Source organism: Luteibacter anthropi (assembly GCF_023699965.1).
In the GTDB taxonomy this organism is placed as follows: domain Bacteria; phylum Pseudomonadota; class Gammaproteobacteria; order Xanthomonadales; family Rhodanobacteraceae; genus Luteibacter; species Luteibacter anthropi.
Genome location: NZ_CP077072.1, coordinates 2,474,271 through 2,588,876 on the forward strand (window position 1 = coordinate 2,474,271; position 114,606 = coordinate 2,588,876).

Consider the following 114,606-nt stretch of genomic DNA (forward strand, 5'->3'; position numbering starts at 1 on the left):
CTTGGTCCGCAGGTAGTACTCGGCCACGTTGATCTCGAAGCGGGCCAGCTGGTTGCGCAGGAAGATCATGCGCTGGCGGGCGTCCGTGGCGTACGAGCTGTTCGGATAACGGCGGGTCAGCTGGCTGAAATCGTCGAAGGCCGTGAGGTTGTAGCCCTGGTCGCGACGGGTCGCGGCGCTCTCTCCGCGCTGGAAATAACGCTCGATGAAGCCGCTCGTGCGATCAAAATTGATCAGACCCCGCAGATAGTAGGCATAATCTGCATGCTTATGGGTCGGAAACGTCTTGATGAAGCGGTTGATCGTCGAGTACGCGTCGTCCGGCTTGTTGTCCTTGTACTGCGCGTAGGCGAGCTCAATCTGAGACTGCTCGTTGATGTCACCAGACGGGAAGCGGGCGATCAGGCGCTGGTAGGCCTTGGTCGCGGCGGCGTAGTCAGAGTGCTCTAGCGAATCGTGGGCAGTGGCGTACAGCCGGTCGACCGGCATGGTGTCGATCGTTTCCTTCTTGCTGCGGAACATCGAGCAGGCGCTCATCGACAGGGCGAGGACGAGCAAAATGATGATCTTGGTTGCACGCATTGAGAGAGTTCGGATGCTTGAGCGAATGGGCATGATAGCCGAAACCGGCCCCCGGCCGGGTGAGGGCCTATGAGGACGTTACGACACGAAGCCACGGTGCCCCTGACGGCGGCCGGACGGCGTTTCGACCAGTCACTGGCCGAGATGTTCCCCGATTATTCCCGATCCAGGCTCACGGCGTGGGTCAAGGAGGGCAAAGTGTTGCTGGACGGGGCCCCCGTGGCTCCCCGGCACCTGCTGCGGGGCGGCGAAACGGTGGTGCTGGAGGCCGAGCTGGCCCCCGAGGTAGACGCCCAGCCGGAGGACATCGCCCTGAACATCGTTCATGAGGACGATGACCTGATGGTGGTCGACAAGCCCGTGGGACTGGTGGTCCACCCCGGTGCCGGCAATCCGGCGGGCACCATGCTGAACGCGCTGCTGCACCATGCGCCGAGCCTGGCCGAACTGCCCCGAGCGGGCATCGTCCATCGTCTGGACAAGGACACCGCCGGCCTCATGGTGGTGGCCAAGTCCATCGCGGCGCAGACGGCGCTGGTGGGCATGCTGTCCCGCCATGACGTCCATCGACAGTACGAGGCCGTGGTGCTGGGCACGATGGTGGCCGGCGGCACGGTGGACGAGGCTATCGGCCGCCACCAGCACGATCGCCTGAAGCAGGGCGTTCGCGATGTGGAAATGGGCGGCAAGGAAGCGGTCACGCACTACAGGGTCCGTGAGCGTTTTCGTGCCCATAGCGTCATCCAGTGCAATCTGGAGACCGGGCGTACCCACCAGATCCGCGTCCACATGGCCCATATCGGCCATCCGCTGGTGGGCGACCAGCTCTACGGCAACGGCCTGCGCCTTCCGCGTGGCGCCAGCCAGGAACTGATCGACTCCCTGCGTGGCTTCCGCCGCCAGGCACTGCACGCCGAGAAGCTAGCCTTCGAGCACCCGATCACCGGTGAATACCTGGAGTTCAACTCGCCCCGTCCGGCCGACCAGGAGGAACTGATCGAGGCCCTGCGTGCCGATACGGTGCTGAACCCCATCGAGGACTGACAGCGTGCCCCACGAGTGGATCGTCCCGCACTGGAACGCGCCCGCGAACGTGGGCGCGGCCGTTTCGACGCGGCTGGGGCCCGGGATGTCCGAGGCGCCTTACGACCGGCTCAACCTGGGCCTGCGTTCAGGCGACGAGCCGTCCACGGTGCTGGCCAACCGGTCGGCACTGAGGGATGCCCTGGCATTGCCATCGGATCCGCTGTGGCTGCGCCAGGTCCATGGCACCGCCGTGGCGGAAGGCTATGGCGGCGGCTTCGAACCGGAGGCCGATGCCGCCGTGGCTCGTGGTCCGGGCCGCGTGCTGGCGATTCTCACGGCGGACTGTCTGCCTGCCCTGTTCGTTTCCGCCGACGGGCAGACGATCGGTGCAGCCCACGCGGGCTGGCGTGGGCTGGCGGCCGGTGTGCTGGAGCGCACCGTGGAGCAGATGGGCGGCACTGATATCCAGGCCTGGCTGGGGCCGGCCATCGGGCAGGCTTCGTTCGAAGTCGGCGAGGAAGTGAGGGCTGCCTTCGTGGATACCGATGCCCGCGCGTCCTCAGCCTTCGTGGCGAACCGGCCGGCACACTGGCTCTGCGATATCTACGCACTGGCGCGACTGAGGCTTTCCTCGGTCGGCGTCAGTCATGTGTCGGGTGGTGGTTTCGATACCCGCACGGACGACAGGCTTTATTCGTATCGCCGCGACGGCGCAAAAAGCGGCCGGTTCGCCTCCCTGATCTGGACAAACCCTTCGTCGCGTTGATGACCCAGCCCGTCGTTCCTGTGCAAACAGGTACCCAGCGCCCCGGTTTGCCGGCAGGGGGAGGACGCTTCAACGGTTTTACGTAGGGTATTTCGTCGCGACAGCCGACTGCACCGCGCTAGGTTCCAGCTTTCGCTGGAACGACGGCTTCGGGTGGGATTGCCGCCACCTGCCTACCCGTCAGCTTCGTGTGGGATTGCCGCCACCTGCCTATCCGTCGTTCCTGTGAAAACAGGAACCCAGCGCCCCGGTTCACCGACAGGGTGAGGGCGCTTCAACGGTTTTACGTAGGGTATGTCGTCGCGACACCCGATTGCATCGCGCTAGGTTCCAGCTTTCGCTGGAACGACGGCGTCGGGTGGGATTACCGCCACCTGCCCACCCGTCGGCTTCGGGTGGGATTACCGCCACCTGCCCACCCGTGGGCTTCGGGTGGGATTGCCGCCACCTGCCTACCCGTGGGCTTCGTGTGGGATTGCCGCCACCTTCCTACCCGCGGGCTTCGTGTGGGATTACCGCCACCTCCCTATCCGTCGTTCCTGTGAAAACAGGAACCCAGCGCCCCGGTTCACCAGTGCAGCGAGAGCGCCCCATCGGCTTTCAATGCGCGGCCGGCCCTCCGGGCGGCGTCATGACCGGCGAGGGCACGTAGATCTCCGGCTTCACCTTGGGCGGCTCCATCAAGGCATGCAGAAACGCATTGCGCCACGCGGTGATGTCATTGCGCTCCAGCACGTCCATCATCGACTGCCAGCGCATCCGGCGTTCCTTCAGCGGCATGTCCAGCGCACGATGCAAGGCGTCCGATACCTCATCCAGGTCGGAAGGGTTCACCAGCAGCGCGGCGTCCAGCTCCTGCGCGGCACCGGCAAAACGCGACAGCACGAGCACGCCGGGGTCTTGCGGATCCTGGCAGGCCACGTATTCCTTGGCGACCAGGTTCATGCCATCGCGCAGCGGCGTGACCAGGCCCACCTTGGCGACACGGAAATACCCCGCCAGCACCTTATGGGCGAACGACTTGTTGACGTAGCGGATCGGTGCCCAGTCCGGCTCGGCATACTGGCCGTTGATATGGCCCGCACTGCGTTCCAGCTCCCGGCGAAGTGAACGGTATTCGGGTACGTCGGAGCGCGACGGCGGCGCAATCTGCAACAACGACACACGACCACGCATATCCTTGTGATCGCGCAGAAGGCGCGCGAAGCCTTCGAACCGTTCCGGAAGACCCTTCGAATAATCCAGCCGGTCCACACCGATGATCAGCGATCGATCATCGAGCGACGCTTTCAGCTTCGACACCGCGCCACTGTCCTCCGCACGATGCGCCAGCTCTACCGCCTCGGCCGTATCGATGCTGATGGGAAAGACCCCGGCACGGAAAATTCGCCCGTTCGCTGCACGGATACGGCCACCGGTGCGCATCGCAGCACCGAGTTCGTGCAGGAAATAATCCTCGAGCGCACGCAGGTCGCGCTGCGTATGCAGGCCGACAAGATCGTACGACGCCAGCGATTCGAGCAGTTCGCGATGGCGCGGCAGCGTAATAAGCAACCCCGCCGCCGGAAGCGGCGTATGCAGGAAGAAACCGATGCGGTTCTCCACCCCCAGTTCGCGCAGCATCGCTGCCAGCGGAATCAGGTGGTAATCGTGCACCCAGACGATGTCGTCCTTCTTCAGCAGCTTCGCCACGCGCTTGGCGAAGATGCGATTGACCCTCAGGTAGCCCTCGAGGTGATCGCGGCGATAGTCCACCAGGTCGCCGCGATAATGGAACAGGGGCCACAGGGCGCGGTTGGCGAAGCCACTGTAGTAGTCGTCATGGTCCGCCTTGGACATGTCGATGGTGGCATAGCTGATGTGACCATCCTCGACTTCGTGCAATTCCTTGCCGGTTTCGGCAGCGAGGTTGCCGCTCCAGCCGAACCACAGGCCGCCCATTTCCTGCAGGGCGGCATTCATCGCGGAGGCCAGGCCGCCGGTTTGCGTCTGCTTGGGCAGCGCCACGCGATTCGATATGACGACTAGTCGGCTCATCTTGCGGTTGCGGCTCCTCGCTTCAGTCGTTTGTTCACGTCATCCAGCCAATCCTGAACATCGGCCGGGCTAGACAATGTGAACGTCGCGCATGACGGTGTGCGGTCACCCACGCGTATCGCATGGCCTGCGCGCGCCAGGACGACGGCAAACGCGTGTTCGTCGGTGAGGTCGTCGCCCAGGTAGATGGGCGTGCGTCCGCGAAAAGGCGGTTCATCGAGGAAGGCGGCCACGGCCACGCCCTTGTCCATACCCCGCGGCTTGAACTCATAGACATGGCTACCTGGCTGCAGTTCGAAGCCGGGAAAGGCCGCGACCAGCACGGGAGCCCTGCGTCGTAGTTCGTCTTCGTACCCGGGGTGCTCGCGGCAATGCAGCGCCACCGACCAGCTCTTGTCCTCGACCCGTACCCCGGGCAACTCGCGGGCCACGGCATGCGCCGCCGCGCGCAGTTTCGCCAGTTCGTCACGATCCACGGGCATGGTACGGGTGTGGCCGGAACCATCGCGTCGTTCCAGTCCGTGCTGGCCGGCAGCGGCCCAGTGGGGGCGATCAAAGATGCGATCCAGGCCGTCGATGGCCCGGCCGCTGACCAGCGCGAGGGCGCCGCCGAGGGTATCGTGCAAGGCGTCCAGCGTCGCCATGAGGCCGGTGGCCGGTGCCACTTTGTCGGGATCGTCGGCGAAGGCGAGCAGGGTGCCGTCGGCGTCCAGGAACAGGGCGCAGTCGGGGACGAGCAGGTCGAGCGCTGGGCGGGGCAGGATGTCGCGGGAGGCTGTCACGGGGACTCCGGGGCGAGGCAACCGGTCGAGGATGCCTGTACGGACGTGAAAAAAGCGCTGCCAAAGACACCCCGTGCACCGTTGAAGCCGCAGGATCTCACCCGCATCTGTGACGGCAGAGGCGGTCGCGGGGGAGGGCCCCGGGGCGCGCCAGAACCTTTGGGAGAAACCATACGATGCGAATGGACAGACTTACCTCGCGTTTCCAGCAGGCGCTGGCCGACGCGCAGTCGCTGGCCGTAGGCCGCGACAACAACATGCTTGAACCGGTGCATGTCATGGCGGCCCTGCTCGACCAGCAGGGGGGCTCGACCGGCCCCTTGCTCACGCAGGCCCAGGTGAACGTGCCGTCCTTCCGCCAGCGCGTGGGCGAGATCCTGGAGCGGCTGCCGCGCGTGAGCGGGCAGGAAGGCAACATCAATATCGGCAACGACCTGAGCCGCGTGCTCAATCTCACCGACAAGCTGGCCCAGCAGCGCGGCGACCAGTTCATCGCCAGCGAGCTGTTCGTGCTGGCGGCGCTGGAAGACCGCAGCGAACTGGGCGGTGCGCTGAAGGCCGCCGGTGCCACGAAGGAGCGCCTGGAAGCCGCCATCGACAAGCTGCGCGGCGGCGAAAAGGTGCAGTCGGAAAATGCCGAGGAACAGCGGCAGGCCCTGGAGAAATACACCATCGACCTCACCGAGCGCGCCGAGAGCGGCAAGCTCGATCCGGTGATCGGGCGCGACGAGGAAATCCGCCGCACGATCCAGGTGCTTCAGCGTCGTACCAAGAACAATCCGGTGCTGATCGGCGAGCCGGGCGTGGGCAAGACCGCCATCGTCGAAGGCCTTGCACAGCGCATCGTCAACGGCGAAGTACCCGAAGGGCTGCGCGACAAGCGCGTGCTGTCGCTCGACATGGGCGCGCTCATCGCGGGTGCGAAGTTCCGTGGCGAGTTCGAGGAGCGCCTGAAGGGCGTGCTGAACGACCTGTCCAAGCAGGAAGGTCGCGTGATCCTCTTCATCGACGAGTTGCACACGATGGTCGGCGCCGGCAAGGCCGACGGTGCGATGGATGCCGGCAACATGCTGAAGCCTGCGCTGGCGCGTGGCGAACTGCATTGCATCGGCGCCACTACGCTCGACGAGTACCGCAAGTACGTCGAAAAGGATGCAGCACTGGAACGCCGCTTCCAGAAAGTGTTCGTCGGTGAGCCCAGCGTGGAAGACACCATTGCGATCCTGCGTGGTCTCAAGGAGCGCTATGCGGTGCATCACGGGGTGGAGATCACCGATCCGGCCATCGTCGCCGCGGCCACGCTTTCCTCACGCTATATCCCGGACCGCCAGCTGCCCGACAAGGCCATCGACCTGATGGACGAAGCGGCTTCGCGCATCCGCATGGAAATCGACTCCAAGCCGGAAGAACTCGATCGCCTGGAGCGTCGTCTTATCCAGCTCAAGATCCAGCGCGAGATGCTGAAGAAAGAGCAGGACGACGAATCGAAGCAGCGCCTGGCCACGCTGGAAAACGATATCGACAAGCTGGATCGCGAATTCTCCGACCTCAACGAGGTGTGGAAGTCCGAAAAGGCCACCCTGCAAGGCGCCACCAAGATCAAGGAGCAGATCGAACAGGCCCGCCTGGAACTGGAAGGCGCGCAGCGTCGCCAGGATTACGGTGCGATGAGCGAGATCCAGTACGGCCGGCTGCCTGCGCTGGAAACCCAGCTTGCTGCCGCACAGAAGGCTGAAAAGCAGGACTTCACGCTGTTGCAGGATCGCGTCACCGCCGAGGAAATCGCCGAGGTGGTAGCCCGCTGGACGGGCATCCCCGTGGCGAAGATGCTAGAAGGCGAGCGCGAAAAACTGTTGCACATGGAAGATGCGCTGCATGATCGCGTCGTCGGCCAGGAAGAAGCCGTGCGTGCGGTGTCCGATGCGATCCGTCGTGCGCGTGCGGGTCTGTCCGATCCGAACCGGCCGTATGGTTCGTTCCTGTTCCTGGGCCCCACGGGCGTGGGCAAGACGGAACTGTGCAAGGCGCTGGCGGATTTTCTCTTCGACACGCAGGACGCCATGGTCCGCATCGACATGAGCGAGTTCATGGAGAAGCACTCCGTGAGCCGCCTCGTGGGTGCACCTCCCGGTTACGTGGGTTATGAAGAGGGCGGCTACCTCACCGAAGCGGTACGTCGCCGTCCGTACAGCGTGATCCTGCTCGACGAGGTGGAGAAGGCGCATCCGGATGTCTTCAACATCCTGTTGCAGGTGCTGGACGATGGTCGCCTCACGGACGGCCAGGGCCGCACGGTGGACTTCCGCAACACGGTCATCGTGATGACGTCGAACCTCGGCTCCAACCTCATCCAGGAGCAGGCCGGCGACAGCGAAGCCGACTACATGCAGATGAAGGCCTCGGTGCTGGGCGTGGTACAGGCGCATTTCCGCCCGGAGTTCATCAACCGTCTCGACGACCTCGTGGTGTTCCGTCCGCTGGACAAGAAGCAGATCCGCTCCATCGCGCGCATCCAGCTGGAATACCTGGGCAAGCGGCTGGCTGATCGCCAGCTGGGCCTGGATGTCTCCGACGCGGCGCTCGACCTGCTGGGCAGTGCAGGCTTCGATCCGGTATACGGCGCGCGGCCGCTCAAGCGTGCGATCCAGCAGCAGCTGGAAAACCCGCTGGCCCAGCGCATCCTGCGCGGCGAGTTCTCACCCGGCCAGACGGTCCGGGTGGATTCGGACGGCAACCACCTCCGTTTCGAGGCGGCGTGACCCACCCTGTAGGAGCGCGCCTGCACGCGACCGGTAAAACCGGAATGCCCGGCAACCCCCGTTCGCGCGCAAGGCGCGCTCCTACAGGCCATAATGCGCGGCTGAGATAGCCGGAAATCCTTTCATGCCCATCTACGAATTCCAGTGCCAGGCCTGCGGCCACCGCTTCGAGCGCCTGCAGAAGATGTCCGACGCCGACCCGTCCAACTGCCCGCAATGCGGGGAGCCACGGGTGGGCCGCATGCTCAGCGCGCCGCAGTTCCGGCTGGCCGGTGGCGGCTGGTATGAGACCGATTTCAAGAAAGACGGCGACAAGAAGCGCAATCTCGTCGAAGGATCTTCCGGCGCACCGGCGGCCGGCAGTGCCCCAGCGGCGCCAGCCAGCACCAGCAGCACCCCGTCGGGCGGCTCCGACGCCTGACGGCGCAATGTTGGCGCAAGAAATCGTTCAATCCGCGTTGCAAATTCCTGCGCTAGCGTACGTCCCAAGATCCATCTGAACGACGATAGGAGTGGGGTATGCGCGCTGTACTGGGTGGCCTTGCCGTGGTGGCGATGGCGTTGACGATGAGTGCGGTGTCCCTTCCGGCGCATGCACAGCGCTACGGCGGGACCATCGATTGCGGCAGCAGCGACAACCGTCCGGGCCGCTGCCCGGTACCGTGGCGTGACGCCCGGCTGATCCGCCAGGACTCGAACTCTCCCTGCATCCGCGACCGCACCTGGGGCGTGGATCGCGACGGCATCTGGGTGGACCGCGGCTGCCGCGGCATCTTTGCCGACGCTGGCGGTGGCTGGGGCGGTGGTCGTCCGGGCTGGAGTGGCGACCGTCCGCCTCCGCCGCCTCCGGGCTGGGGCGACCGTCCCTCCTGGGGCGGTCCGCAGCAGACCATCGACTGCGGCAGCAGCAACGGTCGCTGGGGGCACTGCAACATCGACACCCGTGGCCGCGTGCGTCTGGTGCGCCAGAACTCCGATTCGCGCTGTGACGAAGGCCGTACCTGGGGCGTGGATGGCAGCGGTATCTGGGTCGACAAGGGCTGTCGGGGCATCTTCTCCGTAGGCGGTCGCTGAGCCCGGCAAGGGTAGGGAAGACCCCGGATCGTGCTACGATCCGGGGTCTTTTCCCATGCCACAGACCGCTTTCGCGGTAGCCGGAGCTTCAAGCGCATGCGCACCCATTTTTGCGGCCTCATCGACGAGTCGCTGATCGGCCAGGACGTCACCCTCTGCGGTTGGGTGAACACCATCCGCCTGCAGAGCCACACGGCCTTCGTCGATCTGCGTGACCACCACGGCATCGCCCAGGTCGTCATCGAACGTGAGAATGCGGATGCCTTCGCCGTGGCTGGCGAGCTGGGTTACGAATACGTGGTGAAGGTCACCGGCCAGATCCGCAAGCGCCTGTCGGTGAACGACAAGCTCAAGACCGGCACCGTCGAGCTGGTGGCCGAAAAGGTCGAAATCCTCAATGCCGCGCGCGACCTGCCGTTCGCGCTGCACGAGACGCCCAACGAGGACATGCGGATGACCTACCGCTACCTCGACCTGCGTCGCCCCGAAATGCAGCACATGATGCGCACGCGTACGTCGCTGGTCCGCGCCCTGCGCCGGTACCTCGACGATGCCGGTTTCCAGGACATCGAGACCCCGATCCTCACCAAGGCCACGCCGGAAGGCGCGCGCGATTACCTCGTGCCCAGCCGCGTGCACCCGGGCCAGTTCTACGCGCTGCCGCAGTCGCCGCAGCTGTTCAAGCAGATCCTGATGATGGCGGGCTTCGACCGCTACTACCAGATCGCCCGTTGCTTCCGCGACGAAGATCTCCGCGCCGACCGCCAGCCGGAGTTCACCCAGCTCGACCTCGAGTTCGCCTTCGTCGAAGAGCGTGACGTGCAGGACTTCGTGGAAGACCTGATCCGCCACGTGTTTCGCGAGGTGCGCGGCGTGGAGCTGGACGCCAGCTTCCCCCGCATGACCTACGCGGAGGCCATGCGCCGCTTCGGTTCCGACAAGCCCGACCTGCGCAATCCGCTGGAACTGGTCGACATCGCCGAGGCGGTGAAGCACATCGAATTCAAGGTGTTCGCCGAACCGGCGAATGATCCCGCCGGTCGCGTCGTCGCACTGCGTGTGCCGGGTGGCGCCGCGCTCTCCCGCAAGGAGATCGACGGCATGGCGGAATTCGCCGCCAGGTACGGCGCCAAGGGCCTCGCCTGGCTGAAGGTCGACGACCTGGCCAAGGGCCGCGAGGGCATCAATTCGCCGGTAGCCAAGTTCCTCGACGATGCCGCGCTGGAGCAGGTGCTGAAGCTCTCCGGTGCCGCCGACGGCGACATCGTGTTCTTCGGCGCAGGCCGCTGGAAGACGGTCACCGACTTCATGGGCGCCGTGCGCCTGAAGGTCGGCCGTGATCGCGACCTGGTGGAAAACACCTGGAAGCCGCTGTGGGTCACCGATTTCCCGATGTTCGAGTACGACGACGAAGAGCAGCGCTACGTGGCGCTGCACCACCCGTTCACGGCACCCAAGGTCGACGACATCGCCGACCTGCGCACGAATGCCGCCGTCGCGGTGAGCCGTGGCTACGACATGGTGCTCAACGGCAACGAGATCGGTGGCGGCTCCATCCGTATCCATCGTCCGGAAATGCAGAGCGCCGTGTTCGAGCTGCTCGGCATCGGTGCGGAAGAGGCCGAGGGCAAGTTCGGCTTCCTGCTCAAGGCCCTGCGCATGGGCGCGCCGCCCCACGGTGGCCTGGCCTTCGGCATCGACCGCATCGCCGCCCTCATGGCCGGCACCGAGTCGATCCGCGACGTCATCGCCTTCCCGAAGACCACCAGCGCGCAAGATCTGATGACCGACGCGCCGTCGCCGGTTTCCGAGCCACAGCTGAAGGAGCTCCACGTCCGCGTGGCGGCGGAGGCCAAGGCCTGATCCGGGCCAGCCGCCGATGAGCACCCCGCCTGACGATGTCCTGCTTCTCCATGGTCTGTGGATGCGGGGCTTCGCCATGGCGATGCTCCACCGGCGGCTGAAGGACGACGGTTTTCGCGTCCACCAGTTCGAATACATGAGCGTCGCCGCGCCGCCCGAACAGGCCATCGCGCGGCTGCGCAAGCGCATCCGCGCCCTGGCACCGGCGCCAGTCCACGTAGTGGGACACAGCCTCGGCGGCATCCTGGCCTTGCTGGCCTGCCGTGAAGACGACCTGCCCACCGGCCGCATCGTCTGCCTGGGCTCTCCGCTCAACGGCAGCGGCGCGGCCCGCGGCCTCACGCATCGCTGGGGCGGCGACATGCTCCTGGGGCGCTCCCGCGAGCTGCTGGAACACGGCCTGGACCACTGGGATGGCGGCCGCGAGGTCGGCATGATCGCCGGCCGGCAGCCCATGGGCCTGGGCGCTTTCGTAGGGGAGCTGGGCGACGAGCACGACGGCACCGTTGGCGTGGCGGAAACCCGCCTGCCGGGCCTGGCCGATCACTGCGTGCTGGAAACCAGCCACACGGGCATGCTCGTTTCCGCCGATGTCGCCCGCCAGGTAGCCTTTTTCCTCCGCGCCGGCCATTTCGACCCCCACCCCCCGTAGGAGCGCGCCCCGCGCGCGACCACCCACGCGCCGGTCACCCATCCCCTTGTAGGAGCGCGCCTTGCGCGCGACCACCCAAGGCCGGGCAACAGGCCAGGGGCTCGCCAGTCTTAAAGCGCGAGGCCCCCCAGGTCGCGCGCAAGGCGCGCTCCTACATGCAACCCACTTCCGCTAGAATTCCGCCCCTGTCCGTCCGGTAACTCCAGGAAACGCCCATGGGTAGAGGCCCGTCCATCGAAGGTCGCAAGAATGCCGAAGACGCCAAGCGCGCCAAGGTGTTCACGAAGCTGATCCGCGAAATCACCATCGCCACGCGTGGCGGCGTGCCCGACCCCAACGGCAACCCGCGCCTGCGCGCTGCCATGGACAAGGCCCTGGCCGCCAACATGACCAAGGACACCATCGAGCGCGCCATCAAGCGCGGCTCGGGTGCCGACGGCGGTGCCGACATGCACGAGATCCGCTACGAGGGCTACGGCCCGGCGGGTACCGCGCTCATCATCGACTGCGTCACCGACAACCAGACCCGCACCGTCGCCGACGTGCGCGCGGCGCTGAACAAGCTCGGCGGCAACATGGGCACCACCAATTCGGTGGCCTTCCAGTTCACCCGCGTGGGCCAGGTGCTGGTACACACCGGTGGCGATGCCGACGTCGAGGCGAAGCTTGAAGAAGCCGCCATCGAGAACAACGCCGAAGACATCGTCATCGAGAACGGCATCGGCACGGTGCTGCTGGCGGCCGACCCCGTCGCGGTGGAAGCCATGCGCAAGGCGCTTGCGGAAGCAAAGTTCGACGTCGAAAGCTCCGACGTGGTGATGCGCCCCAACGGCCCTCTCGTCACCCCGACGGGCGAGGCCCTCGAGCAGTTCGAAAAGCTGCTCGAACGCCTCGACAGCCTCGACGATGTCGACGAGGTCTATCACAACGCCGTGCTTCCCTCGGAAGCCGGGGACGCGTGAGGCCCTTCGGGCCCCACGTCGTTCACGCGTTTCCCTCGCTGTCATGACCCGCATCCTAGGTATCGATCCGGGTAGCCAGCGCACGGGCGTCGGGGTGATCGACGTGGCGGACAACGGCGCGCTGAGCCATGTCTGGCACGGCGCGCTGGCTGTCGCCGGGGAGGCTACCTTCCCGCTGCGCCTGAAACGCATCTTTGACGAACTCTGCGCCATCATCGGCACGCACGTTCCGGCGGAAGCCGCGATCGAGCGCGTGTTCATGGCCCGCAACGCCGACTCCGCCCTGAAACTGGGGCAGGCGCGTGGTGCGGCTATCTGTGCCGTGGTCAGCCAGGGAATCGTCGTGCACGAATATGCTGCGACCGAGGTGAAGCAGGCAGTGGTCGGTACCGGCCGCGCCGACAAGACCCAGGTCCAGCACATGATCGGGATGATCCTCGGCCTCAAGGGGCCGTTGCAGGCGGACGCCGCCGACGCACTGGCGATCGCCATCGCCCATGCGCACACCCGGTCCAGCATTGAACGCGTGGGTATCCCGCGCACGGCCTGGAGACGACGCCGATGATCGGTCGCTTGCGCGGCACCCTGATAAGCAAGCAGCCTCCGTCGCTCCTCATCGAAGTGGGTGGCGTGGGTTACGACGTCGATGCACCGATGTCGACCATCTACGACCTGCCGGCCACCGGCAAGGAAGTGATCCTGCTCATCCATTACGCGGTGAAGGAAGACGGCGTCTCCCTCTACGGTTTCATGCACGAAGCCGAGCGGGCCATGTTCCGCAACCTGCTGAAGGTGAGCGGCATCGGCGCAAAGATCGCGCTGGCCGTGCTCTCCGGCGTATCCACCGATGAGCTGTCGCGCCTGGTGCACGCGGGCGACGTGGTGGCGCTGACCAAGATCCCTGGCATCGGCAAGAAAACGGCCGAACGCATGGTGGTGGAGCTGCGCGACCGCGTGGATGCTGCGGGCGTGCGCTTGCCCGTGTCCACGTCCGCCGGCGCCGCGCCGCTCGATCCGGTGGGCGAAGCCACCGTGGCGCTCCAGCAACTCGGCTACAAGCCGCCTGAGGCCCTGCGCCTCGTCACCAAGGTGAGCGCCGAAGGCGACACCGCAGAAACCATCATCCGCAAGGCGCTGCGCGCCGCGCTGGGAAGCTGATACCCATGGGCATGACTCACGCCGAAGAACTCCGCAACGCGCACGGCAAGAAGCTGGCGACTCTCGCCCTCGGTGCCATCGGCGTCGTCTTCGGCGACATCGGCACCAGCCCGCTGTACACCATGAAGGAGACCCTCGGCACGCACGGCATGACGCCCCAGCCGGCCGCCGTGCTCGGCGTGCTGTCGCTGATCTTCTGGTCGCTGCTGATCGTGATCTCACTCAAGTACGTCACCTTCGTGATGCGTGCGGACAACAAGGGCGAGGGCGGCATCATGGCGCTGATGGCGCTGGCCCAGCGCAGTGTCAGTGGTTCGCCGCGTGCCCGCTGGGTGCTGGCGGCCATCGGTATTTTTGGTGCCTCGCTGTTCTATGGCGATGGCGTCATCACGCCCGCCATGTCCGTACTGTCCGCAGTGGAAGGTATCGAGGTGGCTGCGCCATCGCTGGATACCTACGTGTTGCCCATCTGCCTTGTGATCCTGCTGGCGCTCTTCGCCATCCAGCGTCACGGCACCAACCTGGTCGGCAAGGCCTTTGCGCCTGTCATGTGCGTGTGGTTCATCGTGGTAGCCATACTCGGCCTGCGCCAGGTGATCCAGCATCCGCAGGTGCTGTGGGCGGTGAATCCCACCTACGCCGTGCAGTTCTTCATGGAGCACGGCAAACAGGCCTTCATCGCCCTGGGTGGCGTGGTGCTGGCGCTTACCGGCGGTGAGGCGCTGTATGCCGACATGGGCCACTTCGGCAAGAAGCCCATCCGCTATGCATGGTTCTTCTTCGTACTGCCGGCCCTGCTGATCAACTACTTCGGTCAGGGCGCGTTGCTGCTCAGCGACCCGTCGGCCATCGAAAACCCGTTCTATAAGCTCGTGCCCGAGTCGCTGCTCTATCCGATGATCGCCCTGGCGACCGCGGCGGCGGTGATTGCTTCGCAGGCCGTGATTTCCGGTGCCTTCTCGATGACCCGCGAAGCCATGTCGCTGGGCTACTCGCCGCGCATGGCCGTGGTGCACACCTCGCGCGAGATGTCCGGCCAGATCTTCGTGCCGTGGATCAACCGCATGCTGCTGGTGCTGGTGCTGCTGGCGGTGGTGGGCTTCCGTTCGTCGAACAACCTCGGCGCGGCTTACGGCATTGCCGTGACCGGCACCATGACCATGACGACCCTGCTGGCCCTGGTGGTCGCCAAGCGCCGCTGGAACTGGCACTGGTCGGCCGTGATCACCGTTGGCGTCATCTTCCTCATCGTCGATCTGGCATTCTTCGGCGCCAACGCGCTCAAGATCGCCCATGGCGGCTGGTTCCCGCTGGTGCTTGGCGTGGTGATCTTCACCGTGATGACCACCTGGCGCCGCGGTCGCGACCTCGTGGTACGCGAGATCAAGCAGTCGGGCCTGGCCCTGGCGCCGTTCGTCGAGAACATCGCCGACCACCCTCCGCTGCGTGTACCGGGCACGGCCGTGTTCCTCACGGCCAACCAGCACTCCGTGCCGCACGCGATGCTGCACAACCTCAAGCACAACAAGGTGCTGCATGAGCGCAACGTGCTGCTCACCGTGGAAATGCTGGAAACGCCTGTGGCGGAATACGACGAGCGCATGGAGCTCATCGAGTACGGCGGCGGCTTCTATGGCCTGCAGCTGCGTTACGGCTTTGCCGAAGACCCGAACATTCCCGTTTCCCTGCAACGTGCCAGCAGCCTGGGCATCGACTTCGACATGATGGACACCACGTTCTTCCTGTCCCGCGAAAACATCGTGGCCGACGCCCGCCGCCCCGGCATGGCGCTGTGGCGCGACAAGCTGTTCGCCTTCCTGGCACGCAACGCGATGCCGGCCACGGCGTTCTTCCAGATTCCGGGTAATCGCCTGATCGAGTTGGGCGCCCAGGTCGAGATTTGATCGATGCCGATAGATGGCTGCTGTAAGGCAGCCATCGTCAGCGATCAAGGCTTGCTAAAGACCATCAGCTCTCGACGAGTTTGCGCGCGATATCGAGAAGTCTCGCCTGATTCTCCGCGCGGGCCTCGGGATGAAGCGGCTGCAGTTGCAATGAATAGAGCTTCCGCTCGTTGGCCCAGCCGATGGTCACGAGAGTACGTCCCGAGGCGTCGCGGGCCGTCCTGGCGGTGCCCGGCTGGCCATTGACCTCGATATTCACCCATTCCTTGATCATGGTGACGGACTCTTTCCCTGCAGCGTGATCGGTTTCATTGAGGATCACGACGCCAAGTTCAGGGACGTCGAAGCTGCGCCCCAGCCCTGTCCACTTTCCACGGACGTGGCTACCGCCGAAGCGGACCTCCAGCAAGCTCGCCGCCGATAGTTCGGATGATCCCAGGTCTACCGGTTCGACCAGGAGATCGTGCCTGACCTCTGCCACGGAGAAGAAAGCCCTATCGTGTCCAGGCACATGACCGTGCATCGTCGTTGCTCTCTTCGCCGCCGGCGTGTTGGCGACTTCCCCGACCTCAGCCGAGTAGAAGCCCTGGCTACGCTGTTGCTCGATCTGTTTTCGCTCGATGTCGGCGTGCCCGGCCGTACTCCAGGACTGGCTCAGAGGAACAATGTGGAGCCCAGGTGCCGGGTTGACCTTGCCAAGATAGACACCTTCGTCGATGGTGCCCGGGATGCCATTCGCGCGGCTGAGTACTTTGATGGTGGCGGAAGCACCTGCCACTGCGGCGACGACAACGATCACTGTAAGTATTCGAGTGTTCATATCTGCTTCTTCAAAGAGCCGTCCGGAACGGGCCTCGACAAATTAAGAGCATGTCCGGGAGTGGTGTAGTCGGTATCGTCGGTCTCTTGGTGTGCGGCAGGTCAGTCTGATGATGTTGGAGACCGCCTTCGCTGAAACGAGAAGACGCTTGTCGGACTGTCCGGGCCTGGGGTTCGTGGAATTGAATGAGTACGAGTACAAGGAGAGCGGCGGATCCATCACCCTGGTGAAGGAAGCCATCAACGTTGATATTCATGGATATCCGGGGGTGCTGAAGGTGTCGCGATCCGACGATGGGATGACCAGTCTTTCTCTCGGTTGGGTGACCGATCGCTCCGTGTACCGGCTGGACCTCTAGCCATTGGACCATCAGCAGGTGCAGGCCAACCGGGAGGCGTTGCTGGCGGTAGCCCGGGCGCTAGGCGCCGCAGGTAAACGCTGACCTGTAGGAGCGCGCCTTGCGCGCGACCGGTTTTCGCGATGGCGTACCAGCTCCGTAATGGGTTTCGCGAAGAACGGTCGCGCGCAGGCGCGCTCCTACAGGGGGGTGGCATCGCCAGAGGGCTGTCCGCTCGGGGGCATGCCATAATGCGCACATGTCCGACCATCGCATCATTTCCGCTGCCGCCGCCATGGACGACGAGGCGTTGGAAGCCAGCATCCGCCCCAAGCGCCTTGCCGAATACCTCGGCCAGAAGGCGGTGCGCGAGCAGATGGCCATCTATATCGAGGCGGCACGGCGACGGGGTGGGGCGCTCGACCACGTGTTGATCTTCGGGCCTCCCGGGCTGGGCAAGACCACGCTGTCGCATGTCATTGCGAACGAAATGGGCGTCAATGTCCGGTCCACGTCAGGCCCGGTGCTCGAGCGCGCAGGTGATCTCGCCGCGCTGCTGACCAACCTCGAAGCCAACGACGTCCTCTTCGTCGACGAAATCCACCGCCTGTCGCCCGTGGTGGAGGAAGTGCTCTACCCGGCGATGGAAGACTTCCAGATCGACATCATGATTGGCGAGGGCCCTGCGGCCCGTTCGATCAAGCTCGACCTGCCGCCCTTCACCCTCATCGGCGCCACGACCCGCGCGGGCATGCTCACCGGCCCGCTGCGCGACCGATTCGGCATCATCCAGCGCCTTGAGTTCTACAGCGTGGACGAACTGGCGGCCATCGTCCGTCGTGCGGCCCGCATCATCGGCGTGGATTGCGAAGTGGAAGGCGCGGAAGAAATCGCGCGCCGCTCGCGTGGCACCCCTCGTATCGCCAACCGCCTGCTGCGTCGCGTGCGCGACTACGCGGAAGTACGCGGCGACGGCCGGATCACCCGCGACGTGGCCCGGGCCGCCACCGACATGCTGCGGATCGACGCCGAAGGCATCGACGACCTTGACCGCCGCCTGCTGGGTACCATCATCGAGAGTTTCGATGGCGGGCCCGTCGGCGTGGAATCCCTGGCCGCCGCCCTCAGCGAGGATCGCGGCACCCTGGAAGACGTGGTGGAGCCCTACCTGATCCAGCAGGGTTTCCTGGTGCGGACCGCCCGCGGCCGTGCAGCCACGGCCAAGGCCTGGCGCCACCTGGGGCTCACGCCCCCGCCGAAGCAGTCCGCCATGCCCGACCTGTTCTCCGGCGACTCATGAGCGAGTTCACCTGGCCCATCCGCATCTACTGGGAAGACACCGATGCCGGCGGACTCGTCTACCACGCCAACTACGTCCGCTACTTCGAGCGGGCGCGGACGGAATGGCTGCGCTCCCATGGGATCGACCAGTCCGCCATCCGTGAATCCACCGGCCTGGCCTTCGTACTCAAGCACATGCACCTGGATTTCCATGCCCCGGCCCGTCTGGATGATGAACTCCTTGTAAGCGTGGCCGTCAAAGAGGCGCGGTCTGCCAGTATCCTGTTCAGCCAGAGCGTCGCCCGGGGGGAAACCCTCCTGGTCCAGGCCGAGGTCCGCGTCGCGATGGTCAACCTCGACACGATGCGCCCGGCGAAGATCCCGGCCGAACTGTTTCCTGCTTTCTTTTCCTAATCAACCCAAGCCTTTGATATTCCGGCGGAGAGCCTTCTTGCGATGAACGGTGGACTCAATATTTTCAAGCTTGTCGCGGAAGCGAGCCTGCCCGTGCAGCTGGTCATGCTGCTCCTGCTGGGGTTCTCCTTCCTGTCGTGGATGATCATCATCCGCAAGTTCTCGCAGCTGAAGCAGGCTCACACCAATGCCGAAGCCTTCGAGGACCGCTTCTGGTCCGGCGCCGACCTCGCTGCCCTGTTCCGTGAAGTGGGCAACCGCGAAGGCCAGAGCGGCATGGAGAACGTCTTCGAAGCCGGCTTCCGTGAGTTCGCCCGCCAGCGCCAGCGCCGCGTGACCGATGCCAACCGCGTGATGGAAGGCGCCGAGCGCGCCATGCGCGTGGCCGGCACCCGCGAGATCGGCAAGCTGGAGTCCAACCTCGAATTCCTGGCCAACGTGGGTTCGATCAGCCCCTACGTGGGCCTGTTCGGTACGGTGTGGGGCATCATGGGCGCCTTCCAAGGCCTGGGCGAAATGAAGGACGTCACCATCGCCGTGGTGGCTCCGCACATCTCCGAGGCGCTCATCGCCACGGCCATGGGCCTGTTCGCCGCCATCCCGGCCGTGTGGGCCTACAACCGTTACGCCAACAAGGTCGAGCGCATCGCCTCGCGCTACGAGGTCTTCCAGGAAGAATTCTCCTCGGTGCTGCAGCGCCAGATCCATACCGACGACGCGGCCTGAGCCGGAGCGTAAGCAATGCGCACTTCTTACCGCCGTCAGAAGCGGAAGCTCAAATCCGAGATCAACGTCGTGCCGTATATCGACGTGATGCTCGTGCTGTTGATCATCTTCATGGTCACCACGCCGATGATGAACCTCGGCGTGGACATCCAACTGCCGCAGACCAATGCCAAGTCGCTCCAGGACAAGAAGGACCCGATCGTCGTTTCCGTCGACGAAAACGGCCAGATCTACCTGACGGCCAATGGCACCAAGCGCGAGCCGGTCAGCGAGGATGAATTCCGCAAGAAGGTCACCGCGTTCCACGATGCCAACCCCGAACTCCAGGTCCTGGTCGCGGGCGACCAGCGCGTGGGCTACGGCAAGGTGTATTCGATCCTCCCGATCCTCCAGGAAGCGGGCGTCTCCAAGATCGGCCTGATGAGCCAGCCGCAGTCCGCGCAGAATGGAAAACCGTAACGGTACCCCCCGCGCGGTCGTCCTGGCCGCGCTTCTCCACCTGGGCATCGTGGCCTTCCTGGGCCTCGCGGTGATCCCATGCTCGGACTACGAAAAGTGGGCCGAGGCCATCGGGCTGCCTGCGGAATGGAATCCGCTGAAGTGTCCCGCGCCGATCCAGCTGCCGGGCCAGATCATCGAGGCCACGCTCATCGGTCCCACGGGCGCGCCGCCGCCGAAGCACTCGCAGAAGCCGGTGCCCAATACCGTGCCGCCGCCGCCCACACCGCCCACGCCTCCGCCGCCGCAGCCCGAGAAGCCGGTGGTGAAGACACTGCCGCCGCCGCCGAAGCAGCCTGACGTCAAGGATCAGGAAAAAATCGTCGACGACGCCGTGCAGAAGGCCGAGGACGCCAAGAAGCTCCAGGAAGAAAAGCAGCGCCAGCAGCAGGCCGAACTGGACGCGCAGCAGGAGCAGAAGAAAAAGGAAAAGCAGAAGGAGATCGACGAGATCTTCAAGCAGCTCGATGCCGCGAAGTCGCAGACCAAGCAGGCCGACACGAAGAAGAAGCAGGCCGATCAACAGCTGAAGGACCTCCAGAACGCCAAGGACGACGGTCGCGACGACCTGCCCTTCGCCGAGAAGGCCCAGACGGGCCAGAACGGCAAGGACAACAGCAAGCAGGCGGCCTACATCGCGGCGATCCAGAACGCGGTCACCCCGAACTGGCTGCGCCCCGACAACACCCCGGCGGCGCCCTGTACGGTGCACATCGTGCAGATCCCCGGTGGCCAGGTACTGAGTGCCAAGGCCGATGCCAGCTGCCCTTACGACGCGGCAGGCAAGGCGTCGATCGAGAACGCCGTGCTCCGCTCCCAGCCCTTGCCGTACCAGGGTTTCGAGGATGTCTTCCAGCGCAACCTCACCTTCACGTTCCGACCGCAATGATGTAACGAGCCCCGTTCCGGCCCCTGGCCGGGGCGGGGTGGTTCAGACAGGGGTCATGCTTGGCATGGCTACCGCGTTAAGATTCCGTCGCCGTCTCTCCCTCCAGGTCGCAATGAACCAGCCCATGCGCAGAACGCTCTCCCGACTCGTCATCCTCCTGGCCGCGTTGACCGCTTTCGTGGCCGGCCCCGCCGTCGCCCAGTCGCTCAACGTGGATATCGTGGGCGGCCTCAAGACGGCCACCCCCATCGCCGTGGTGCCCTTCGCCCAGGCCGGCGGCGCGCCGCTGCCGACCGACGTGGCCGACGTCATCCGCGCCGATTTCAACCGCTCCGGCAAGTTCCGCTCGCTGGACAAGAACGACATCGTCGAGACCCCGTCGCAGGGCTCCGACATCAAGTTCGCCACCTGGCGCCTGCTCAAGCAGGACTACCTCACCATCGGCCGCATCAGCGATGCCGGCGGCGGCATGGTCAAGGTCGATTACGAACTGTGGGATGTGAACCGCCAGCAGAGCCTGCTGGCCCAGTCGTTCACCGCCCCCACGGGTGACCTGCGTGGCGTCGCCCACCAGATCGCCGACCAGATCTACGAAAAGATCACCGGCGTCCGCGGTGCCTTCTGGACCCGCATCGCCTATGTCACCGCCGTGGGCGTGGGCAACAACACCACCTACTCGCTGATCGTGGCCGACTCCGACGGCTTCAATCCGCAGGTCGTGGCCCGCTCGCGTGAGTCCCTGCTTTCGCCGGCCTGGTCGCCGGACGGCAGCAAGATCGCCTACGTCTCGTTCGAGAGCGGCAACTCGGCCGTGTACGTGCAGAACATCTCCACGGGTTCGCGTAGCCTGATCGCCTCGCACCCGAAGGGCATCAACAGCGCTCCCGCCTGGTCGCCGGATGGCAGCAAGCTGGCGGTGAGCCTGTCCTACGTGGGCAACCCGGAGATCTTCATCATCGACGTCGCCAGCCATGCCGAGACCCGGCTGACCAACAACTTCGCGATCGATACCGAGCCGACCTTCACCCCGGACGGCCAGAGCATCATTTTCACCTCCGATCGCTCGGGCAAGCCGCAGCTCTACCAGACCTCGATCAGCGGCGGTAACGCCACCCGCATCACCTTCCAGGGTGGCTTCAACGCCAGCGCCGACGTGAGCTACGACGGCAAGCAGATTGCGATGGTGCAGGGCAACGGGAACGTGTATCGTATCGCTATCTTGGACCGTAGCCTGGGTGGGCAGGTGCGCTTCGTTTCCCCCGGTAACGTGGACGATTCGCCCAGCTTCGCACCCAACGCGAGCATGCTGCTCTACGCGGCATCGCAGGGTACGCGTGGCGTCCTGTATGCGGTTTCGGCAGACGGTCTCGTGCGTCAGCGCCTGGTCCTTTCGGACGGCGACGTGCGCGAGCCGGCCTGGGGGCCGTACCGACAGCGTTGAGGGCGCACCCGAAAGGGTAGCGACTTCAACAACGTCCCAGGGAAGGGCGCGGAGATTTCCGCGCCTTTTCCTGCGGACGAACGATTGAAGGAACACCCGGCAGTCGCCTGACGGCGGCTGACGGAGCGAAGGCGTAGGGTGCGGGACAGCGCCCCGTCGACGTGGATGCAAGTAGAAAAACAGCCGGACAACCGGCGGTGTCTGTCCCGAAACCGTAAATCGACTGTCGGAACTCAACTGTTGAAGGAACGTCCCATGAACAAGACCGTTACCATCACCCTGGCCGCCCTGCTCTGCGTTGGCGCGGTCGCTTGCTCCAAGAAGCAGGTCAAGACCCCGCCGGCACAGCCGTCGGAGCCGGTCGCCCAGACCCAGGTCCCCACCAACGACGGTAAGTACCAGCCGTCCGATCTCGACACCGACGCTTGCCTGCGCCAGCGCGTTGTCTACTTCGACTTCGACAAGAACGACGTCAAGCCGGAGTTCCAGCAGATCATCGCCTGCCACGCCAAGTACCTGCGTGACCGTCCGCAGTCCGCCATGACCCTCGAAGGCAACACCGACGAGCGTGGCACCCGCGAGTACAACCTGGGCCTCGGCGAGCGTCGTGGCAATGCCGTCTCCAGCGCCCTCCAGGCTGCTGGTGGTTCGGCCAGCCAGCTCAACGTGACCAGCTACGGTAAGGAAAAGCCGGTCTGCCGTGAGCACAACGAAGACTGCTGGTCCAAGAACCGTCGCGTTGAGATCGTCTACACCGCGAAGTAAGTAATGAAGAAGACTCTGGCTAACAGTTTCACGGCCAGGCTTGGCGTGGCGGGCGCGATTGCGTCCGCCACGCTTTTTGCACTGCCCGCCATCGCCCAGGATCGCCTCAGCCTCGCCGACCGCGTGTCGCGGCTTGAGCAGCAGAGCCAGGCCAACGCCGGCAACACCTCGCTGGTCAACCAGGTCAACGACCTGCAACAGCAGCTGTCGCAGCTGCAGGGCCAGATCGAGGAGCTGCAGCACCAGAACCAGCAACTCCAGGATTCGCAGAAGGCACAGTACGCGGACGTCGATTCGCGCCTGGGTCGTCTGGAAAAGGGCGGTGCTCCCGCCCAGGCTCCGGCCACCGCACCGGCGCCGCAGGCTTCCGCTCCGGCTCCGGCCGCTCAGCAGCAGCCGCAGGCCGCTGCTCCGGCACCTGCCGCCGCGTCCAGCAGCCCGGGGCAGGCCGCGCCTGCCGAGCAGGCCGCCTACGATGCCGCGTTCAAATCCCTGCGTGGGGGTGATTACGTCACGGCCTCGCGCGGTTTCCGTGATTTCCTCACCAAGTACCCGGACAGTCCGCTCGCACCCAACGCCTATTACTGGCTGGGCGAGTCGTACTACGTGACCATGAACTACCCGGTGGCCATCGAGGCGTTCCAGCGCCTGGTGAAGCAGTTTCCGCAGAGCGAGAAGGTCTCCGATGGCCTGCTCAAGGTCGGCTATTGCCAGATCGAGCTCAAGCAGCAGGATGCCGCCATTGCCACGCTGAAGCAGGTCACCACCAAGTATCCGGGTACCAAGGCCGCAGGCCTCGCACAGGAACGCCTGCGCCGCCTGCAGCGCCAGACGGCCAACTGATCCCATGAACGGCAACACCGCAACTCCGGCGGGCGTTCCGCCGGTCGCTCCCGTCCGGGAGCGCCTGCGGATCACCGAGATATTCCACTCCGTGCAGGGCGAGGCCGATGCCATCGGCTGGCCCACGGTCTTCGTGCGCCTTACCGGCTGCCCGCTCCGCTGCGTGTGGTGCGACACCGAGTATTCCTTCCACGGTGGCCAGTGGCACGACATCGACGACATCGTGGCCCAGGTGGCCAGCTATGGCGCGCGCCATGTCTGCGTCACCGGCGGCGAGCCGCTGTCGCAGAAGCGCTGCCTTATCCTGCTGCGCAAGCTGTGCGATGCGGGGCATGACGTATCGCTGGAGACCTCCGGCGCCATCGATGTCTCCAGCGTCGATCCGCGCGTGCGCAAGGTCATGGACCTCAAGGCGCCGGATTCCGGCGAGAGTGCGCGCAACCTGTGGTCCAACCTCGACCACCTGCTGCCGCACGACCAGGTCAAGTTCGTGATCGCCAGTCGCGGCGACTTCGAATGGTCGCGCGACGTGGTTCGCGAGCATGCGCTCGACCGCAAGGTGATGCCGCTGTTCTCCCCGGTCTGGGGCAAGGTGCAGCCGCGCGAGCTCGCCGAATGGATCATCGAAGAACGACTGCCGGTGCGTTTCCAGCTGCAGCTGCACAAGCTGCTATGGAACGACGCCGCCGGTCATTGAGTAATTTCTACAAGGGCTAGCCATGAATACCTCGAACACTCCCCGCAAGGCCGTCATCCTCGTCTCTGGCGGCATGGATTCCGCGGTCACGATCGCGATGGCCCGTGAGCAGGATTTCGAGGTGTATGCGCTCAGTGTCGCCTATGGCCAGCGCCACAGCTCCGAGCTGGAAGCCTCCGAGCGTGTATCGAACATGCTCGGCGCCAAGCGTCACAAGACCGTGCACGTGGACCTGCGCAGCATCGGAGGCTCGGCACTCACCGACGACATCGACGTGCCGGCCGACGGCGGCGAAGGCATCCCGGTGACCTACGTGCCGGCGCGCAACACCATCATGCTGTCCATCGCGCTGGGCTGGGCCGAAGTGCTCGGTTCCACCGACATCTTCTGCGGCGTCAACGCTGTGGATTACTCCGGCTATCCGGATTGCCGCCCGGCCTTCATCGACGCGTACGAAGCGCTGGCCAACGTTGCCACCAAGGCAGGCGTGGAAGGCGCGGGGATCCGCATCCATGCACCGCTCATGCACATGGGCAAGGGTGACATCGTGCGCGAGGGCGTACGCCTGGGCGTGGACTTCTCGCAGACGGTGAGCTGCTACAACGCCGACGACGAAGGTCGCGCCTGCGGCCATTGCGATGCCTGCCGCCTGCGTGCGGAAGGCTTCGCCAAAGCCGGCGAGAAGGACACCACGCGTTACGTGTGAGCTTCGGTCTGCCGCGCCGAACGCGCGGCGCCCGGCGGATAACCCAGCGTGCGCTTGAATGCACGGCTGAACGCGGCCAGTGAACCGTAGCCAAGACGGAAGGCCACGCTTTCGATCGGTTCGCGTGCGTGACCGATCCACTGCGCGGCCAGTCGCATGCGCAACTCGGTGAGATAGCGAACCGGCGTCATGCCGGTGACGGCGAGAAAGCGCTCGGCGAACACCGAGCGCGACGTGCCCATTTCATCGGCCAGTTCTGCCACGGTCCAGTTGCGCCCCGGCTCGCGGTGCAGCGCGACGATGACCTTGCCAAGGCGCGGATCGCGCAGGGCTTCCACCCATCCGGTGGCATCGCCGCAGCCGCATTCCACCCAGCCGCGCACGATAAAGGCCGAGACCACGTCGGCAAGACGGGCAAGAATGCCGGCGAAGCCAGCGCGACGTGTAAGCGACTCACGCTCCATGGCCGCAAGCATCGCGCATAGCTCCGGGTAGCGATCGAGCAGGGTGCCGACCAGCATCACCTCGGGCATCGAGCTCACCAGCATCTGCATGCTGCCCAGGTCGAACTCCATGCATGCGCTGAAAAGAAGCGCGCCATCGTGCTCTACCGGGACATCCTTCTGTGCACAACTTTCCACGGTGGGGCAGATGGGCACGCTGTGGAAGATCGAGAGATCCTTGCAGGGTGATACGTCGGGAGACGACAGGATCTGGTGCTCGCCACCGCGCGGCAGCAGCACTGCGTCTCCCGTATTCAGTTCATAGAGCTGGCCCGATGCACTGCGCAGCCAGACCGGCCCCTGGCCCACGAAATGAAACTGTGCCCGGTCCGGCAGCTCGCCGAAGTCGAGCCCGAACGGTCGCGGCATCTCCACGCGACGGTATTTCACGCCCACCAGCCGCATGCCCAGCAGGAGTTCGCTGGCGGGGTCGGCATCGGCAGGCGGCTGGGAAACGTAGGCGACCATGGGTGTTCCGGACGATAGATCAATAAGTGCGGATTCTATGTCATAGACCGTCCGGCTGCGCGCCCCTAAACTAACCTCAGTCTTTTCTCATTCCCTATAGCCATGAATCCAGCCATTTCCTCCCCGGAAGGCGGCGTCGCGCCCGAAAAAGCCAACTGGGCAGCCGTGTTTTCCATGACCCTCGGTGTGTTCGGCCTGGTAACGGCCGAATTCCTGCCCGCAAGCCTCCTCACTCCCATGGCTGCCAGCCTCGGGGTGACCGAGGGCGTGGCCGGCCAGACGGTGACGGTGACCGCCGTCGTCGCCATGATCGCCAGCCTGTTCACCGCCTCGGCTACCCGTAACCTCAACCGGCGCTACGTGCTGCTGGGCTTTTCGGTGCTATTGCTCGCCTCCAACTTCATGGTGGCCTTTGCGCCGAGCCTGCCGGTAGTGCTCGCTGCACGCGTGGTGCTTGGTATCGCACTGGGTGGCTTCTGGACGATGGCGGCGGCCACGACCATGCGCCTGGTGCCGGAGGCGTACATTCCGCGCGCGCTGTCCATCCTCTTCAGCGGCGTTTCGCTGGCGACCATCGCGGCAGCACCGCTGGGCAGCTATTTCGGCGGCCTGATCGGCTGGCGTGCGGTGTTCCTGATCGCGGCGGGCATCGGTGCCGTGGCCTTTGCTTGGAAGCTTGTCGCGCTGCCGAGCATGGCATCGAACGGCAATACCAACCTGGGCACGCTGGTGCAGGTGCTGAAGCGCCAGGGCGTGGCACGCGGCATGTTTGCCTGCATCCTGGTGTTCACCGGGCACTTCGCGTTCTTCACTTACCTGCGCCCGTTCCTTGAAACGGTGACCGGTGTCAGCGTCAACGGGCTGTCGGCGATCCTGCTGGGTTTCGGTGTCGCGAACTTCGTAGGCACGTCACTGACCGGTCTGCTGCTGGAGCGCAGTCTCTGGGTGACGCTGGTGATCATGCCTTTCGGTATGGCCTTGATTGCACTGATGCTGATCGCTTCTGGCACCATGCCGATGTTCCACGCCGTGATGGTGTCGCTGTGGGGCATGGCCTTCGGTGCCATTCCCGTCGCGTGGACCACCTGGGTCACGCGTATCGTGCCGGATGAAGCGGAGAGTGGCGGCGGCCTGATGGTAGCGGCGGTACAGCTTGCCATCACCACGGGTGCGGCCATGGGTGGCGTGGTCTTCGACGCGGCCGGTGTAAAGGCGGTGTTCCTCGCCAGCGCGCTCGTGTTGTTGCTTGCAACGCTGGTGATCTCGCTCGGCTTCCGTGCGCACACCACGTTCGATACCGTGGCCGAAGACGGGGCGGCATAAGCCGCCCCGCGTTTCCCGCTTAGTTGACCGACACCGCGCTCCATGCGGTGGCAACAGCCTGCGACTCCGTGGAATTCGCACCATAGAGATCGTTCGCCGCCTTGATGGTGGCAGCACGTGCATCGGGATAGGTGCTTGTCGAGGTGAAGTACACGCTCAGCGCGCGGTACCAGATCTTGCCCGCCTTATCCCGGCCGATACCGGCGAAGCTGGTGTTGCCGTTGCAGACCAGATCCTTCGGCTGGTAGTTGAAGCCGCTCGGCACCACCGGGCCTTCCGCCAGCAGGTAGAAGAAGCGGTTGCCCACACCCGAGCTGTAGTGCGGATCGTAGACGCCGCCCTGGGTGGTCTTCGAGGCAGTGAAGCCGCCCGACGGATAGCAGCTGAACGAGCGGCCGTCGGCGTCCTGCTTGAACATCAGGCGCAGTGCCTTCGTGCCGTTCGGGTTGCTGGAATACACCGCTTCGCCAATCAGGTAGTTGCCCGGATGCCCCGGCACGTTGGCGTTGAACTCGACCAGCGTGCCGAGGATGTCGGAGTTAGCCTCGTTGAGACCGCCGCTATCCTTCACGCTGTAGTAGCCGAGGTTGGCCGTGGCGCTGTTCACGCCATGGCTCATTTCATGGCCGGCCACATCGAGTGCCACCAGCGGCAGGTAACCCTGGCTGATGTTGCCGTCGCCGTAGTACATGCTCTTCGTGCTGGCATACCAGAATGCATTGACGTAGTTCTGGCCGACATGCGCGTACGACTTCACGCCCTTGCCGTCGTTGAAGATGCCGGTACGTCCATGCACGTTCTTGTAGTAATCCCACGTGGCGGCGACGCCGAAGTAGATATCCGCACCCACCGTGGCACGGTCGGACGTGGCGTTGTTGCCCCACGTGTTGGTGGTGCTGGTATACAGCGTGGCCGACGAGGTGTTGAAGACATCCGACGGATTGTGCGCATCGTAGGTGGCGCCATTGCCGCGCGACGGATCGACCAGCTGGAAGCCGCCACTCACCGAATTCGTGGTGATGCTGACATTGCCCAGCGTAAGCGACTTGCCCGTGCCCTGGGCCGCTGCCGTTTCCACCTGGTCGTCAAGGCCGAGGATCGTGCCGGTCTGCGCATCCACGTAGTAGATGATGTCGCCGATGGGCACGCCGTCGTTACGTTCGCCGAGCACATGCACCTGATAAGCGAGGGTCGGCGCAACGCCACGTGCATACAGTGCCAGCGACGTTTCCGGCACGCCATTGATGTCGCCCGGGAAGGCGGCGGCCGCTTCGACACGCGCCTGGTCGGCGCTGATCTTCGGCGTCACCGAAGGACGCTTCGCGGTGGCGAGCTTCATGCTCACGCTGTTGAGCACGCCGCTGCGCGAGTGCGAAACAACATCGCCGCCAATGACAGGAAGACCACCGAAGAAGCGATCGAGTCGTACGTGCTCCGTGCCATCGGCATCCACGATGACATCGCGGGCCTTGAACTGGTCGGAACCGGACGTCGCCTGTGACGTCGAAAGTGACAGCGTCCTTGCCGAGCGCGACAGATTGGTCGCAGGCAGGCTGAAGCTGTCAGGATGAGCGTTGACGAGGCTGAGGGCCCGGTCGATGACGGCCTGGCGATCAACGTCGGCGGCAGACGCCGAACCGACGATGCCGAACACGGCAGCGGTAAGCAAGGTAATACGAAGTCGCATACTTCCTCCCTAGATGGACATGTGCGCGTCACGGCCTCGCATGTACCGTGGGCACGTATGGGCGTCGGCCCCCACCGACGCGAAATCGCGGATCAGTCGATCCGCGGGCATCGAGGATGGCATGGCGGGGATCATGAAAAACGCCCTTGTCGTTTCCGTGGAAGAACGACCTGTTCCCTGTAGCGGGGTAGGGTATTCGTGATTTCTTGCGTTATGCAAAGGGATCAAATGCACAAAAACGGCGACCAGGTTATCTCGCGAAACGTAGGGATATCCGGGCTTCGTCGAAAGCTTCGGCTCGATTAAAGCCCGAGCTCCTTAAGATATTCGCCGGGCGGTACACCCATGAGGCGCGCGAAGGCCGTGGAGAAACTACTGGCACTGCGATATCCCACATCCAGTGCCACTGCGATCAGTGGCTCTCCCTGGATCATGTGCTCGATGGCCATCACCACTCGCATGCGATCACGCCACTGGCGGAAACCAAGGCCGGTATCCTCCTGAAACTTTCGCGCCAGCGTGCGCTCGCTCGTGCCGACGCGCACCGCCAGTTCGGCAAGTGATTCGGACGAAGCAGGATGCTCGCGCAGATAGCGAGTGATGCTTCGTACGCGTTTGTCGCTGCCGTCAGGTATCGAAAGCATCGAACCTGCCTTGTACTGCTCCAGCTGAACGACCAGAAGCTCGCGTATGAGATCGCGTTCGCGATCATCCGCGATGCCCAGCCATGCCGTTCGCTTGACCAGTTCAAGGGCGAGGCCCGACAGGGGTAACAGCACGCAATGGTCGGGCAGCGCCCGTGCGTCCGCGGCCGGCAGATGCATGCGGATCAGTTCGCACACCTTTGGATAACTGGCCGCGTGCTCGTGCCGGGGTGGTACCCACACAGCCGTGCCCGGTGTCGCCAGATGCCATCCGGCGTGGTCCTGGATGCGGACCGTCCCATCAAGTGCGAGCGTGAGCTGGCCCTCGTGATGCGTGTGCAGATGAACCTCTGCGCCCGCGGGGTGGGTAACCCTGTTAGCACGGAAAACGGGCATGGCGGGAGTCGAGGGCATCGTGACCGGGCGACAAAACGATTTGGCCGATTGGCGAAATAAAGGCTTCTTTGTTTCGCCTAACGTACTCCCATCGTCTACCAAAGGTAAATCGTCATGTGCCCCACCCGTATTCTCGGTATCTCCGGGAGCCTGCGCTCCGGCTCGCACTCCGATGGCATCCTGGCCAGCATTGCCGACATGCTTCCGGATAACGTCGCCTGGTCCACGCTGGACATCGGCGAACTGCCGCACTACAACGCCGACCTCGAGGCCAGCGCACTTCCGGCGGCCGTACTACAGGCGCGTGCCAGGGTAGAGGCTGCTGCCGCGGTTGTCCTCGCCGTACCCGAATATAACCACGGCATTCCCGGTGTACTGAAGAACACCCTGGACTGGCTCTCGCGTCCGGTCAGGGCCAGCTGCATGATGGGTAAGCCGGTATTCTTCGTCACTCAGTCGGCAGGTACGCTCGGTGGTGTACGCGCTCAATGCCAGCTGCGTGAAACACTGGCCTCGATGTTGTGTGAACTGCCGCCCATGAAAGAAATGGTAGTAACGCATGCAGGCGAAAAGATTCGTGGCGGACGCATCTGCGACGAAACCACTGCGCAGTTCATCGAGGCCCAGCTGCTCGCCTTTCTCGATCGCTATGTCCCTCTCGGAGAGATCGCATGACCACGGCCTTGATCGCACTCGCGACCGGACTCGTAGTCGGCGCCCTGTTCGCCTGGCTGCGTCTTCCGATTCCCGCACCGGCAAGCCTCCCCGGCATTGTCGGCGCCGTAGGCTGTTTCCTCGGTAGCGTCATCGTCCAGTCCTTCCGCTGAACACGACGCATAGTGGGGATGTCGCGCGCAAGGCGCACTCCTGCAAGAGCGGTCCCGTCAGCCCAGGCGGCGCGTCGGCTTGACGCGGTGACGATGATGCGTGCCTCCGCGTATGCGGCGGCGCTTTACGGCATCTTCAAGATCTTCTTCGATGCGTTCTGCGAGGTCGTCGCCATCACGCGTGTAGATGCCGACCAGTTCGTCATCGGGAGCCGTACCCGGATATTCGACCGTCACCATGCCATCGGGTCCCACGCAGACGGCCCGCGCGGATTCAAAGGTAAGAATCGCCGCCGCCGCACGACTGGCGCAGGTCGCCGTGGTGTGCTTGCCCAGGCGGCCGCAGTGTCGTTCACTCATCTCATGCTCCATGGCTGGCGTTTTCGATGCCAGAGTTCAGATCGAATACCTGTCGATGGCGGTTTCCACGGAGTCGCGATCGATGCGTTCGTGAGTCATCGTCGTGAGCTTCGCGACGATTTCTTCCATGTGCTCGTCAATGATGGTGTCAAAGACCACGGCTACGTCACGGGGATGGGCTTCCACCAGCGAGCCGTCGCGCAATTCCACGTCGAATGGCAGCCGAAGGAAGTTCTCGTTACCGCGTCCGGATGCAGGCGGTGCGAACGGAGCGAGCGCTTTCGCCAGGGTCGGGTGCATGCCCTTCATCATGATTCTCTCCCGTAACCGACCGGGACGGTCGGTGCGAAAATAGAATACGAAATGCATAAATTGACGTCAATACGATTTGTATAAAATCACGTCAAACGGTATGCGTACTGCATAGTTTGTTTATGCTGCGTTCACTAAAAAGCGTGACTTGTCATAAAGAGAGCGGTTTTACCTTGCTTCCGCAACCGCGGAAGTCCGTAAGGTGACAGCGCTCCTTTGGGCTACTTCGACGTGCCGGAGCCCCCCCGCATGGCCCGGACCATCGCCAGAACGGCCTGCTGCTGCTCATCGCTGAGCCCGCGCATCTCGCGCGCCGTCGCTGCTGGCAGCTTTTCTTCCACGAGCTCCACCTGACCCTCGGTGATCGAGTCCAGATCGGTCTGGAGTACGTCCAATAGTGCTTTCAGCTCTTCCATATCCCAGCGCGACCCCCTGGTGCCGTTGAACCATGACGCGACGGTGGAGTAAGCACGCTCGATGCCGCGGCGGCTGAGTTCCGCCAGTACATCGTCGTTCTTGAGTCCGAGGGCGTCTCGCCGTGCTGTGAGATTCGCAGATATCTTGCTCATAGATTGAGACGCTTGGTACGCGCGGCTTTCAGGGGTGGTTCCCAGCCTAAGCGCGGGCTTGCATTCGTATTATACGATATGTATTGTTATTCACGATGCGAATCGTATAAATAAGGTTCGCGAAGGACAGGACGATCGACTGCAGCGATGCCGGACCTGTCGATACCGCGCGGGCCGCTCCACAGCGACGTCCCGCGTCGATTCCACTCCATTGTCCGGAGAACGCCATGGACGATCTTGATCGCGCCGAATCCTATGAATCCATCGCGCGGGAAGCCGCGCTCCACCGTCACGCGGCACGTCCCCGCTTCATTCCCGACTGCGAAGCCTGCGGCGTGGTTCCCGCCCATGTCACCTCCACGGGCGTGACATGGCGCTTCTGCTCCGACTGCGCCGAAGAACACCTGAAGAAACGACGCGACGCCTGATTCCCTACACGGCAGGCCTGCATGACGACGTACCCATCGAGAAGGAGAGAGCCATGACGATTTCAAGCGACGTTTCCCATGCGTCATTCCGCGAGCGGGTGCATGCGCTGGTGGGGCATACGACATGGCGCGAGTCTTCCGGTGGCGGCCCACGCTACCGCAACGGCATTCCCGGCGATCACATGATCGCCGCGGCGCTTTCCTTCGGCCGTGCGCATGCCGAGGATATCGGCCCGGACATCGCATTCGACATCGCGACGGGGAGGGCAGGTCACTACGGTCGTGTCTGTGCGGCCCTGGGCAACGCCCTCGGTCGCGATCGTTCAGTGCTGGTGCGACGAAATCGCGCGTGCCTGGGTCACGTGAGCATGGCGGCTTATCATGTCGTGATGGGTAACCCGTGCCCGGCCATGCCTGCCGGCATAGCCGAAGCCGACTGGCGCAACCTCGTCGCCGCCGGCGCCTGTGTGCTCGAACGCATGGCGGAAGATGCACTGGCACTCGCAGCGCGAAAGGCGCGTTTCGCCGCGTAGGCAAACCACGCTTGACAAGGTTTCAAACTGCGAGAAACTTTCACCATCGACTTCATATGCCCCGCCTTCGCGGGGCTTTTTTTTGGCCGCCCCATCGCGCAGCCCCGATATCCCCACCCGTCACGTCACGACCCGAGGTCGTGACGCATCTTGTGCGAGTTCGACTCGCTCCATTACCGGGAGCACCATGATCACTAAGGACCTGGCGGCCGAATCCGGCGTTGCCCTGGCAAGACTTACCCCACCCGCTGCCGTCGTCACCGCCTCAGCCAGCGGTTACTCACTGCAGGACTGGACCTATATCGGCACCCTGGCCTTCCTGCTCATGCAGGGCGCCTACCTCGCCTGGAAATGGTGGAGGGAATGGCACTACAAGAGGCTGGCGCCATGAACGGCCGCTGGCTCGGAACCGTGACGGCCGTTGTGGTGACGGCAGCCGTTGCACTGGTCGCGCAGTTCGAAGGTACACGCTACGTGGCCTATCCCGATCCGGCCACTCGCGGTGCACCGTGGACCATCTGCAAAGGGCATACACGCAACGTCAAGGAAGGCGACACTGCGACGCGGAAGCAGTGCGACGATTGGCTTCGTGAGGATCTGGACGAAGCCAACGACGCGATCAACCGCTGTATATCGGTTCCACTCAACGACAACCAGCGGGCGGCCCTGATGTCGGCCGTGATGAATGCCGGGCCATCGCTGGTTTGCGGATCGAGTCTCCAGCGAAAGGCGAATGCCGGCGATCTGATGAGCATGTGTGGGGAACTGTTGAGATGGATTTACGCAGACGGGCGCGTGCTGCCTGGCCTGGTGAGGCGTCGTTCTGAGGAACGTGCCCTATGTGAGCGCAAGCCATGACCAGCGTTCGCATCGCAGGAACCGCAGGCTTCCTTCTTTGTATCGCGCTGGCTTATACAGCCGGGCACCGAATCGAAAGTCTTCGCGCTGACGCACAACTGGCCGCGTTCCAGAAACGTGCCGCCGAAGAACGGGATGTGGCAAACCAGGCCCAGCTACAGCGGGAACGGAACCAGGCGGCTGCCTTCGACCAGGTGGCCGCCCACTACGAGGAAGAACGGCAACATGCAAAGACCGAAGCTGATCGCGTCATCGCCGATCTTCGCGCTGGCACTCTGCGCCTGCGCGACCGCTGGGCCACCCAGATGCTCGCCGGCAAAGCCCTGGCTGCCACCCGTGCCGCGGGAACTGATGCAGGCACCGCAGACCGAGCGCAAAGTGCGGGACGAATTGTTCGATCCGCCGCCGAATGCGACGCACAAGTCCGTGGACTCCAGTCCATTCTGACGAAGGAAAGAGAATGAACGATGCATCATTGAAGGAGCTGCTAGCGAACCAGCGCCTGCACGTGCGGGGAAAGTCGTTCGCCAGCGCGAAAATGGAATTTCTTTGTATAGAAAGCACCAAGGCCCGCATGCGTTCCCAGGGGATACGTATCCCGCCTGCGATGGCATCCGTGGATCACCGGAGGCGACGCGGAAAATCGTCCGTTCAGGGTGTTGACAAGGTTTAGATCTGCGCGAGAATTTCATCGTGGGGTGATTTCGTCACCGGACCACGGCATTTGCGATACCCGACGAACTATCGTCCCTGAACCCGCCTTTGCGGGTTTTTTATTGCCTGTCTGGTCAAGAACGGACCCGAGGCTTCGCTGAAACGATGTCCTTCTCGCCTCATCCACAGGCGAGACGGCCGTTGCCATCGAGCGATACATCGCTCGCTCTCCTTCCGGCCGTGAGGCTGGTCTTCCACATGCCTTCCCATCCCCATGGACGGGTGGCTTCGCGTCATCTCTTTATTCGGGAGAATTCGTACATGACTGCTGGCATTGCCGCATCGGGCGCTCGCGCCGCTTACTATTTCGTCCTCGAGAACGCCGACGGCACCACGCCTGCCACCCCGGCGTTCAAGCCCCTCCGACTCACCCAGAACGGCCTGGTGGAACAGGCCAACGAGATCCAGTCCAATGAACTGGCGGCGGACCGCCACCGTCGTTCGGCACGCCGGGGCGCCACGAGCGTCAGCGGTGATATTGCCGCCGAACTGTCCTACGGTTCGTTCGACGACCTGCTCGAAGCCGCGTTCTGTGGCACCTGGGCTTCGGACGTACTGAAGACTGGCGCGACACGGCGTAGCTTCGCCATCCTCAAGCGCAACCTCGATATCAATGTCGACACGATCTATCGCGGCTGCCAGATCAACCAGCTGAAGTTCGCCTGTCCGCTGCAGGAGAAGATCACGGTGACGTTCTCGGTTGTCGGCAAGGCAGAAGAGTCGTACACCGTGCCGGCAGGTGCCACGTTCGCCACGCCGTCCACCAGCGACTACATGACCACCTTCGAAGGTTCGCTCGATCTCGATGCCGCTCCGCTGGGTGCCGCGACCGAACTGAACATCACGCTCGCCAACAACATCGAAGCCAAGTATGGCCTGTTCAAGCGTCCCGCCTATGCGATGAAGATCGGCATGATCGACGTGACCGGCGATCTCTCCGCATACATCGAAGATGCGGCGCTCAAGGACAAGTACCGCAACGAAGTCGACACGGCGATGGTCGTCACCATGGCCGACAAGGCCAGTGGCGGCAACAGCTACGTGCTGACCCTGCCGCGCGAGCGCTTCACTTCGGCGAAGGACACCTTCAATGCCGACGACCTCGGTGTCCAGCAGCTCAACTTCCGCTCCCTGTATGACGCAACCTCCACGACGGAACTGATGATCCGACGCGTGGCGGCGGCTGCACCGGGCGGTAACTGACGGGCCCCGCGGGCCCGGTCGACCGACATCAACCTCTCATCATGGATTACGACGTGACCGACACCACCCACCTCGCAACGGTCGCAGCCGATATGGCTGCCTTCGCTACCCGAAAAGTCTCCAACGAAGGCATCCGCCTGCCGCTGGCCTTGCCTGACGGTACGCCGAGTGATCGCTACCTGGTCGTCCGCAACTATCGTTGCGATGCCTATCGGGCCAAGCTCAACCAGATCCGCGATCGCATCGCGGAGCATGGCAAGGCCAGCGATGCACAGCACGAAGCCGATCGCGTGGCGCTCATTTCCAGTCTCATCTCAGGCTGGAACTTCGAAATGCCGTGTACGCCGGAGAACGTGGCGGCTTTCCTGGCCGAAGCGCAGCTGGTCGCGGAACAGGTGGATCGCGTCGCCATGGAGGACGAGCGTTTTTTCGGCAAAGGTTCGACACCTTCCTCCGATGGATCGAAGGTGAACTGAAGCTCGACCGGGTCCGCGGCACGCGGACCATCCGGCAACACCTCCATGCGCACTGGAAAACCACCGGCAGGAAGCCGTTGGCGTTGACCGCGCACGGAGCATGCCCCGAAGGTTTCGGATTTCTCGTCGATGTGTTCAGGCGGTTGTCGCGCCAGCGCTGCCGCTCCACAGGCGTCGATCCGATCACCCTGGGCGACATCGACGCCTTCCAGCGACTGGAAGGCGTCTCCTTGCGACCCTGGCAGGTCCAGGCCATCGAGCAGATCGATGTGCTCTGGCGAGCCGTAAGCATATGAGGTCATCATGACGGACGAAGTCGCTCGTCTTGCCGTCACCGTCGACAGCGCGTCGGCGGCAAGCGCAACAAGCATGCTGGATACCCTGAAGGACGTTGCGTCTGCCGCCGAAACGGCGTTCAAGTCCCTGTCCCAGGCGCTGGGTCCTGCTTCCACCCAGTTCGACAAGCTGGCAGACCAGCTCAAAGGCGCGCGAACCGGCAAGGAAACCAAGAAAGATTCAAAGGACCTGGCAGACGTCGCGCAGAAAACGATGGAGGATCTGAAGGCCAAGGCGACGGATTCCGCGGGCGTGTTCACCAAGGTGGTCGGTGACCTGAACACCGGCCTGGCCGATGTCCTTGCATCGGCGGCATTGAAAGGCAAGGCGAACATCAAGGGGTTGGTAACCAGCATCCTCACGGAAGTGGCGAAGCTGGAAGCCAGTCGCCTGGCGGCAGGCCTGCTCAGTTATGCCATCAATCTGTTTCTGCCAAGGAACAGCATCGATTCACCCAGTAATTTCAGCCTCACGGGTGGTGAATACAGTGGTCCGGGTTCGCTTTCCACGAGCTGGGCGGGCGATGGTACCGGTTCGAGTGCCGGGCTGGGCAGCCTGTACGGCCTTGGCTCCGGCACAAGCTCCGATTTTAGCGGGTTCAACCTCATGCAGTCGTATGCATCGCCGAGTGTGGATACCTCGTCGATCGTACCGGCGTCGTTCGCAGCACCCATGGCGTTCTCTGCACCCGACGTGGGAGCGTCCAACGCCCAGGTCGCCGTCACCGTGAACGTGGGTAGCGATGGTGGCGTATCCGGTGGCATGACATCGCACGACGCGGACGGCTTCGGCCGCGAGATGGGGCAGCAGATGCAGGCGGTCGCGGAACAGGTGGTCGCCAGGAACCTTCAGCCGGGCGGAAAATTGTGGAGGGCCAATGGCCGTGTCTGATGTATTCGATTTCGCCGTGGATGCCGGTACCAACGGCACGACCACGTTCCGCGTGAACAAGACCGCGTTCGGCGACGGTTATACGCAGCGCGTCCAGGACGGCATCAATAGCTCGAGCCGCCGCTGGAACATTACGGTCGCTGATCGTTATGACGATGAGATCCAGCCCATCAAGGCATTTCTCGACGCGCATGCCGGTGCCCGTGCATTCCTCTGGGCTCCACCCAACGGTGTACAGGGGCGTTATGTTTGCGAGACGTATAGCGAGACCCCGGCCATAGCGGGTCTCACCACGCTCACCGCGGTCTTTGAAGAGGACTTCGCACCGTGACCTTATTTGCCGATATCCAGACGCTGCAACCGGGTGCCTGGGTCGAGCTGTTCGAACTGGACGCTCGACCGATCACCGGTGGTGGTGCGGGTGATGTTCTGCACTTTCACGGCTATACGCAGCTTGGACCGATCACCTGGCAGGGTATTGCGTATGAGCCGTGGCCCGTAGAAACCCGTGGCTTTCGCCTTGATCCCGAGCAGCCGCCCGTGCCGACGTTGAGCGCGGGTAACGTGGATGGCCGGATGACAGCTCTTTGCCTGGCTTACCAGGACCTTGTCGGTGCTCGCCTTACGCGTCGCCGGACGCTCGGGCGATATCTCGACGCCGTCAATTTCCCAGGGGGCAATGCCACGGCCGATCCCGAGCAGGAGGTCGCGCCGGAGTTGTGGTTCATCGAACGCCGCTCCGCCGAGGACAAGACGCAGGTGACCTGGGAGCTTTCAAGCCCGATGGACTTCGGCAATCGCCAGCTCCCCCGTCGGCAGATCGTTGCCAACGTCTGCAGCTGGCTGGCGATCGGTGGGTATCGGGGGCCGAACTGCGGTTACACCGGTCCTGCGGTGGCTACCGCCGACGATACGCCCACGAGCGATCCGTCGCTGGATCGTTGTGGCGGGCGGATTTCATCGTGCAAGATGAGGCAGTGGCCGAACGACGAGTTGCCTTATGGTTCGTTCCCGGCGGCGGCGCTGATCAAATGACGCCCGAAACGCGAGCGGCGATCCATGGCCACGCACTCGCCGATTATCCCAGTGAGAGCTGCGGCCTGGTTGTCGTACGCAAGGGCAGGGAGCGCTACATGCCTTGCCGGAATGTAGCGGCCGACCCGAAAGCCCACTTCGTGCTTTGTCCACAGGACTACGCGATGGCCGACGATGCGGGTGAGATCGTCGCCATCGTGCATTCCCACCCCGATGTGCCGGCGCGTCCTTCAGAGGCCGACCTCGTGCAGTGCGAGGCATCGGGTATTCCCTGGATCATCGTCAGCGTGATGCCGGGAGCATCGTGTCCCGTGGTGACCGATACGCATATCGTGGAGCCGACGGGATACAAGGCACCCCTGGTGGGACGCTCCTGGTCGCACGGTACCTTGGATTGCTGGGCACTGGTCAGGGATTGGTATGCGATGGAGCGCGGTGTATCCCTGCCCGATCCCTATCGGACCGACGACTGGTGGAACGACGGTCACTCCGATCTATATGGCGATCGCGCCATGGAAAGCGCGGGCTTCTTTCGCATCGATCTTGAATCCGTTATCGCCGGCGATGTGATCCTGATGCAGATAAGAGCAGCGAACCTGGTGCCAAACCATGCGGCGATCTACCTCGGCGACGGATTGATCCTGCACCACCTTTACGGCCGGTTGAGTTCCCGCGATGTCTTTGGCGGGTACTGGCAGGAGGTGACCCGTTCGGTGTGGCGATACGCTTCCTCGTCGTTGGTTACAACCGGATAAGAGGAAAAGACATGACAGCAACGACGGTCCTGCTTACCGGCGAGGCCCGAAAACGGTTCGGCGCCGAATTCAGGCTTCATCTGGAAACGCGAACTCCCGCCGAGGCCATTCGGGCATTGTGCGCCACGGTTGTGGGCTTCCGGGATTATTTGTTCTCTGCCCGCGGACGGGGCATCGAATTCGCCGTCTGGCGAGGCCGGGGTGGCACGGCGGAGAACATCGGCTACGGACAGCTGCGTGAACCCGCGGGCGATACGATCCGCATCGCACCGGTGCATCTGGGCTCGAAGAATGGCGGTGTGCTGCAGACGATCGCGGGTGCCGTGCTCTTTGTCGTCGGCGGGCTGATTTCCGGCTGGACGATGGGTGCCGGCTCCGGTATCGGTGGCGCGATGATGTCCGCGGGTATCGGCATGATGGTGGGTGGCGTGGTCCAGATGCTGACGCCGCTTCCCAGGCTCAACCAGAGTATCGAGTCATCCGGCAACCAGCCCAGCTACATCTTCAATGGTGCCGTCAACGTCACCGCCCAGGGAAACTGCGTGCCGGTGTTGTATGGCGGCCCACTTGAGATCGGAAGCACCGTGATGTCCGCAAGGATCGATGCGATGGATTACAGCTCCCGGCCGACCAACGTCGGTATGGGCACGCCCCGGGGAAATGCGAAGACATCGCTGTACGAACCCGAATGAATGCATGGGTGGTCCTGTGATAAAGCGGATCATCTTTACTGGAGAAGCCATGACAGCCACCACTGTCTTACTTAGCGGCGAGGCGCGAAGGCGCTTCGGTCGGGAATTCAAGCTCCATCTGGACACCAATACACCGGCCGAGGCCATTCGTGCGTTGTGTTCGATCCTCGGCGGGTTTCGCGCGTATCTCATGAATGCCAGGGAGCGAGGCATGGAATTCGCCATCTGGCGGGGTAGCGGCAAGCAGGCGGAGAACCTGGCCTACGATCAGCTCAGGGAGCCGGCCGGTGGCTTGATCCGTATCGTTCCCGTCCATGCAGGCGCAAAGAATGCCGGTGTGCTCCAGACCATTGTCGGGGTCGCCCTGGCCGTGGTGGGAAGCATCTACCTGCCAGGCTCGACCGGCTTTGCCAAAGGTCTGTTCGCCAGTATGCAGGCGACCGGTATCGGCATGGCTGCCGGTGGTGTCGTGCAGCTGCTGAGCCCGCAGCCGAAGCTGCAGGCCAAGGCCGACAAGCCCGAAAACCAGGCCAGCTACCTCTTCAACGGAGCGGTGAACACGACAGCCCAGGGAGGCTGCGTACCCGTGTTGTACGGTGGCCCGATGGAAATCGGCAGCACGGTGATCTCCGCGCGCATGGATGCGGTGGATTACAGCGCGCGGCCCTCCAACGTGGGGCTGGGCACGGCCACGGGCAACCTCAAGCAGACGCCCTACGACGCCGCCTGACGCGTCCTGCAGACCCAGATCAATCACCACGGCCCGCTTTCGCAGGCCTTTTCATGGAATCCGCATGGGAATCGATCCTCGCATTACCGGCGCCAAGGGCGGCGGTAGCTCGCACACGCCTGTCGAAGCACCTGACACCCTGCGTTCGATCTCTTATTTCCAGATCGAGGACGCGCTGTCGGAAGGTGAAATCGGCGGCCTGGTCAATGGCCTGCAATCGGTATGCCTCGACGGTACGCCGGTGGCGAATCCCGACGGCAGCCTCAACTTCAAGGGTGTCTCCGTCCAGGTACGCGCAGGTACCCAGGACCAGAGTTATATCCCGGGCTATGGCTCGGTGGACAACGAAATCTCCATATCCACCGAGCTGAAGTCCGAGTCGCCATGGGTGCGCGCCGTCAACAATACGCAGTTGTCCGCCGTGGCCATCACCTTGCAGGTCGATGCACTACAGAAGAACAACGCCAAGAACGGTGACATCAACGGCTATCTCATCCAGTACGCCATTGATGTGTCTACCGACAACGGCGCTTATCAGACGGTCATCAACGGTGCCTTCAACGGTAAGTCCAGCGGACCTTACCAGCGTACGCATCGCGTCGATCTTCCCCAGGCTACCGCCGGATGGAACGTGCGCGTGCGTCGCCTGACCGCGAACGCACACAGTGCGACCACGGCGGATACAACCCGGGTCGTATCGATGACGGAAATCATCGATGCGAAGCTTCGCTATCCCAATACCGCGTATGTCGCCATCAGCGGTGACGCGTCCCAGTTCCAGAATATTCCTGTCCGTTCCTACGTCTGCTTCGGTCGCCTGCTTCGTGTGCCGTCGAATTACGATCCATCCACGCGAACTTATTCAGGCGTGTGGGATGGCTCATTCAAGGCCGCGTGGACCGATAATCCGGCCTGGATCCTCTACGACATGGTGTCGAACAACCGCTTCGGCCTGGGCGACCTGATCGATGCGTCGCTTGTGGACAAATGGGAGTTGATGCGCATCTCGCAGTACTGCGACCAGCTCGTGCCGGATGGCAAGGGCGGGCAGGAGCCCCGCTTCCGGTGTTCTGTCTACCTTCAGAGCCGCGAGGACGCCTTTCGCCTCATCGGTGACATGGCTTCCGTCTTCAGTGGCGTCAGCTACTGGATGGGCGGCGCGATCACCACCGTTGCGGACATGCCGCAGGATCCGGTGTACACGTACTCGGCCGCGAACGTCATCGACGGCAACTTTTCCTACCAGAGCAGCCCGCGAAAGACGCGCTTCACCACGGCCCTGGTGACATGGAACGATCCGGAGAGCAACTTCCGGCAGCGCGTCGAGTATGTGTCCGACGATGCAGCCATCGCGCGATACGGTATCCAGCCGACCGAGTTCGTTGCCTTCGGCTGCACGAGCCAGGGCCAGGCCCACCGACGGGGGCTGTGGTCGCTGCGTACCAGCCAGTACGAAACCGACTCCGTGACCTTTGCCGTGGGCCTGGAAGGCCTGCGCGCGGCGCCGGGCCAGATCATCCGCGTGCAGGATCCGCATCGCGCGGGCATGCGACAGGCCGGTCGTCTCAGTGCGGCGACGACCACCACGGTTACCGTGGACAAGGCTCCCGGCGAAGCGGTGGTTGGCGACACCCTGACGGTGCATCTGCCTGGTGGTATGGCCGAAACGCGTACGATCACCGGCATCGACGGCCTCGTCTTCACCGTGAGTCAGCCGTTTACCGATGCACCGGTCGCGGAATCGGTATGGACGGTGGAAAGTGCCACCCTGCAGACGCAGACCTATCGCATCCTGAGCGTTAGCGAAGATACCGGCCAGAATGAGATCCGCTTCACGATCAATGCTGTCCAGCATAACGCCAGCAAGTTCGAGTCGATCGACAAGGGTGCACAGATCCAGGTGCCTCCGATCAGCAAACTACCCGTAGGCGCACAGGTACCTCCCTCCAACGTCCGCATCGGCGGCCACGTGGTGGTGGAACAGGGCATTGCAAACAACGTGATGACCATCGAGTGGGACGCGGCCAAGGATGCGGCCAGTTACAAGGTCGAATGGCAGAAAGACAACGGCGCCTGGATTCCGGCGGGTACGGTAGCGACTACCTCGATCGATGTGGTGGGCGTCTATACCGGTACCTACGTTGCGCGGGTGACGGCATACAGCGCGGCAAATACACCGTCGCTGGCGGCGATGAGTGCCCCCACGGCGATCACCGGCAAAACGGGCGCGCCGCCGGCCATGACCAGCTTGAGCTGCCAGAGCCTGGTCTTCGGTATCGGCATCAAGTGGACGTTCCCGGAAGGCGCCACCGATACGCAGCGTACGGAAATCTGGGCAAGCACCACGCCGCAGCGTCCGGACGCAGATAACCCTGCCGTCGTGCCATATCACCTTGGTGACTATGCGTATCCTTCGAGCAGCACGGAACTTCACGGCCTCATGGCCGGCACATCGTTGTACTTCTGGGGTCGCCTGGTCGACAAGGCCGGCAATATCGGTCCGTGGTATCCACAGACAGGAGCGATCAACGGCCAGAGCAGCAGTGATGCGAGTGCGATTCTCGACGTACTCACGGGTCAGATCGAGAAGGACCAGCTCGCCCAGGATCTGCGCAGCACCATTGACTCGGTGGCTGACCTGCAGTCGTTCGTGAAGCCGCCGGCGCCCTGGGACACCACTCACGCTTATGCGGTGGGTGATGCGGTCAGCAAGGATGGCCGGATGTACCGTGCCCTGGTGGCGGTGCCATCCGGAGGCGTCGTACCCGGTACGGATTCCCATACCTGGCAGGATGTTGGCGCGGCGGTCCAGACCGCTACCGGCCTTGCGCTGGGCATGGCGGATACTTCGCTCAAGGTCGAGCAGCTGGATGGCGTGGTCAAAGCCACCGCCGAGAAGACGGACTCCGTTTACGCCGAAGTGAACCCGATCGGCGCGGGCGAGATGACCGGCGAGCCGGCTGGCAGCGTGACGCGCATTCCGTCGGCAGGCTTTTATGTGCAGACGATCGCGCAGGTCGATAACGACCACGCTCTCGGTCGCCGCATCGAGACCACGCAGGCCCAGATCGGCGATGTCCGTTCGGCAGTTACCGTGGAAACGCAGGCGCGCATCGATGGTCAGAATGCGCTGGCGTCCCAGGTGACCTCCGTGGATGCCAAGGCAGGGACGGCACAGGCCACGGCACAACAGGCGTTCAATGTGGCTGCCGGCCTGGATGGCAAGGTATCGGCAACGCTCAGCTCGAAGGTGGCCATTACCGCAGACGGCCAGTATTACTCTGCCGGCTATGCGGTGGGTATCGACAACAGCACCGGCCCCGTCCAGTCGCGGTTCCTGGTCATGGCGGATCGCTTTGCAGTCTTGCCGAGCACGGGCGGCGGTTCGGCCGTTTCTCCATTCGTCATCCAGAATGGCCAGACCTTCATCAACCAGGCGCTGATTGGCACCGGCTGGATCACGAACGCGATGATCGGCAATGTCATCCAGTCCACGGCCGTGGACAGCACCGGCAATCCGGTATGGAAACTGGACAAGAGCGGACAGATCAGCCTGCGCAGTTCGTCAGCCGCAGGGCGCGTTGAGCTGGACGGTACAGGTGGGCGCGTTTACGACGCGAACGGCACCTTGCGTGTTCGCTGGGGTATCTGGGGGTGATATGGCGTCGGGATATCAGGTTTTCGATGAGCGCGGGCAGGTCGTCCTGGATACGACGGCGCGTACAGGACGCATTTTAGGATCCGTGAAACTGCAAGGCGCTGTCGGACGAATGGATATTCCCGGCATTGAAGGCACGCCTTTTGTGTTGGTGCCTCAGTGGCCTAGGTCAATGGGCAGCGGGCAGTTTGGAAATGCCTCCATGGGGGGATCCGTGTCGTTCTCCGGAGCGACGCTTTCCTGGTCGTTCAACACCGGGTTCGGTACCACGTTCACCGGATCGACCCTCGTTTACTACGGAGCTTATTGATGTCGGTCGGCTATCAGGTATTGAACGATGCAGGCGGCATCCTTCTGGATGCGAACTATCCCAATCTGGCTCTTATCGCAAAAGGTACGGTGAACATCGGAACGAATACCTATGCAGGTGGCTGGTACGGTCAGTTAAACGTACCCGATACAGGCCCGTCCATGGTGTTCATACGTAGCCCGGGCTTCGCCGCGGTCCTGGGGGTGGACGCCGGCGTGATCCAATACTACCTGGGCAAGGGCTCGACGAGTTTCGATTACTGGGTTTTCGGGCCACCGCAGGACGTCGGCGCGCGATTCGGCATGCAGGTCTTCACCGATGACTCCCGGCTAGCTTTCGATGCGGCACAGCGATACCTGCGGGTCATCGGTTCGATCAATACGAACACCGGCCTGATCTTTCCGGATCAGGGTGGTGTCGGTCCCGTTCAGTCCTTTGCATTGCCGGCCGGAACGCCGGCGGTATGTTTTGTCGATCCGGGGTTCCAGTATCAGGTACTCACGGGCGATGGCGTATGGGGCGGCTTTACCTTTCGCACCGTTGCGCAATGCGCGATGCGCATATCGGGACAAAGCCTGGATATTGCACTTGTCCAGAACGTAGGGTCACTTGACCTGCCCGGCAATGTCCGGGTGAACACCCGGGGAGGCGGTGCACCCATATCGGTCATTCTCGCGGATGTATCGGGGTTCTGAGGGCGCCTTTCGCATAGTGAAATGGAGTAAATCATGCAGTTCTCCAGAGTCGATTTTCGTCCGATCGCCAGTGGCGGAGATGACGTAACGGCAGCCCTGAAAAAACTCGATCTCAACTTCGGCGACCTGCAATCGGCACTCTCCGACAGTGGTGAGATCGGTGCCAGGCAAATCCAGCTTGAGGCGAAGATGAATCGCCTGGCGACCTCGATGTCGGCCTATCGCAACCGCCTCATCAACGGAAACTTCGATTTCTGGCAGCGTGGATCGGTGGGTACCGTTCCAGCGTCTTCATCGCGTTTTCTGGCGGATCGCTGGCGCGTAAGGACGGTAGAGTCGAAGGTAGACGTCGCGCGCGTACCGCTTGGCGTGTGGGCACCTGTCTTTCCAGGATGCGGCCGTTACGCCTTCCGTGCGACGGTGTCCAGTGCGGGTACGCAGACTTCCTATGCCGTGCTGGCACAGGCCGTCGAAGATGCAGCAACGCTGGCAGGTGGAAAAGTAACCTTGTCGTTCTGGGTCTACGTCAGCAGCCCCGCCGGCATCGGTGTCGAGCTGGTGCAGAGCAACGGAGGGAATGTGACCACCGGTATCGGTTCACGCAAGTTCGTTGCCTCTACCGTCGGTACCTGGAGCCGCTATGCGACGACGATCGACGTGCCGGCGTTATCTGCACCAGAAGGGTCGGGTGATAACCTCCAGGTGATCATCTGGCTGGATGCAGGAAGCGATTTTGCAGCGCGGTCCGGTGGTGTCGGAAACCAGTCGGCAACCATCTGTATTTCGCAGATCCAGCTTGAAACGGGAGACCAGCTGGCGTCGTTCGAGCGCAGGCCTTATGCGATCGAACAGCAGCTGTGTGAGCGCTATTTCCAGAAGAGTTTCGATATCGACCAGCCCCCCGTCAGTACGATCTCGGCACAGCCCAGAGCAAACATGGTGTACGCCGATACCGGCGTGGTGGCCTCCGTACCCTTGCGTGTCCGCATGCGGGTACCGCCAGCGCTGACGTTCTGGGGATCATCGACCGTTCCGTCGTCCGGCAACAACTGGGTGATTCTTTCCGGGACAGGGTGGCAGGCAGGTCAGACGGCGCCCTTCATCGTGACGGAAAGCGAGTTCTCGTGCACGACGATATTTCCTCCGGGCGGGTTCAACACCATCAAATCCATTTACGTCCAGGGCAGCTGGACGGCAGACGCGGAGTTATGAAATGGCTCGTTACCAGCTGACATCCAATCCCGGCTATGTGCATGACACTGAGACCGGTGCATTCGTACCTCGTACCGGTACTTATCAATCTGATCAGTTCCAGGCATGGCTCGATCAGGGCCACGTTCCCGATCCCGTACCTGCCCTTTCTCCGGAAGAAATCCTGTCGTTCAATATAGGACGCCAGCGTGACCTGCTCCGTAGCGCTGCCGAGGCCATCGCTCCGCTGCAGGATGCAACCGACCTTGGCGTTGCCACACAGGAAGAAGCCAACGCGCTCAATGGATGGAAGGCCTATCGCGTCCAGTTGAACAGGGCGGATACAAGCGTGGCAAACCCTGCATGGCCGGCCATGCCCGGTCAATCGGCGGCCTGACGATGCAATTCTCCAGAGTGAGCTTCGTTCCGGTTTCCATCGGCGGTGACGACGTCACCGGTGCCCTCCGAAAACTAGATCTCAACTTCGGCGATCTCGGGCAGTCGCTCGGCAACGCTGCAGGCATGAACGTCGGTACGGTCGAAGGTAGCGTTGCGGCGGGAAACGATGACCGGTTGACCAGGGATATCTGGCGCAACAAGATACTCAATGCATCATTCGACGTGTGGCAACGCGGGCCGGGGCCGTTTACGAACGGTTATACCGCTGACCGCTGGCTTACCACCAGCGCGGGAAATACCTGTGTCGTGGATCGATTCCCACTAGTGGCAGGGGCCTCGTCGTCACGTAATGCCGTAAGGTGTTCAGTGGCATCTGTACCCGGCGATGGCAGTTTTTCCGCGCTACAGCAACGTATCGAGGATGTGGTCACCCTTGCCGGGAGCACGGTGACTGTGTCGTTCCTTGCATCGGCTTCCTTGGATGGCAAGCGCATCGGTGTCAACCTGGAGCAGAACATGGGGCCCGGCGGCTCCGCGGTCGTGCAACTTCCGGGGCAGTCAATCGCCCTTTCCGGGAGCCTGCGTCGATACACACTGCACTTCGATCTTCCATCGCTATCGGGCAGGCTCATCGGGGCATCGGGAAGCGATTTCCTGGAATTGATCTTCTGGTTGGATGCGGGTCCTTCTTTTGCCATGCGGTCGGGATCCATTGGCCAGCAGAGTGCGACTGTCTATATCAGCGATGTGGAGGTGAAGCCCGGCACCGTGGATACGGTCTTCGAGCGTCGGGATCGCGCGGCTGAACTGGCCTTATGCCAGCGTTATTACGAGAAGAGCTACAACCTGGAAACGAAGCCGGGGGCGATTGAATGGCAGGGGCGCGTTTGCATCGACAGCAATGGTATCTCGCATGGCACGACCATCATCATGAAGGAGGGTTTTTCTGTAAGGAAACGGAAGTCGCCCGTCATCACGGGATACTCTGCCGTCGATGGAGCCGTCAACCAGGCAGCTCAAAGTGATAGTTCGAATACTGGCCTGGGGATAAGGGTGGTCGGTGAAAGTGGCTTCGAATGGTTCGTGAACAACGCACCTGGTGCCGGTGGCGCTTATTTTCACTGGACGGCCGACGCTGAGCTTTGATGCTCGGGGGCCTCGTCCAGCACAGACCGTGCTTTCACTGACTCATCCGCCGGCCCTATGAGGATATTGCAATGAACTTCTCACGTGTCAGCTTCCAGCCGATCCAGACGGGCGGCGACGACGTCACGGGTGCCCTGCGAAAACTGGATCTGAATTTCGGATCGCTTGCCTCGGCATTGGGACCGGTATCCGCCATGAATACGGGGACCGTGGCCGGTACCGTGGCGGCGGGTGATGATCCCAGGCTTGTGTGGGGCGGATTCCGGAATGTACTCATCAATCCGTCGTTCGACATCTGGCAGCGGGGCGTGGGGCCCTTCTCTGTGGGCTACACCGCTGACCGTTGGCTGGCCAGCAATGTCGGCCTGTCCTGCATCAGCGAAAGAATTCCCATGTCACTCGACGTGTCGACGTCGCGCTACGCAATCCGGCATACCATCGCGTCGACTCAGGCAAGTAACAGCTATTCTGTCTTTCAACAATGCATTGAAGGCGTGGGTACGTTGGCGGGACGAACAGTCACCGTATCGTTCCTGGCATCGGCTTCCGTTGCGGGAAAGCGCATTGGCGTAAATCTGGAACAGTATTTCGGCGCTGGTGGATCCGCGGCTTCCGGCGTCGCAGGACAGTCGGTGAGCCTTGACGGTACCTGGCGTAGGTATTCATTGACTTTCGACCTGCCTTCGATCAGCGGGAAGGTGCTCGGAGCCGATCACACCGATTTCCTGAAGCTGAACATCTGGCTGGATGCAGGTAGCAGCTTCGGCCCGACATCGGGATATGCCGGACAGCAGAGTGGAGTGGTCTGCCTTGCCGATGTGGAGCTGAAGGCCGGTGAGGGGGATACCGGGTACGAGAATCGCCCGCTGGCCCTGGAACTCCAGCTTTGCCAGAGATACTTCGAGAAGTCCTATGGCATGGACGTGCGTCCCGGTACGCCCCAGGCAGGCGGATTTCTGAATGAATGGACGCCCGGACTTGCTTCGGCGGTGGCGTTCAGCCGCCCCGTGTACTTCAGGGTACCCAAGCGTGTGACACCTGCCATCACCCTGTATGCCAGCGTATCTGGTGCATCCGGAAAGATCTCCGACGGCGGTGCCGCAACCGACATCGCCGCCGCCATCTACACGGCGACCGATTCGGCTTTCACCTGGACTTCCACTATGAAGTCCACAAACCAGATCAATTACGGCATGCACTTTACTGCGGATGCCGAGCTATAACGAATCCGATCGGGGGAATCTGGTAATGGAATTCAGCAGGGTAGATTTTGGCGCCATGAAGGATGGCGGGGACGATGTGACCGGAGCACTTCGGAAACTTGACCTCAATTTCAGCCAGTTGAACTATTCGCTGGCTGACCAGGGTGAGATCGGTCAGCGTTTTGTTCGTCTGGAAAGGATAATCGGTGGACTCGGAGACGCAGCGAGCCGGAACGTGGGGCTCGGGGCGGGCACTGTGGCCGCGGGCGATGACCGGCGCTTCTCGGATCTGGCGGATCGTGCGGCCCAGGCCAGATCCGTGGCGGATGGAGCGCTTCAACGATCAGGCGGCGTGGTGTCAGGCTCAGTCATGGTGGGACGCGATGCCGTTCCTGCGGGTAAGCTTGATGTTCGCACGGGCGCAGGCGGCTATATCTTCCGCACATTCAATAGCGGGGTGATCGACGAGCCCATCATCGACGGCGTCAACGACACCAACGATGCTTTTGGCATGTTCGGTGTCGGCGGCGCGGTCTTCAGCTACCTCTCGCGGTCAGGCGACGGACGTCTTCTGATGCGTATGAACCCAGTCATGAGCCTGGATTCGGTAAATGCGGCTAACAGTACGTTCCGGGCGATGCAGTTCACCGCAACGGGATTTACGTTCAATGGTGGAAATATCCAGGTTAATGGAAGCATTGTGGCCACCGGATCGGTTACGCCATCGGATGAGCGACTGAAGAAGAATATACGGCGACGTGATGTGAAGCGCGGAATGGCTCTGTCACTTGCAAATGCTTTCTCCGAGTGGGACCTCATCGACGGCGGACAACATCAGGCCGGCGTGGTAGCGCAGAAAGCATTGGATATATGTCCGTTCTGGGTTACTGAGGTTGATTATTGCGCGACTCCGGTATTTGTCGATGGCAAGACCGAGATGGTTGCATCGGAGTCTGTGAAGCGTCTTGCAGTCGATGCCAAGGGTATGGCCCTGGAAGCAAGCATGGACAACGCACTTGCCATCGAAGAGCTACGTCGTGATCTGAAAAGTGCCGTCGCACGAATTGCAGATATCGAATCCGTAATTTGCGAAAGAATCAATCAAAAGCAGATTAAGTAGCGATATTCCATAAGATCCACGGAGATAGCAAGATGCCACAGGGATTGCAGGTCTGGGACAGGAATGGAAGTTCCACCCTTGATGTCAGCGACAGTCTTACCCGTGTTCTCGGGATGATTCAGACCAAAGGTGGCGACGGTGATAGCGGATCTTTCAACGATGATCGGCTTCTCTCCGGGAGGCCATGGTTTGCGATTGTTCTTCAAAAGGTGGAGTTCGTCATGCCAGCGGTAACCATTAGCGGATCCACGATCAGCTGGGCTTCCGAGAAGTACTTCAATACATCTGCGTGTAACTTGTACTACGGGGTCTATTGATGTCGAGCGCAGGATGGATCGTTTCCAATGACACTGGGAATCTCGTTATTGATTCCCAGTCGAAGAATCTGGCGCTTCGTTACAAAGGGTATGTGACGTCCGCCCAGGGTACGCCGACGGGAGGCTCCCAATATATGGGGATCGACATGGCATATGACCGGGTTATTCAGATTCCTTTGAGCGTACGTAACCCCGTAATTGCCATTCGTCCGGACTCATCTTCGGCGCCATCGTCGCCCTTTGGCGACTGGTCAAGCGCTCCTAACCTCGCCACCCTTTCCCATATGGCGTCGCTTGGGGGCGACCTTTACCAGTTTGAGTTCTGGTACAGGGGCGCCTTTACTTACTACGTGTTCGACGAGCCACAGGCCCCGAGCGACGCAGATGGTGCAGGACTGAGAGTATGGAACGAGCGCGGAGAACTTTGCTTCTCGTCTGCTTTCCAGTACATGCGCATCGTGAGTTCGTTCGTTGGTTCATTCGATATGGATGGTCCCTATGCTCGTGTCAATCACGTGCCGGAGCCACCCGGAAAGGCGTATGCCCTGGTCCAGAGCAAGAGCCATTCACAGGAATACAAGGCAGGTGAGCCTGTGGAGCACCAGAAGTACGGCATTGTCACCACGAGTAGCTTCGTGCTTCGCTCGCCGGGTTTTGGCATAGGACTTGTCATGGGCATTATGAACTTCAGTGGGTACTTTTTCTTCAACCAGCAGGTCATACCCGGCCTTGGAACCTTTCTCAAGGGATCAAGTCTTCTGGTCGATGTCAGTGGATATTGAGGAAGGTCGGCGCGTGCCCGCTGGCGTCTTTCAAACGCCAGTTCAATACCATTCAATTCCCCTATATCCAGGAAGCTAATTATGGATTTCTCCAGGGTCAATTTTGTTCCATTGCAAATGGGCGGCGACGATGTGACAGGTGCCCTGCGCAAGCTCGATCTGAACTTTGGCGCGCTAGGCGATGCCCTTGTTGATCAGAACGCCATCGATAAACGACTGGGTAACGTCGAAACCATCGTGGCGGGTCTCGGACAGGCATCCGTCATGAACGTGGGCAATCGCGCTGGTACGGTGGCAGCCGGCGACGACACCCGGTTCAACATGGGTGCCTGGCGCAACAAGGTCATCAATGGCAACTTCGACTTCTGGCAAGGTGGCCTGAACGTGACGGCGCCGGGTGGCCCCAATACCATTATCTGGGGTCCCGACCGCTTCCTCGGGCAGGCATATACCGGCTCGAGCGGAAGCGGCAGTTCCACGGTCAGTCTGTCTGCGCAGGCATTTCCGGCCGGCCAGACGGAGGTTCCCGGCGATCCGGCTTACTTCGCCAGGCTTCAACCTGTATCGCTCGCCACGCTTGGTGGTGCAGGAGGGATCATCCGTGTCGGCCACTACATGGAAAACGTGGCTACGTTGAATGGTCGCTACGTTGCCGTATCCTTCTGGGCCAAGTCGAATGCATCTCGAACCATCGCCGTAGCGTTGCAGCAGAACTTCGGAAGCAATGGATCGACCTCGGTCGTCAAGAGTACGTCCTTGTCGATCAACGTGAACTGGGCCCGATACACGGTCAGGTTTCCGGTAGGTGGCATCGCGGGGAAAACGATAGGCGACAATAGCAATCTGTTCCTTGGCATCTACCTTTTCAACAATGACAGTACCGGGGGCGTGGATCCTGTTGGTAGCTGGACGACCGGTCAGTACCTGGATCTTTCGCAGATACAGGTTGAGGAGGTGGATGATCCGGCTGCTCCGGCGACACCATTCGAGCGCCGGCCCATGTCCGTTGAGGAAGCTCTTGTCCGTCGTTATACGACCACCAGCAAGCTTTACATGATCGGTCGCTGGGGTTCGGCGACGAATGTCAGGTTCTACAACCAGTATGAAGTGCCTATGCGACGTACGCCCGATTGCATCCTGCAGAGCACGACATTCGGTTGTGAAATGGCCCAGGTCGCGGCGTATACGATGTCGAACGCCAGCATCGCCCAGTACTCGGGGGATAACCGCCAGTGTTTCATTGATTTCTCGGGCAGCCCCAATGGAACGCCTTCCGGTGGCGCGATGGCGCAGATGAATAGCAGTGGCGTCGTTCTTTTCCGCGCCGAGTTCTGATTGTTCCGACGCCAAGGATACTCATCGGAGGTATGAATGGAGTTTTCACGTATCAATTTTCGCCCTGTCGTCGAAGGTGGGGACGACGTCACGCGTGCGTTTCGAAAGATTGACCTGAACTTCGAGTCGCTGGGTACGGCATTCTTGCCTACAGGCGAGGTGGGGGCGCGGTTGACGGCACTGGAAACGGTGGCTGGGGAACTGGGCGACGCGGCCCGCAGGAATGTCGGGGCGGTGGCCGGAACAGTCGCCGCCGGGGACGATCCCCGGTTTCTCGCGGTCGGCGATGTGGCAGGCTCTGTCGCCGCAGGAGACGATTCCCGTTTTGCCTCGAACGCTGCTGCTGCGGGGGCTGCCCAGATGACGGCTAACAATGCGTTGCCCCGATCCGGTGGATCGATTACGGGTGCTATCAGCGCGAAGCTCGGGGGTGTGGTTGCCTTTGGAACGACCGGCTCGGCAAATATCGGTGGCCTGGTATATAGCGACTATTTCCAGAACACCATCGCCGACGTCAGCGGAAATATCTTCATGCGTCTGCAATGCGTGGATGTCACGGGTGGCGCGACCTACTCGCGGCTAGTCACTTCGCATTTCGATGGAACGAATGCCTCGTTCATGTTTCAGCACAATGGCGTTGCCCAGGCTACAACGTGGCAGAGCACGTCGGATGCCCGTCTGAAGCGCCACATGGTCGTTCTCACCGAGCCCCTCGACAAGATCGATGCGATCGTCGGGTATGAGTCCTATGAGAAGCGGGTGCTTGGTAACGCCACCGATTCCGAGGGGAACTCCGTTCCCGCTCAATACACGCGTACGTGTGGCGTGCTTGCGCAGGACGTCAAACAGGTGCTTCCTGCGGCCGTCGACAACCTCGGGTCCGGTTGGGATACGAACGACAAGCCGATCGATGACGTGCTTGGCGTCAACGACGCGGGTCTGTCGGCACTCTTCGTCGAGTGTATCAAGGCTCTGAAAGCCCAGAATGCACTGCTGTCACAGCGCGTGTCATTGCTGGAGGCCGGGTCGGTCTCGCAGAAATCCGTTTCTAAACCAGATCGGTAGCCGCTGGCATGGATGGGCGATGCCGCCATCTTGAGTGGCAAGGCGAGTAGTCCCGGGAATATCCATTCTCGCAGCAATTTTATTGGAAAGTCTGGGTTCCAGCGTAAGGGCCTGATGAGGGGATTTCCTTGCTTTTCCTATCGCAATTTAAGGAGGCCATATGGCGGTGAATATCCAGAGAATAAACTTCGATCCCATCGGCGGTGACAGCGTAACGGCTGCTTTCAGAAAGCTGGATCTTGATGTGGGTGAGGTTGTCAATGCTATAGATGGCGATGGCTCGACCACATCAGGTATTTCGAATCGACTTGCCCTGGCCGAAAATAAACTCGGTGCACTTGGCAACGTATCTACGAGGAACATCGGTACATCGGCTGGCACGGTGGCTGCCGGAGACGATGCGAGATTCCTGACTGTTGGTACGACACCCGGTACGGTGGCTGCCGGTGATGACGCGAGAATCACCAGCGCATTGCCGAAGGTCAATCCGACGTTCAGCGGCGGCTCCGGTATCGGCCGGACAGGCGTCAAGTTCGAATATGCATTCAGGGTCAGCAACGGCAATTCAGACAACGGCATCGGAGGTGCATACGGTGAATGGGCGGGGGATCTGACGCCGGCCGTACAGATCGACTGCCAGGCTCCGTCCAGTCATTACATGGGTATCAGGTGGACGCACTGGGGCGTCAAGCACCTGGCGGCGATTCATGCATACGAGGGTGGTGCCGGCAGCCCGACCACACTCATCGGCTTTCACATTGCGGGCAAAACAAATAGCCACATTTTCGACAGCAACGGAAACGCCTTCTTTGCCGGTACTCTGTCACAGAACTCCGATTACCGGATCAAGGCAAACGCCAGCTCGCTATCTGCGCCAGAGGTTGCTGCCGGCCTGCGTGTCCTCAATCCCCTGACGTATAACGACACCCGCCGGCCGGCGACGGACAGGCCGCTGGTTGGACTGTTCGCTCATGAGCTGCAGGCTCAGTTTCCACTGCTCGTGGATGGCGAGAAAGATGCGGTGCAAACAGAAATGGTGTGGGTGGGGGACACGACGCCATATCTACCGGGCATGGAGCCATCTGATTACACGCCGCCACATCAGGAGAGCCGGCAGATGCCTCTCTTGCAGAACGTGAACTATGTCGGACTGGTACCGTACCTGATTGCCGGCTGGCAGCACAGCGATCAGCGCCTCGGAGCTTTGGAAGCAGAGATCGGCGCGCTACGTACTCAGGTCGAGGCACTGCTGGCGCGTTGACGACGATGGCGGACGGTCTGTCGAAGGGCGCTGGTATACAACACAGCAACCGCGTGACGCGAATGGTGGGTCGTGACGGACTCGAACCGTCGACCTACGGATTAAAAGTCCGCTGCTCTACCGACTGAGCTAACGACCCATGCGCGCGAAGCCGGCTAGTTTAGTCGGCGCGGGAGGGGGGCACAAGTCGGAAGGCGAGTTTGTTCAGGTGATCGCGACGATCGGTTGCACGTCCCGGCCGGCCGCACGCCAAGCGTCGAGGCCGCCCGTGAGGGGATGGACGTTGGAAAAACCCAGTTTCACGAGGCGTTCGGCCACCTTGGCGGCGGAGGCTTCGTTGGGGCACGAGCAGTAGACCACCACCGAGCTGTTCCGGGGCAGGGTCGCCAGGGCGGCGTCCGCGGAGGCGAAGTCGAACAGGTGGGAGCCGGGAATCACGTAGGGATCGGTGCGGCGGCTGGCGGCGGAGCGCACGTCGACGATGAGCGCGCCCGGGTCCGTGGCGAGCAGCAGTACCAGTTCGTCCACGGAAATCCGTGCGCGTCGGAAGCTCATGATGAGTAACTGGCGGCGGACGAAGCGAAAGCCGATCCAGACCAGCAGGCCGACGACGGCCAGGGCCGCCAGACCGATACCGAACTGGCGCAGCAGGGAGAGCACGGCATCGATCTGCCGGTAGAACACCAGTCCCACGACGAGACCCACGGCGATCCAGAGCGCGGCGCCCAGCAGGTCGTAAAAGGTAAAACGCGAGAACCGCGTATCGCCCGCGCCTGCGATGGGGATCGCGACCAGCGACAGGCCCGGCACGAAGCGGGCGATCAGCAGCAGCTTGACGCCACGTTTCTCGAAAAAACCGCTGGCGCGACGTACGCAGGTATCCGGTGACAGGGAGATCCGGCACAGGCCGTCGAGCACGCGGTAGCCGAAGCGGCGGCCGGTGAGGAACCACGCGGCATCGCCCGCGAAGGCGCCGGCCAGCGCACCGATGAAGGTGGACAGGATCAGCAGCGGCGAGTGCGCGGTGGCCAGGCCGCTGCCCACCAGGATGAGGGTGGGCATGGCCGGGACGGGCAGGCCGATGGCGGCCGCGAACGTACCCACGAACGCCACCATGGGCGCCGTTTCCGACCAGTTGACGCTTGTCACGAACCCATCCTCGATGGCTCCACAGGGAGCCCGACAAAGATACGCCGGTCGGCTCGCCGACGACAGGGGCTGGCGTCAGGGCGTGGTGAATCGTGAGACGGGCGGCACGCCCCGGGGCAGGCCTGCCCCGGCACCGGGCAGCTTCACCCAGTACAGCGTGCCCCGGCCGGGAATGGAACGGGCGCCGATCCGGCCGCCCAGGGTATCGACGATGCGGCGCGCGACGGCCAGGCCGAGGCCAAGGCCCGGATGACCGGGCAGGCGGGCGAGTCCGTCGAACAGCCGGGCCAGCTGGTCGGGCTCGAAACCCATGCCGTTGTCGCGGACTTCCAGGCGGATGTCGTCGCCACGCCGGCGGATGGCGACGAGCACGCGCCCGTGCGGCGTGCTGGCGATGGCACTGACCAGGAGGCGGTGCAGCAGCTCGCCCAACAGGGCGGGGTCGCCGTGCAATGCCGTGCTGCCGCCACGCCAGCGCAGCGTGACGCCTTGCCGTCCGGCATCGCCGGCGGTGACGGTGCGCTGCCGCACGAAGAGGTCGGCAGCCAGCAGGCGTACCGGCGCGGGTTCGACGGCGCCGGCGTCGAAGCGGGCGAGGTCGAGCATGCCGTCCAGGAGCTCGCCCAGGCGCGTGAGGTTGCCGCGCATCTGCGACTGCACGGCGCGCTGGCGGACGTCGTCACCGGGTTGCATGCCCGCCACGAAGAGGGAGAGAGCATGCAGCGGCTGGCGGAAATGATCGCCCAGCTGCTCGATGAAGCGCGTGTTGCGCGCGATGTCGTGCAGGCGTAGCCGCATCGCATGGGTCATGGCCAGCTCGTGCCGGTGGCGCACGTCGTCGAGTTCGGCCAGCAGGCCATCGAGCGCTTCGGCTTCGCCTTCGGCGGAATACCGAGTTACGGGCTGGCGACGATGCAGCGCATGTTCCACTCTCACGCGGATGGTTCGCAGCGTTACGGCCGTCTCGTTTTCGATGCTGCGCAGGCAGAGGAACAGCGTGTAGACAATGCCGGCCACCAGCCACAGGCCCATGAATCCGGCGGCCACGCGACGCTCGTACAGCGATGACGCATCCGAGACGGTCTCCAGTTCGCCGGAGGGGGTATTCAGTCGTACGGTCAGGGTATGTCGCGTCGATAGCCGGCGTTCGCTATCCACCACCAGCGTATTGCCGTCGTCCTTGCGCAGCGATGCGCGCCCCGTGGGAACACTGCGTGCCAGGGTCCTGGCCATGGACACCCGTAGTGCATCGTCACCTGCATTGCGCGGCAGTGCCGCCGCAATGCGAATGGCCTGGATGCGGGCAACGTTGCGCGCCTCGGCCGAGATCGCCTCGGCGTGCAGATAGATGAGTGCGGCGACCAGGGCGAGGGCGATCAGGGTTATCGGCAGCAGGCCCTTGCGGACGATAAGCCGATGGGGCGACGCGGTCCTGCCATGAAAGGAATGCGACGCGATCATGAAAGCGGCCCTTGGGGCGCGTGGTCTCATGACGAATGTAGGGGACCGCGGGACGCCGCGCGATAGTCAAGGGGGCGTAACCGGGCGGCCTAGTGCTTCTGGCGTATGCCTTATGGATCGGGCGTATGTGCAGGCCCCGGGAGTCAGTCGGCCAGGTGTTGTGCCGCGACCAGCGCCTCCAGGCGATTGCGCACATGCAGTGCGCGGAAGATCGCCGCGAGGTGGATCTTTACGGTGCCTTCGCTGATGCCGAGATCGGTGGCAATGCGCTTGTTTGGCTTGCCCTTGGCCAGCAGGCCGAGCACATCCATCTGCCGTTCCGTCAGCACGGTTTTCAGCTTTTCCTTGGTAGCGAGTTGCTCGCTCCCGTTCGTGGCGAAGCTCATGGTGTTGTTCGACGGAGCCGGTGGCTTCATCGCTTCGGGCGGTACGTAGATGCCGCCGCCCAGCACGAGGCGCACGGCGTTGAGCAGCACGTCCGGTGGCGAAGACTTGGGAATATAGCCCTGTACGCCCAGATCGAGGACGTGGCGGATGGCGTTGGAATCCTCCGTGCCGGAAAGCACGACAACGGGCCGCTTGCGACTCAGGCCGTTTTCATCCTCGGTTTCCCGCAGTGCCTCCACGGCATGCCTGATGTGCTCGATGCCATCGGCACCGGGCATGGCCATGTCGATCAGGGCCAGTTCGGGGAGTGGTTTTTCCGCGAGCCGGCTACGCAATTGCGCCACCGATTCGGCTTCGACGAACTGGACATGATCGCCCAGCTCGAGGAGCTTGATCTTCACTCCGTCGATGATGAGCCGATGATCGTCCGCGATCAGAATACGCATTCCAGTCCCTCCGCCTGTGGTGCCACAGGCTACCCCGTACGGGGAAACATAGCCTTCCCCCGGTCCGCGGGCAAGCAGGCCATTCGGCTCAGACGGCTGCCCGATGGACAGAAAGGGCAGAAACCATTACATCGTGAAGCCGGTCGGGAGAAACCGGCTTGTAAAGCACGGGTGTCGTGCTCGGGTCGACGTTTCGCAGGAAATCGCTGCGGGTCTCGCCGGTGATCAGCACTCGTGCGAAAGGCGGCGGATCGCCGGGGCGGCGACGGTAGTAGCGATCGAGCAGGGCGATCACGTCCAGGCCCGTGCCTTCGCGCAGGCGCAGGTCGGAAATCACGATGTCCGGAGGCTGCATCCACAGGTGCACGGCTTCCATGGCCTGCTGTGCATCCTCTGCGGTCATCACTTCGCATCCCCAGCTGCCCAGCAGATAGCTGATACCGGCGAGGATGCTCGGTTCGTCGTCGATCACCAGCACCCGCATGCCGGTGATGTCCTGCCGCACGACCGGCGCGCTGGCGACCGGCGCCGGTGTTTCGATTTCGCCTGGCTGTGTCTCGGGCAGCGTGATGGAAAACACGCTGCCGCGCCCCGGCCTGGAGCGCACGGTGGTTTGCGTGCCGAGCAGGCCGCCCAGCTTCTGCACGGTGGACAGGCCCAGTCCCAGGCCACGCCGGGGACCTTCGTTGCGACCGGCTTCGGGGCCGTTCTCCACACGATAGAACTCGTCGAAGATGTGCTGGAGGTGCTCCCGGGCGATGCCGGGGCCGGTGTCCCATACATCCACGCGCACCGTGCCGTCCCGGTGGCGACGGGCTCCGACGAGAACGCCGCCGCAACGCGTGTAGCGCAGCGCATTGCTCACGAGGTTGTTGAGGATGCGGGCCAGCATGGTGCGATCGGTGCGCACCCACAGGTCGGTGGTGCGCACGACGAGGCGCAGGTCGTGCTGTTCGGCCACCATGCGGAAATTCACGCTCACTTCCTCGAACACCTCGTCCAGCGGCACGTCGCGATGTGCCGCTGGCATGGCACCGGTTTCGAGGCGGGAAAGGTCCAGCAGTTCGCTGAAGAGGTGATCGAGCGCTTCGACGCATTCCTGGATGTGGGCGATGCGGTTGAGCCTGACCGGGTCGTATTCGTCCACGGCCAGCCCGGACGAGAACAGGGTCAGCGCATAGAGCGGCTGGCGAAGGTCGTGCGAGGCGGCGGCAAGGAAACGTGCCTTGGCGACGCTGGCCGCTTCCAGCGCGGCGTTCTTTCGTGCCAGTTCCTCGGTGGCATAGGCGATCTCGCGTTCCATGCCGATCTGGGCGTGGAGCAGCTTCGACGCAGCGCCGTTGAAACCACGCTGGAGGTCGCCGATCTCGGTGTCGTCGGTGATGGGCACCACCACGGTGCGATCCCCCAGACCGAGCTGGCGCACGGCGATGGCGAGGTTGCGTAGCGGGGCGCTCAGCCAGCGGGCGGTGGACCAGCCGATCATGGCGGCGATGAGCAGGCTCATGCCCAGCCAGAGCAGGGCGTTGTGCACGCTGGCCCGTTGCGCCGCCACGGCGTCTTCGACGCTCACGTCCACCGTCACGGCGCCGACCACGCGATGGCCTTCCGGATCGAGTACCTGGCGAGATACGGTAAGGCTTTCGTCGTGGTCCACGGAGCCGTTGCCGCGATCCACCAGCATGCCGCCATCCGCATCGCTGATCCGCACGCGGGAGACCTGGGGCAGTTGCACGATGGACTGCGCGATGCGGCCCAGTTCGTGTCGCTCGCCGTCGCGCAGGGCCTCACCGGATATCGAGGCGGCCTGCTGGGCGATGGCGTCGGCGGTGGAGCGGCCCATGTCGCGCAGGCTGTCCATCTGGTGACGGGTAAGCAAGGTGACCAGCAGGATCGCGCTGATCGCCGTGGGCACCAGGGCGACGCAGGTCAGGCGCTGCACGAGCGACGTGCGGCGCCAGACTTTTTCCAGCCATGAAGCGGGTACGTCACGCATTCGCCATTCCCTGTCCCGTGCCGCGCGGGGCGACGAGGGAAAGCCTAGCGCACTTCGCGGGAAAGGCCGTATCTGCCTTCTGGCTGGCGGTCAGGGCGGCGAAGGTCGTGTAGTGCGGCCGCCGACGTTGCCGCGGTCGGCATGCTTCATCAGCTCGATCAGCCGGCGCGCCGCAAGGCCCAGGGGGCGTTCGCGGGACCACACGATGTCCACCAGCAGGTGCAGCTGGTTGCCGGTATTGTCGAACTCGATGGCAAACAGCTCGCCGGCCTCGATCAGCGGCTGCGCCAGTGCGCGTGGCAGCAAGGCCCAGCCCAGCCCGGCCTGCACCAGGCGCAGCGTGGCGAAGGGGTTGTCGGTGTGCCAGACGCTGCGCGAGAAGATGAGGCGGGAGTCCACGTGCGTGCCGCTGCGGCCGGTCATGACGATCTGGCGCAGGTCCAGCAGGTCTTCCAGGCGAAGCCGGCGTCGCCGCTGGCCCGGTGGACGAAAACCTGCCGCCACCACGGCGACCATGGTGTCGCTGTCCACCACCTCGAAGCCTTCGCGCTCGTCCAGGTGTTCCCGCTGGAAGGCAATGGCGAGGTCTACCTCACCCTCGTGCAGCAGCCGCAGCGCGTCGCGTTGCGGCGCCGAGGTCACGTCCACTTCCAGCGAGGGAAACTCGCCGGCCAGCACGGCCAGCGGATCGGTCCACGGTGCCGAGACCAGTTCCGGTACCACGGCGATGGTCAGGCGGCGTTCGAGGCCGTGATGCAGGGAAAGCGCGTCGGCCTCCATCTGCCGGAGCTGGCTGGCGATGTGCCGGGCCCGGGGTTCCAGCGCACGGGCGGCATCGGTGGGCTGGGGTTCGCGGCCGCTGCGATCGAACAAGGCCACGCCCAGGTCCGTTTCCAGCTGGGAGATTGTCATGCTTACGGCCGATGGCACCCTGCCCAGGGCGCGCGCGGCTGCCGAGAAGGAGCCGCGGTCGAGGACGGTCAGGAAGACGTTCACGCTCTCGCTGGAGAGGGCCATGATCTATCAGCGCTTATGCCTGCTTTGCCCACGAATCGCGCAGCGTGACCACGCGGTTGAACACGGGGGCGTCGGCCGTGTGGTCGTGCATGTCGGCCACGAAATAGCCGAGGCGCTCGAACTGCATGCGGTCTTCGCGGCTGGCGTGGGCGGCGGCCGGTTCCACGTAGCCCCGCACGACACGGCGCGATTCGGGGTTGAGGTGGTCCTTGTAGGTCTTGCCGTCGGTGTCGTCGTCCGGATCGGTGACGTCGAACAGGCGGTCGTACAGGCGCACTTCGGCAGGGACGGCATCACGCGCGCTGACCCAGTGGATCGTGCCCTTCACCTTGCGATCCGCACCCGGCAGGCCGGTGCGCGAATCGAGGTCGAGCGAGCAACGCAGCTCGACGATATCGCCCGCTTCGTTCTTCACCACTTCGTCGCAACGCACGATACCCACGCCGCGCAGGCGCACTTCGCCCTCGGGCTTCAGGCGATGGAAGCCCTTCGGCGGCACCTCGGCGAAATCCTCGCGCTCGATCCACAGTTCGCGCGAGAAAGGCACTTCGCGCGTGCCGAAGGATTCGTCCTTCGGATGGTTCGGGAAGACCAGCGTTTCGCGATGATCGTCGGCCAGGTTGGTGATGACGAGCTTCACCGGGTCGATGACGGCGAGGCGGCGCGGGGCGCTGCCATCGAGGTCTTCGCGCACGCAGCCTTCCAGCACGCCCATGTCGATGATGCTGTTCTGCTTGCTGACGCCGATGCGTTCCCAGAACAGGCGGATGCCCGCGGGCGTGAAGCCGCGACGGCGCACGCCGGCGATGGTGGGCATGCGGGGATCGTCCCAGCCGTCCACGAGGTTTTCGGTGACCAGCGTGATGAGCTTGCGCTTGCTCATCACCGTGTAGTTGAGGTTGCCGCGGGAGAATTCGATCTGGCGCGGCTTGCTCGGTGCGGTGGGCAGGCCGGCATCGACCAGCGGCTGCCACAGCTCCGGGTCGTTGGCGAGATCGACCTTGTCCACGCACCAGTCGTACAGCGGGCGGTGGTCTTCGAATTCCAGCGTGCACAGGGAGTGCGTGATGCCTTCGAGTGCATCGGACAGCGAATGCGCGAAGTCGTACATCGGGTAGATCGGCCATGCATCGCCGGTGTTCTGGTGATGCACCTTGCGCACGCGGTACAGCGCCGGATCGCGCAGGTTGATGTTGCCCGAGGCCATGTCGATCTTCGCGCGCAGCGTCTTGCTGCCGTCGGCGAATTCACCGGCGCGCATGCGCTGGAAGAGATCGAGGTTTTCCTCGATGGAGCGGTCGCGGTAGGGCGAGTTGCGGCCCGGCTCGGTGAGCGTGCCGCGGTATTCGCGCACTTCCTCGGCCGAGAGGTCGTCCACATAGGCCACGCCCAGGCGGATGAGCTTCTGTGCCGAGCGGTAGAACACCTCGAAGTAATCCGAGGCGTGACGCAGCTCTGACCACTCGAAACCCAGCCACTTCACGTCGCGCTGGATGGCGTCGACGTATTCGACGTCTTCCTTCGACGGGTTGGTGTCGTCGAAGCGAAGGTTGCAGGTGCCGGCCGATTCGCTGGCCAGGCCGAAGTTCACGCAGATCGACTTGGCGTGGCCCAGGTGCAGGTAGCCGTTCGGCTCCGGCGGGAAGCGCGTGTGGATCTTCGTGTGCTTGCCGGAGGCCAGGTCCTCGCGGACGATCTGGCGGATGAAGTGCTGCTGCAGGACGGGCGTATCGGTCGACATCTCGAATGACTCGGAAGTGGGGTCGCGGCAAACGTCCGAGTTTACCTTTCTTGCGCCGCTGGCGCTTGCTGCCCGCCGGCTGGCCGGGTTAGCTTGGGGCCATGCGCACCGCTTATCACGCCGAGACCCTCATCGACGCCCATCTGGTGAAGGATGCGCTCGAGCATGCCGGTATCCCGGCCTTCATCGCCGGTGAATTCCTCACCGGGGCGGTGGGGCAACTGCCCGCCCGCGATTTCATCGCGGTGATGGTGCCCGAGTCAGCGGCCGGGGAGGCCGACGAGATCGTTCGCGCCATCGACGCCCAGCTTGCCGAGTCGCGTGCCGCCCTGGCAGCCGACGACGACCTGGACACGGCTATCCTTCCCGCCTGAGTCGCTTTCCCTTTCCCCAGGATTTACCCATGCCGTCCATTTTCGACCTCGTCCGCGACGTGCCGGACTTTCCGTGTCCAGGCGTCCTGTTCAAGGACATCACGCCCCTGCTGGCCGACGCGTCCGCGTTCGACCAGTGCATCGACCAGCTTTGCGCCCCCTGGCAGGGCCAGGGCATCGGCGCCGTCTGCGGCATCGAGTCGCGCGGCTTCATCTTCGGCGCCGCCATGGCGCGGGCGCTGGATGCCGGCTTCGTGGCGCTGCGCAAGAAGGGCAAGCTGCCGCCGCCGGTGTTCGGCGTGGATTACGGCCTGGAATACGGCAAGGACCGCCTGGAAATCGGCCAGCACACGCTGTCGGCGGGCGAGCGGGTCATCATCGTGGACGACGTGCTCGCCACGGGCGGCACGCTGGATGCCGGCCGCCGGTTGGTGGAGCAGTTCGGCGCGCATGTGGCCGGTGCCAGCGTGGTGATCGAGCTGGAGGCCCTGAAGGGCCGCCAGCGCTGGGAAGGCCCCGCGCCCCTGCATTCCCTGGTGGTTTACTGATCCAGCGCCTGCACGAGGACGATCTCGCAGCCTGCGGGACCGTCGTCGTTGCGGACCAGTGAGGTGGTAACTCGCCAGCCATCGTCGCGGCGCACGTCCACCAGCATGCCTTTCACATGCACCACGTCGCCCGGGCGGATATCCCGCAGGCGGGCGGCGATGGCGTCGTTGGCGGGCACCATGTGCATGTTGGCGCTGGAGTTGAGGATCTCGTCGCGGGAGATCACCGGGTTTTCGCTGGCATACCAGTAATAGAGCCGGTTCGACTGCGATATGCGGATGTGATGCAGCACCGAGTTGTCCGACATGCGGCCCCAGCCCAGCGCGAAGTCGGTGGGCGAGATCGGCGCCAGTTCGTCGAGCTGGTAATCCTCGCGGGACAGCAGGCGGGCATCCATGTCGAACGTGGCCCGTGGCTGTAGAACGAAGTGCCCCATCGTGACCGGGCTGGCATCTACCAGGTCGTGCTGGGCTGGCGCCTCGGCGGCCACCACGCCCCGTGCCCTCGCGGCTCCGCCGTGCGACCAGCACGCGTAGCCTGCCAGGGCGCACAACAGGAGCAGTGGAGCGAGCCAGAAGCGCATTCGGCGGAAACCGTCGGAGTGATGACGACGCAACGGTTGAAAAAACTTATGGTTGACAGTCGCCCGTGGCGAACAGCTCTTCGGGGATGTCGCGGATCACCGCCGCAAGGGCCTCGAAGAACGGCGTCATGGCTGAACTCTTGCGCCAGAGCATGGCGATGCGCCGGCTGGGTGCCGGGGCCGCGAACTCGATGAGGCTGACGTTGGGCGACTGCGCCACCGGTGCCTTCACCGCCAGGGCGGGTAGCAGCGTGATGCCCACGTTGGCCGAGACCATCTGCCTGAGCGTTTCCAGGCTGGTCGCGCGGAATCCCGTCTTCTCGCCGGCACCGGCCAGATGGCAGACCTCCAGCGCCTGGTCGCGCAGGCAGTGCCCATCTTCCAGCAGCAACAGGTTCTGCTCGGCCAGTTCGTCCATGCGCATGCAGCGGCGACCGGCCAGTTCGTGATCGCCGGGAACGGCCAGCACGAAGGGTTCCTCGAACAGGAACTCGGTGTGCAGGGAGTCGTCATGGACGGGCAGGGCAAGGATGCCGGCGTCGAGGGTGCCCTCGCGCAGCATGTGCAGCACCTGTTCGGTTTTTTCCTCGCGCAGCAGCAGTTCCAGGCGGGGGAAGCGCTCGCGCAGGCGCGGGATCACGTGCGGCAGCAGGTAGGGTCCCAGGGTGGGGAAGATGCCCAGGCGGATCGTGCCCGATTCGGGGTCGCGGGTGCGCTGGGCGATCGACTTGATCTCATCGATCTGCGACAGCACCCCCCGTGCCCGGCGGGCGATTTCCCGGCCGGTTTCCGTGAGCAGGACTTTGCGGGGCGTGCGTTCCACCAGGGCCACGCCCAGCTCGTCTTCGAGCTTGCGGATCTGGGTGGAAAGGGTGGGCTGGCTGACGAAGCTGGCTTCGGCGGCCCGGCCGAAATGGCGGTACTCGGCCAGGGCGACGAGGTACTGGAGGTCCCGAAGGTTCATGCGGCGGCTCTAGGGGCTCTTGATAGCCAAAGCCTATCACATTGATGCCTACAATCGATTTGAGATATGTGCGCGGGGTCGCTAACCTTGGGCTTCAGTCGCGTTACCAAGCGCGCAACGAGTTCACCCAAACCCTCAACGGAGAGTCGAAAATGCTGACCATTGGCGATAAGTTCCCCGAATTCAACCTGCTGGCCGTCGACGGTGGCCCGCTGGCCAACAAGATCGAAGACGCCTTCACCACGATTTCCGACAAGTCCTACGAGGGCAAGTGGAAGCTCGTGTTCTTCTACCCGAAGGACTTCACCTTCGTGTGCCCGACCGAGATCAAGGGCTTCAGCGACCTGAACGAGCAGTTCGCCGACCGTGACTGCCAGGTGCTGGCCGCGTCGACCGACTCCGAGTTCGTCCACCGCGCCTGGCGCATGGACCACGCCGACCTGAAGGACCTCAAGTTCCCGATGCTGGCGGACATCAAGAAGGAGCTGACCACCGCTCTCGGCATCCTGACCGCCGACGGCGTTGCCCAGCGCGCGACCTTCCTGGTCGATCCGAACGGCGAGATCCAGTTCGCCTACGTCACCGCCGGTTCGGTCGGCCGTAACCCGGACGAAGTGCTGCGCGTCCTCGACGCCCTGCAGACCGACGAACTGTGCGCATGCAACTGGAAGGCCGGCGAAGAGACCCTCAAGGTCGCCTGATCCTTCGACGCTCGACGTCCCGCGCCGCATCCCTCCCTCCCCCGCGCGGCGCGGGCACCCTGCAGGAGCGCGCCTGCGCGCGACCAAGGTCGCCGCAGGCACCCGTGACGCGCAAGCGCGCTCCTGCAACCCTCTGGCTACATCCCGTATGCCCTCGCGTGAACCGGAGCCCGCGCTCCGAGCCATTCCGCGCCCCTTTCCCATGTCCCATTCGATAAAGAAGGTGCATCCATGAGCGTCGCCGAACTCCGCAGCAAGCTTCCCGAATACGCCAAGGACCTCAAGCTCAACCTCGATTCCGTGTTGAGCGAAGCCGGTGCCCCGGGCCTCAACAAGGCGCAGATCGCCATGGTCGCGCTGGGTTCGGCCATCGCCGCCCGCTACAAGCCGCTGACCGAGGCGCTGGCGGTGTTTGCCGAAGAGAACGCCACGCCGGAACAGGTGACCGCCGCCAAGGGTTCGGCCGCGATCATGGGCATGAACAACATCTATTACCGCTTCCAGCACCTGGTCTCGCACCCGGAATACGCGTCCATCCCGGCCAAGCTGCGCATGAACGTCATCGGTGCCTACAAGGGCGATGCGAAGAACGATTTCGAACTGGTCTCGCTGGCGGTGTCCGCCGTGAACGGTTGCGGCATGTGCATCGATTCGCACGACAAGGTGCTGCGCGACGGTGGCATTCCTGTGCAGGCGATCCAGAGCGCCGTGCGCATCGCGTCGGTGATCCATGGCGTGGCCGTGGTGCTTGAGCAGGCTGACGCGGCGGGTTGATCGTCGCCCCGTTTTAACCGGTGGCGCGCGAGGCGCGGTCCTGCAAACCGCCGCTCCGGACAGGTCGCGCGCAAGGCGCGCTCCTACAGACCACCGCTCCGGATCGGTCGCGCGCGAGGCGCGCTCCTACAGGGTGGTTTGTGTAGGAGCGCGCCTTGCGCGCGACCGGTGAAACGACCGCCTCGACGGCCCGGATGCGACCGGTAACACCGCACCCGTACGCCCCCTTTCTGCCGCACCGCCGCACCCCAGGGGTGCCTTCTGGCACTGTGTCGAAGGTCACCCGGTTCGCACGATGGCGGGATCGTCCAAAAGGGGATCTTCCTGCCATGCGTCGTTTCGTACGCCCTCTACTCCTGACCGCGCTCGCCGCCAGCTGCGGTGCCGCCCTGGCCGCCGGCACGGAGGCCCCGCCGCTGGGCCACCTGCCCACCTGGGCCCAGCCCGAAAGCTACCGCCTGACCTTCAAGGTGGACCCGAAGCAGGAAGACTACGCCGGCAGCAGCACGATCAAGGTCAAGCTGACCCAGCCGTCGGACTTCATCTGGCTGCATGGCAAGGACCTGAAGGTCTCCCGGGTTACCGTCACCGACGCCGCCGGCAAGAAGCACGCGGGCAAGTACACCGTGGCCGCCGAGCAGGAAGGCGTGGCCCGCGTCGATCTGGGCGCGAAGCTGGAAGGTGAGATCACCCTCGCCATCGACTTCACCGCTCCGCTCAACAAGCAGCTCCAGGGCCTCTACAAGGTCTCGCACGAGGGTATCCCCTATGCGATGACCCAGATGGAGCCCGTCTCGGCGCGCTACGCATTCCCTGGCTTCGACGAGCCGTCGTTCAAGACGCCGTACGACATCAGCCTGACCATTCCCTCCGACGACCAGGGCGTGGCGAACACCGCGCAGATCAAGGAAGAAAAGGCCGGCACCGGCTGGAAGACGCTCACCTTCTCCACGACCAAGCCGCTGCCCACCTACCTTGTCGCCTTCGCGGTGGGTCCGTGGGATGTGGTGAAGGGCCCGGACATTTCGCCGACGCAGTACCGCGCCACGGCGACGCCGCTGCGCGGCATCGCTGCCAAGGGCGAAGGCCACCGCATGCAGCACGTGCTGGGTGAAACCAACTCGATCATCCACACGCTCGAGGACTACTACGGCTTCGGCTATCCGTTCGACAAGCTCGACCTGCTGGCCGCGCCGGACTTCAGCGCGGGCGCCATGGAAAATGCCGGCCTGGTCACCTTCCGCGATTGGCTGCTGCTGATCGATCCGGATTCCGCCGCGTCGTACGTGCGCGGCTCGTTCAACGTGAACGCCCACGAGCTGGCTCACCAGTGGACCGGCGATACCGTCACCATGGCCTGGTGGGACGACCTCTGGCTCAACGAAGCCTTCGCGACGTGGATGCAGCAGAAGGTCACGCAGAAGGTGCATCCGGAATACCGCGCCGATCTTGATCGCGTGCGTGGCGCGCAGGGTGCGATGAATGGCGACAGCCTGGTCAGCTCGCGCAAGATCCGCCAGCCGATCACCGGCAACGGTGACATCGAGACCGCGTTCGACGGCATCACCTACCAGAAGGGCGCCGCCGTGCTCGGCATGTTCGAAGGCTATGTCTCCGAACCGGTGTTCCAGAAGGGCATGCGTGCCTACATCCAGAAGCACAAGTTCGCCAACGCCACGGCAGACGATCTCGTCGATTCCATCGCCGAGGCCGCAGGCCAGGGCGATGCATTCAAGAAGGCCTTCAACAGCTTCCTCGACCAGTCCGGCGTGCCGTACGTCACCGCCGAGGTGAAGACCGAAGGCGGCAAGGCCGTGCTGCACCTGGCGCAGAGCCGTTACCTGCCGCTGGGCAGCACTGGTGATACCAGCCGCGTGTGGGGCGTGCCCATGTGCGTGCGCTATGCCACCAACGGCGGCGGCAACAAGGTCAAGTGCGAACTCTTCGACAAGGCCACCGGTTCGATGGTGCTGGAAGATGCCGCGAAGAACGCCTGGGTGCTGCCGAACGCCGATGGCCGCGGCTACTATCGCTTCGCGCAGAGCAAGGCCGACCTCGCCGCACTGGCGAAGGTGGTGGGCACGCTGAGCGATGCCGAACAGCTGGCTTATGCCGATGCCGTGCGCGCCGGCTTCCAGCATGGCGAACTCGACGCGGGCGACGTGCTCGCTGCCTACAAGCCGCTGACGGCATCGAAAACCCGCGAGGTTTTCACCGCCCCGCTGCAGACCTTTGTCTGGATTCTCAACAACGAAGCCGTCAACGATGCGCAGCGTGATCACCTGCGCAAGTGGGCCATCGATGCGTACCTGCCCAAGCTCAAGGAACTGGGCTATCGCAAGAAGGCCGGCGAGCCCGACAACGATACGCTCACGCGTACGGCGCTTGCGGGCTTCCTTGGCGACGACCAGATCGCCGCGCCGGAAGTGCGTGCCGAACTGCTCAAGCAGGGCGATGCCGCGCTGAAGACGAAGGACGGCCACCTCGACCTCGACGCGGCCGATCCGGATCTTCTGGGCGACGCGCTGTCCGTGGCCGTGCAGGAACATGGCGCACCGGCGGTCGATGCGCTCATCGCGGAAATCCCGAAGACCTCCGACCCGGCCAAGCGCAACGCGATGCTGAGCGCCCTGGCCGATACGAAGGACCCCGCCCTTGCCAACAAGGCGCGTGACTTTGCGCTCGGCAAGAACGTGAAGGTGGGCGAGATGGCGATGGTGCTGCGTGGTGCGCGCGGCACCGAAGCCTCGCGCAACGACCTGTGGAAGTGGTTCGTGGCCAACTACGACCGCATCGTGGAGCGCACCGGCAGCTTCGCCGGCGGCCAGCTGCCCGGCCTTGCCGGCGGTGGCGGCTGCTCGAAGGCCGAAGCCGATCGCCTGGGCGAGTTCTTCAAGACCCGCGCGGCGAAGGTGACAGGCGCCGAGCGTGGCCTGGCACAGACGAGCGAGTCGATCCTGCTCTGCACGGCCCTGAAGGCCAAGCAGGATCCGAAGGCCATCCTGCGCTAACGCACCTGTAGGAGCGCGCCTCGCGCGCGACCGGGTTTTTCGCGAAAACCGGTCGCGCGCGAGGCGCGCTCCTACAGCAGGCTTGCCTGCAAGGTGTACATTCCGGCATAGCGGCCACCGAGCGCCATCAGCGCGTCGTGCGTACCTTCCTCCACGATGCGTCCGCGCTCCAGGAAACAGATCCTGTCCGCATGCCGGATGCTCGCCAGCCGATGCGTGATCAGCACCACGGTGCGATCCCGGGCCATCCTGCGCAGCGATTCATAGACCGCGAATTCCGCCTTCGCATCCAGCGACGACGTCGGCTCGTCCCAGATCACCAGCCGTGCATCACGGTACAGGCCGCGCGCAATCGCCATGCGTTGCCATTGGCCTCCCGACAGTTCCTGGCCACCGTGGAACTGGCGCGAAAGCAACGTATCCCATCCTTTTTCCAACCTCGCCACCACGTCATCCGCACCGGCTTCTCTCGCCGCGGCGAGCAGGCTTTCGTCGTGGGTGTCCTCACGCGTATGCCTGCCGAGACGCACGTTTTCCCGTGCACTTCGTGGCCAGCGCAGGGGGTCCTGCAAGACCATCGCCACGCGGTCGGCAATCGAGGTTTCGGACAGCCCGCGAAGGTCCAGTCCATCCCAGCGGACACAACCCGTGTCGGGCTCGTACAGGCCGGCGATGAGCTTTGCCAGCGTCGTCTTGCCCGAGCCGTTTTCGCCTACCAGCGCGATGCTCTGCCCACGTGAAATGTGCAGGTCGACGTTGCTCAGCGCATCGCTGGACGCGCCGGCATAGCGAAACGAAACCTGCTCGACCACGATATCGCCCGGCGTGGCGGGTGCCTCGCCTTGCGCCTGTGCAGAGCGGTTGCGCCTGCGCACCGCCGTATCCAGAAACGTCTGGTAGTCGCTGATATAGAGCCCTTTCTCGAAAAGCTCGCGCGCCACCACGACCAGCCGCTGTACGGACATCGCCGCACCGCGCATGGCCATCACGGCCGTGCCGGCGACGGCAATACCGATCCAGCCCAGGTGAAGCATGGCAGCGAGCGCGATGTAGGCTGTCCATTGCCCAAGTCCCGAAAAGACATGCCCCCAGGTGGCCGCTCGCGCCTCGGCCAGCCCCTGGCGCACGAGGTGATCCTCCAGTGCGGTCGTCGCCTGCGCGAATTCGTGCACCACGTGATCGCGCGCCTGGGTGACGCGCAGTTCCGCCGCCGCATCGCGCTCCATCGTAAGGTCGCCGATAAGGCGCGCCTGTCGTGTCAGCGAAATCGTCGTCGCCATGGCGGCATATTGCAGGCTGGCTGCGCGCAGCGTGGCCCATGCTTCCGGCCATAAGGCCAGCAGCATCAGCAACGGCAGCACGGGATGCAGTACGGCAAGCGCTACCGTGGCGCCTCCCACGGTGACGAGCGACGAAAGCAGGTCCACCACCGAGGCCGTGGCGGTTTCCAGATGCAGGATGCCGCGCTCCTTCGCGCGATGGAGCTGGTCGTAGAAGTCCGGGTCGTCGAAGGCGGCCAGTTGCACATCCAGCCCGGCGGCCAGCAGTTGTTCTTCGGCAAGCCGGTGTACGCGCGGCGAGAGCCTTGCCCTTGCGCGGGCGGTGACCGCATCAAGGCCTACGCGCAGTGCCTGCACCGCGGCCAGCAAAACGATGGTGGGCAGTAGCGCCACCATGCGATCGAGGGCGAACTGCCCTTCGATGAGTTTGCGCAGCACGTCGGCGGCCATCACCAGTGAGCCGGCGGTGGCGATGCCCGAGCCCAGCTGCGATGCAAGGACGACGGCGGCCGTCCATGGCGCCGCCTTGCGCAGGATGGCGAGCACGGGGCGTACGGCCATCGACAGGCGTTGCAGCGTAGCGGTGGCGCCATGGCGCGATCCCGGCGCCGCACCTTCGATCCGCCAGTAGGGTGCGTGCAACCGGGTGTCGTCGGCAGACGTGCTCACACGTCGTCTTCCATGGTGAGGATGGTTGGCAATTCGTGCCCTTCCCCGGCGCGCAGTAGCTGCCATGCGATACCGCCGAGACCGGACATCAGGCCCGGCGCGAAGGCATCGCGGACGATGCCGCATACGGGGCCGTGGTCTTCCATCGATGTCAGCCATCCGGCCAGCAGCGATTCGCGACTCACGCTTTCAGGGCCTACGCCACGGCGGATGGCGGCATCCAGAAGCTCCCATGCCGATGCATCACCGTGGCAGGTGGAATGATTCCAGCCGAGTCCGCGTGCCCATGTGGCCTGTGCCGCACAGTGCAGGCGATGCAGCGATGTGTCGCCGGTTTCGTTGCGTCGTGAGAGTCCGATGCCCACGGCACCGTGACACCACGCAGCCGCCGTGGGTGCGTCGGGCAGCATGCGCAGGTCTTTCCACCCCGCCAGCGTCACGTCATACAGTGCGTCGTCGAAGGCAAAGGCCTCGGCGGCCAGCTGCGCGATGTCGGTATCTCCGGATACATCGGCGAGTTTCTGCAACGCCCAGCCGATACCAGTGGTGCCATGGGCAAAGCCGCCGATGCCATCGGGCCATTGTGCGTGCGGCCACCACGCACGGCCTTCGTTACGCGTGGCCTTGTCACGCAGCACGTCCGCGAACTCGCAGGCCATCGAAAGGAACCGTGTTTCGCCGCTGGCGCGGTAAAGCATGAGTAGCGCAGGAATGGCCCCGGCTGTCCCCGACAGCACGTCGGGCATGTCGTCGGCAGCCACCGCATCCGGCAACGTATCCGCCAGGGCCATCGCATGAGCCAGTCCATTGGCGTCGATGCCCCAGGCATGCAGGCGCAGGCGCACCCAGATCAGCGAGCCCACGCCGAAGTAGCCGCCGGGTTGCGGTGGCCGGATGCGGATGACGTCCTCGCGTTGCGCGGCCCACTTTGCCTCGGCGAGATCCATCGTGCGCAGTGTCGCGGCCAGCACCCCGTCCAGACCGTGCACAGGGTCTGCGCGGCCGGCCTGCATCTCTCGGCGGTAGCCGGCCACCAGCAGGGCAATACCCGCAATACCGCCGTAGACGTCGTGGCCCAGCGGGCGCACCGCCCAGCCGAAGGTCGGGTCGAAGACCGGTGCAATCCAGGCGATGCTGCCGTCTTCGCCGAGGATGGCGCTGGCGACGATGCCGCGCAGGATGTCGGCGGCGATCTGTCGGCGACGGCTGTCCAGATCGCCCGGGCGCGGTTGTGCCGGCCACAGGGACGTTTCCTCGGGAACCCAGCCTTCGTTGATATAGGCACTGACGAGGGCCGCGCGAATGATGTTGCGCTCCAGGGTGAAGTCCGCATGCCGCCAGTGCAGCAGTGCCTCGTCCACCAGGTTGCCGACCTTGCCCCAGCGCGTGCCGCGCGGACCGTCGAGGCGGCCATAAGCCGGCGTGGTTTCGAACAGCGGGATGTCGCCTTCCAGCAGTTCGTCGATTTCGGCCGCGATGACGGTGGCCGAGCCGGGCGCGGTGGCGACATTGCCGGCCATGCGCTCCAGCAGGGCACGCGCGCGTTCGCGAGCACTCGCTTCGTCGTGCAGCGACACGGGGTGCCAGAGCATGCGCGCCAGTTCGGCGTATACCTCGGTGGCGCGCGTCACCACGCGCACGCGGCAGGATTCGAAGCTGCCCATGATGGGACGCAATGCGCCAGCCGCATCGAGGGCTTGCAGGGTGGCGGTCAGTGAGTCGAAGCCCGCAAGCACGTCGGGCCAGAAACGCGACAGTACCGGTTCGGTGCAGGGATGATTCTGCGCAGCGGCTTCCACCGTGACCATGCGCGTGCCGATGCGCACGCGGTCGGTGCCGGCATCGATGAGGTCGAGCTGGGAAAGCATCGGCTGCTGACCCGGCAAGGCGCCCAGTGCAGACATGTCCACGCCGCGCCAGCCCAGGCCCATGCCGCGCCCGGGCAACATGCCGATGCTGAGCACGGTGCCTTCGACCGTCTGGGCCGCGCGATCCACGGCTGCGCCGAAACCGGATGGCCGTGGCGGACGTCGAGGGGTGAAGAGCGTCTCGCAGTCGATGACATAAGGGTGCGCGCCGTGCGCGATCAGGTTCTCCGCGTGCAGGTCGGTGCCGCCCAGCAGGCGCATGACGGCCAGCCACTGGCCGATGCCGCGATAGAACTCATGCAGCTCTTCGTCGCTTTCCGCGTGGCGATGGGTGACGTGCGCGCTCCAGCCGTGTTCTTCGAATCCCAGGGAGTGCGGCAGACGCATGGCCATGGTTTCGGTATGCACGGGGCGTAGCTGGGCGAGGAAGCCCGCAAGGGCTGCGTCGATCGCCATGGGGCGTGGCTTGTAGACGAGCCGCCCCCCTTCGCAGTGCAAAAGAGCAACCGTCTTGCCGCCGCGATGGCTATCCCCGGCGCCGAACGAGAGCTGCCACAGTTCACCGGGAGGGCAACCGTCGAGCAAGGCATGCAGCGCGGGCCGGTCGGCAGCCCAGTGCAGCGCGAAGGTCAGTGCGGCGTCGCAGCGTTGCTCGATGAGCCGGCTCGTGCGCGCCGCGAGGGTGGGGTAGTGCTGGCGCAGTTCGTCCCAGAAAGCCTGGGTGGCCGACAGCGCCAGGAATTCGTTCCAGCGTCCTTCGCTGGTGTCCGCGTGCAGGCGTCCCGCCTTGCGGGCTTCGTGCAGTTCGAGCACAAGCAGGCGGGCAAGGCGCGCATGCAGCACCGCATGCAGGGTTTCCTCCACGGCGCCGAGGATCACGCCGCGTTCGCGGTCGGTCAGGCCGGCGACGGTATCGAGCCGGGTTGCCAGTCCGCCCACGGCGGGACGGAGCAGGCAACCCAGCGAGACATCGAAATCGCCGGCGTCCGTCGTCACGGACGCCATGCGATCAGCAACACTGACGGGTGCGCGAGCCCGTACAGGCGGTACCGCAACCGCCGACGGTGGTCGGGATGGCCTCGTTGGCAATCTCGGACTCGGCGAACGCGCCGGCGGCGTACAGCGGGCCCGCCGGGTTGTCGCTGCCGGCCTCGTTGCGCCACAGGCTGTTCACGTCGTTGTACTTCTCCATGGTTCCACCCTCATGCTGTAAGTGACAGTTGCAAGGAAGGACGCGCCGCACGGTCCGGGACGTGCGAGTGGCGAAGTACGAAAGACGGCATGCCAACGGCAAGACCATCGACCCCTGGGCGCGCGAAGGGACAGGGCCCTCCGTCGGCGGTTCTAGAAACGAAGCGGGAGGAAAGTCAATCGTGAGGCTCCGCGTGCCGTGGCGGCGCATAGGGCGTGTTACAGCCGCCCGCGGACGACATCGATCTTTTGCCGTTTTCGTGCAGGTGTGACCGACGGCTCACATCGCGCCGCGGCGCGGTGATTCCCGTGGGCACCCCTCGCGTCGGCTATATTCGTTTCCATGCCTACGCGTGTTCCTTCTGCCCGCATCACTGCCAAAGACGTCGCCGAACGGGCCGGTGTTTCGATATCGGCGGTCTCGCGCACCTTTACCGAAGGGGCCAGCGTCTCGGAGCGCACGCGCCTGAAGGTGACCGAGGCGGCGACCGAACTGGGCTACCGCCCCAACCAGCTGGCTCGCAGCCTGATGACCGGGCGCACGGCGCTCATCGGCCTGGTCTCCAATCACTTTGCCAATCCGGCGTTCATGGAGGTCTTCGACCTGTTCACCCGCGAATTGCAGGCCCGTGGCCTGCGCCCGTTGCTGGCGAACCTGGGTGAAGACGAGGACGGCCTTGCCGCCCTGGACATGATGCGCCAGTACAGCGTGGACGCCGTGCTGATCGCCACGTCGGCGCCGCCGGAAGGTTTCGCTGCGTCGTGCCGGGAGGCCGGCATGCCGGTGTTGCATGTGTTCGGCCGGGCAGGGCGATCGTCGCCGGCACCGGTCGTCACCGTCGACAACGTGGCAGGCGGCCGGCTCGTGGGCGAAGCGATGCGGGCGGCTGGCCGCCGACGCCTGGCCTTCATCGGCGGATCGTCGCACGACGCATCCACGATCGACCGGGGCAGGGGATTCTCCGATGCCGTGGGGAGCGCCTTGAGCGAGGTGGTGCATGCGGGCGATTACACCCATGCCCATGGCCGCAGTGCGATGCTTGGTCTGCTGGATGGCGGCTCGAAGATCGACGGCGTCTTCTGCGCCGACGACGTGCTGGCGCTGGGTGCGCTGGATGCGTGTCGCGAGCGCGGTGTCGAGGTACCGGGACGTATTGCCGTGGTGGGTTTCGACGACATGCCGCTGGCATCCTGGGCGTCGTATTCGCTGACTACCGTGCGTCAGCCCATTCGCGCCATGGTGCTGCACGCGATCGAACGGATCGTCGCGTGGACCGATGGCGAAGGCAGCGTGCCGCGCAGCCGCCTGTTCCCCTGCGAGCTGGTGTGGCGCGACAGCCTGCCCGGGCCACGCTAGCTCAGACGTCCACCCAGCGCCGTTCGCATGCGGATACGAGCGCGGCGGAAATCACGCGGTCTACTTCGTAGCCGTCGCGGAAGGTCGGCCATACGGATTCGCCCGTGGCGATGGCCTGGAGGAAGTCGCGCATCTCGATCACGATCTGCTCGTTGTACCCCGTGCCATGCCCGACACCCTGGTTGAAGGCGAGATAGTCGGGGTGCGCCGGGCCCATCAACAGCTTCTGGAAACCACGGCGCGACGCATCGCGCGACGCGTCGTAGAGCCACAAGGCGTTCTGGTCTTCCTGGTCGAAGGCGATGGCACCGCGCGTACCCGTGATGCGGTAGGTGTAGCCCATCTTCCGGCCGGCAGCCATGCGGCTGAAGCTCAGGCTGCCGCTGGCGCCGTTGGCGAAACGCAGCAGCATCTGGCCCAGGTCGTCGTTCTCCACGGCTTCCGGTCCATGGGGCCCGGGGCGCGTCGCCTGCACGATGCGTGTATCGGCTACGAGACTTTCGATGGGGCCGACCAGGCGCAGACAGGCATTCACGATATGCGGCGCGACGTCGCCCAGGGCACCGGCTTCCGTACCCGTGGCGATACGCGTGCGCCATGAAGCCGGCAACGCGGGATCGTGCAGGTAGTCCTCGACATGTTCGGCGGTCACCTGGATCACGTCGCCGATCTCACCCGAGGCGATGATCTGCCGCGCGAGCTGGCTGGCAGGCGTGCGGATGTAGTTGAAGCCGGTCATGTTCGCCAGGCCGGCACGTTCCACGGCTTCGGTCATGGCCAGTGATTCGCCCACGTTCGCACCCAGTGGTTTTTCGCAGAACACCGGTTTGCCCGCGGCGATGCAGGCCATGACCATGTCCAGGTGCGTACGTGGCGGGGTGGCGATGATCACGGCGTCCACGCGTGGATCGTTCACCAGTTCACGCCAGTCACCAGTGGCGTGTCGCCAGCCCCAGCGCCGGGCATGTCCGGCCGCCCCTTCGGGCGTGGAGGTGGCCAGCACCTCGCACACCGGGCGCAGGGTGGGTTCGAAGATGGCGCCGACAGCCTGCAAGGCCACCGTATGCGCCTTGCCCATGTAACCGGCCCCGATCAGTCCGATCGGTATCTCGCCCATCGTCGGCAATCCCGTGGTGGCAGTGGATGCCACCGACTCTACGCATGCTGCACTGCGATTTGCAAGCGCTTGCAAAACGGCCTAGCGTAAGCCCGTAGCCAACCACCCGATGCCGCGTTTCGCGGCAGGAGACCACCATGAGCGCCATCGCGACATCGATTCGTCCAGCCTTCCCGCTGCGTGTCTTTACGGAGGCCGCCCTGGACACCGACGCCATCGTGGCGGAGCTGCTGGAAGGTGCGGGGGCGGTGATCCTGCGGGGCTTGTTCACCCCGGCCGAGATCGCCGAGGCACGGCGCATCGTCATGGACGAATCGGATGCGGACGCCGGCGGGGCGAAGGTCACGCATTTCCAGGGCGATGCGGAGAAGGCGGGCCGGATCAACCTGCAGCGCCGGGTGTGGAACCTGCTGGCCAAGGGCGAGATCTTTTCTCGCATGGCGGCGCACCCGGCGATCATGAAAGTCATGCGTGCCTTCCTGGGCACGGAGTTCATCATGGGCTCGATCGCAGCCAACCGCATCCTGCCGGGTGGTCCGGGGCAGGAGCCGCATATCGATTATCCGTACTGGGACTACCACTCGCCGGAAACGCATCCGGCGCGGATCAACTCATCGTTTCCGTTGAACGGGCAAGTCACGATCATGCTCGATCCGTTCACCGCCGAAACCGGTGCCACGGCCTTCATGCCGGGTACACAGCGCGAACTGCGTTATCCGGACGAAGGTGATGGCTTCTTTGACCGTTGCGAACGCATGCTGGGCGAGGTGGGCGATACCGTGGTCTTCTTCGGTGCCGTATGGCATTGCGCGATGCCGAACCGCAGCCAGGTTGATCGTTCCGCGATCATCACGCAGTACCTGCCGAAGTTCGTCAAGCCGATGGAAAACCTGCCCGCTGCCTTGCCGGCGGAGTTCGTGAAGCGGGCAAGTCCGGATATCCGGCAGTTGCTGGGGCTCAACTATCCGTATCCCGAAGTACTTGATGCTGCGCGCGGCGGCAACAAGGAGGGACGGGGCTACTGACGCGGCGGTGCGTTGAGCGTGCCGGACTTGATCCACTGCACGGCGGTAGCAACGGCCTCTTCGCCCGCCGGGGTCCTGGTAGACGACGTATTGTGCGTCAGCGTGGGAAATACGCGGTATGCGTAAGGCTTGTGTTGGGCCTTCAGCGCATCGAGCCTTTCGGTAGACAGCTGCACGGGAGCCTGCACGTCCTTTCCGCCAAAGAGCCACAGGCCACGAATGGTCAGTTTGGCGAGGCTTGTACGCGGATCGGTATCGGGAAAGTCATAGCGATCCGCGTCGTTGGCGATGTGCTGTCGTGCATCGGCTTCGGAGTGAGTATCCCAGAAGTTGGGCTTGCTCTCCGTATAGAACTGGAAGCGCAGCTGTTCGCGGGCCGTGGCGACGGGGCCGCTGAACATCACCATGAATTTCACCTTCGGATTCTTTTCCGCAGCCAGGGGAATGATCCAGCCCGCCTGGCTGAAACCCAGCAGGCCGATATCGCCGTGGGTCTTGGGCAGTTTCGCTGATAGCGCATCGATCGCGGCGCTGGCGTCGGTGGCCAGCAGGGCGAGATTGTCTGCGCCGATATTGTTGGTGCCGACTTCCGGGCCCGCGTAGACGCCACCGGATTCACCTACACCTCGCTTGTCGTAGGTGAGCGTGGCGATACCTTGCCTTGCCAGCAGGGTGGCAAAGCCGTTCATGCGCTTTTCCTGTCCGGATCCGTGGACGAGGACAAGGGCGGCCACCGTTTTTTCAGGGCGATAGATCGTGCCCGAGAGCGTGACTCCTCCGCTCTGGAAGGTGATGTCTTCCTTGGCGATATCAGCATCCGCCGCGATGGCAGTGACCATGGGCACACCTGCGAACAGGAATGCGAGCAGTAGCCCTATGACGAAACGATGCATCGTGAACCCCCGTGACGATATGTGAGTTCGAAATAACTTGCGCCGACCGGCCGGTCAATAGCCCAGAAGTTGCCAGGCCCCTGTAGGAGCGCGCCTTGCGCGCGACCGGTTATCGCGATGACCTGGTCGCGCGCAACCGCGCTCCTACAGGGGTGGGGTGTCGCGAGAACCGATCGCGCGCAGGGGCTGGCTGGATCGCTCATGGATGAAGCGCATGACATCGTCCATGACCGGCGCGATGCGATGCAGCGGGCCTAGCGCAAACACCAGCTTTTCGTGGCCGAGGTCCGGATACAGCTTCAGCTCTACCGGCTCGCCCATCGCGCGATAGCGGGCTTCCAGCGAGATGGCCTCGATGGGATACACCTCGGTATCCCGTTCGCCTTGCAGCAGTAGTGCAGGCGGCTCGTCGCCATCGACGAAGTTCACCGGTTGCGAGCGGGCCTGTTCGGCATCCGTGGCGCCGAACATGTCGATGTATCCCGGGTCGTCGAGGGGGAGGAAATCGTAGGCACCCGCCACACCGATCAGGCCGGCGAGGTCGCGGGGCTTCATGCCGACATGGGCCAGCCATTGCTTGTCGGTGGCGAGCATCGCCGCGATATGACCACCGGATGAGTGGCCCATGACGAACAGGTGGGCGGGATTGCCGCCGTACCCGGCAGCGTGGTCATGCGCCCAGCGGACGGCGTTGGCACCATCACGGAGAAACCCTTCCATGCGTACCGCGGGCCATAGCCGGTAGTCGGCCACGATGGCGACCACGCCCCGGCGGGCCAGGGCCTCGCCCACCCAGCGATACCACTGACGCTTTCCCTTGCGCCAGTCACCCCCGTAGAAATACACCACCACCGGCGCTCCCACGACGTGTTCGGGCGCGTAGACGTCAAGCGCCAGGTCGTGGGCAGGGTCGTAGACGATGTCCGCATGGGTCGTCACGCCCGACGACGATTGCGTGGCATTCACCGCGCCGAAGAACGTGGCATGGCAGCCGGAGAGTCCGGTCAGGGCGACGAAGGCGAAAAGCAGGGCGAGAGGGCGCATGCTGGAATTGTAGGCCTGCCGGTAGAATGCGTTCATGACCGATATACGCACGATCCTTCGAAACGCCACCGACATGCTTGGCGAGCGCCTTGAAGCCGAACTGCTGCTGGCCCACGTGCTGGACGTCAATCGTGCGTGGTTCTTCGCCCATGCCGAAGACGTGATCGGTGCTGCCGCGCAGGCACGTTTCAACGAACTGGTGCATCGGCGTGCCGGTGGCGAGCCCGTGGCCTACATCACGGGGCGACGGGATTTCTGGTCACTTCCCCTCGATGTCAGCCCGGCCACCCTGATTCCGCGCCCCGAAACCGAATTGCTGGTCGAGCAGGTACTCGCGCGATTGCGTGGTGGTGGCAGCCTCCTCGACCTCGGCACCGGCAGCGGCGCCATTGCCCTGGCGGTGGCCAGCGAGCGGCCCGATGCCGTGGTGGCTGCGGTGGATGCCAGTGCGGCTGCACTGGAGGTGGCCCGTGGAAACGCGACGAAGCTGGGGCTCGGGCGTGTCTGTTTCTTCGCGGGCGACTGGTTCGTTCCGGTGGCAGGGCGTCGTTTCGACGTGGTGGCAAGCAATCCGCCCTACATCGAGGCCGACGACCGGCACCTGGGCGAAGGCGACCTGCGCTTCGAGCCGCTGTCGGCCCTGGCCTCGGGGCCTGACGGGCTTGACGATATCCGCCGTATCGCCGCGAACGCACCTGCCCACCTCGCGCCGGGAGGCTGGCTGCTCGTCGAGCATGGCTGGAACCAGGGCGCTGCCGTGCGCGACATCTTCCTGGCGGCCGGCGGTTCGGACGTCTTCACCGCCAGGGACCTCGAAGATCGCGATCGCGTCACCGGTGCCTGCTGGAAATAGTTGCCGCGTATTCGGCAGCTTCGTCTCATCGCTGGAACACGCCTGACCCAGGACAAAAATAGGTGCGCTGCACCATATGCGTATAAACGAGATGTGCGTCGCTTTTAGTAATTTCTTGCGTTGACATCGTTGTCAGCCTGTAGGCAACGTCGGTGCGTTGGCGGGGTTCCGTGCTCATGGAGTCGCGCTGGCGAAGGGAGCCGAAGGCACATACGTGTCAGGCGAACGCAAGCTGTCGGTTGTACCGGGTAGGGCCGGAGGCAGGTGCGTCTTAAGGGGAAACGCATGCGTGGAAAGCCCGTGCAATCGGGCCTGCGCATGAGCGACATCGCCATGTGGTGAGACGGCTCCCGTCTCGATGTCTGGCTGCGGCCAGGCGCACTACGACCCTGTCACGGAGTTTCCCATGCGTGTCACGTTCCGACACTTGATCCTTTCCTGTGCCCTGCCACTCGCGTGGCTGGCCACCTCCGCTCATGCGCAGTCCGCCACCTGTACCGGCGTCTCGGCATGGAATGCCGCCACCATCTACAACGCCGGCGACAAGCTGACCTACAAGAACCACCTGTACCAGGCGACGTCGCAGATCTGGAATACCGCGCCCGATTACTGTCCGAGCTGCGGCTGGTACCAGGACCTCGGTACCTGTAGTGGTGGAGGCAGCAACCAGCCGCCCACCGCTGCCATCACCGCACCGGCAAACGGTGCGACCTTCACCGCCGGTACAAACATCACGCTGACCGCCAATGCGTCCGACAGCGACGGCACGGTCGCCAAGGTGGAATTCTTCCGTGGCGCCACGTCGCTGGGCAGCAAGACGTCCGCGCCGTGGTCCGTGGTGTGGAGCAATGCTCCAGCGGGCAGCTATGTGCTGACAGCCATCGCTACCGACAACGCGGGCGCCTCGACCACGTCGTCCGCGGTGAACATCACCGTTTCGCCTGCCAGCAACGATACCACGCCACCGTCCGTGCCTTCGGGTCTTGCCGGTACGCCGTCGTCGAACAGCGTGTCGCTCAGCTGGAGCGCTTCTACGGACAACGCCGGTGGATCGGGTGTTGCGGGATATGACATCTATCGCAATGGTGCGCTGGTGGGTAACTCGACCTCGCCGTCGTATACCGATACTGGCCTTGCGGCCAGCACGTCGTATACCTATACGGTGCGTGCGCGTGACAATGCGGGCAATGCCTCCGCGCAGTCCGGCTCCGTCGTCGTGAAGACCACGGCAGGCGGTGGTGGCGGCAATCGTCGTGTCATCGGTTACTTCACGCAGTGGGGCATCTACGATCGCGCCTACACGGTGAAGAACATCGAGACGAGCGGTTCGGCCGCGCGCCTTACCCACATCAACTACGCCTTCGGCAACGTGCGCAATGACCGTTGCGAAGTGGGCGTGATCCAGCCGTCCGATCCGAACACGGGCGTGGGTGGCGATGCGTTCGCCGACTACACCAAGTCGTTCGGCGCAGGCGACAGCGTAAGTGGCACGGCCGATACCTGGGACCAGCCGCTGCGTGGCAACTGGAACCAGCTCAAGCAGCTCAAGGCCAAGCATCCGGGCCTGAAGGTGCTCATTTCGCTCGGCGGCTGGACCTGGTCGCGTGGCTTCGCGCACGCGGCACGTCCTGAAAACCGCCAGGCCTTTGTTGCTTCGTGCGTGGACGCTTACATCAAGGGCAACCTGCCGGTGACCGACGGTGCCGGTGGCACGGGTGCGGCGGCCGGCGTGTTCGACGGTATCGACATCGACTGGGAATACCCGGCAGCCTGCGGCCTGCAGTGTGGTGGTCCGGAAGACACCGCCAACTTCACCGCCTTGCTCGCGGAATTCCGTCGCCAGCTCGACGCCGTGCGTCCGGGCCTGCTGCTGACCATCGCGGCGGGTGCCGGCGTGGACAAGATCCGTGTGACGCAGCCGGGGCAGTACGCGCAGTACCTCGACTACATCAACGTCATGACCTATGACTTCCACGGTGCATGGGACCCGACGACGAATCACCACTCGGCGCTGTATGCCACGGCGAGCGACCCGTCCACGGGCGACACGAAGAAGTACAACACCAACGACGCCATCCAGGCTTTCCTCGCCACGGGCGTGCCGGCGTCGAAGCTCAACGTCGGCATCGGCTTCTACGGTCGCGGCTGGACGAATGTGGCGAAGACCAACAACGGTCTCTACCAGTCGGGCACGGCGGCCCCGGGCCGCTACGAAGCGGGCATCGAAGACTGGAAGGTGCTGAAGGCCCTGAACTACCCAGGCTATGACGATGCAGCTGCCGGTGCGCACTGGATCTACAACGGCACCACCTGGTGGAGCGTGGACGATCCGGCGAACATCCAGCGCAAGATGAGCTACGTGAAGTCGCAGTCGCTGGGCGGCGCCTTCTCGTGGGATTTCAGCGGTGACGACGCCAACGGCACGCTGCTGAAGGCGATGGCCGACGGCTTGCAGTAAACCATCAACCCCCTGCCGCGGCCCTCACCGCGGCAGGTCTTCCATGTAGGAGCGCGCCTTGCGCGCGACCGGTTCTGGCGGAATTCATGCATTCATCGCCAAAACCGGTCGCGCGCAAGGCGCGCTCCTACAGGGGGTTTAGCCGGCGCTGGCTACCGGGGAGGCTACGTACTGCGGGAAGCGGTTGCGGATCGCGTTGCGGATCTGCGGCAGGTCGAGGCCGGCCATGGTCAGTACTTCCTCGCGGCTGCCGTGTTCCAGATACGTATCGGGCAGGCCCAGGTGGAAGATGGGCAGGGTGACGCCGTGGGCGGCGAGGCACTCGGCCACGCCGGCACCGGCACCGCCGGCGATGGCATTGTCTTCGATGGTGACGAACGCCTTGTGCGTGCGGGCCAGTTCGAGGATCAGTTCCTCATCCAGCGGCTTCACGAAACGCATGTTCACCAGCGTGGCATCCACTTCCGCCGCGATGACGGCGGCCGGTGAAAGCATGGTGCCGAACGACAGGATCGCCAGGCCATGGTGGCCGCGGCGACGCACTTCGGCCTTGCCGATGGGCAGGGTATCGAGCGATTCGGACAGGCGTGCACCCGGACCGGTACCGCGCGGGTAGCGGATCGCGGCGGGGCCTTCATAGGCGAAGCCCGTGCTCAGCATCATGCGGCATTCGTTTTCGTCTGCCGGTGCCATGATCACCATGTTCGGCAGGCAGCGCATGAAGGAGAGATCGAAGCTGCCTGCGTGCGTGGCACCGTCAGGGCCCACGACGCCGGCGCGATCGATCGCGAAGGTGACGTCGAGGTTTTGCAGGGCCACGTCGTGGATGGCCTGATCGTACGCGCGCTGGAGAAAGGTGGAGTAGATCGCCACCACGGGCTTCGCGCCTTCCACGGCCATGCCGGCGGCAAGCGTCACGGCATGCTGTTCGGCAATGGCGACGTCGAAATAGCGCTGCGGGTATTCCTTCGAGAAACGCACCAGGCCCGAGCCTTCGCGCATGGCGGGGGTGATGCCGAGCAGGCGCTCGTCGGCGCCGGCCATGTCGCAGAGCCAGTCGCTGAAGATATCGGTATAGGTGGGCTTGGCCGGCGCGGATTTCTTCGCCAGGCCGGCAACCGGATCGAACGGACCCACGGCGTGGTATTCGATCTGTGCCTTTTCGGCAGGCTCATAGCCCTTGCCCTTGGTCGTCATCACGTGGATGAGCTGCGGGCCCGGGAGGTCCTTCACCGTGTTGAGCGCGTTCACCAGCTGGGCCATGTTGTGGCCTTCGATGGGACCGGTGTAGTGGAAGCCCAGTTCCTCGAACAGCGTGGACGGCACGAACATGCCCTTGGCGTGTTCCTCCCAGCGCTTGAAGAAGCGACCGAACAGCGACTCGCGCGGCATGGCCTTCTTGGCACGCTCGCGCCAGACATTGAGGGTGCGACTGGACATCGCGCGCGCCATCATCTTGGTCATCGCACCGACGTTTTCGCTGATCGACATGCCGTTGTCGTTGAGGATCACCAGCATGTTCGGTTCGACGTCGCCGCCGTGGTTCAGGGCCTCGAAGGCCATGCCCGCGGTGATCGCGCCGTCGCCGATCACGGCCACGACCTTGCGCTGGTCGCCGCGGCGCTGCAGGGCGATAGCCATGCCGAGCGCCGCGGAAATCGAGGTGGACGAATGGCCCACGCCGAAGGTGTCGTATTCGCTTTCCTCACGACGCGGGAACGGGGCCAGGCCGTCCTTCTTCTTGATCGTGGTGATGCGGTCGCGGCGACCGGTGAGAATCTTGTGGGGGTAGCACTGGTGGCCGACGTCCCAGACCAGGCGGTCGTTCGGGGTGTCGAACACATGGTGCAGGGCCACGGTGAGTTCCACCACGCCCAGTCCCGCGCCGAAATGGCCACCGGATGAGGCCACCGCCTCGATGAGGTAGCGGCGCAGCTCGTCGGCGATGGCCGGCAGTTCTTCGGCCGGAAAACGGCGAAGGTCCTCCGGCGAGTCGATCTGCGCCAGATACGGGTAGCGGGAAAGGTCGTTCATGCGCGTATTGTTCGCCTACGGCGGGGCCGGGGCAAGGGAGGGTGCGTGAACGGGAGGGGGCAAAACGGGGGCGGAGGCCGGATTGCGGCGGTTTGCCGCGCTGGAACGGGCCCTAGAGGCGGCGGCGGTCCCTTGGCAGGTGGTTCACCAGGAACTCCATCTGGTCGGCCAGGATGTTGCGATTGGACAGGATCAGGTGCTCGACCCAGCTAGGTCGGTAGGGCACGGCCAGCAGGGGCATGTTGGCCTGCTGCGGGGTGCGGTTGCTCTTGCGCAGGTTACAGGCCAGGCAGGCGCTGACCACGTTTTCCCATTCGTCCTGGCCCTTCTTGGAGAGGGGCACCACGTGGTCGCGGGTGAGGTCGTGGCGGGTGAACTGCTGGCCGCAGTACAGGCACACGTGGCGGTCGCGGGCGAAGAGGGCCGTGTTGGTGAGGGCCGGGGACGGGTCGATCGCGTGTTCGCGGCAGTGGCCGGTGCTGGCCACGATGGGGTGGAGCTGGAGGGTGCTGCGCAGGCCGTTGTCGCGGTTGGTACCGCCGTGGACGGTGACGCACGGGTCGCCCAGGGTCCAGGCGACCACGCCGCGCACATAGAGGCAGACTGCGTCCTGCCAGCTGATCCAGTCCAGGATGCGACCCGCAGCGTCGAGGGAAAGCACCCGCGTCGCATGCAACGCGGTGACCCTCGGCAGGTCGTCATGGAGCACTTCCATCGTCATCGTGTCTCGTCCTTCACGTAAGCGAAAGAGCGTTCCAGCAAGTCGAACTCCGTGCGGATCGCGGGTGCGATCCCGCTCCCAAAGGGGGCGTTGGCCCGAGCATAGCCCATAATTGCTACAGAAAAGCATCCGTCCGGTACGCTTCTTGCGGGGCTGTTGCCATCATTCGGCGCTGCTATAGTTGGGGTTCGCACCATCAGCCCGACGGGTTTGGAAGGGGGGCCGGGGTGGCTTCCCAGGTCCGCCGGGTCCAAGAGGGATAGACAGTGGCAGAAGTGCTTTTCTACGAGCGTCCGGTTCCCCTGAACCGCACCGCCCATCGCGACCTTCGCCTGAAGGCCGTGAACAACATCAATTTCGCCGTCAAGGCCCACTCCGTGCCCCTGACGGGCGTGGAATTCGCCCCGGCCTCGCGCGATTTCCCGATCCTGTTCGCTGGCGACAGCATCGAGACCGCCGGTCCGATGGCCCTGCTGGGCCTGCGCCAGAACGAAAACCTGCTGGTCGGCGAAAACGGCTTCTGGGAGCAGGGCGTGTACATCCCGGCTTTCGTGCGCCGCTATCCGTTCGTGCTGGCCGAGAAGCCGGCCGGCGCCGAGGGCGACGATTTCACCGTGTTCCTCGACGAGGCCTATGAAGGCTTCAACGACAGCGAAGGCGAGCGCCTCTTCAACGAAGACGGCACCGATGCCCCGGCACTCACCAATGCCGTGAACTTCCTCGGCGAATTCCAGGATCACGTGGCCCGCACGCAGTGGTTCATGGGCAAGCTGCGCGAGCACAACCTGCTCGAGCCGCGCACCATCACGCTGCAGAAGGAAGGCAAGAACATCAACCTTAACGGCCTGTTCGTGATCAACGAAGAGCGCCTGCGCGGTCTGGACGAGAAGACGGCCCACGAGTTCCTGCGCGAAGGCGCCTTCGGTTGGATCTACGCCCACCTGGTGTCGCTCGCCAACATCGACCGCATGGCGGCTCGCCTGGATGCACGCGAGTCGAAGGAAGCTCCGGCTACTGTCGAGGCCTGAGTTTTCCGGTAACGCTTGTGTTGAGAAAGGCCGCCTTTGGGCGGCCTTTCTCGTTGGTGAAAGCCGATGTTGCGTTATCGCCGTGCTGGCAAACCGGGGCGCTGGGTTCCTGTTTTCACAGGAACGACGGGTAGGGTTACCTGACGGGTTTTGCCATGCGAACCAGGTCGGTATCGAAGCCGTGCTTTGCGTACAGCTCGCGAGCGCGTTCGTTGCCGGGAAATACGGCCAGGGTCACGAACTGGCAGCGATGTTCTTTTGCCCAGGTGTGCGCATGATCGAGCAGCACCTTGCCCACGCCGGTGCCTTCGAACTTCTCCGCTACTGCGATATCCGAGATATGGCAGTTGTCACGATGGGTGAAGAAGTCCTTGGTCTTCTGCAGATGGATGAACCCCGCCGGATCGCCATCCTCGTTCTCGACGATGAAGATGTAGCTGTTCGGCGGCTGTTCGTCGAGGTGCTTTACCAGGTCGGCTTCGATGCCCTTGAGGCAGTCCGTCTTCGTGCGGCCGTTGGGCAGCGGGAAGTGGATGAAGCGGTGGACGAGGCCGAGGATGAAGTCGTCGTCGTCGCTTTCGGCGAGACGTATCAGGAACGCTGGATCGCTCATCAGGTCGGGAACCGTTGGGTCGAGGGGTGTCCGGTTCCGGCAAGTTCTACACCTGATGGCAGGATGGGGGAAGTCCCCGGCGGAAAGTCCGGGGCTTCATTTCCCTTGGGCCGTGAGCCCGATGCCGTGACCCGCAAGTTGCTGCCGGCAGCTTGCGGGTCACGCTTTAATGCCCCGGAACTCAGGCGATATCGGGCAACGTCGCCACACCGGCCTCGATACCCGCCTTGTGCAGGACGATGCGCGGCAGGATACGGGCGAAGTAGAAGTTGGCCGTGTCGATCTTGGCCTGCCTGCGCTCTGCCGGCAGGACATCGGCGGCCACGACACTGCGGGCCCAGAAGTAGGCCAGGGTGATGTAGCCGGAGAAGTAGAGGTAATCGACGGCGGCGGCGCCCAGTTCTTCCGGGTTGGCCTGGGACTTCTGGGCGAGACTCTGCGTGACTTCGCCCCAGGTGGCGGTGGCAGCGGCCAGCTGCATCACCAGCGCCTTCACGGCGTCGTTGTTGGCGTTGGCCTTGCAGAACGCCTGGATTTCAGCGAGGAAATGCTTCAGGCCCGCGCCCTGCAACTGCATGACCTTGCGGCCGAGCAGGTCGAGCGCCTGGATCTGCGTGGTGCCCTCGTAGAGGGTGATGATGCGGGCATCACGGACGAACTGCTCCATGCCATGCTCGGCGATGAAGCCGTGGCCGCCGAAGATCTGCAGGGCTTCCTTCGTGCACTCCTGGGCGGCTTCGGTGATGAGGCCCTTGGCGATGGGAATAAGGAAGGACAGCAGTTCGCCGGCTTCCTTGCGCTTGTCGGCGTCCGGATGGCGTGCCTCGATATCGCTTTGCAGGCCGGCATAGGCCGCCAGCACGCGGCCGGACTCCACGAACGCGCGCTGCGTGAGCAGCATGCGGCGCACATCCGGGTGAACGAGCAGCGGATCAGCAGGCTTTTCCGGCAATTTCGGACCCGACAGGGCACGCATCTGCAGGCGCTCGCGGGCGTAGTTGAGGCTGTTCTGCAAGGCACGTTCGGCGATGGCCAGGCCCTGCACGCCCACGCCGAGGCGTGCTGCGTTCATCATGGTGAACATGGCCATGAGGCCCTTGTGCGGGGCGCCGATCAGCCAGCCCTGGGCATCGTCGAAGTTCATGACGCAGGTGGCCGAACCCTTGATGCCCATCTTGTGTTCGATGGCGCCGGCAGCGGCCGTATTGCGCTCGCCCACCGAGCCGTCGCGGTTCACCTTGAACTTCGGTACCACCAGCATCGAGATGCCGCGGCTGCCGGCCGGCGCGTCCGGGAGACGGGCCAGCACGAGGTGGACGATGTTGTCGGTGAAGTCGTGCTCACCGGCCGAGATGAAGATCTTGGTGCCGCTGACGCGGTAGCTGCCGTCGTCGTTGGGTTCGGCGCGGGTCTTCAGCAGGCCCAGGTCAGAGCCGGCCTGCGGCTCGGTGAGGCACATGGTGCCGGTCCAGGTGCCGTCGACGAGGCGCTTGAGGAAGACCTCCTTCTGCCAGTCGTCGCCGTGATGCTCGATGGCATCGATGGCGCCGTGCGAGAGCAGCGGGTAGATGCCCCAGGCCAGGTTGGCGGCGTCGATCATTTCCTTGGTGAGCAGACCCAGCACGGCGGGCAGGCCCTGGCCGCCGTGTTCTTCCTTCGCGGTGAGGCCGGCCCAGCCGCCGTCGGCGTACTGGCGATAGGCCTCCTTGAAGCCCTTGGGCGTGGTCACCGTGGCGGTGGCCTTGTCGTAGTGGCAGCCCTCGGCATCGCCGGAGGCATTCAGCGGTGCCAGCACCTGCTCGTTGAAGCGGGCGGATTCGTCGAGCACGGCGTCGAGCAGGTCGCGGGTATGCGCGTCGCCGCCATCGAGGCCGGTGAGCACGGCTTCGGCGCCGAGCACGTCGTAGAGCGCGAAGCGCATGTCATCGAGCGGGGCTTTGTAGATCGTCATGGAAGCGTCCTGGCGAAGGCTTGGGGTTAGCGGTAGGTGTCGGCGATGCCCGGCACCGGCGAGAGCCAGTCCTTGCCGTGCACCTCGAAGGAACGGGGTTTGTCTTCCTGTTCGGGCGTGCCGGTGATCCGGCCCTCGATGGTGTAGGGCAGGGTGCCTGCGCTGCCCTTGGCAGCGAGCGCGGCCAGTGCCCTGGCCATGTCGGGAGTGGGCAGGATGTCGAGCTGGGTGACGTCGGCGGCGAAGGACGGGATGTCCTGGTCGATCTTCGCGTCGAGCAGCACGCCGCCCAACTGGCCCACCGTGAGGGTGCCCTGGAAGCGGTCGAAGGCCATGCCGCCGTAGCTGTTGTTGCGCACGCGCAGGGTCACATGCCAGGTGCCGCCCGGCTTGGCGTGGACTTCCTGTAGCGAAAGACTCGGCGGAAACACGCTTTTCTTCGCGGGCCCGCAGGCGGCAAGGAGGGTGAGGGCGGCGAGCGTGGCCGCTCGTACGACATGCGTGCGAATGATCGGGGTCATCCCTAGGGCTTCCGGCGTTGGACGTCGAACAGGTGTTCGATGGTAGCGCCCGCACGTGGTGCGCGCGAGACGGGCGTTTGAAACGCGGTTCCCAAGCGGGAGCCGAGCAGGCATCATGCCCGTTCCGCTTGACACTCGAATCGCCCATGACCCGACGCATCGCCGCCCGCCGTTCCCCCATCCATGGAAACGGCGTCTTCGCCACCGCCCACATCAAGGCCGGCGATGAAATCATCGAATACAAGGGCGATCACATCACCCACGCCCAGGCCGACAAGCGCTATGGCGACGGCGGTGAAACCGGCCATACCTTCCTGTTCACGCTGAACGAGCGCTACATCGTCGACGGCAACAGCAACGGCAATATCGCCCGCTGGATCAACCACAGCTGCGATCCGAACTGCCAGGCGCTGATCGAGGAGGATGTGGAGGGCAAGCCGTCGAAGAAGGATCGCGTCCTCATCGAGGCTATCCGCGACATCGCGCCGGGTGAAGAGCTCACCTACGACTACGGCATCACGCTCGACATGCCGCACACCGCGCGCCTGAAGAAGATCTGGGCCTGCCGCTGCGGCTCGCCCAAGTGCATCGGCACCATGCTGAAGCCCAAGCGCAAGGCGGCGAAGTAAGCCTTCGCGTTTGCCTCCGGCGCATCGATACGTGCGACGCGCCGGGGTTCTTCGTCACACATGTCGACACCATGCCCCTGTAGGAGCGCGCCTTGCGCGCGACCGGTCTGGCGTGGGCGTTACAGCATGACCGGTCGCGCGCAAGGCGCGCTCCTACAGGTCAGTCTTCTTCTGCCCTGGGCTTCCAGGCTTCGGCCAGTTTCTTCTGTATGCCGGGCGGTACTGCGTCGTAGTGGCTGAATGCCATGGCGTAGCGTCCCAGCCCTCCGGTCATCGACTTCAGCTGCGTCGGATAATCGACGAGCTCCGCCAGCGGCACGCGTGCGCGGATCATCGTTTCTCCACCGCGCAACGCATCGGTGCCCATGATCTGCGCCCGTTTCGATGCCAGGCCGCCAGTCACATCGCCAACGTAGTGATCGGGAATGGACACCTCCAGATCCACCACCGGCTCCAGCACCCTGGGCTGAGCGCGCGACATGGCATCGAGGAACGCCTTGCGCCCGGCACTGACGAAGGCCACCTCCTTGGAATCCACGGGATGGTGCTTGCCGTCGTACACCACGACCCGCACGTCCTGGATCGGATACCCGGCCACGGCACCGCTATCCAGCGCCTGTCGCACCCCTTTTTCGATGGCTGGCATGAACTGCCCGGGGATCACGCCACCCTTCGTATCGTCGTCGAATACGAATCCCTTGCCGCGCTCAAGCGGCTCGACACGGAGAAACACCTCCCCGAACTGGCCCGCGCCACCGGTCTGCTTCTTGTGCCGGTGATGGCCTTCGGCATGCCCTCCCACGGTCTCGCGGTAGGCGATGCGCGGCGGATGCGTGACGACGTCCACGTCGTAACGGGCCTTCATCCGTTCCAGCATCAGCTTCACATGCAGGTCGGACAACCCGTAGATCACGGTTTCGTTGAGCTCCTTGTGGTGTTCGACGCGGAAGCACGGGTCTTCCTCGGTCAGTTTCGCCAGTGCCTGCGACAGCTTCTGCTCCTGTCCCTTGTGGGCAGGCTCCACGGCCACGCCGTACATCGGCGCGGGAAACGCAGACGGTGCGAGATGAATGCGACCTTCCTCCACCGCATCGTGCAGCACGGCGTCGAAGTGGATGTCGTCCACCTTGGCCACCGCGACGATATCGCCGGGAAGTGCCTCGTCGATTTCTACGTGATCCTTTCCCTTCAGGCGGAAAAGATGACCCACGCGAAAGGGCTTGCGCCCGTCGTCGACCAGCAGCTGGGAATCCTTGCGCACCGTGCCCTGCCACACGCGAAACACCCCCAGCTTGCCCACGAAGGGATCGTTCACGATCTTGAAGACATCGGCCACGACGTGACCGTCCGCCTTCGCGGAGATCGCGAAAGGCGCGCCATCGTCGGCACGGAACGGCGGCGGATTGACCTCGGTGGGGCAGGGCAGGATGCGCTCCACCAGTTCAAGCAGTTCGTTTACGCCGATGCCGTCGCGCGCACCGGTGAACACGATAGGCACGAGGTGTCCGTCGCGAAGACAATGCTCCAGCGCACCGCGAAGCTCGGCAGCCGTAAGCGCGGATTCACCGGCTTCAAGATAGTGCTCCATCACGTCGTCATCGATCTCCACGACCTGGTCGATGAGCTGCTGGTGGGCTTCGCCGGGCGAGGAGAAATCCGTATCGCCGCGGGTCTGGAAGAATGCATCGCGTACGGCGTGCCCCTTCGATGCGGGCAGGTTGAGCGGCAGGCATTCGTTGCCGAATTCGCTGCGCAGGTCGTCCACCAGCGCGCGCAGGTCCACGCCATCGGTATCGATGCGATTGACGATGAGGATGCGTGCAAGGCCGCGTTCCCGTGCATGTTGCATCATGGCGCGCGTGCCGTGTTCGATGCCGTTGGCTGCATTGACCACGACGGCGACGGTATCGGTGGCGGACAGCGCCGCCAGTGCGGGGCCGAGGAAGTCCGCATATCCTGGTGTATCGACCAGATGGATGCGGTAGCCGTTGCGTTCGATAGACGCCACGGCGGCGTCGATGGAATGGCCGCGGGCCTTTTCCATGGGATCGGTATCGGAAACGGTGGTGCCACGTTCGACCTGACCCATGGCGTTGAGCGCGCCACCGGCATAGAGCATGGCTTCGAACAGGGTGGTCTTGCCGGCACCGGCGTGGCCGGCGAGGGCGAGGCTGCGGATACGTTCCGTGGTGGGAGACACGATGCGACCCTCCTTCAGTGGGAGGGAAGGCGTGTGGATGCGGCGTCATCCTTCGGCGTCGCCTCGGGCACGCCTTCCGGCATGACGATGGCGGGCCGTCACGGTCGTCCGGTGGCATGGACGGTCATGGCGGTGATGCGGGCTGGGCCCGGCCCAAGGGTTCTCCTTCGCGGCGGCGGAATCAAGTGCCCGGGGGAATCTTCCGGCCCATGCGTTGTCTAGCCACGGGGCTTACGTTGCGTTTAGTCGCAAATCGCTATGCTCGCCTACTCTTTCGCGACCCAAGAAGGGACCTCGTTCGCGTGCAATACCCAGGTAAGGCCCCACCGCCCTTCGTCGAATCGCACCGGCTCACGCCGGATACGTCGTCGCGTGGGCGCGGCCTGGTGCCGATCGACGCTTCCACGATCGCCGCACTGCACGCCATCGGGCGGCGTCCGCCACCGCGCGATCGCGTGCGCTTCACGCTGGCGCTGGTGCTGGCCCTGGTTTTCCATATTCTGCTCATCGTCCTGATGCGCTACGAGATGCTGCCGCGGCCGCTGGAGGGTTTTGCCATCCCCCGCGACAAGGACGAAGTGATGGAAGTCCGCTTCATCGAGCCGACGCCGCCTGCGCCTGCCGTGGCCAACGTGCCGCCCCCTCCGCCGGTGGCCGAACCGCCACCGAAGGTGCGCTCGCGTGAGGCTACCCGTCCCGAACCTCCGCGACCGAAGGAAGAGCCGGCACCCCCGGCCGAAACACCGTCACCCCCGCCGCAGCTGAATCTCTTCGGCAAGGACGGCTCCATCGCGATGCCGAAGGCCGGTACGGGCAACGGGACCACCCAGGCGAGTTTCGTGCCGCGCGCGCCCACGGGCGATTCGCAGATCATGTCGCACAAGACCACGGTTACCTACAAGGAAACCCGGTTCGAAAAGGACTGGGCGCCACGCGACGAGAACATCGTCAACGGTGGCCTGCGCAAGGCGATGGAAAAAACCACGCTCAAGAAGACCTTCGACCTGGGCCATGGCGTGCGCGTGAAGTGCGCGACGGTGTTCCTCGTGCTGCCTGTGGGTTGCGGCGGGGAAGACCCGTCGAAGGCCTCGAGCAAGGTGGGCGATACGCGCCTCAACATGGCGCCCGCGAAGTCGCTGGCCGGTGACGATCCCAACCAGCCACCTCCCCCCAGCCAGGCCGAATGCATCGCGTCCTACCGCCGCAACGAGACGGTGATGGCCGGTTGCCCGTCCGATACCCCGCTCAAGGCCATGGACCAGGAAAACGCCGAGCGCGCACGCCGCGCAGGATCGTAAGGAAACGATTGTCCTGCGCCGCGCGAGCATGGACACTAGCTCTCCATGCCGACCCCGTTGCCGCCGGACAGCGATCGATCGATCGCCGAAGAATCGCTGCCCGTCTCGCCCCGCGAGGCGGCCATACGCGCGCTCGTCTATCGTCGCCTCCTGCGCGAGAAACCGCGCGAAAGCCTGCGCCGCATCGCCGGCTGGGTCGGCACCATCATCATCCACCTGCTGTTCCTCATCGGGTTCGTGCTGGGGCCGGCCTACGTGCCTCCGCCGTCGCCGCCGGACCAGGAAACCACCGACGTGCTGAAGGTGCGGCTGATCGACAAGCCGCCCGCGCCATTGCCGCCACGGCGTGGCACGCAGTCGCGTGCACCTCTCGTGCAGACCACCTGGAATACCAAGCGCTCGGCCGCTGCCGCGGCGTCCGGCGGCACGCATGCCGCCGCCGTTGCCAGTGCCACCAAGGCGAGCCGCCCGGCGAAAGCTACTCCGGCCGCCCCTGCGCCTCCGGTGAAGCCGGCACCGAAACCTGCCGCGCCGGCACCGAATACGGTGGCCGAGGAAAAGCGTCCGCCGACCCGCCCGAAGGCCCCGCCGAAACAGCCTCAACTTGAGCAGGTCCCCGTGCCCACCCAGGCACCACCGGACCTGGCGGTGGATACGCCCAGGCCGGAAGTCGTTCCGCCGAAGTTCCATCCCGAGCCCGTGCGCAAGGCGCAGGTCGAGGGCACCGAAGTCATGCCGCCCCCGGCATCGCTGGCGATTCCGCCCACCCCTGCCTCGCAGGTGGCGGTGACGCCGACACCACCGCAGATCACGTCCGAGCACACCACGCCGGTGGCCACCTCGCCGATCACCCTGGCCACCGTGCCGCGCCCTGAGGTTGAGGCTTCGTCGGCACCGCCGACCCCACAGGACGAGCCGCTTCCGGCCATCGCGCAGGAGCCGTCGGCGCCGCCGCGCCCGGATCTCGCGCCTGCGGACCGGCCCGTGCCGCCGAAGGTCTCGGTCGATACGGTCCGCGCACCGGCGGTGGACGTGCAGGCCGACCTGAAAGCCGTGCCCTTGCCCGACGCCGTGGCGAAACCCGACGTCTCCGCGCCGGTGGCGACCACCGAGCGCCCGGCAGTGCAGGCACCGGCCGTGACGCCGGGCGAGATGCAGCGTCCGGTGGCCGGTGCGGATACGTCGCCTGCTACGCCGGGACAGACGCCGGCGCCCGGTGAAAATCCGACCGCCCCGTCCACCGCGCAGGCGACCAACGGTCAGGCTAAGTCGGGCGAAAAGCAGGCTTCATCGACGGGCCAGGGTTCTACACCCGCTCCCGCGCCGGGCCCGGCCATCGCGTCGGCATCGGGCACGAACACCCCGGGCGCCGAAGCGGCAGACAGCGCAGGCCGACCCGGCTCACCGAACGGCGTAGACGACAGCCAGCGCACGACCGGTGCCAATGGCAGCTCGCAGCGCGACGATGGCGTGGTCGGCGGGCAGGGCGACAAGACGGGCCAGGTAGGCCCCGGCGGCGCCTATACCGAGCTGAAACCGCGCGGCAACGTCACGGTGCAGCAGGGCCAGCGGGTGCATATCGAATACAAGGCCACCCGCTTCGACAAGGACTGGACGCCGAAGAACGAATCATCGGTGGATACCGCCGTGCGACAGGCTGCAGGCGAGGCGACGGTGCACTCCACCTTGTCGCTTCCGCGCGGGCTGCGGCTGAACTGCACGGCGGGCCCCGGCAACACCGGCGGCAAGATGAATGCCGTGTCGCTGTTCACGCTGGGCTGCGGCGGCGATCCGCCGTCGAAGCCGGATCACGAGACGGCCGACAACCTCGTCAAGAACCAGACCATGGCGCCCGCGAAGCCCCTGGCCGCGGATCTTCCGCCGGCCAATGCGGCGACGGTGGCGCACCCCGTGGCTATCGACAACACGGCGTTCTGCGCCACGGCGCGTGTCGCGGGCGGTCCGCTGCCGCCCGGTTGCGAGCCGACGATCAAGATCAACGTGCAGCAGAAGACACCGGCACCGAACGGCTCGTGGGTGCCGGCCAGCGACCAGTTCAAGTAAGCGAGCGGATTTCCGTGCCAGCCAGCATGTCGTACACCGCGCGGCGGCGTGGGTCGAACAGCGCGGGTACCAGCAGGATCAGCCAGCCGGCCAGGGGGGCGTAGAGCGCGACCCGGAGCGATGTCAGCGGGCTGATGAGCAGAAGGGCGACGGGAAGTGCTGCCACCACCAGGCGCAGCAGGCCGCGCGGCCAGCGAACGGCAGACCCCTGGGAATCCGTGACCCTGATCCGCCAGGGCCGCATGCCCAGCGTCTGCCCACCACGCAGCCACGAAACCAGGAAATAGGCTCCGACGACGAGCGCTTGCAGCGGCTGGTACCACCACGCCAGCAGATGCCCCTTGTCGTCCGCCAGTTGTCCCCCGGCGGCAAGCTGGGCCAGCAGTCCCACCACCATCACGATGGCCACCACGGCCAGTGCGTCGTAGACGATTGCCGCGAAGCGGCGCCAGGCAGGAGCGATCGGTGCAGCTGACGTCATGGAGCGATTCCCTGTGGCATGCGACCATCTTCGCATGTCAGAAGAACTCGCCAACGACGACGCCCGGCTCATCGACCGCTTCATCGAACGGGTCTGGTCGGAAGACGGCCTGGCCGAACGCACGCTGGAAGCCTATCGCCGCGACCTTGAGCAGCTGGCGCGCTGGCTTGCCCCACGGGGCCGTACGCTCGCTACCGCCGGCCGTGAGGATGTGTCGGCGTATCACGGCAGCCAGCCGGTGTCCGTGCGCAGCATGGCGCGCCGGCAGTCGGCGTTCCGGCGCTTCTATGCGCAGCTGGCACGAGATGATGGTGCCCGCGAGGATCCCACGCTGCTGATGCAGCGGCCACGCATGCCGCGCAGCCTGCCCAAGGCGCTCGCCGAGCGTGAGATCGAAGCACTGATCGTTGCGCCCGATGGCGGTACGCCACTGGGGCAGCGCGACCGCGCGATGCTCGAATTGATGTACTCGTCCGGCCTGCGCGTATCGGAACTGGTGGATCTGCCGCTGTCGGGCCTCAATCCGCGACAAGGCGTATTGCGGGTTACCGGCAAGGGCGGCAAGGATCGCCTCATTCCGGTGGGCGAGGAGGCGCTGGCGCATATCGACACCTATCTGCGCGAAGCGCGGCCTTTGCTGGCGAAGGGGCACGGTCAGCCCGTCGCGCTGTTCCTGTCACGCCGCGGTGGTGCGATGACCCGGCAGATGTTCTGGACCCTGGTCAAGCGCTATGCCGTGCAGGTGGGCATTCCGTCGCAGAAGGTGTCGCCGCATGTGCTGCGTCATTCCTTCGCCACGCACCTGCTCAATCATGGGGCTGACCTGCGTGCCTTGCAGATGCTGCTGGGTCACAGCGCGCTCAGCACCACGCAGATCTACACCCTGGTGGCGAAGGAAGGCCTGAAGCGCCTTCACGCCCAGCATCACCCGCGCGGCTGAAGGTCCATGCCACAATGGATTGAACCGATCGCGCGGTACGTGTTCAAAGGCTGTTCCGCGTATCCCCCGGTCACAGATGGAGTCGTACCGATGCTGAAGAAAATCCTGCCCGCGCTGTGCCTTGGCGCGTTTGCCGCCACGGCGATGGCCGCCGACGACGCCGGCAAGGCCGCCCGCGACGCGGTGGAATCGCTCGCCCCGGGCATCAAGGTGGAAAGCGTCACCCCTGCGCCCATGCCGGGCTTTTTCCAGGTGGTGGCCTCCGGCCGCATGGTCTACGTGACGGCGGATGGCCGTTACATGATCAACGGCAACCTGGTCGACCTGAAGGACAAGACCGACCTCAGCGCCGCCAGCTGGGCCGTGACCCGCAAGGCCGCCCTGGCCAAGGTACCTGCATCGCAGCGCCTGATCTATTCGCCGGCCAATCCCAAGCACACCGTCACGGTCTTCACCGACGTGGACTGCGGCTTCTGCCGCCAGCTGCATGCGCACATCGACGAATTCAACAAGCAGGGCATCGCGGTCGAATACGTGTTCTGGCCGCGTGAGGGCCTGAAGACCACGGCCGGCAACGACACTCCCTCGTATACCAAGGCCGTGTCGGTCTGGTGTGCCAGCGACCGCAAGAATGCCTTCAACGAGGCCATGGGCGGTGCGGCGGTGAAGCCGGCGTCCTGCGAGAACCCGGTGAAGGACGAGTTCGAGCTGGGTGAGCGCCTGGGCGTGAACGGCACGCCGACCATCGTTACCGAGAATGGCGACATCGTGGGTGGTTATGTCACTCCGGCGCAGTTGTTGAAGGCGCTGACTGCCAAGGGTGGTTGAGGCCCTTTCTCACTTCCGGTCGCGCGCAAGGCGCGCTCCTACACAATCCGCCCCGTAGGAGCGCGCCCGGATCGAAGCGGCGTATGTAGGAGCGCGCCCCGCGCGCGACCGGCCCCAAGGCGGCGTGTAGGAGCGCGCCCCACGCGCGACCGGCCCCAAGGCGGCGTTGTAGGAGCGCGCCTCGCGCGCGACCGGCCCAAGGCGGCGTTGTAGGGGCGCGCCTCGCGCGCGACCGGCCCCAAGGCGGCGTTGTAGGAGCGCGCCTCGCGCGCGACCGGTCCAAGGCGGGATTCCACAGGGGGGCGCGCAACCGGATTCAGGGCGAGGCGCCGGCCGGCACCTGGCCCCCGAACCTGCTGCCCTGCAACATCATGTAGAATGGGCGTTTTCCTCCTGCGCCTTTTCCCCTCCGTATGATCGCACTCGACGGGCAGAGCGCCCTTTCGCCGTTTCGCCTCGAACGACTGAACGCCCACCTTGAGGCCCTGCACCACGGGACCCGCGTCCAGGCCGCCTGGTTCACGTACTTCGTGGATGCCGCCGTGTTGCCCGAAGGCGAGGCCCGTGCCCGCCTGCTGGCCGTGCTGGAAGCGCGCGATGCCACGCCGGAAGCCGCCACCCTCTGGGTCGTACCCCGCCTGGGCACCATCTCGCCCTGGTCGAGCAAGGCCACCGACATCCTCCACGGCGCTGGTTTCGACGTGCGCCGCGTCGAGCGTGGCGTGGCCTGGCGTGTCAACGGCATGCCCAACGCCTCGGATCCCGCCTACGCCGCCGTCATGGCAACGTTCTGCGACCCGATGGTGCAGTCGCCGCTGACGAGCCTTGCCGAGGCCTCCGGCCTGTTCCTGGCCGGTGAACCGGGTCCGCTGGGTCACGTCGAGCTGGGCAGCGACCCGCGTGCCGCATTGTCGGCGGCGAACAAGGAACTGGGCCTGGCCCTGGCCGACGACGAAATCGACTACCTCGCCGAGCGCTACGCCGAGATGGGCCGCGCGCCCACCGACGCCGAACTCATGATGTTCGCGCAGGCCAACTCCGAGCATTGCCGCCACAAGGTATTCAATGCCACGTGGACGCTCGACGGCACGGCGCAGGACACCTCGCTGTTCGGCATGATCAAGAACACGCACCAGAAATCGCCCGCGCATACGCTGTCGGCGTATCACGACAACGCGGCGGTCATCGAAGGCTACGAAGGCAGCCGCCTGTTCGTGAATCCCGATGACGGCGTGTTCCGCAAGGTCACCGAAGCCGCGCCGTACGCCATCAAGGTCGAGACGCATAACCATCCCACGGCCATCGCGCCGTGGCCGGGTGCGGCGACGGGTGCCGGCGGCGAAATCCGCGACGAAGGCGCCACGGGCCGCGGCGGCAAGCCGAAGGCCGGCCTCACGGGTTTCTCGGTGTCGCACCTGCGCATCCCGGGCCTTTCGCGCCCATGGGAGAAGGAGCGTCCGCTGCCGCCGCGCATGGCGTCGGCCTTCGAGATCATGCGTGACGGCCCGCTGGGCGCCGCCGCATTCAACAACGAATTCGGCCGCCCCGCGCTGGGCGGCTACTTCCGTACCTTCGAGCAGGAAACCGGCGAGAAGGGCGTGCGTCGTGGCTACGACAAGCCGATCATGATCGCCGGCGGCCTTGCGGCCATCCGTCCCGACCACGTGCAGAAACGCGCGGTGCGTCCGGGCGACCGCGTCATCGTGCTGGGTGGCCCGGCCATGCTCATCGGCCTGGGTGGTGGTGCGGCCTCGTCCGTCGCTTCCGGCACGTCCAGCGCCGAACTCGATTTCGCTTCCGTCCAGCGTGACAACGCGGAAATGGAGCGTCGCTGCCAGCAGGTCATCGACTCGTGCTGGATGCGCGGCGAGCGCAACCCGATCGTCAGCATCCACGACGTCGGCGCGGGCGGTGTGTCCAACGCCATTCCCGAAATCCTCAACGACGCGGGCGTCGGCGGCATCATCGATCTCTCGAAGCTGCCCTGCGACGATCCCACGCTCTCGCCCATGCAGGTGTGGAGCAACGAGTCGCAGGAGCGCTACGTCCTTGCCATCGGTGAGGAAGACCTTGCGCTGTTCGAATCGTTCTGTGCCCGCGAGCGTTGCCCGTTCGCCGTGGTGGGCGAAGCGACCGAAGACGCGCGCCTCATCGTGCGCGACACGCGCCGCGACATCACCGTGATCGACCTGCGCATGGATGTCCTGTTCGGCAAGCCGCCGCGCATGCATCGCGATGCCTCGCGCGTAAAGCCGCGCGTCGACCTGGTAGCCGACCTCACCGGCATCGGCATGGACGAAGCGCTGATGCGCGTCCTGCGCCTGCCGGCCGTGGGCAGCAAGAACTTCCTCATCACCATCGGTGACCGCACCGTCGGCGGCCTCAACCATCGCGATCCCATGGTGGGTCCGTGGCAGGTGCCGGTGGCCGACGTTGCCGTGACCATGACCGACTTCGACGGCTACACGGGCGAGGCGATGGCCATGGCCGAACGCGCTCCGGTGGCGCTGCTGTCGAGTGCCGATGCCGCGCGCATGGCCGTGGGCGAAGCCATCACCAATCTCGCGGCCGCGTCGATCAAGCTCGACGAAGTGCGCCTGTCCGCGAACTGGATGGCCGCCGTGAATCACCCGGGCGAGGATGCCGCGCTGTTCGACGCCGTGAAGGCCGTCGGCATGGAGCTTTGCCCGAGCCTCGATATCTCGATCCCCGTCGGCAAGGACTCCCTGTCCATGCAGACCGTGTGGACCGACGACACCGGCAAGGCCCAGAAGACCGTATCTCCGGTGTCGCTGGTCATCACCGGCTTTGCCCGCGTGGACGACGTGCGCCGCACGCTCACTCCGCAGCTGAAGCTCGATCGTGGCGACACCGACCTGTGGCTGATCGACCTCGGCGCAGGCCGCGACCGTCTCGGCGGTTCGGCGCTCACCCAGGTATTCAACCGTGGTGGCGGCGTGCCGCCGGATCTCGACGACGCAAAGCGCTTGCGCGCGATGTTCGAGCTGATCCAGGAAGCCAACCGCTCCGGCCTGTTGCTCGCCTATCACGACCGTTCCGACGGCGGTGCCATCGTCACCCTGCTCGAAATGGCCTTTGCCGGTCGTTGCGGCCTTGAAATCCGCCTCGACGGCTGGGCCGATGCCACGCTGCGCGCGCTCTTCAACGAAGAGCTGGGCGCCGTGGTGCAGGTAGCCTCGGCCAACCGCGAAGCCTTCGAACAGCTGCTGGTAAAGCACAACCTCGCCGGCCTCACCCACAACGTGGGTCGTCCCAAGGAAAAGCTCGGCATCAAGCTGCACCTGAACGGCGAAACCCCGTTCAAGTGGAACTGGACCGAACTGTTCCGCGCCTGGAACGAAACCAGCTACGCGATGCAGCGCCTGCGCGACAACCCGGCCAGCGCCGACCAGGAAAACGAGTGGCGCCTGGACGATGCCGATCCGGGCATCTCGCCGAAGCTCACCTTCGACCCGGCCGACGACATCGCCGCGCCTTACATCGCCACCGGCGTGCGTCCGCGCGTCGCGATCCTGCGCGAGCAGGGGGTGAACGGCCAGGTGGAAATGGCGGCGGCGTTCGACCGTGCCGGCTTCGAGGCCGTGGACATCCACATGACCGACCTGGCCACCGGTCGCCATCACCTGAAGGACTTCCGCGGCTTTGCTGCCTGCGGCGGCTTCTCGTACGGTGACGTGCTGGGCGCCGGCCGTGGCTGGGCCACGTCCATCCTCTACAACGACGCACTGCGCGAGCAGTTTGCCCGCTTCTTCGAAGATGGCTCCAAGTTCGCGCTGGGCGTGTGCAACGGCTGCCAGATGATGTCGCAGCTGAAGGACATCATCCCCGATGCGAAGCACTGGCCGCAGTTCCTGCGCAACCAGTCGGAGCAGTACGAAGCCCGCGTCGCCACGCTCGAACTGCTCGACTCGGGCAGCATCTTCTTCCGCGACATGGTCGGCTCGCGCATCCCGGTGGCCGTGGCCCACGGCGAAGGCCGTGTGCACTTCCCGAACGCCTGCAGCCCATCGAAGAGCCACGGCGCCGCGCGCTTCGTCGACAACCGTGGCAAGCCCACTGAGCTTTACCCGCTGAACCCGAACGGTTCGCCGGGTGGTCTGGCCGCCTTCACCGCCGCCGATGGCCGCGTGACGATCATGATGCCGCATCCGGAACGCGTGTTCCGCAGCGCGCAGATGAGCTGGCATCCGGAGCAGTGGGGCGAAGATTCCCCGTGGATGCGCATGTTCCGCAATGCGCGCGTCTGGGTCGGCTGAGCCAGGACACCCCATCGTGACCACCCAGGGCCTCACCAGCATCATCGTGGTGCTCGCCAACAGTGGCCCGCTGACGCGTGATTGCGTCGAGCGGGCCCTGCTCAGCAACGTCCCTGTCGAAGTCATCGTGGTCGACAACGGTTCGGCAGATGGCATCCCCGAATCCCTCGACCGGGCCTATGCCGACGATGCGCGCGTGCGCATCGTCTACAATCGCGCCAACCTGGGTTTTGGCCCTGCGGTGAACCGTGGTGCCGCCGAAGCACGAGGCGATAGCCTGCTTGTGCTGAATCCGGATTGCCTCATTGATCCGGACACCATCGCGCGCATGGCGCGGCACGTGGACATCCACACGGCCATGGTCGGTGCGGTGGTCTGCGACGAGCAGGGCCGTCCCGATCCGGCATCGCGCCGCTTCGATCCGCTGCTGCGTCGCGCGATCAACACCAAGCTGGGGCGCGAGGGCGGTATCGACATCCGTGGCCCCATGCCCGAGGGGGCCGAAGACGTCGAGATCGTCTCCGGTGCGATCATCCTCATGCCACGTGCTGCCTTCGATGCCCTGGGTGGCTTCGATGAAACCTTTTTCCTGCATTGCGAGGACATGGACCTGTGCCGTCGCGCCCGCGATGCGGGTTATCGGGTGATTCTCGCTGGCGATGTGCGCGTGCTGCACGGCAAGGGCGTTTCCAGCCGTCGTCGGCCGGTGTTCGTCAGCCGGCACAAGCATCGCAGCATGTACCTGTGGTTCCGCAGGCACGATCCCGCTGCGAAAAATCCCATCACTCGTGCCGTCGTCTGGCTCGGTATCTGGGCGCACTTTCTTCTGAAGATCCCCGGCCAGCTCAAGCGGGCCCGTCGATGAGCGAGGCGAAGGGAAGCGGCCTGGCCACGCTCGGACTGCTTGCCGTCACCGCCGTCTGGGGCTCCACCTTCGTCATGATCAAGGACGTGGTCGGCCGCATGCTGCCGATCGACTTTCTTGCCGTGCGTTTCACCATCGCCGCCGTGCTGATGCTGCTGTGCTTCGCCCTGCCTCTGCGCCGGTTGGGACGTACGCAGACCTGGCGTGGCCTTGCGCTGGGCGTGCTCTACGGCGTGGCCCAGTGGCTGCAGACCGAAGGCCTGGCGCTCACGTCGCCGAGCGTGAGTGGATTCGTAACCGGCATGTATGTGGTGATCACGCCGATCCTGGCTTTGCTGCTGTTCCGCCAGCGCATGCCTGCAACGACGTGGGTGGCCGTGCTGCTGGCCACGCTCGGTCTTGGCGTGCTGGCGCTCAATGGATTCAGCGTGGATCTCGGCGTGCTGCTGACGCTGGGTTCCGCCGCGCTTTACGCCCTGCATATCGTAGGCCTCGGGCACTGGTCGAAACCCGGGGATGCCTTTGGCATGTCGGCCATACAGATGGTCGGCATTGCCGCCGTCTGCCTGCTCGCGACACTTCCCCATCATGGCCCGGCGCTGCCACCTGATCGCAGTGCCTGGATGGCCGTGCTTTACATGGCGCTCGTGGCGGGTGCGCTTGCGATGCTGGTGCAGACCTGGGCACAGGCCCATATGCCTGCAACGCGTGCGGCCATCGTCATGACCACAGAGCCTGTCTTCGCGGCGGGCTTCGCCGTGGCCCTCGGCGTGGACCAGCTCACCATGCGCATGCTGGGCGGTGGCGGCCTCGTGCTGGTGGCGATGTACATGGTGGAGCTGGCGCCCCGGTTTCGCCGACGCCGGCCGGCCGAGTCGTTGCACCACGACGTGTAAACGCATTTACGTTGCGCCGCGTCATCGCAAGAACGCGCGATGACGTTAGGATGGCCGCCTGTTGAAGGGCGGGATGACACACACCATGGCACCACGGGCTGCAACCGGCAGGAACCTGCATGCGCGGGTGATCGACGAGATCGGCGAATCCATCGTCGGCGGCGCGTTGCGTGCCGGCGATGCACTGCCGGGCGAATCGGAACTGGCCGAGCACATGGAGGTAAGCCGCACCATCCTGCGCGAGGCGCTCAAGGTGCTCGCGTCGAAAGGGCTTATCGAAACCCGGCAGAAGATCGGCATGCGCGTGCGTGATTCGCGTTTCTGGAATCATCTGGACGCCGACATCCTCGCCTGGCGCTGCGCCTCGATGCCCACGGACGATTTCGTCGACAAGCTGGTGGAAATGCGCGGCATCATCGAGCCGGCGGCGGCGATGACGGCGGCCCGCCGACGCGATGCCGGGCAGCTGGCGGCCATCGGTGAGGCACTTGCCGGCATGGAGGCTGCCATGGACCTCGACAGCTGGGCGGAAGCCGATCTTCGTTTCCACGAAGCCGTGCTTGCCGCGACGAACAACGAACTGCTGAGCTCATTGTTCTCGGTGATCGAGACGGCGCTGGGCACGTATTTCGTGATGTCGGCGCGCACGGCAAAGAACTTCCGCTATTCGCTGCCCTATCACCGGGAGGTGTACGAGGCGATCCGCCGCCGTCGCCCCAACGAAGCGGCGGCAGCGATGCAGGCGATGATCGACGACTCGAAGGGCAATATGCGCCGCGGCCGCCGCAAGGCCTCCTGAGTCAGCAGCAACGTCCGCCCGTGCCGCGATAACGGGCTTCCTGCCGTTCGCGGAAAAATGCACCGTAGCTGGGCACGGGGCGCTCGGGATGATGCTCACGCAGGTGCCGTACGTAGGCGTCGTAGTCGGGCACGCCGCAGCAGAGGCGGGCGGTCTGCACCGCCCATCGCCAGAAAGCCTTCGGATACTTCAGCATGGCAGCCTCCTTACGGCGCGACACTCGATAGCGCCACATAGGGTTCTTCACGGGTCGAGGGCCGGTTGTCTTTCCACGCCCGCACGATGACGCGCAGGCAGAAGGCCAGCATGGTCAGCACCAGCAGCATGAAGATGGCTGTCAGTGCCATGTCCACGCGGTTGTTGGTGACGATGCGCTGCATTTCCTCGGCCGTTTTCGCCGGTGCAAGCAGTTTGCCGTCGGCGATGGCCCGAGCGTACTTGTCCGCGGCGGCGGTAAAGCTGATCTTGTCGTCGAACAGCTTCTGCCAGCCGGCGGCGAGCGTGCAGATCACCAGCCATGCGGCCGGCACCGCCGGCACCAGCACATAGCGCTCACGCTTGAGCTTCACCGTCACCACGGTGGCCAGCATGAGGGCGATGGCGGCCAGCATCTGGTTGGCGATGCCGAACAGGGGCCAAAGGGTGTTGATGCCGCCGAGCGGGTCCACGGCGCCCTGGTAGAGGAAATAGCCCCAGAGCCCGACACAGATCAGCGTGGCGATGACGTTGCCTATCCATGAGTCGGTACGCTTCAGCGGCGCCCAGGCCATGCCGGCCAGTTCCTGGATCATGAAGCGGCCCACGCGGGTGCCTGCATCCACGGTCGTCAGGATGAACAAGGCTTCGAACAGGATGGCGTAGTGGTACCACATGGCCATCATGCCTTCGCCGGGCAGGATGCCATGCAGCAGCTGGGCCATGCCCACCGCCAGGGTCGGTGCGCCACCTGCGCGGCCGAGGATGCTGCCTTCACCGATATTCTTCGCGGTTTCCGCCAGTTCGCCCGGCGTGACCAGGAAGCCCCAGTCGCTGATGGTGCGTGCGACCTGTTCCACCGTGGTGCCGACGAGCGCGCCGGGAGAGTTCATGGCGAAGTACACGCCCGGATGCAGCGAGGCGGCCGCGATCAGCGCCATGATGGCGACGAAGGCCTCCATGAGCATGCCGCCGTAACCCACCATGGTGGCTTCGCGCTCGTTGGCGAGCAGCTTGGGCGTGGTGCCCGAGGCGATGATCGAATGCCAGCCCGACACGGCGCCGCATGCGATGGTGATGAACAGGAAGGGGAACAGGTTGCCCTGGAAGACCGGGCCCGTGCCGTCGACGAACTGCGTAAGTGCCGGCATGCGCAGCATCGGCGCCGCGAGCATGATCGCCAGTGCGAGCAGGGCGATGGTGCCGATCTTGAGGAAGGTGGAAAGATAATCGCGCGGTGCGAGCAGCAGCCACACCGGCAGCACGGAGGCGAAGAAACCGTACCCGATCAGCAGCCATGCGAGCGATTTCGCATCGAAGTCGAACAGCACTGCCAGAGCCGGCGTGTCGTTCACCGTCTTCCCGAACCAGATCGAGCCCAGCAGCAATACGAGGCCGATCAGGGACACCTCAAGAATGCGTCCCGGACGGATGTATCGCAGGTACAGGCCCATGAGCAGCGCGATGGGGATCGTGGCCGCCACGGTGAACGTGCCCCATGGGCTGTGCGTGAGCGCCTTCACCACGACCAGGGCCAGCACGGCCAGCACGATCATCATGAGCACGAGCACGCCCACCATGGCGATCACGCCGGGCACCTCGCCCAGTTCCTCGCGCAGCATGTGGCCTAGCGAACGACCGTCCCTGCGAAGGGACAGGCCAAGGATCATGAAGTCCTGCACGGCACCGGCGAAGACCACGCCGATCAGGATCCACAAGGTACCGGGCAGGTAACCCATCTGGGCGGCGAGCACCGGCCCCACGAGGGGGCCTGCACCCGCGATGGCAGCGAAATGGTGGCCGAAGACCACCCATTTGTCGGTGGGTACGTAGTCCAGGCCGTCGTTGCGCAACACGGCCGGCGTGGCGCGTGACGGGTCCAGTACGAGGACGCGCCGGGCGATGAAGCGGCCATAGAGCCGGTAGCCGATCAGGAAGACCGCAATGGAGGCCGTGACCAGCCAGATCGCATTGATCGGCTCGCCACGACGCAAGGCCACGACGCCGAGGCACCATGCGCCGACGATGGCGATGGCCACCCACAGGATTTTCCCCGCGGGACTGGGTTTGGGTGTGGCGCTGTGCATGTCGGGGGCTCCCCTTGCGAATGGCACTAAGGGTCGTCCGCCACGTCGCGGGGGTCAATCTCTGCCGGGGAATTCAGGCATTAGCCATTGGTCGAATGGGGTGGAGCCGCTCTGATCCGTGGGAGAGGCTTGAGCCGGAGGCATTCCGGCGCCATGCTGGATGTATTCCCCTTTACCTACGGGTGCCCCGATGATCCGCGAAATCCTGAAGATGGGCGACGAGCGCCTCCTGCGCGTCGCACCGGCCGTCCCGAAGGAGATGATCGGCTCGGCCGAGCTGGACGCCCTCATCGCCGACATGTTCGACACCATGCATGATGCCGGCGGCGTGGGCCTGGCCGCTCCGCAGATCGGCGTGGACCTGCAGCTGGTGATCTTCGGCTTCGACAGCAGCGAGCGTTATCCGGATGCACCGCCCGTGCCGCAGACGATCCTGCTCAACCCGGTGATTACGCCGTTGTCGCAGGATATGGAGGAGGGCTGGGAGGGCTGCCTGTCGGTGCCGGGGCTGCGTGGCGCGGTAAACCGGTATTCGCTGATCCGGTACCAGGGCGTGGACCCGAAGGGTGAGCCAATCGACCGCACGGCCGAGGGTTTTCATGCGCGCGTGGTCCAACACGAATGCGACCATCTCATCGGCAGACTGTATCCCTCGCGTATCACCGACTTTACAAAGTTCGGCTTTACCGAGGTGCTGTTTCCGGGGATGGATATCGGGGACGACTGAAGGGGTGGGTCTGGTTGGCTGTTTTCGCCGGTGTGGCGGGACTTCGTGCCGGGTCATCGGGGGCAGGAGGGTTTTCGCGGTAACGGTCGCGCGCAAGGCGCGCTCCTACAAGAGCACCCGACAAGCAATAGCAAAACAGCCCACCGCACCCTTGTAGGAGCGCGCCTAGCGCGCGACCACCATGCAGCAACACAGCAGCCCACCGCACCTCCGTAGGAGCGCGCCTCGCGCGCGACCATCATGCAGCGTCACAGCAGCCCACCGCACCTTTGTAGGAGCGCGCCTCGCGCGCGACCGGCGCAGCCGAAACACGAAAACACTAGCGGCAACCCACCGGTTGCCGCTTGAGAAAGGGCCTCACTCCGCCTCGGCGAGTGCCTCGACAATAACCAGCAACGCCTTGCGACGTTCCTTCGAAAGGCGGCTGACCAGCCCCACCAGGCGAAGCTGCTCGCGCGAATCGGCGCGATAGAGGGCAGGGCTTTCACGGACGCCGGTTGCGCCATTGGGGGCGCCACGGCCGGTAGCCAGCCACTCGAAATTGACGCCGAACCTCACCGCCATGTCGATCTGGCGTTCCAGTTCCGGAAGGCCAAGGTCGCTGAGCCATTTTCGGGCGGTCTCACGGCTGACGTCGAAAAGATCGGCCAGCTGGGTGATTCGGCCTCGGCCTTTCTTCACGCCAGCCATGTCCAGCGCGACATGCAGACGTTGGGAAAAACCTCGGTTGGTAGGTGGCATGACAACTCCGGTGGAACGCGTTGGCGCCTGAAGACCCGGTATTGTTGGATACCGCGGAGCGACAGCGTAAGCCTTTTGCAGTTGCCAAGTAGTGCAATTTACGACTGCTTTTGCTTCAACGGCTCAATGTCGGAATGAGTTGACCAATTTTCTCATTTCATCCGCGGCGCGATGTGCTGCGTCTGCGAAGTCCGGGCCCGGGCTGGCGTAAATGATGGCGCGGGAAGAGGAAATCATGAGGCCGGTGCCGTCGGCCGTCTTGCCGTGTTCCATCACCGCGGCAACATCGCCGCCCTGCGCACCGATGCCGGGTACCAGCAGCGGCATGTCGCCTACGACGGCACGCACACGGCCCAGCTCTTCCGGCCAGGTCGCACCGGTGACGAGGGCGCAGTTGCCGTTTCCGTTCCATTCGCGCGCGATGGTATCGGCGACACGGATGTAGAGTGGCTGTCCACCGCAGTCCAGCGCCTGGAAATCGGCGCCGCCCGGGTTGGACGTGCGGCACAGCAGGATGACGCCCTTGTCCTTGTGCTCAAGGAACGGCTCGATGGAATCACGGCCGAGATAGGGGTTGAGCGTGACCGCATCCGCGTCGTAGCGTTCGAAGGCTTCGGCTGCGTAGTGCTTCGCGGTGGAGCCGATGTCGCCGCGCTTGGCGTCGAGCACCACGGGAACGCCTGGGTGCTTCGCATGGATGTGGGCGATCAGCCGCTCCAGCGCACCTTCCGCACGTTGCGCGGCGAAGTGGGCGATCTGCGGTTTGAACGCACAGGCAAGGCCCGCGGTGGCATCCACGATGTCGCGACAGAACGCGAAGATGCCTTCCTCGCCGGAAAGGCCAGCCGGCAGGCGGCCCGGCTCGGGATCGAGCCCCACGCAAAGCAGGGAATCGTTGCGACGCCAGGCGTCCTTCAGGGTGGTCATGAAGTTCATGGAGTGGCCTCGCTACGGGTGGAGGCGACCATGGGCCGCCGATGAATTGTAGGAGCGCGCCTCGCGCGCGACCGTCCAGCGCGCAACCCCGGGGCTGCAATAAGGCAAACCCCGGAGCTACCGCTTCGTCAGCCTGTCGCGCGCAAGGCGCGCTCCTACAGGTGTTGCGTCAGACGAGTGTTGCGTCAGACCAGCTTCTTGTACTTCACGCGCTTCGGGCCGGCGTCGTCGCCGAGACGGCGCTTCTTGTCGGCTTCGTATTCGTTGTAGTTGCCCGGGAAGAACTCGACGTGCGAGTCGCCTTCGAACGCGATGATGTGCGTGGCGATGCGATCGAGGAACCAGCGATCATGCGAGATGACGATGGCGCAGCCCGGGAATTCGAGCAGGGCGTCTTCCAGTGCGCGCAGCGTTTCGACGTCGAGGTCGTTCGACGGTTCGTCGAGCAGCAGCACGTTGCCACCCTGGAGCAGGGTCTTGGCCATGTGCAGGCGGCCGCGCTCACCGCCGGACAGCTGGCCGACGATCTTCTGCTGGTCGGTGCCCTTGAAGTTGAAGCGACCGATGTAGGCACGCGACTGGATCTCGAAGGTGCCGATGGTGAGGATGTCCGAACCACCGGAGACTTCCTGCCACACGTTGTTCTTCGAATCGAGCGCATCGCGCGACTGATCGACGTACGCGAGCTTCACCGTGTGGCCGAGCTTCACCTCGCCGGTGTCCGGCTGCTCCTTGCCGATGATCATCTTCATCAGCGTGGACTTACCGGCACCGTTCGGACCGATCACGCCGACGATGGCGCCAGCCGGGATCTTGAACGAGAGGTCTTCGATGAGCACGCGGTCGCCGAACGACTTGGTGACGTTCTTGAACTCGATCACTTCCTGGCCCAGGCGCTCGCCCGGCGGAATGAAGATTTCGTTCGTTTCGTTGCGGCGCTGGTACTCGACCGAGTTCAGTTCCTCGAAGCGGTTCAGGCGTGCCTTGCCCTTCGACTGACGGCCCTTGGCCGCCGAGCGCACCCACTCCAGTTCCTTCTTGATCGCCTTCTGGCGCGACTTTTCCTGGTTGGCTTCCTGGGCGAGGCGCTGGTCTTTCTGTTCCAGCCACTCGGTGTAGTTGCCCTTCCAGGGGATGCCGCGGCCGCGGTCGAGTTCGAGGATCCACTCGGCGGCGTTGTCGAGGAAGTAGCGGTCATGGGTGACCGCCACGACGGTACCCGGGTAGTCGTGCAGGAAGGTTTCCAGCCAGTCGACCGATTCGGCGTCGAGATGGTTGGTGGGCTCGTCGAGCAGGAGCATGTCGGGCTTGGACAGCAGCAGGCGGCACAGCGCCACGCGGCGCTTCTCACCACCGGAAAGCGGGCCGATCCTGGCATCCCATGCCGGCAGGCGCAGGGCGTCGGCAGCCACTTCGAGCTGGCGCTCAAGCGCGTGGGCGTCGTTGGCGGCCAGGATGCCCTCGAGGGTTTCCTGCTCCTTGGCGAGCTTGTCGAAGTCGGCGCCGTCTTCCGCGTAGGCGGCATAGACTTCCTCGAGGCGCTTCTGCGCGTCGAGCACGACGGACACGCCTTCCTCGACGGCTTCGCGGACGGTCTTCTCCGGATCGAGGTCCGGCTCCTGGGCCAGGTAGCCGATCTTGGTGCCGGGGTTGGCGCGGGCCTCACCCTGGAAGTCGGTATCCACGCCGGCCATGATCTTGAGCACGGTGGACTTGCCCGCGCCGTTGATGCCGAGCAGGCCGATCTTGGCGCCAGGGAAGAACGAGAGCGAGATGTCCTTGATGATCTCCCGCTTGGGAGGGACGATCTTGCTCACCTTGTTCATGGTGTAGATGTATTGCATGGACGCTCCGTCAGGAAAGCCGTGCCCCGGGACAGGGGAGTTCCCGGCAGGCAAACCCTGATTATAGCCGGCTCGCGGTAGGCTTGCCGTGACAGGGGCCCGCGGGCAGCGACGGCTATGCCGCCGTACGGCGCCTCCTTTACGGGACCTCGCCCATCCCGGGGTGATGACGGGATGGCAGTGGTCTCGTAAGATGCTGAGACCCTTTCCGTCATGTCCTTGTCATCCAGGGGCCGCGCCGGTCCGGCCGTCGTGACCTTGCCTTGCTGCCACTGAACATGGCCGGCCCCGGTCGCTCGCGGGCCGGAAGGTGGCTGCAAACGCCCGCTGAAGCTACACTTTCGGCTTATTTCCCCACCCGCCGCATGAGGTCGAGATGTTCCCGAAGGATGCAAAGATCGCTGGCTACGACGACGAACTCGCCAAGGCCATTGCCGACGAATCCCGCCGCCAGGAGGATCACGTCGAACTGATCGCCTCGGAGAACTACGCCAGCCCGCGCGTGATGGAGGCCCAGGGCTCGTCGCTCACCAACAAGTACGCCGAGGGGTATCCCGGCAAGCGTTACTACGGTGGCTGCGAATACGTCGATATCGCCGAGAAGCTGGCCATCGACCGCCTGAAGGAGCTGTTCGGCGCCGATTACGCCAACGTGCAGCCGCACTCCGGCTCGCAGGCCAACCAGGCCGTCTACTTCGCCCTGCTGCAGCCGGGCGACACCATCCTGGGCATGAGCCTGGCCCACGGCGGCCATCTCACCCACGGCGCCAAGGTCAACCTCTCGGGCAAGATCTTCAACGCCATCCAGTACGGCATCGACCCGGACACCGGCCTGGTCAACTACGACGAAGTCGAGAAGCTGGCCGTCGAGCACAAGCCGAAGATGATCGTCGCCGGTTTCTCGGCCTACTCGCAGGTGCTCGACTGGGCGCGCTTCCGCGCCATCGCCGACAAGGTGGGTGCCTACCTGTTCGTGGACATGGCCCATATCGCCGGCCTGGTCGCCGCAGGCGTCTACCCGAGCCCGCTGCCGCACGCCCACGTGGTCACCTCCACCACGCACAAGACCCTGCGCGGTCCGCGCGGCGGCATCATCGTGGCCAAGGGCCTCGGCGAAGAGATCGAGAAGAAGCTTCAGTCCGTGGTATTCCCGGGCATCCAGGGTGGCCCGCTGATGCACGTCATCGCCGCCAAGGCGGTGGCCTTCAAGGAAGCCCTCGAGCCGTCCTTCAAGGAGTACCAGCAGCAGGTCGTGAAGAACGCCAAGGCCATGGCGAAGACCCTGATCGAGCGCGGCTACAAGGTCGTGTCCGGTGGCACCGAGAACCACCTCATGCTGGTGGACCTGATCGGTCGCGAGGTCACCGGCAAGGATGCGGAAGCCGCCCTCGGCAAGGCGCACATCACGGTCAACAAGAATGCCGTGCCGAACGATCCCCGTTCGCCCTTCGTCACCTCGGGCCTGCGCGTCGGTACGCCGGCGATCACCACCCGTGGCTACAAGGAAGCCGACACGATCGAGCTGGCCCAGTGGATCTGCGACGTGCTCGACGCGCCGGCCGACGAAGCCGTGATTGCCGCGGTGCGCGAGAAGGTCACGGCGCAGTGCAAGAAGTTCCCGGTATACGGCTGATCGATGCATTGTCCGTTCTGCCAGCATGAAGACACCCGCGTCATCGATTCCCGGCTCACCGAAGACGGTGGCACGGTGCGGCGGCGGCGCGAGTGCCCGCAATGCGGCGAACGCTTCAATACCTTCGAGACTGCCGAGCTGAAGCTCCCGGCGATCGTCAAGTCAGGCGATCGCCGGGAGCCGTTCG

The 114,606-nt window shown here is 64.3% G+C and carries 108 protein-coding genes and 1 tRNA gene (2 of these 109 running past the window's edge); 72 read left to right on the plus strand and 37 right to left on the minus strand.

Annotated features, from left to right (window positions below):
* Positions 1-582: the 5' portion of an outer membrane protein assembly factor BamD gene (locus KR767_RS10835; RefSeq protein WP_166947409.1), read on the minus strand. It extends 246 nt beyond the left edge of the window; the window shows 582 of its 828 coding nt (coding positions 1-582); it begins with the start codon at positions 580-582; its stop codon lies off the left edge, out of view.
* 69 nt (positions 583-651) lie between these two features.
* On the opposite strand from KR767_RS10835, the gene rluD reads away from it, so the two are divergent.
* Together rluD and pgeF are read left to right on the plus strand one after the other, a co-directional pair.
* On the plus strand, positions 652-1,626 hold the full coding sequence (rluD, locus tag KR767_RS10840; RefSeq protein ID WP_250879110.1) for a 23S rRNA pseudouridine(1911/1915/1917) synthase RluD: 975 nt from the start codon (positions 652-654) through the stop codon (positions 1,624-1,626).
* A 4-nt stretch (positions 1,627-1,630) separates the two neighbouring features.
* Positions 1,631-2,374: a peptidoglycan editing factor PgeF gene (gene pgeF / locus KR767_RS10845; RefSeq protein WP_250879111.1), complete on the plus strand. Its 744-nt coding sequence runs from the start codon at positions 1,631-1,633 to the stop codon at positions 2,372-2,374.
* 600 nt (positions 2,375-2,974) lie between these two features.
* On the opposite strand, the gene otsA is transcribed toward pgeF, so the two are convergent.
* Positions 2,975-4,411, minus strand: coding sequence for an alpha,alpha-trehalose-phosphate synthase (UDP-forming) (gene otsA / locus KR767_RS10850; RefSeq protein WP_250879112.1), 1,437 nt, complete (start codon positions 4,409-4,411; stop codon positions 2,975-2,977).
* Positions 4,408-5,193 carry a trehalose-phosphatase gene (gene otsB, locus KR767_RS10855; RefSeq protein ID WP_250879113.1) on the minus strand — a complete coding sequence of 262 codons (786 nt, stop codon included), beginning with the start codon at positions 5,191-5,193 and terminating at the stop codon, positions 4,408-4,410. The genes otsA and otsB overlap by 4 nt, the downstream gene beginning before the upstream one ends.
* Before the next feature lie 176 nt (positions 5,194-5,369).
* Here otsB and clpB point away from each other — a divergent pair, with 176 nt between their 5' ends.
* The 9 genes from clpB to KR767_RS10900 all read left to right on the plus strand — a co-directional run bounded on the left by clpB (position 5,370) and on the right by KR767_RS10900 (position 15,565).
* Positions 5,370-7,952: an ATP-dependent chaperone ClpB gene (gene clpB / locus KR767_RS10860; protein WP_250879114.1), complete on the plus strand. Its 2,583-nt coding sequence runs from the start codon at positions 5,370-5,372 to the stop codon at positions 7,950-7,952.
* Between the two features lie 124 nt (positions 7,953-8,076).
* Complete coding sequence (locus KR767_RS10865) at positions 8,077-8,373, plus strand: FmdB family zinc ribbon protein (protein WP_166947415.1); 297 nt, start codon at positions 8,077-8,079, stop codon at positions 8,371-8,373.
* Positions 8,374-8,471: 98 nt separating this feature from the next.
* A complete protein-coding gene (locus KR767_RS10870; protein ID WP_250876338.1) occupies positions 8,472-9,026 on the plus strand; it encodes a DUF3011 domain-containing protein in 555 nt (184 codons plus the stop codon).
* A gap of 96 nt (positions 9,027-9,122) precedes the next feature.
* Positions 9,123-10,889, plus strand: a complete 1,767-nt coding sequence (gene aspS, locus KR767_RS10875) for an aspartate--tRNA ligase (RefSeq protein ID WP_250876339.1) — start codon at positions 9,123-9,125, stop codon at positions 10,887-10,889.
* 16 nt (positions 10,890-10,905) lie between these two features.
* Entirely contained in the window at positions 10,906-11,541 is a 636-nt protein-coding gene (locus tag KR767_RS10880; protein WP_250876340.1) for an esterase/lipase family protein, read from the plus strand.
* A 215-nt stretch (positions 11,542-11,756) separates the two neighbouring features.
* A complete protein-coding gene (locus KR767_RS10885) occupies positions 11,757-12,503 on the plus strand; it encodes a YebC/PmpR family DNA-binding transcriptional regulator (RefSeq protein WP_166947418.1) in 747 nt (248 codons plus the stop codon).
* Between the two features lie 43 nt (positions 12,504-12,546).
* Entirely contained in the window at positions 12,547-13,068 is a 522-nt protein-coding gene (gene ruvC, locus KR767_RS10890; RefSeq protein WP_166947419.1) for a crossover junction endodeoxyribonuclease RuvC, read from the plus strand.
* The gene (gene ruvA, locus KR767_RS10895) at positions 13,065-13,661 is read left to right on the plus strand and encodes a Holliday junction branch migration protein RuvA (protein WP_250876341.1); all 597 of its coding nucleotides are present in this window, start codon (positions 13,065-13,067) and stop codon (positions 13,659-13,661) included. Before ruvC ends, ruvA begins: the two co-directional genes overlap by 4 nt.
* Positions 13,662-13,666: 5 nt before the next feature.
* The gene (locus KR767_RS10900; RefSeq protein ID WP_166947421.1) at positions 13,667-15,565 is read left to right on the plus strand and encodes a potassium transporter Kup; all 1,899 of its coding nucleotides are present in this window, start codon (positions 13,667-13,669) and stop codon (positions 15,563-15,565) included.
* Between the two features lie 64 nt (positions 15,566-15,629).
* Here KR767_RS10900 and KR767_RS10905 read toward each other — a convergent pair whose 3' ends face one another.
* Entirely contained in the window at positions 15,630-16,385 is a 756-nt protein-coding gene (locus KR767_RS10905) for a hypothetical protein (RefSeq protein WP_250876342.1), read from the minus strand.
* Between the two features lie 148 nt (positions 16,386-16,533).
* Here KR767_RS10905 and KR767_RS10910 point away from each other — a divergent pair, with 148 nt between their 5' ends.
* From KR767_RS10910 to queC, 11 genes are all read left to right on the plus strand, one after another.
* Positions 16,534-16,743, plus strand: a complete 210-nt coding sequence (locus KR767_RS10910; RefSeq protein WP_250876343.1) for a hypothetical protein — start codon at positions 16,534-16,536, stop codon at positions 16,741-16,743.
* 238 nt (positions 16,744-16,981) lie between these two features.
* The gene (gene ruvB / locus KR767_RS10915; protein WP_166947425.1) at positions 16,982-18,022 is read left to right on the plus strand and encodes a Holliday junction branch migration DNA helicase RuvB; all 1,041 of its coding nucleotides are present in this window, start codon (positions 16,982-16,984) and stop codon (positions 18,020-18,022) included.
* Complete coding sequence (gene ybgC / locus KR767_RS10920) at positions 18,019-18,417, plus strand: tol-pal system-associated acyl-CoA thioesterase (protein WP_166947426.1); 399 nt, start codon at positions 18,019-18,021, stop codon at positions 18,415-18,417. Before ruvB ends, ybgC begins: the two co-directional genes overlap by 4 nt.
* Positions 18,418-18,459: 42 nt before the next feature.
* Positions 18,460-19,143 (plus strand): protein TolQ, encoded by a 684-nt coding sequence (gene tolQ, locus KR767_RS10925; protein WP_166947427.1) that lies wholly within the window; start codon positions 18,460-18,462, stop codon positions 19,141-19,143.
* 15 nt (positions 19,144-19,158) lie between these two features.
* Positions 19,159-19,602 (plus strand): protein TolR, encoded by a 444-nt coding sequence (gene tolR / locus KR767_RS10930; RefSeq protein ID WP_166947428.1) that lies wholly within the window; start codon positions 19,159-19,161, stop codon positions 19,600-19,602.
* Complete coding sequence (locus KR767_RS10935) at positions 19,589-20,530, plus strand: cell envelope integrity TolA family protein (protein ID WP_166947429.1); 942 nt, start codon at positions 19,589-19,591, stop codon at positions 20,528-20,530. The genes tolR and KR767_RS10935 overlap by 14 nt, the downstream gene beginning before the upstream one ends.
* A 124-nt stretch (positions 20,531-20,654) precedes the next feature.
* The gene (gene tolB, locus KR767_RS10940; RefSeq protein WP_166947430.1) at positions 20,655-21,971 is read left to right on the plus strand and encodes a Tol-Pal system beta propeller repeat protein TolB; all 1,317 of its coding nucleotides are present in this window, start codon (positions 20,655-20,657) and stop codon (positions 21,969-21,971) included.
* 255 nt (positions 21,972-22,226) lie between these two features.
* Positions 22,227-22,736, plus strand: a complete 510-nt coding sequence (gene pal / locus KR767_RS10945; RefSeq protein WP_166947431.1) for a peptidoglycan-associated lipoprotein Pal — start codon at positions 22,227-22,229, stop codon at positions 22,734-22,736.
* Positions 22,737-22,739: 3 nt separating this feature from the next.
* Positions 22,740-23,579 (plus strand): tol-pal system protein YbgF, encoded by an 840-nt coding sequence (gene ybgF, locus KR767_RS10950; RefSeq protein WP_208392490.1) that lies wholly within the window; start codon positions 22,740-22,742, stop codon positions 23,577-23,579.
* A gap of 4 nt (positions 23,580-23,583) precedes the next feature.
* Positions 23,584-24,276 carry a 7-carboxy-7-deazaguanine synthase QueE gene (gene queE / locus KR767_RS10955; RefSeq protein WP_250876344.1) on the plus strand — a complete coding sequence of 231 codons (693 nt, stop codon included), beginning with the start codon at positions 23,584-23,586 and terminating at the stop codon, positions 24,274-24,276.
* A 22-nt stretch (positions 24,277-24,298) separates the two neighbouring features.
* Entirely contained in the window at positions 24,299-24,982 is a 684-nt protein-coding gene (gene queC, locus KR767_RS10960; protein WP_250876345.1) for a 7-cyano-7-deazaguanine synthase QueC, read from the plus strand.
* On the opposite strand, the gene KR767_RS10965 is transcribed toward queC, so the two are convergent.
* Positions 24,973-25,953: an AraC family transcriptional regulator gene (locus tag KR767_RS10965; protein WP_166947434.1), complete on the minus strand. Its 981-nt coding sequence runs from the start codon at positions 25,951-25,953 to the stop codon at positions 24,973-24,975. The genes queC and KR767_RS10965 overlap by 10 nt on opposite strands.
* A gap of 102 nt (positions 25,954-26,055) precedes the next feature.
* Here KR767_RS10965 and KR767_RS10970 point away from each other — a divergent pair, with 102 nt between their 5' ends.
* The gene (locus KR767_RS10970; RefSeq protein ID WP_166947435.1) at positions 26,056-27,276 is read left to right on the plus strand and encodes an MFS transporter; all 1,221 of its coding nucleotides are present in this window, start codon (positions 26,056-26,058) and stop codon (positions 27,274-27,276) included.
* A gap of 19 nt (positions 27,277-27,295) precedes the next feature.
* On the opposite strand, the gene KR767_RS10975 is transcribed toward KR767_RS10970, so the two are convergent.
* Positions 27,296-28,963, minus strand: coding sequence for a M4 family metallopeptidase (locus tag KR767_RS10975; RefSeq protein ID WP_250876346.1), 1,668 nt, complete (start codon positions 28,961-28,963; stop codon positions 27,296-27,298).
* A 302-nt stretch (positions 28,964-29,265) separates the two neighbouring features.
* Positions 29,266-30,003: a helix-turn-helix domain-containing protein gene (locus tag KR767_RS10980; RefSeq protein ID WP_250876347.1), complete on the minus strand. Its 738-nt coding sequence runs from the start codon at positions 30,001-30,003 to the stop codon at positions 29,266-29,268.
* A 114-nt stretch (positions 30,004-30,117) separates the two neighbouring features.
* Here KR767_RS10980 and KR767_RS10985 point away from each other — a divergent pair, with 114 nt between their 5' ends.
* Both KR767_RS10985 and KR767_RS10990 read left to right on the plus strand, forming a co-directional pair.
* On the plus strand, positions 30,118-30,678 hold the full coding sequence (locus tag KR767_RS10985) for an NADPH-dependent FMN reductase (protein WP_250876348.1): 561 nt from the start codon (positions 30,118-30,120) through the stop codon (positions 30,676-30,678).
* Positions 30,675-30,830, plus strand: coding sequence for a XapX domain-containing protein (locus KR767_RS10990; protein ID WP_166947439.1), 156 nt, complete (start codon positions 30,675-30,677; stop codon positions 30,828-30,830). Before KR767_RS10985 ends, KR767_RS10990 begins: the two co-directional genes overlap by 4 nt.
* Before the next feature lie 57 nt (positions 30,831-30,887).
* Here KR767_RS10990 and KR767_RS10995 read toward each other — a convergent pair whose 3' ends face one another.
* The 3 genes from KR767_RS10995 to KR767_RS11005 all read right to left on the minus strand — a co-directional run bounded on the left by KR767_RS10995 (position 30,888) and on the right by KR767_RS11005 (position 32,071).
* On the minus strand, positions 30,888-31,190 hold the full coding sequence (locus KR767_RS10995; RefSeq protein WP_166947440.1) for a hypothetical protein: 303 nt from the start codon (positions 31,188-31,190) through the stop codon (positions 30,888-30,890).
* A 36-nt stretch (positions 31,191-31,226) separates the two neighbouring features.
* Positions 31,227-31,502: a hypothetical protein gene (locus KR767_RS11000; protein ID WP_166947441.1), complete on the minus strand. Its 276-nt coding sequence runs from the start codon at positions 31,500-31,502 to the stop codon at positions 31,227-31,229.
* Between the two features lie 221 nt (positions 31,503-31,723).
* Positions 31,724-32,071, minus strand: coding sequence for a hypothetical protein (locus KR767_RS11005; protein WP_166947442.1), 348 nt, complete (start codon positions 32,069-32,071; stop codon positions 31,724-31,726).
* 227 nt (positions 32,072-32,298) lie between these two features.
* Here KR767_RS11005 and KR767_RS11010 point away from each other — a divergent pair, with 227 nt between their 5' ends.
* From KR767_RS11010 to KR767_RS11130, 25 genes are all read left to right on the plus strand, one after another.
* Entirely contained in the window at positions 32,299-32,499 is a 201-nt protein-coding gene (locus tag KR767_RS11010; RefSeq protein WP_166947443.1) for a hypothetical protein, read from the plus strand.
* 53 nt (positions 32,500-32,552) lie between these two features.
* A complete protein-coding gene (locus KR767_RS11015; RefSeq protein ID WP_250876349.1) occupies positions 32,553-33,032 on the plus strand; it encodes a hypothetical protein in 480 nt (159 codons plus the stop codon).
* A gap of 187 nt (positions 33,033-33,219) precedes the next feature.
* Positions 33,220-33,423, plus strand: coding sequence for a hypothetical protein (locus tag KR767_RS11020; protein ID WP_166947445.1), 204 nt, complete (start codon positions 33,220-33,222; stop codon positions 33,421-33,423).
* On the plus strand, positions 33,420-33,890 hold the full coding sequence (locus KR767_RS11025; RefSeq protein ID WP_250876350.1) for a lysozyme: 471 nt from the start codon (positions 33,420-33,422) through the stop codon (positions 33,888-33,890). The genes KR767_RS11020 and KR767_RS11025 overlap by 4 nt, the downstream gene beginning before the upstream one ends.
* Entirely contained in the window at positions 33,887-34,354 is a 468-nt protein-coding gene (locus tag KR767_RS11030; protein ID WP_250876351.1) for a lysis system i-spanin subunit Rz, read from the plus strand. The genes KR767_RS11025 and KR767_RS11030 overlap by 4 nt, the downstream gene beginning before the upstream one ends.
* 511 nt (positions 34,355-34,865) lie before the next feature.
* On the plus strand, positions 34,866-35,807 hold the full coding sequence (locus KR767_RS11035) for a phage tail tube protein (RefSeq protein ID WP_250876352.1): 942 nt from the start codon (positions 34,866-34,868) through the stop codon (positions 35,805-35,807).
* A gap of 53 nt (positions 35,808-35,860) precedes the next feature.
* Positions 35,861-36,283, plus strand: coding sequence for a hypothetical protein (locus KR767_RS11040; RefSeq protein WP_166947449.1), 423 nt, complete (start codon positions 35,861-35,863; stop codon positions 36,281-36,283).
* A gap of 83 nt (positions 36,284-36,366) precedes the next feature.
* Positions 36,367-36,579, plus strand: coding sequence for a phage tail assembly chaperone (locus tag KR767_RS11045; protein WP_166947450.1), 213 nt, complete (start codon positions 36,367-36,369; stop codon positions 36,577-36,579).
* A gap of 7 nt (positions 36,580-36,586) precedes the next feature.
* Entirely contained in the window at positions 36,587-37,510 is a 924-nt protein-coding gene (locus tag KR767_RS11050) for a phage tail tape measure C-terminal domain-containing protein (RefSeq protein WP_250876353.1), read from the plus strand.
* Entirely contained in the window at positions 37,497-37,841 is a 345-nt protein-coding gene (locus tag KR767_RS11055) for a phage tail protein (RefSeq protein ID WP_166947452.1), read from the plus strand. The genes KR767_RS11050 and KR767_RS11055 overlap by 14 nt, the downstream gene beginning before the upstream one ends.
* Positions 37,838-38,545, plus strand: a complete 708-nt coding sequence (locus KR767_RS11060) for a phage minor tail protein L (RefSeq protein ID WP_166947453.1) — start codon at positions 37,838-37,840, stop codon at positions 38,543-38,545. Before KR767_RS11055 ends, KR767_RS11060 begins: the two co-directional genes overlap by 4 nt.
* The gene (locus tag KR767_RS11065) at positions 38,542-39,300 is read left to right on the plus strand and encodes a C40 family peptidase (RefSeq protein WP_250876354.1); all 759 of its coding nucleotides are present in this window, start codon (positions 38,542-38,544) and stop codon (positions 39,298-39,300) included. The genes KR767_RS11060 and KR767_RS11065 overlap by 4 nt, the downstream gene beginning before the upstream one ends.
* Before the next feature lie 11 nt (positions 39,301-39,311).
* The gene (locus KR767_RS11070) at positions 39,312-39,992 is read left to right on the plus strand and encodes a tail assembly protein (protein WP_208392492.1); all 681 of its coding nucleotides are present in this window, start codon (positions 39,312-39,314) and stop codon (positions 39,990-39,992) included.
* A gap of 49 nt (positions 39,993-40,041) precedes the next feature.
* Positions 40,042-40,722 (plus strand): tail assembly protein, encoded by a 681-nt coding sequence (locus KR767_RS11075; RefSeq protein WP_250876355.1) that lies wholly within the window; start codon positions 40,042-40,044, stop codon positions 40,720-40,722.
* Between the two features lie 64 nt (positions 40,723-40,786).
* The gene (locus KR767_RS11080) at positions 40,787-44,380 is read left to right on the plus strand and encodes a TipJ family phage tail tip protein (RefSeq protein ID WP_250876356.1); all 3,594 of its coding nucleotides are present in this window, start codon (positions 40,787-40,789) and stop codon (positions 44,378-44,380) included.
* Between the two features lie 306 nt (positions 44,381-44,686).
* Positions 44,687-45,385 carry a hypothetical protein gene (locus tag KR767_RS11085; protein WP_250876357.1) on the plus strand — a complete coding sequence of 233 codons (699 nt, stop codon included), beginning with the start codon at positions 44,687-44,689 and terminating at the stop codon, positions 45,383-45,385.
* Positions 45,386-45,418: 33 nt separating this feature from the next.
* A complete protein-coding gene (locus KR767_RS11090; RefSeq protein WP_250876358.1) occupies positions 45,419-46,597 on the plus strand; it encodes a hypothetical protein in 1,179 nt (392 codons plus the stop codon).
* 1 nt (position 46,598) lies between these two features.
* A complete protein-coding gene (locus KR767_RS21325) occupies positions 46,599-46,973 on the plus strand; it encodes a tail fiber assembly protein (protein ID WP_284732837.1) in 375 nt (124 codons plus the stop codon).
* Complete coding sequence (locus tag KR767_RS11100; RefSeq protein WP_250876359.1) at positions 46,940-48,121, plus strand: hypothetical protein; 1,182 nt, start codon at positions 46,940-46,942, stop codon at positions 48,119-48,121. Before KR767_RS21325 ends, KR767_RS11100 begins: the two co-directional genes overlap by 34 nt.
* 71 nt (positions 48,122-48,192) lie before the next feature.
* On the plus strand, positions 48,193-49,344 hold the full coding sequence (locus KR767_RS11105; RefSeq protein WP_166947461.1) for a hypothetical protein: 1,152 nt from the start codon (positions 48,193-48,195) through the stop codon (positions 49,342-49,344).
* A 25-nt stretch (positions 49,345-49,369) separates the two neighbouring features.
* Positions 49,370-50,443 carry a hypothetical protein gene (locus KR767_RS11110; protein ID WP_250876360.1) on the plus strand — a complete coding sequence of 358 codons (1,074 nt, stop codon included), beginning with the start codon at positions 49,370-49,372 and terminating at the stop codon, positions 50,441-50,443.
* Between the two features lie 316 nt (positions 50,444-50,759).
* Positions 50,760-51,542, plus strand: coding sequence for a hypothetical protein (locus tag KR767_RS11115; RefSeq protein ID WP_250876361.1), 783 nt, complete (start codon positions 50,760-50,762; stop codon positions 51,540-51,542).
* An 81-nt stretch (positions 51,543-51,623) separates the two neighbouring features.
* Positions 51,624-52,877: a hypothetical protein gene (locus KR767_RS11120; protein WP_250876362.1), complete on the plus strand. Its 1,254-nt coding sequence runs from the start codon at positions 51,624-51,626 to the stop codon at positions 52,875-52,877.
* A 36-nt stretch (positions 52,878-52,913) separates the two neighbouring features.
* On the plus strand, positions 52,914-53,942 hold the full coding sequence (locus tag KR767_RS11125; protein ID WP_166947465.1) for a tail fiber domain-containing protein: 1,029 nt from the start codon (positions 52,914-52,916) through the stop codon (positions 53,940-53,942).
* Between the two features lie 160 nt (positions 53,943-54,102).
* Positions 54,103-55,203 (plus strand): hypothetical protein, encoded by a 1,101-nt coding sequence (locus KR767_RS11130; RefSeq protein WP_250876363.1) that lies wholly within the window; start codon positions 54,103-54,105, stop codon positions 55,201-55,203.
* Between the two features lie 63 nt (positions 55,204-55,266).
* Here KR767_RS11130 and KR767_RS11135 read toward each other — a convergent pair.
* The 7 genes from KR767_RS11135 to KR767_RS11165 form a co-directional block, all read right to left on the minus strand.
* A tRNA-Lys gene (locus tag KR767_RS11135) sits at positions 55,267-55,342 on the minus strand.
* A 65-nt stretch (positions 55,343-55,407) separates the two neighbouring features.
* On the minus strand, positions 55,408-56,352 hold the full coding sequence (locus tag KR767_RS11140) for a DedA family protein/thiosulfate sulfurtransferase GlpE (RefSeq protein WP_250876364.1): 945 nt from the start codon (positions 56,350-56,352) through the stop codon (positions 55,408-55,410).
* A 75-nt stretch (positions 56,353-56,427) separates the two neighbouring features.
* Positions 56,428-57,813, minus strand: a complete 1,386-nt coding sequence (locus tag KR767_RS11145; protein ID WP_250876365.1) for a sensor histidine kinase — start codon at positions 57,811-57,813, stop codon at positions 56,428-56,430.
* A 143-nt stretch (positions 57,814-57,956) separates the two neighbouring features.
* On the minus strand, positions 57,957-58,646 hold the full coding sequence (locus tag KR767_RS11150) for a LuxR C-terminal-related transcriptional regulator (protein ID WP_250876366.1): 690 nt from the start codon (positions 58,644-58,646) through the stop codon (positions 57,957-57,959).
* Positions 58,647-58,734: 88 nt separating this feature from the next.
* A complete protein-coding gene (locus tag KR767_RS11155; RefSeq protein WP_250876367.1) occupies positions 58,735-60,642 on the minus strand; it encodes an ATP-binding response regulator in 1,908 nt (635 codons plus the stop codon).
* 90 nt (positions 60,643-60,732) lie between these two features.
* Positions 60,733-61,659, minus strand: a complete 927-nt coding sequence (locus KR767_RS11160; RefSeq protein ID WP_250876368.1) for a LysR family transcriptional regulator — start codon at positions 61,657-61,659, stop codon at positions 60,733-60,735.
* Between the two features lie 13 nt (positions 61,660-61,672).
* A complete protein-coding gene (locus KR767_RS11165; RefSeq protein WP_166947470.1) occupies positions 61,673-63,400 on the minus strand; it encodes a glutamine--tRNA ligase/YqeY domain fusion protein in 1,728 nt (575 codons plus the stop codon).
* A gap of 101 nt (positions 63,401-63,501) precedes the next feature.
* Between KR767_RS11165 and KR767_RS11170 the strand changes: the two genes are divergently transcribed.
* Both KR767_RS11170 and KR767_RS11175 read left to right on the plus strand, forming a co-directional pair.
* On the plus strand, positions 63,502-63,774 hold the full coding sequence (locus tag KR767_RS11170) for a putative signal transducing protein (protein WP_166947471.1): 273 nt from the start codon (positions 63,502-63,504) through the stop codon (positions 63,772-63,774).
* 29 nt (positions 63,775-63,803) lie between these two features.
* Positions 63,804-64,322 (plus strand): adenine phosphoribosyltransferase, encoded by a 519-nt coding sequence (locus KR767_RS11175; RefSeq protein WP_250876369.1) that lies wholly within the window; start codon positions 63,804-63,806, stop codon positions 64,320-64,322.
* Here KR767_RS11175 and KR767_RS11180 read toward each other — a convergent pair.
* Both KR767_RS11180 and oxyR read right to left on the minus strand, forming a co-directional pair.
* The gene (locus tag KR767_RS11180; RefSeq protein ID WP_166947473.1) at positions 64,316-64,906 is read right to left on the minus strand and encodes a hypothetical protein; all 591 of its coding nucleotides are present in this window, start codon (positions 64,904-64,906) and stop codon (positions 64,316-64,318) included. The genes KR767_RS11175 and KR767_RS11180 overlap by 7 nt on opposite strands.
* Before the next feature lie 46 nt (positions 64,907-64,952).
* Positions 64,953-65,870: a DNA-binding transcriptional regulator OxyR gene (oxyR, locus tag KR767_RS11185; protein ID WP_166947474.1), complete on the minus strand. Its 918-nt coding sequence runs from the start codon at positions 65,868-65,870 to the stop codon at positions 64,953-64,955.
* A 152-nt stretch (positions 65,871-66,022) separates the two neighbouring features.
* Between oxyR and KR767_RS11190 the strand changes: the two genes are divergently transcribed.
* The 3 genes from KR767_RS11190 to KR767_RS11200 all read left to right on the plus strand — a co-directional run bounded on the left by KR767_RS11190 (position 66,023) and on the right by KR767_RS11200 (position 70,356).
* Positions 66,023-66,571 (plus strand): peroxiredoxin, encoded by a 549-nt coding sequence (locus KR767_RS11190; RefSeq protein ID WP_166947475.1) that lies wholly within the window; start codon positions 66,023-66,025, stop codon positions 66,569-66,571.
* A gap of 231 nt (positions 66,572-66,802) precedes the next feature.
* Positions 66,803-67,345 (plus strand): carboxymuconolactone decarboxylase family protein, encoded by a 543-nt coding sequence (locus tag KR767_RS11195; RefSeq protein ID WP_166947476.1) that lies wholly within the window; start codon positions 66,803-66,805, stop codon positions 67,343-67,345.
* Positions 67,346-67,674: 329 nt separating this feature from the next.
* Entirely contained in the window at positions 67,675-70,356 is a 2,682-nt protein-coding gene (locus tag KR767_RS11200; protein ID WP_250876370.1) for a M1 family metallopeptidase, read from the plus strand.
* Between the two features lie 71 nt (positions 70,357-70,427).
* Here KR767_RS11200 and KR767_RS11205 read toward each other — a convergent pair whose 3' ends face one another.
* Genes KR767_RS11205 through KR767_RS11215 form a run of 3 tightly spaced genes read right to left on the minus strand, consistent with a single transcriptional unit; the run spans position 70,428 to position 75,365 of the window.
* Positions 70,428-72,305 (minus strand): ABC transporter ATP-binding protein, encoded by a 1,878-nt coding sequence (locus KR767_RS11205; RefSeq protein ID WP_250876371.1) that lies wholly within the window; start codon positions 72,303-72,305, stop codon positions 70,428-70,430.
* The gene (locus KR767_RS11210; protein WP_250876372.1) at positions 72,302-75,178 is read right to left on the minus strand and encodes a type 2 lanthipeptide synthetase LanM family protein; all 2,877 of its coding nucleotides are present in this window, start codon (positions 75,176-75,178) and stop codon (positions 72,302-72,304) included. Before KR767_RS11210 ends, KR767_RS11205 begins: the two co-directional genes overlap by 4 nt.
* Positions 75,179-75,182: 4 nt before the next feature.
* Complete coding sequence (locus KR767_RS11215; RefSeq protein ID WP_166947480.1) at positions 75,183-75,365, minus strand: DUF6229 family protein; 183 nt, start codon at positions 75,363-75,365, stop codon at positions 75,183-75,185.
* Positions 75,366-75,707: 342 nt separating this feature from the next.
* Here KR767_RS11215 and KR767_RS11220 point away from each other — a divergent pair, with 342 nt between their 5' ends.
* Positions 75,708-76,721 carry a LacI family DNA-binding transcriptional regulator gene (locus KR767_RS11220; RefSeq protein WP_250876373.1) on the plus strand — a complete coding sequence of 338 codons (1,014 nt, stop codon included), beginning with the start codon at positions 75,708-75,710 and terminating at the stop codon, positions 76,719-76,721.
* Between the two features lies 1 nt (position 76,722).
* Here KR767_RS11220 and KR767_RS11225 read toward each other — a convergent pair whose 3' ends face one another.
* Positions 76,723-77,871 carry a Gfo/Idh/MocA family protein gene (locus KR767_RS11225; RefSeq protein WP_250876374.1) on the minus strand — a complete coding sequence of 383 codons (1,149 nt, stop codon included), beginning with the start codon at positions 77,869-77,871 and terminating at the stop codon, positions 76,723-76,725.
* 104 nt (positions 77,872-77,975) lie between these two features.
* Here KR767_RS11225 and KR767_RS11230 point away from each other — a divergent pair, with 104 nt between their 5' ends.
* Positions 77,976-78,863: a phytanoyl-CoA dioxygenase family protein gene (locus tag KR767_RS11230; protein ID WP_250876375.1), complete on the plus strand. Its 888-nt coding sequence runs from the start codon at positions 77,976-77,978 to the stop codon at positions 78,861-78,863.
* Here the strand turns inward: KR767_RS11230 and KR767_RS11235 are convergent.
* On the minus strand, positions 78,857-79,756 hold the full coding sequence (locus tag KR767_RS11235) for an alpha/beta hydrolase family protein (RefSeq protein ID WP_250876376.1): 900 nt from the start codon (positions 79,754-79,756) through the stop codon (positions 78,857-78,859). The genes KR767_RS11230 and KR767_RS11235 overlap by 7 nt on opposite strands.
* Before the next feature lie 144 nt (positions 79,757-79,900).
* On the minus strand, positions 79,901-80,836 hold the full coding sequence (locus KR767_RS11240) for an alpha/beta hydrolase (protein ID WP_250876377.1): 936 nt from the start codon (positions 80,834-80,836) through the stop codon (positions 79,901-79,903).
* Here KR767_RS11240 and prmC point away from each other — a divergent pair.
* A complete protein-coding gene (gene prmC / locus KR767_RS11245) occupies positions 80,835-81,653 on the plus strand; it encodes a peptide chain release factor N(5)-glutamine methyltransferase (RefSeq protein ID WP_166947484.1) in 819 nt (272 codons plus the stop codon). The genes KR767_RS11240 and prmC overlap by 2 nt on opposite strands.
* Before the next feature lie 406 nt (positions 81,654-82,059).
* Positions 82,060-84,111 carry a glycosyl hydrolase family 18 protein gene (locus KR767_RS11250; protein WP_250876378.1) on the plus strand — a complete coding sequence of 684 codons (2,052 nt, stop codon included), beginning with the start codon at positions 82,060-82,062 and terminating at the stop codon, positions 84,109-84,111.
* 138 nt (positions 84,112-84,249) lie between these two features.
* Here KR767_RS11250 and dxs read toward each other — a convergent pair whose 3' ends face one another.
* Both dxs and KR767_RS11260 read right to left on the minus strand, forming a co-directional pair.
* On the minus strand, positions 84,250-86,145 hold the full coding sequence (gene dxs, locus KR767_RS11255; RefSeq protein ID WP_166947486.1) for a 1-deoxy-D-xylulose-5-phosphate synthase: 1,896 nt from the start codon (positions 86,143-86,145) through the stop codon (positions 84,250-84,252).
* Between the two features lie 112 nt (positions 86,146-86,257).
* Complete coding sequence (locus KR767_RS11260; protein WP_243853138.1) at positions 86,258-86,866, minus strand: HNH endonuclease; 609 nt, start codon at positions 86,864-86,866, stop codon at positions 86,258-86,260.
* Positions 86,867-87,132: 266 nt separating this feature from the next.
* Here KR767_RS11260 and KR767_RS11265 point away from each other — a divergent pair, with 266 nt between their 5' ends.
* Positions 87,133-87,894, plus strand: coding sequence for a SapC family protein (locus KR767_RS11265; RefSeq protein ID WP_250876379.1), 762 nt, complete (start codon positions 87,133-87,135; stop codon positions 87,892-87,894).
* 136 nt (positions 87,895-88,030) lie between these two features.
* Here the strand turns inward: KR767_RS11265 and KR767_RS11270 are convergent, their stop codons facing one another.
* The 3 genes from KR767_RS11270 to KR767_RS11280 form a co-directional block, all read right to left on the minus strand.
* Positions 88,031-88,507 (minus strand): GNAT family N-acetyltransferase, encoded by a 477-nt coding sequence (locus KR767_RS11270; protein ID WP_166947488.1) that lies wholly within the window; start codon positions 88,505-88,507, stop codon positions 88,031-88,033.
* Positions 88,508-88,688: 181 nt separating this feature from the next.
* The gene (locus KR767_RS11275; protein ID WP_166947489.1) at positions 88,689-90,458 is read right to left on the minus strand and encodes an acyl-CoA dehydrogenase C-terminal domain-containing protein; all 1,770 of its coding nucleotides are present in this window, start codon (positions 90,456-90,458) and stop codon (positions 88,689-88,691) included.
* A 26-nt stretch (positions 90,459-90,484) separates the two neighbouring features.
* Positions 90,485-90,979, minus strand: a complete 495-nt coding sequence (locus tag KR767_RS11280; RefSeq protein WP_250876380.1) for a hypothetical protein — start codon at positions 90,977-90,979, stop codon at positions 90,485-90,487.
* A 146-nt stretch (positions 90,980-91,125) separates the two neighbouring features.
* On the opposite strand from KR767_RS11280, the gene KR767_RS11285 reads away from it, so the two are divergent.
* Positions 91,126-91,608, plus strand: a complete 483-nt coding sequence (locus tag KR767_RS11285) for an SET domain-containing protein (RefSeq protein WP_166947491.1) — start codon at positions 91,126-91,128, stop codon at positions 91,606-91,608.
* A gap of 160 nt (positions 91,609-91,768) precedes the next feature.
* On the opposite strand, the gene fusA is transcribed toward KR767_RS11285, so the two are convergent.
* Positions 91,769-93,808, minus strand: a complete 2,040-nt coding sequence (gene fusA, locus KR767_RS11290) for an elongation factor G (RefSeq protein ID WP_250876381.1) — start codon at positions 93,806-93,808, stop codon at positions 91,769-91,771.
* A 302-nt stretch (positions 93,809-94,110) separates the two neighbouring features.
* Here fusA and KR767_RS11295 point away from each other — a divergent pair, with 302 nt between their 5' ends.
* Together KR767_RS11295 and KR767_RS11300 are read left to right on the plus strand one after the other, a co-directional pair.
* Positions 94,111-95,106, plus strand: a complete 996-nt coding sequence (locus KR767_RS11295; protein ID WP_250876382.1) for a hypothetical protein — start codon at positions 94,111-94,113, stop codon at positions 95,104-95,106.
* Positions 95,107-95,151: 45 nt separating this feature from the next.
* Complete coding sequence (locus KR767_RS11300) at positions 95,152-97,170, plus strand: hypothetical protein (RefSeq protein WP_250876383.1); 2,019 nt, start codon at positions 95,152-95,154, stop codon at positions 97,168-97,170.
* On the opposite strand, the gene KR767_RS11305 is transcribed toward KR767_RS11300, so the two are convergent.
* On the minus strand, positions 97,163-97,651 hold the full coding sequence (locus KR767_RS11305; RefSeq protein WP_250876384.1) for an RDD family protein: 489 nt from the start codon (positions 97,649-97,651) through the stop codon (positions 97,163-97,165). The two genes, KR767_RS11300 and KR767_RS11305, sit on opposite strands and share 8 nt — an antisense overlap.
* Before the next feature lie 34 nt (positions 97,652-97,685).
* Here KR767_RS11305 and xerD point away from each other — a divergent pair, with 34 nt between their 5' ends.
* The 6 genes from xerD to KR767_RS11335 all read left to right on the plus strand — a co-directional run bounded on the left by xerD (position 97,686) and on the right by KR767_RS11335 (position 106,256).
* The gene (gene xerD, locus KR767_RS11310; protein ID WP_250876385.1) at positions 97,686-98,591 is read left to right on the plus strand and encodes a site-specific tyrosine recombinase XerD; all 906 of its coding nucleotides are present in this window, start codon (positions 97,686-97,688) and stop codon (positions 98,589-98,591) included.
* A gap of 90 nt (positions 98,592-98,681) precedes the next feature.
* On the plus strand, positions 98,682-99,419 hold the full coding sequence (locus KR767_RS11315; protein ID WP_250876386.1) for a DsbC family protein: 738 nt from the start codon (positions 98,682-98,684) through the stop codon (positions 99,417-99,419).
* A 413-nt stretch (positions 99,420-99,832) separates the two neighbouring features.
* A complete protein-coding gene (purL, locus tag KR767_RS11320; protein ID WP_250876387.1) occupies positions 99,833-103,696 on the plus strand; it encodes a phosphoribosylformylglycinamidine synthase in 3,864 nt (1,287 codons plus the stop codon).
* Between the two features lie 16 nt (positions 103,697-103,712).
* Positions 103,713-104,561, plus strand: a complete 849-nt coding sequence (locus KR767_RS11325; RefSeq protein WP_250876388.1) for a glycosyltransferase family 2 protein — start codon at positions 103,713-103,715, stop codon at positions 104,559-104,561.
* A complete protein-coding gene (locus KR767_RS11330) occupies positions 104,558-105,457 on the plus strand; it encodes a DMT family transporter (protein WP_250876389.1) in 900 nt (299 codons plus the stop codon). The genes KR767_RS11325 and KR767_RS11330 overlap by 4 nt, the downstream gene beginning before the upstream one ends.
* Before the next feature lie 73 nt (positions 105,458-105,530).
* Positions 105,531-106,256 (plus strand): FadR/GntR family transcriptional regulator, encoded by a 726-nt coding sequence (locus tag KR767_RS11335; RefSeq protein WP_243853139.1) that lies wholly within the window; start codon positions 105,531-105,533, stop codon positions 106,254-106,256.
* Between the two features lies 1 nt (position 106,257).
* Here the strand turns inward: KR767_RS11335 and KR767_RS11340 are convergent, their stop codons facing one another.
* Complete coding sequence (locus KR767_RS11340) at positions 106,258-106,452, minus strand: YbdD/YjiX family protein (protein ID WP_250876390.1); 195 nt, start codon at positions 106,450-106,452, stop codon at positions 106,258-106,260.
* Positions 106,453-106,462: 10 nt separating this feature from the next.
* Positions 106,463-108,538 (minus strand): carbon starvation CstA family protein, encoded by a 2,076-nt coding sequence (locus KR767_RS11345; RefSeq protein WP_250876391.1) that lies wholly within the window; start codon positions 108,536-108,538, stop codon positions 106,463-106,465.
* A gap of 190 nt (positions 108,539-108,728) precedes the next feature.
* On the opposite strand from KR767_RS11345, the gene def reads away from it, so the two are divergent.
* The gene (gene def / locus KR767_RS11350; protein WP_250876392.1) at positions 108,729-109,265 is read left to right on the plus strand and encodes a peptide deformylase; all 537 of its coding nucleotides are present in this window, start codon (positions 108,729-108,731) and stop codon (positions 109,263-109,265) included.
* A 357-nt stretch (positions 109,266-109,622) separates the two neighbouring features.
* On the opposite strand, the gene KR767_RS11355 is transcribed toward def, so the two are convergent.
* From KR767_RS11355 to ettA, 3 genes are all read right to left on the minus strand, one after another.
* Positions 109,623-110,006, minus strand: a complete 384-nt coding sequence (locus KR767_RS11355) for a DNA-binding protein (RefSeq protein ID WP_166947513.1) — start codon at positions 110,004-110,006, stop codon at positions 109,623-109,625.
* A 123-nt stretch (positions 110,007-110,129) separates the two neighbouring features.
* A complete protein-coding gene (pyrF, locus tag KR767_RS11360) occupies positions 110,130-110,942 on the minus strand; it encodes an orotidine-5'-phosphate decarboxylase (RefSeq protein WP_250876393.1) in 813 nt (270 codons plus the stop codon).
* A 185-nt stretch (positions 110,943-111,127) separates the two neighbouring features.
* Positions 111,128-112,786 carry an energy-dependent translational throttle protein EttA gene (ettA, locus tag KR767_RS11365; protein ID WP_166947518.1) on the minus strand — a complete coding sequence of 553 codons (1,659 nt, stop codon included), beginning with the start codon at positions 112,784-112,786 and terminating at the stop codon, positions 111,128-111,130.
* 376 nt (positions 112,787-113,162) lie between these two features.
* On the opposite strand from ettA, the gene glyA reads away from it, so the two are divergent.
* Both glyA and nrdR read left to right on the plus strand, forming a co-directional pair.
* Positions 113,163-114,419: a serine hydroxymethyltransferase gene (glyA, locus tag KR767_RS11370; protein WP_250876394.1), complete on the plus strand. Its 1,257-nt coding sequence runs from the start codon at positions 113,163-113,165 to the stop codon at positions 114,417-114,419.
* A 3-nt stretch (positions 114,420-114,422) separates the two neighbouring features.
* On the plus strand, positions 114,423-114,606 hold the beginning of the coding sequence (gene nrdR, locus KR767_RS11375) for a transcriptional regulator NrdR (protein WP_166947522.1). 332 nt of this gene lie beyond the right edge of the window; 184 of the gene's 516 nt are visible here — the first part of the coding sequence; it begins with the start codon at positions 114,423-114,425; its stop codon lies beyond the right edge, outside the window.

Bases quoted from the DNA above. Each gene is read 5' to 3' on its own strand.
- KR767_RS11030 (WP_250876351.1), top strand. From the start codon at position 33,887: ATGACCAGCGTTCGCATCGCAGGAACCGCAGGCTTCCTTCTTTGTATC.
- KR767_RS10900 (WP_166947421.1), top strand. From the start codon at position 13,667: ATGGGCATGACTCACGCCGAAGAACTCCGCAACGCGCACGGCAAGAAG.
- KR767_RS21325 (WP_284732837.1), top strand. From the start codon at position 46,599: ATGGCTCGTTACCAGCTGACATCCAATCCCGGCTATGTGCATGACACT.
- def (WP_250876392.1), top strand. From the start codon at position 108,729: ATGATCCGCGAAATCCTGAAGATGGGCGACGAGCGCCTCCTGCGCGTC.
- glyA (WP_250876394.1), top strand. From the start codon at position 113,163: ATGTTCCCGAAGGATGCAAAGATCGCTGGCTACGACGACGAACTCGCC.
- KR767_RS11070 (WP_208392492.1), top strand. From the start codon at position 39,312: ATGACAGCAACGACGGTCCTGCTTACCGGCGAGGCCCGAAAACGGTTC.
- KR767_RS11305 (WP_250876384.1), bottom strand. From the start codon at position 97,651: ATGACGTCAGCTGCACCGATCGCTCCTGCCTGGCGCCGCTTCGCGGCA.
- KR767_RS11010 (WP_166947443.1), top strand. From the start codon at position 32,299: ATGGACGATCTTGATCGCGCCGAATCCTATGAATCCATCGCGCGGGAA.
- KR767_RS10935 (WP_166947429.1), top strand. From the start codon at position 19,589: ATGGAAAACCGTAACGGTACCCCCCGCGCGGTCGTCCTGGCCGCGCTT.
- KR767_RS11200 (WP_250876370.1), top strand. From the start codon at position 67,675: ATGCGTCGTTTCGTACGCCCTCTACTCCTGACCGCGCTCGCCGCCAGC.
- KR767_RS11065 (WP_250876354.1), top strand. From the start codon at position 38,542: ATGACGCCCGAAACGCGAGCGGCGATCCATGGCCACGCACTCGCCGAT.
- tolB (WP_166947430.1), top strand. From the start codon at position 20,655: ATGCGCAGAACGCTCTCCCGACTCGTCATCCTCCTGGCCGCGTTGACC.
- KR767_RS11335 (WP_243853139.1), top strand. From the start codon at position 105,531: ATGACACACACCATGGCACCACGGGCTGCAACCGGCAGGAACCTGCAT.
- KR767_RS11215 (WP_166947480.1), bottom strand. From the start codon at position 75,365: ATGGAGAAGTACAACGACGTGAACAGCCTGTGGCGCAACGAGGCCGGC.
- tolQ (WP_166947427.1), top strand. From the start codon at position 18,460: ATGAACGGTGGACTCAATATTTTCAAGCTTGTCGCGGAAGCGAGCCTG.
- KR767_RS11145 (WP_250876365.1), bottom strand. From the start codon at position 57,813: ATGATCGCGTCGCATTCCTTTCATGGCAGGACCGCGTCGCCCCATCGG.
- KR767_RS10970 (WP_166947435.1), top strand. From the start codon at position 26,056: ATGAATCCAGCCATTTCCTCCCCGGAAGGCGGCGTCGCGCCCGAAAAA.
- KR767_RS11170 (WP_166947471.1), top strand. From the start codon at position 63,502: ATGCGCACCGCTTATCACGCCGAGACCCTCATCGACGCCCATCTGGTG.
- oxyR (WP_166947474.1), bottom strand. From the start codon at position 65,870: ATGAACCTTCGGGACCTCCAGTACCTCGTCGCCCTGGCCGAGTACCGC.
- queE (WP_250876344.1), top strand. From the start codon at position 23,584: ATGAACGGCAACACCGCAACTCCGGCGGGCGTTCCGCCGGTCGCTCCC.
- KR767_RS11270 (WP_166947488.1), bottom strand. From the start codon at position 88,507: ATGAGCGATCCAGCGTTCCTGATACGTCTCGCCGAAAGCGACGACGAC.
- KR767_RS11240 (WP_250876377.1), bottom strand. From the start codon at position 80,836: ATGAACGCATTCTACCGGCAGGCCTACAATTCCAGCATGCGCCCTCTC.
- ruvA (WP_250876341.1), top strand. From the start codon at position 13,065: ATGATCGGTCGCTTGCGCGGCACCCTGATAAGCAAGCAGCCTCCGTCG.
- KR767_RS11075 (WP_250876355.1), top strand. From the start codon at position 40,042: ATGACAGCCACCACTGTCTTACTTAGCGGCGAGGCGCGAAGGCGCTTC.
- KR767_RS11110 (WP_250876360.1), top strand. From the start codon at position 49,370: ATGGAATTCAGCAGGGTAGATTTTGGCGCCATGAAGGATGGCGGGGAC.
- KR767_RS11300 (WP_250876383.1), top strand. From the start codon at position 95,152: ATGCCGACCCCGTTGCCGCCGGACAGCGATCGATCGATCGCCGAAGAA.
- KR767_RS10985 (WP_250876348.1), top strand. From the start codon at position 30,118: ATGTGCCCCACCCGTATTCTCGGTATCTCCGGGAGCCTGCGCTCCGGC.
- otsA (WP_250879112.1), bottom strand. From the start codon at position 4,411: ATGAGCCGACTAGTCGTCATATCGAATCGCGTGGCGCTGCCCAAGCAG.
- KR767_RS10870 (WP_250876338.1), top strand. From the start codon at position 8,472: ATGCGCGCTGTACTGGGTGGCCTTGCCGTGGTGGCGATGGCGTTGACG.
- KR767_RS11315 (WP_250876386.1), top strand. From the start codon at position 98,682: ATGCTGAAGAAAATCCTGCCCGCGCTGTGCCTTGGCGCGTTTGCCGCC.
- KR767_RS11055 (WP_166947452.1), top strand. From the start codon at position 37,497: ATGGCCGTGTCTGATGTATTCGATTTCGCCGTGGATGCCGGTACCAAC.
- KR767_RS11035 (WP_250876352.1), top strand. From the start codon at position 34,866: ATGACTGCTGGCATTGCCGCATCGGGCGCTCGCGCCGCTTACTATTTC.
- KR767_RS10880 (WP_250876340.1), top strand. From the start codon at position 10,906: ATGAGCACCCCGCCTGACGATGTCCTGCTTCTCCATGGTCTGTGGATG.
- KR767_RS11180 (WP_166947473.1), bottom strand. From the start codon at position 64,906: ATGCGCTTCTGGCTCGCTCCACTGCTCCTGTTGTGCGCCCTGGCAGGC.
- KR767_RS11285 (WP_166947491.1), top strand. From the start codon at position 91,126: ATGACCCGACGCATCGCCGCCCGCCGTTCCCCCATCCATGGAAACGGC.
- KR767_RS10980 (WP_250876347.1), bottom strand. From the start codon at position 30,003: ATGCCCGTTTTCCGTGCTAACAGGGTTACCCACCCCGCGGGCGCAGAG.
- KR767_RS11210 (WP_250876372.1), bottom strand. From the start codon at position 75,178: ATGGCGTCCGTGACGACGGACGCCGGCGATTTCGATGTCTCGCTGGGT.
- KR767_RS11080 (WP_250876356.1), top strand. From the start codon at position 40,787: ATGGGAATCGATCCTCGCATTACCGGCGCCAAGGGCGGCGGTAGCTCG.
- KR767_RS11345 (WP_250876391.1), bottom strand. From the start codon at position 108,538: ATGCACAGCGCCACACCCAAACCCAGTCCCGCGGGGAAAATCCTGTGG.
- aspS (WP_250876339.1), top strand. From the start codon at position 9,123: ATGCGCACCCATTTTTGCGGCCTCATCGACGAGTCGCTGATCGGCCAG.
- tolR (WP_166947428.1), top strand. From the start codon at position 19,159: ATGCGCACTTCTTACCGCCGTCAGAAGCGGAAGCTCAAATCCGAGATC.
- KR767_RS11195 (WP_166947476.1), top strand. From the start codon at position 66,803: ATGAGCGTCGCCGAACTCCGCAGCAAGCTTCCCGAATACGCCAAGGAC.
- KR767_RS11280 (WP_250876380.1), bottom strand. From the start codon at position 90,979: ATGACCCCGATCATTCGCACGCATGTCGTACGAGCGGCCACGCTCGCC.
- KR767_RS11340 (WP_250876390.1), bottom strand. From the start codon at position 106,452: ATGCTGAAGTATCCGAAGGCTTTCTGGCGATGGGCGGTGCAGACCGCC.
- queC (WP_250876345.1), top strand. From the start codon at position 24,299: ATGAATACCTCGAACACTCCCCGCAAGGCCGTCATCCTCGTCTCTGGC.
- KR767_RS11230 (WP_250876375.1), top strand. From the start codon at position 77,976: ATGAGCGCCATCGCGACATCGATTCGTCCAGCCTTCCCGCTGCGTGTC.
- ybgF (WP_208392490.1), top strand. From the start codon at position 22,740: ATGAAGAAGACTCTGGCTAACAGTTTCACGGCCAGGCTTGGCGTGGCG.
- KR767_RS11125 (WP_166947465.1), top strand. From the start codon at position 52,914: ATGGAGTTTTCACGTATCAATTTTCGCCCTGTCGTCGAAGGTGGGGAC.
- ettA (WP_166947518.1), bottom strand. From the start codon at position 112,786: ATGCAATACATCTACACCATGAACAAGGTGAGCAAGATCGTCCCTCCC.
- KR767_RS11330 (WP_250876389.1), top strand. From the start codon at position 104,558: ATGAGCGAGGCGAAGGGAAGCGGCCTGGCCACGCTCGGACTGCTTGCC.
- pal (WP_166947431.1), top strand. From the start codon at position 22,227: ATGAACAAGACCGTTACCATCACCCTGGCCGCCCTGCTCTGCGTTGGC.
- dxs (WP_166947486.1), bottom strand. From the start codon at position 86,145: ATGAACGACCTTTCCCGCTACCCGTATCTGGCGCAGATCGACTCGCCG.
- xerD (WP_250876385.1), top strand. From the start codon at position 97,686: ATGTCAGAAGAACTCGCCAACGACGACGCCCGGCTCATCGACCGCTTC.
- KR767_RS11250 (WP_250876378.1), top strand. From the start codon at position 82,060: ATGCGTGTCACGTTCCGACACTTGATCCTTTCCTGTGCCCTGCCACTC.
- KR767_RS11015 (WP_250876349.1), top strand. From the start codon at position 32,553: ATGACGATTTCAAGCGACGTTTCCCATGCGTCATTCCGCGAGCGGGTG.
- KR767_RS10905 (WP_250876342.1), bottom strand. From the start codon at position 16,385: ATGAACACTCGAATACTTACAGTGATCGTTGTCGTCGCCGCAGTGGCA.
- KR767_RS11165 (WP_166947470.1), bottom strand. From the start codon at position 63,400: ATGTCGACCGATACGCCCGTCCTGCAGCAGCACTTCATCCGCCAGATC.
- KR767_RS11105 (WP_166947461.1), top strand. From the start codon at position 48,193: ATGAACTTCTCACGTGTCAGCTTCCAGCCGATCCAGACGGGCGGCGAC.
- KR767_RS11020 (WP_166947445.1), top strand. From the start codon at position 33,220: ATGATCACTAAGGACCTGGCGGCCGAATCCGGCGTTGCCCTGGCAAGA.
- KR767_RS11115 (WP_250876361.1), top strand. From the start codon at position 50,760: ATGTCGAGCGCAGGATGGATCGTTTCCAATGACACTGGGAATCTCGTT.
- KR767_RS10885 (WP_166947418.1), top strand. From the start codon at position 11,757: ATGGGTAGAGGCCCGTCCATCGAAGGTCGCAAGAATGCCGAAGACGCC.
- KR767_RS11150 (WP_250876366.1), bottom strand. From the start codon at position 58,646: ATGCGTATTCTGATCGCGGACGATCATCGGCTCATCATCGACGGAGTG.
- KR767_RS11050 (WP_250876353.1), top strand. From the start codon at position 36,587: ATGACGGACGAAGTCGCTCGTCTTGCCGTCACCGTCGACAGCGCGTCG.
- KR767_RS10865 (WP_166947415.1), top strand. From the start codon at position 8,077: ATGCCCATCTACGAATTCCAGTGCCAGGCCTGCGGCCACCGCTTCGAG.
- KR767_RS11120 (WP_250876362.1), top strand. From the start codon at position 51,624: ATGGATTTCTCCAGGGTCAATTTTGTTCCATTGCAAATGGGCGGCGAC.
- KR767_RS11220 (WP_250876373.1), top strand. From the start codon at position 75,708: ATGCCTACGCGTGTTCCTTCTGCCCGCATCACTGCCAAAGACGTCGCC.
- KR767_RS11155 (WP_250876367.1), bottom strand. From the start codon at position 60,642: ATGCGTGACGTACCCGCTTCATGGCTGGAAAAAGTCTGGCGCCGCACG.
- KR767_RS10995 (WP_166947440.1), bottom strand. From the start codon at position 31,190: ATGAGTGAACGACACTGCGGCCGCCTGGGCAAGCACACCACGGCGACC.
- ruvC (WP_166947419.1), top strand. From the start codon at position 12,547: ATGACCCGCATCCTAGGTATCGATCCGGGTAGCCAGCGCACGGGCGTC.
- KR767_RS11160 (WP_250876368.1), bottom strand. From the start codon at position 61,659: ATGGCCCTCTCCAGCGAGAGCGTGAACGTCTTCCTGACCGTCCTCGAC.
- clpB (WP_250879114.1), top strand. From the start codon at position 5,370: ATGCGAATGGACAGACTTACCTCGCGTTTCCAGCAGGCGCTGGCCGAC.
- KR767_RS11235 (WP_250876376.1), bottom strand. From the start codon at position 79,756: ATGCATCGTTTCGTCATAGGGCTACTGCTCGCATTCCTGTTCGCAGGT.
- rluD (WP_250879110.1), top strand. From the start codon at position 652: ATGAGGACGTTACGACACGAAGCCACGGTGCCCCTGACGGCGGCCGGA.
- KR767_RS10990 (WP_166947439.1), top strand. From the start codon at position 30,675: ATGACCACGGCCTTGATCGCACTCGCGACCGGACTCGTAGTCGGCGCC.
- purL (WP_250876387.1), top strand. From the start codon at position 99,833: ATGATCGCACTCGACGGGCAGAGCGCCCTTTCGCCGTTTCGCCTCGAA.
- KR767_RS11355 (WP_166947513.1), bottom strand. From the start codon at position 110,006: ATGCCACCTACCAACCGAGGTTTTTCCCAACGTCTGCATGTCGCGCTG.
- KR767_RS10965 (WP_166947434.1), bottom strand. From the start codon at position 25,953: ATGGTCGCCTACGTTTCCCAGCCGCCTGCCGATGCCGACCCCGCCAGC.
- KR767_RS11275 (WP_166947489.1), bottom strand. From the start codon at position 90,458: ATGACGATCTACAAAGCCCCGCTCGATGACATGCGCTTCGCGCTCTAC.
- KR767_RS11130 (WP_250876363.1), top strand. From the start codon at position 54,103: ATGGCGGTGAATATCCAGAGAATAAACTTCGATCCCATCGGCGGTGAC.
- KR767_RS11190 (WP_166947475.1), top strand. From the start codon at position 66,023: ATGCTGACCATTGGCGATAAGTTCCCCGAATTCAACCTGCTGGCCGTC.
- KR767_RS11005 (WP_166947442.1), bottom strand. From the start codon at position 32,071: ATGAGCAAGATATCTGCGAATCTCACAGCACGGCGAGACGCCCTCGGA.
- KR767_RS10975 (WP_250876346.1), bottom strand. From the start codon at position 28,963: ATGCGACTTCGTATTACCTTGCTTACCGCTGCCGTGTTCGGCATCGTC.
- ruvB (WP_166947425.1), top strand. From the start codon at position 16,982: ATGTCCGACCATCGCATCATTTCCGCTGCCGCCGCCATGGACGACGAG.
- KR767_RS11100 (WP_250876359.1), top strand. From the start codon at position 46,940: ATGGCCGGCCATGCCCGGTCAATCGGCGGCCTGACGATGCAATTCTCC.
- KR767_RS11025 (WP_250876350.1), top strand. From the start codon at position 33,420: ATGAACGGCCGCTGGCTCGGAACCGTGACGGCCGTTGTGGTGACGGCA.
- KR767_RS11090 (WP_250876358.1), top strand. From the start codon at position 45,419: ATGCAGTTCTCCAGAGTCGATTTTCGTCCGATCGCCAGTGGCGGAGAT.
- prmC (WP_166947484.1), top strand. From the start codon at position 80,835: ATGACCGATATACGCACGATCCTTCGAAACGCCACCGACATGCTTGGC.
- KR767_RS11000 (WP_166947441.1), bottom strand. From the start codon at position 31,502: ATGATGAAGGGCATGCACCCGACCCTGGCGAAAGCGCTCGCTCCGTTC.
- KR767_RS11260 (WP_243853138.1), bottom strand. From the start codon at position 86,866: ATGACGATGGAAGTGCTCCATGACGACCTGCCGAGGGTCACCGCGTTG.
- KR767_RS11175 (WP_250876369.1), top strand. From the start codon at position 63,804: ATGCCGTCCATTTTCGACCTCGTCCGCGACGTGCCGGACTTTCCGTGT.
- ybgC (WP_166947426.1), top strand. From the start codon at position 18,019: ATGAGCGAGTTCACCTGGCCCATCCGCATCTACTGGGAAGACACCGAT.
- pyrF (WP_250876393.1), bottom strand. From the start codon at position 110,942: ATGAACTTCATGACCACCCTGAAGGACGCCTGGCGTCGCAACGATTCC.